Source organism: Deferribacter autotrophicus (genome assembly GCF_008362905.1).
Taxonomy (GTDB): Bacteria; Chrysiogenota; Deferribacteres; order Deferribacterales; family Deferribacteraceae; genus Deferribacter; species Deferribacter autotrophicus.
Genome location: NZ_VFJB01000003.1, coordinates 122,843 through 238,185 on the forward strand (window position 1 = coordinate 122,843; position 115,343 = coordinate 238,185).

The following is a 115,343-nucleotide window of genomic DNA, read 5'->3' on the forward strand; positions in this document are numbered from 1 at the left end:
TAAATGCCCGTAATTGGCCTGAAATTCTTTTAAGAAAAGGTGTAAAAGTTGGGCATTCTAATCCAAACCTGGATCCATGCGGTTATAGGAGCATGCTTGTGGCTAAACTTGTTGAAAGATATTATGGAATAAATGGTTTTTTTGAGAAACTTTTTGGATATGGTGAAAGTTATGAAAATGGAGAGGAAAATAAAAAGAAGGTGGTTGTGAGACCAAAGGAGACGGATCTCTTAGGGTTGCTTGAAGCTCATGCCATAGATTACCTCTTTATTTATAAATCGGTGGCAAAACAGCACGGTTTGAAGTTTTTAGAATTGCCAAAGGAAGTATCTCTTGGTGATAGCAAATTGGCTGATTACTATAAGAGTGCAACATTCAAAATAACAGGCAAAAAACCTGGAACCTGGATTGTAAAGAAAGGTGCTCCCATGGTTTATGGTATTACCATTGTAGAACATGGAGATAAATTGCCTTTAAATAAAGAAGGTGCTGTAAAATTTATTAAATTTTTGCTTTCTGAAAAAGGGAAAGAGATAATGGAGAGGAACGGACAGAAATTTATAGAGCCATCTGTGATAACCGGAGATGCAAGTATTTTGAATAGTGAATAAACCTGGCATCAATGAGTAGATGGGTAGATGAGTGAAACGGAAATCGTAATTCGTAAACCGTGAAACGATGCGTAAAAGGGTTTAAGGTTCAATGTTAAAAACTAGGTTAAGGCTTAGGTTCAGGTTATTTACCCTTACTGCCTGTACAACCCTTATTACTCATACAACCTTTACAACTTATTAATAAGAAATGAAGCGGTGCTAGTTTAATTGAGCTTGGAGAAATGGTGTGGTTTGATGAATAATGTGTTAGTTATAGAGAATCTTTTTGTAAAAAAAGAGGATTTTGAGTTAAAAGTTGATAAGCTGTCCATTGGTGAAAATGAGTATTTTGTCCTGCTCGGAAAAACGGGCAGTGGCAAAACAATGCTTCTGGAAACGATTGCAGGTTTTAATAGAGTGAAAGGGGGGGAGATTTATTTTAAAGGTGAAAAAATCACAAATCTTGCTCCCGAAAAAAGAGGTTTTGGTTTTGTATATCAGGATTTTGCACTATTTCCCAATCTAAAAGTAAAAGAAAATATTCTTTTTTCCGTTAGATATAGAAAAACCAAAAAATTTAAAGATATTTTTGATGAAATTGTGGAATTTTTACAACTTGAAAGTTTATTGAATAGAGATGTTCAACACCTTAGTGGAGGGGAAAAGCAGAGGGTTGCCATAGCAAGAGCATTGATGTCAAAACCTAAAATGCTTCTACTTGATGAGCCTCTCAGTGCAATTGATCCTTCATTTCGTTATGAAATTATGGAATATTTGAAAAAAATTGTACCAAAATATGGTATTTCGGTGATTCATGTGACTCACAATTTCAGAGAAGCGGCATATCTGGCCGATAAGATGGCAGTAATTTTGGATGGAAGAATAGTTGAATATGGAGATGCACATGAGATTTTAAATAGACCGAAGTATCTGGAGACAGCAAAATTTTTAGGTTTTAAAAATATTCTGCCATCATCATTGATTGATAAGAGGATGAAAGGGTATTTTACAGTTGATCCCACACAAATTGTTCTTGGTAAAAATCCTGAAAAAGAGATTTCCATTAAATGTGTAGTAGATGAAGTTGTTCCTTTTATCGATCATAAAAAGATTTATTTAAGTTATGGCAGATCGAAACTGTTTGTGAAGGTTAATGGTGATTTAATGAATTCAAATATTGCAGAAGGGGATGAGGTTTTTATAAATTTTGAAAGAAAAGATATATCCTTTTTGAAAGAGAGAAATGAAATTGAAGATTAATAAAGCTGTTTTTATCATATTTAGTGCGGTTATTGTTTTTTTTCTTGCTTTTCCAGTAGTCAAGCTGTTTTACACCAACGGTTTTTTTAAAATTATTAAGACTATCTCAGAAAAAGAGGTATTTGATTCCATTGTTTTAACCTTTAAAGTCTCTTTTTATGCCACTCTTTTTGTATTTTTTACTGGAGTACCCCTTGCATATATAATTGCAAGATATGATTTTTTTGGTAAATCGGTTATTGAAGGGGTTATCGATATTCCCACAATGATACCACACACGGCTGCAGGGATTGCGTTACTTGTAGCCTTTAATAGCGGATTTTTTGCTAAGGTTTTTGATTTTTTGGGAATACAGATGATTGATAGTAAAATAGGGATTATGTTTGGCATGATGTTTTTGTCTGCCACTTATCTGATTAATGGGGCAAAAGAAGGGTTTAAAAAGGTTGATGTGAAGTATGAGTATGTGGCAAGGACGCTTGGTGCAAGCTGGTTTTCCGCCTTCGTAAGAGTTGTACTACCTAATGCTAGAAGGGACATTGTAAATGGAATGCTTATGATGTGGGCAAGGGGGCTTGGTGAGTTTGGTGCTGTTGTGATAATTGCTTATCATCCTATGATAGCACCTGTTTTGATATACGACAGGTTCAATAATTTTGGACTAAAATATTCTGCACCTGTTGCAGCAGCCATGATAATGTTTTCTTTGGTTATTTTTATCATTGTAAGATTTTTAAATAATCGTAAATCAGGTTAAAAACTTTTTTGGTACTTCAGGTTTTGAGAGATAAAACCCTTGAGCATAATCAAATCCCAATTTGTTGATAAGTCTGAGTTTTTCAGCTGAATCTATACCTTCACCAATTATCGCGATATTTCTAAATAGTGAAAGTTCTGTTATAGACTTTAAAAGGTATCCTGTAATTGGATTATTTTTGACATTTTCTATTAACTCCTTATCTATTTTTAGAAAATCAATTTGAAGAGATGTAAAAACGTTTAAATTTGAATAACCTGATCCAAAGTCGTCTATGGCAAACATTAAATTATATTGTTTTTTTAATTGCCTGAAAGTTTTATTAATTTCATCGAACTTTGCAAGTTCGGATATTTCTGTTAATTCAATACAAATTTCACTAGTGTTAAGCCCTTTATTTTTATAAGTATCAAGAATTGAAGTAATCATATCAACATATTGGTAAAAATATTCAGGGACTATGTTGAAAAAATAGATTCTATGGTCGTTTGTATCAATTTTATATTGGAGTGCTTTATTGATTATTACCTCATCACTTTTCATGTTAATTTTAAAATATGTAAAAATATCTATAAGTTGAGATGCGTCATAAATTTTATTGTTATGACAAACTCTTGTTAAAACCTCATAACCAAAAATCTTGTTTGAATTTAAATCATAAATCCCCTGAAATGCTGGTACAAGGTGTTTGTCAAAGTTTACATCGTAAATGAAATCGATAAATGTTTTTAGTTTTTCAAATATAGGAGATTCTGTTTTGTCAAAATAATAAATACCTTCTAATTCCTTTGATTTAATGAATCTTGAAAACATAATTAAATAGTCAATAGCTTCATTTAAATTCTGAATATCATTTGGATAGTGAATTACTGCAATTCTATAATAAAGTTTAATCTTTAAATTTTCGCTTAAGAATATGGGTTTATCAAGCTCTTCTTTCAAATATTTTAATTTCTCTATGCAATTATTTTTGTTACCTTTTAAAAAGAGTATAAAATCATCAGCATAGATGTTTTCAACAAAATCTTCATCTGTAAGGTTAGATAAAAGACGTTCGGATACTATTTCCAATAGTTTATTAGTAATATTAAATCCATATTTAAATCCCAAAAATGAAAAATTATTTATATCTATGTGGACAATACAACATTCATGTTGTGATAATTTTTTTAAATACCTGCTTCTATTGGTGTGTAACTTACTTTTTATTTTTGGTATTAACGCATGCATTAATTATCCTAAGAATTGATTAATACTATTGTAATTTATTATTGTAGTATTGTAAACATATTTTAAAAAGCGATCAGGAATGTTATCAATGCCATATATGGCACCTGCTATTGCTCCTGTAACAGCACCTATGGTATCACTATCACCACCAATATTGATGGCCTTTAGAATAGCTTCTTCAAAGCAACTTGATTCCATATTGATCCAGATGGCTGTCTGCAACGTAGTAACGCAGTATGGTGTTGTAATGTAAATGGAAGGTTTTTCAAAAATTTGGTTAATGTCTTCAATCAAGTTTATAAATTGTTCCTTTATTTTGAAAAGGGCATCAGATAAGGAGTGATTGTTGATAATATATTTAAGAAGCAGATTATAGATACTGTTTGTGAATAAGGCTATGGGGTGAGCATGAGTTACAGATGCAGATTCAGCTGATGCTTCTATTAACTCCTTATCTGTTTTATCTAGATAATAAACGGTAATAATAGATGAGCGCATTAAGGCACCATTACCGTTTGATAGTCTATCCTTTGGTGCGACACCTGTTTTTAATGCTGTATAGGTTGTCCTTCCAATTCCTATAGCCTCGCCTGTGGCAGAGTATGTGCCATTATAAAACCATTTCAGATAGTGAGTTCGTTCGTTTTCTTTATCAACCTTACCCTTTTCGGATAAAGAAGTGGCAAGGGCAAGTAGCATAGCTGTATCATCGCTCCATTCACCTGGATTCAAGTTTAGGTGCCCGCCACCTATGATGTTTTTCTGAAACTCACCTTCAAGTTTGACCGGAGGGTATGGTTTTAGCACACCAAAACTGCCTTCTTGGGTGATTCCAAGCATATCTCCGATTATATTGCCGGCGATCATACCAGAAATCTTTGATTTTCTTTCCTTTTTAAGCTCTTCAAATACCGTCTGGGTTTCTCTCTTTTGCATGCAATCAGCTACTTTTTCATAGTTTTCATTTATAAAACACATCAATTATTTTTTCCCACAGTCAAAATACCATTTTTAAGCTGCAGTGCAGAATCGCCAAAAAATAATGGAGCAAACCTCATTCCTGTAATTATTGGAGTATCGGTTAATGCTGCATACTCCATGAGATATGAATAAATGGGTGCTGATTCCACAATTATACCCTTTGCTTTAGTGGCTTTGAGTAATAGAGGTAATGGAATGGCTTTTGAAAAGATGAAATCTGTGTCAGGTTCGTCATTAACGCCTTTTAGATAAGAAACTTTCCCAGAAATTTCCTTTTCAAAGAAAATTAAAGTGGAAAAGGTGGTTGTTTCTTTGATTTTTGAAATCATATTTGTGACTATATTGTGGATTTGTGGAATATCTTCTTCATAAATTTCATTTGGAACTATTTGCATGGAATATCTTTCAAACTGCCATATTTTGAAACAGTAATTAAACAAATAATTGGCATAAAAATTATCACTATAGATGTCAAAAAATTCTTTGAAATCGAAATTATATGGGGAGATTCCCTTTTTTAGTTTATGATTTTCTACGAGTTCATCTTTTTTGCTTTCAATGATATTTTTTACCTTATCTAAGACATCATTGGCAAAAAGAATTGTTTTATCCTTTATATCAAGGAGTTCATGAATTTCTGAGATTGCCTGCATAAGTTTCTTTTTTTTCAAAATTAATGCAATTTTAGGAAAGTACTCTTTTAAAAGTGTATCCAAATCAAATGAGTTTTTTTCATATAGCTTAGAAAAATTGATTCTTTCATAGGAAAAATCAAAAAATGGATAGAGATTTTGATTACTGAATAGCAAAGTTGATTCTCTTGAAAGATAAATCACTTTTAAAATTTTTGAAATATCAGGTTGGATTTTGTAAAGGGTTGCAAAGGCATTGTTGAATCTGAAAAAGAAAATAAAGAAAATAGCAGATAAATTGGCAATGGCAGTGAATAAAGTATCAAGAAAATTTTCAAAATTTAGCTCATCGAGGGAGGCCTTTGCATCATTAAAGTAACTTTCAAAGTTTATATCCTTTATCATAGAAAGATCATACTCTTTGAATTTTATTTTTTTCAGTTTTAGAAAAAGATGGGGTGCATAATTTAGCAGATAGAAATGGTCATTTCCTTTTAACGTTCTAAAAATCATGTCAAGATTATTCATATTTATAAAGGGTTTTCCAAATATGTGTTTTATGGAAGGCTCAAAAGTTTTTATATCATTTTCTGCAAAAAGTGGGTTTATGACATTTTCAAAGATTTTGAAGAGGGAAGCTGAAAAAGGGGATGTAGTTTCGGGTAGCAGATATGAGAAAAAGTTGTTTGAGTAAATAGTGTTTCCTTTTATAAGTCCATCATGAAAAAGTGAGTATTCTACATGTGTAAGTGGAGGAAATGGTAAAAAATCACGCTTATCAAAATATATCGATGGCTTTGGAATACTTTTGCATTGTAATAGATATAAATTTTTATCATCAACTCCTGCATCGATTTCTATGTGTTCTAAATAGTCTCTTTCAAAGGATGTGATAATTTCTGCAATCTTTGTGTAAAAAGTTTTTGAAAGAGTGTTTTCCCCTTTTATCTCCTTAACAAAGTTTTTGTAAGTTCCTTTTATCAAGACAGTTTTGAAATTTTTTCCTTCAACTGTTATGTAGCCAAAATTTCCTTTGTAGCTATTTACAATTTTAAAAGTTTTTTGGATATTTATTGAATCATTAATTTCATGGAATCCGCATTTGACAAGTGTCTCTTTCAGATTCATTGTTTCCCCTTGAAAAAGTGATAAAAGACAATGGCTGATGACTGAGAGACATTGAGTGAGTCGATTTTACCGTCCATCTCAATTTTAAATGTGGTGTGCGCACGTTTTAAGACATTGGGTCTGATCCCTTTTTCTTCCGAGCCTAAAATGATGCAATTTCGCTCAGTGGTATAAATTTCTGAGAGTGTTTTTTTGCCATCCACATCAGCAGCTGAAATAAAAAATCCCACCTCAAGCAATCTATCAAGGGTTCTTGCAATATTAGTAACCTGGACGATTCTGGAATAGATAAGACTGCCTGCACTTGCTTTAAAAACGGCTGCAGTGACAGGGCATTGATTATTTTTTGCCACAATAAAATAGGTTATACCGAAGCAATGGCCTGCTCTTATGATAGCACCGAAATTTTGTGGATCCTGAATCTGATCAAGGACAGCTATATTTTTTTCTAGAATCAAGTCATCATATACTTCATCAAAATCGTAATATCTAAAAGAGATTTCTGCTGCCACAGATTGGGCAGATTTAGGGAATTTTTTATCAAAAATTGCTGCGGGTAAAATTTCGTAAGGGATATTTTCATCAAATTTTAAACAAATTTCGTCTCTGAAAATAAGCTTTTTTACTTTTTTGATTTTCAAAGCTTCTTTTACAGGGTTTTTACCATAAATTATCATAGTGTCCAATAACTCCTTTCACGCAAAACTCAGGAGGCTTTGCCCCCTACCCTTCAATGGTAAAACGGTTTCAATTTCCTTGCAACAAAAAAGCAAGTTTTATTTAACCTTTACTCAAAGTTTCATAAAGTTTGACAAAAAAAGCAATTTGTTTATTGATTTTTTGAAATTATTGTTAGCATTTAAAATGCTAACTCATATTACAGGCTCCATTTTGTTTTTGTAATGCATAATAGAAATAAAGAAGAACAAAATTATTAAAGAAATTTTAATTTGTATATTTTGTGAAAAAATGATTATTAACCAAAACAGGTTGTTTAACAATATCTTGAACGGTTGAAAATTTGATAGCTTCCATTTGAAGATAAATAATAGCAACAGAAAGGTGAAAAATGATAAAAGAATTATAGGGAACAGATTATCAAATAGGTAAAAGGAAAAATATAAGGAAAGAGTAAACAAAGGCAAAAATAGCAGTAAAAACAAAATGAAAAAGAATTTTCCTACCTTTTTAAAGAAGAGAGAAAAAGGGTTTATTTTAAAAGGGTAAGAAAAGATATACGCCTTTGCAAGTCCTATCAAAATTAGCATAGTGGCAAATAGTGAAAAATTTAGCTTTTTTTCAGAGAGCAAGACGAAAGGGACCCATATAGGAATGTAAGCAAACAGAAAATTTAGTGTAAAAAAAGGGTTTAATATGGCAAATTTCAAAATCGTTATGCTATGATTCATCGAGCATCTCTTTCAGCTTATTCAAAATATTTAATGCTTCAAGGGGTGTGATACTATTTATATCTATTTTTCTTAATTCTTCAATGACAGGACTCTCTTCAAAAATAAGTATCGGTTCTTTTATAATAATTTCTTCCCTTTTTGCAATTTTGGGTAATCCGTCTATGCTGAATTCATTTTTTTCAAGTTGTTTTAATATTTCATTGCTGCGATTTACCACTTCTTCCGGCAGTCCTGCAAGTTTGGCCACATGAATACCATAACTTCTATCTGCAGAGCCTGGAATTATTTTTCTTAAGAATATTATTTCATCTTTCCACTCTTTTACGTCAATTGTGTAGTTTTTTACACCATCGGTGGTGAGAGCAATATCGGTCAATTCGTGATAATGGGTGGCAAAAAGAGTTTTGGCTTTCAAATTTTTTGCGATGTATTCAGCCACTGCCCATGCTATGGAAAGTCCGTCAAAGGTAGATGTGCCTCGACCGATTTCATCAAGTATTATGAGCGAGTTTGAAGAGGCATTTCCCAATATATTTGCCGTTTCCACCATTTCCACCATAAATGTGGATTCCCCTTTGGCGAGATTGTCACTTGCGCCTATCCTTGTAAAGATTCTATCCACAAGTCCTATTTTTGCTTCTTTTGCCGGTATAAAACTCCCCATATGTGCCATAATGGTGATAAGAGCCGTCATACGTAGATACGTACTTTTACCTGCCATATTTGGACCTGTGATTATCAAAAGCCTATTTTTATCAGTATTTAGAAAGATATCGTTTGGAACAAAAGGCTCATCTGTTCTTTGCTCTATCACCGGATGACGACCTTCTATAATCTTTAATTCGTCCGTTTCATCAACAACCGGGCGCACATAATTGTATTTTACGGCTGAATGAGCAAGGGAAAGGAGCATGTCAAGGTTTGCAATTAAAGAAGCTTGATTTCTCAGTCTTGCCACATTTTGTTCTACTGTTTCTCTGATTTTTAAAAATTGTTCGTACTCCAGTTCATTTAATCTTGTGTCTGCTTCCATAATTTTTATTTCAAGCTCCTTTAATTCGTCGGTGATGAAACGCTCCGCATTTACAAGAGTCTGTTTTCTAATAAAATATGGAGGCACTTTTGAAAGGTGTGATTTGGAGACTTCTATGTAGTAGCCAAAAACCTTATTATATTTTACCTTAAGATTGGTTATACCTGTTTTTTCTCTTTCTTTTTGCTCAAGTTTTGCAAGTAAAATGGTGCTGTTCTCTTTGATTTCGCGAAATTCATCTATGAGGTTGTTAAATCCTTTTTTTATTAATCCACCGCTTGTAATGAGAAAGGGGGGATCATCCACAATACTTTTATCTATAAGATTGAAAATATCCTCCAGAGTATCAAATTGCTCGCCAAAATCTTTTAGAACAGGATGATTTGAAGAGAGCAAAGCCTCTTTTAAGGCGGGTAAAATTTCTATGGAATTTTTTATCCAGATGAGATCTCTAGCATTGGATCTTTTTGCCGTTAGTCTTGATGCAATGCGCTCAAGGTCATAAACTTTTGATAATAACTCCTGCAGTTTTGACTTTAATTCTTGGTTGAATATAAATGCTTCTATTATATCCTGTCGCCATCTAATCAGTTGAAGATTTTTTGAGGGGCGTAATATGGATAATTTCAGTAAACGTTCCCCCATGGCTGTTTTGCAGAAGTTTAACAGCTCAAAAAGGGTATTTTTTACAGAGCCATCTCTTTGATTTTTTACAAGCTCAAGTGTATTTACTGCTACAGAATCAAGATAAAGTTCATCTTCTACTGTGAGTAAAACAGGTGGTTTTATGGTTACATCAAGAAGAAGTTCATCAAAATATTTGATCGCAAAATAGATGGGTATAGCAAATTTTATGTTATCTAATCCGAGGGATGTTAAACTTCCTACTTTGAAGTGATCGCATAAGGTAGATTCAACTGTTTTTTCAAATACAGAATAGTTGACTTTTTGCGAGTTAATTTTTGAATTATTTAAAAGTTCGTTGCCTATAATCTCTTTTGGAGACCACTTTTCTATAAGATTTTCCAGGTTATTACCGAAAGTTATAAACAGATCACCGGTAGATGTATCTACAAGGGCAACATAGTAGTTATCTTTATCCTTATAAAAGGATAAAAGAAAATTGTAGTCGGCACTTTTTATTGATTCTTCTTCTATGACAGTGGCAGGGGTTACTACTCTGATGACACCTCGTTTTACAATCCCTTTTGCTGTTGCGGGATCTTCAAGCTGCTCACAAATGGCTACCTTTTTCCCTGCACTAATCAGTTTGTCGAGATAACTTTGATATGAGTGATATGGGATACCGCACATGGGAATGGGATTTTCATCATTTTTGTTTCTGGATGTGAGGGCAATTCCAAGGATTTTTGATGCCTCTATGGCATCATCCTCAAACATTTCATAAAAGTCCCCCATCCTGAAAAACAGTATGCAATCTGGATACTGTTCCTTTATCTCGTAGTATTGTTTCATCATTGGGGTAAGTTTTACGTTTTTTTTACTCATTGTTGTTGCTATTTGTACACTCCTTTCTTTGTAAGATGGTTTAAATTAACTGGCTTTTTATGAAAAATTCCTTTCTAAACAATAAGTTGGGGGTTACACCCTTGATCTCCACAAAGCATATTCAATATTTGACCTTAACAATTTTTAAGTTAAAAAATTAAACTAAATATTTTTATTCATTTATAATTCAACAGTATATATTGTCAAATTAAAATCTGGTGGTGTTACTCCATTTTTTGATTTCAAAGCTTGTAACAACTTGTTGATTAATATAAAATATATATTTTCTAATAAAAGAAAATGTCTAAACACCTTTAACAATGCTTTTTGCAAAAAATGGGGTGACACCAGAAAATCTGACAACTTTGAAATCATTTAAATAATTAGCGCTTTTTAAGTACTAATTATTTAAAGTATAATGTTTGGATTGAATTACATCTAGGACATATATCATAATATTCATTGAAAGGTTCGTTGCATTTATTGCAAATGTAAAGATATTCTTCAAACAGATTTGTTAAAACTTCATCATCTTTTAGTAGAATATACTGTTTAGCCACAATGACTTTCTTTTTTTCTTTCAAAAAATCTTTTAAAATGGAAATGGCTTTTTGAGTATCCCCTGTTTTACTAAAATATTCGGATAAGAATATATAGTAAATAGGGTTTTCATTTTTAGTCGAAACTTTACCAATACATTTCTTTACAAATTCCTCAAGTTTTTCTTTGTCAAAATAGATATTTGAAACAAGGTTGATGTCCTCTTTTTTGAGGAAAATATCATTATCGATAATCCAACTCAGTTGGTTAAACAGAAGTTTATCATTCTTAATTTCTTTGTAAATCTTAAGAAGTTCGTAATTTGCAAGTCTAAAATTTGAAAAGTAGTTTACGGATTTTTTCAGTTGTTTGATTTTCCCTTTAGGATCAGAGATTTTCTCTGCAATTTTAAAATAGCAATAAGCAATTTCTCTACTCACATTCTTCTTGGAAAGTTTTGCATATTTCAAATAAAATTTTATGGCATTTTCATATTCCCCTTTTTCGAAAAGAAGGGTAGCCATCAATTTATATAAAACTGGAGATTTGTCGATTTTTAAAAGTGTATTTAGATAATAAATGGCTTTTTCAAATTGTCCTGAAAGTTTATAATCCAAGACCAGTTCGTGCAAAATTTGTTTTTTTAAATCTTCTTTTAAATCTTTTTCACCCACAGCACTTTCGTGGATATGAATAGCTTTTAAATACTCCCCTTTGTTTCTAAAAAGGGTTCCTAAAGCAACATACATTTCCACCATATGGGTGTTGTTTTTGACAACCTCTTTTAGCTCATCTAAGGCTTTGTCATACTCTTGATTGATCAGGTATCCAAAGCCTTTTAAGAAAGATTTTTTGCTTTTATCATCCACTTTATTCCTCAAACTTTTTAAAAAATTTTTTAAAATCATTATTTAAAGAAGTTACTCCTCTTCTTTTTTGCTTAAAGGCAGGTTTTTTAATCTAACAATCTCTTTTTCCAATTCTTTGTTCACTTTTTTTAAAGAGTTAATCTCTTTTTTCAATTTTAGCTTTTCAGTAAATGCTATAAAAGCCGAAATGACTACGCCAAGAATAAAAGCGGCAAGTACTACGAAGAAAAATGGTAATTGAATGGGAGGTTTGTTAAAAAAATACTTTATATCCACTGATTGCATATTGAAAGCAGCAAAGAGAGCAATTAATGCAATAATAACAGTTTTTATAATCGTGCTAAGTGTTTTCATATATCCTCCAAATGTATTTCTTTATAAATTTTATCATATGTATCAAGGATGTGCTCGGAAATAACCTTGGTACCTGCCAATGTGGGCATAAAGTTGGTATCACCTACCCATCTTGGAACAATGTGAAAATGTACATGAGCTTCAATACCGGCTCCTGCAGCTCTACCAATATTAAATCCTGTATTAAAACCGTCCGGACGCATACATTTTTTTATGGCTTTTATACTTTTTTGAACCAAATGCATCATATCAAGAAGCTCATTATCATCTAGATCCTCAATGTTGCCAGTATGTTTGTAAGGAGCTACCATAAGGTGTCCATTGTTGTATGGAAACAGATTCATCATAACAAATGCATGTTTACCACGATATAAAATAAGATTATCTCTATCATTATTTTCCTTTGGTTTTGTGCAAAATATGCATCCTTCATCTTTGTGTGCACCTGATATATATTTCATTCTCCAGGGCGCCCAAAGTTTATCCATCCATCACCTCTTCCAGTTCTTTTACAATTTTACTTAATGTATCATTAATCACAATATCTGCAAGAGAATCGTAAGGTGTTGGAGTTTTATTAAGAATTACAACAGTTGCACCGGCTTCTTTGGCATAACCAGGTAAGAGGGCTGCAGGCATTACCACAAGAGAAGAGCCCATTACTATGAAAAGATCACAGTTTTTTGAATAAGTTATGGATTCTTCTAGTATATCTGCTGGTAATGATTCGCCGAAAAACACCACGTTAGGTTTGATAATGCCGCCACATTGTGGACATTTTGGTGCTGCCTTTAATTTTTTAGCAATTTCAAACATTCTTCTTGTGGAAAACTGTACATTACAACTTAAACATATCGATTTTGTCAAATCACCGTGAAGTTGAAGGACATTTTTAGAGCCTGCCTTTTGATGTAGTCCATCGATATTCTGAGTAATTACTGCCTTGACTTTTCCTTTTTTTTCTAGGTTTGCTATAAAATAATGGGCATCATTAGGGTTTGCTTTAAATATTATATCGAAGGTTTCCAGAGCAAAATCGTAAAATTTATCAGGATTGCGTTTAAATCCATCAATGGTAATAAAATCTAGATCAGAATATTTATTCCATAGACCTGTTTTAGGCGATCTAAAATCAGGAATACCACTCTCTGTACTGATTCCAGCACCGGTAAAAACAACTATATTTTTTGAATTTTTTATTTTTTCGGCGAGTTTATTTATTTCGTTCATTTTTGAAATATATCAAATCATTTGATTTTTATCAACTTTAAGATTGAATTAATGAAGAAAAAGGGGGAAGAGCCCCCTTTTTTCTTAAAGATAAGATTTAATATCAGCAGCAATAGCTTTTGGTGATAAACCTATTAGACTGAATATATTGTCGGGTTTGCCAGAGTAGGAGTAATTTTTTATACCAAATTTTACGAGCTTTATCCCTAATCCATTTGTAGCAATGAAATCAGCAATAATGGCACCAAGCCCACTGTTTACATTATGATCTTCATATGTAAACCATATTTTTGAATCTTTGAATTTTAGCAAGGTGTCTTTGTCAAGATGAAATGGACAGGATACATTAAGAAGAGCAAGATTTAGTCCTTCATTTTTCAAAATTTCCACAACTTCTAAACCTCTCTGAAGCATGGAGCCATAGCTGAGAAGAGGGATTTCACCATCTCTGATTATATCTATTTTACCGTACTCAAAAACGTAATCTTCTCCAAAAAAGGGCTTTCCATTTTCATCAGGTATGACAGCTGTTTTTGATCTACCCATAGAAATGAGAAAGTTTCCATATTTGCTTGCAGCGTATCTTACTGCCCTATCTGTTTGATTTGGATCTGCTGGAACTATTACTTTGAAACCATATAAATTTCTCATTACTCCGATATAGTCGATACATTGGTGAGTTTTACCATCTTCACCAACATCTATTCCTACGTGAGTTGTTACAACTTTTAAGTTGGTATCATTTATATCGTTCAATCTTTGTTGATTATATGTTTCGTCAATTCCAAATACACCAAAATCGGCGAAAAAGGATACTATACCGTTGACACTAGCAGCACCTGCACAGGTGGCTGTGTGATGCTCCTGAATTCCAGATTCATAGAAATACTCTTTAAAGTCGGCAGCTACTTTGTCTGTTTTTACTGAGCCAGCAAGGTCACAGTCAAACACTAAAATAGGATTTGAATCACTTTTTAAACTGTTTAATTGCACAAGGTCGGTGATGGCAGCACCAAAGGCACTTCTGTTATCAGTTTTTACTTTTACTCCGTATGTTTTAGGAATACCTGTATCTATATTTATTTCATATCTGAAGATTTCATGTTTTGTTTCATCAAAGGAAAAATTTGCACGCATTTTTTTATATTTTTCTAGGTCATTTTCAATGCCAAGTTCTTTTAAAGCTTCATCTAGTTGTTCTTCTGATAAAGCTTTTCCATGGTAAACCTCTTTATTTTCCATGAAAGAAACGCCTTTACCCATAATGGTATGTGCTAAAATGAGTACTGGTCTTTCAATCTTGTTTGCTTCAATTATTGCCCTGGAAATTTCCTCGAAATTGTGTCCATCAATTTCTAATACAGCCCAACCATCGGCAATGTATTCATCCTTAATATTTTGAGGCATTACATCAGCAATATTTCCACTTATTTGGAGCCTATTATAATCCACAAAAGCAATCAGGTTGTTAAGCCTATACTTAATTGCAAATCTTCTTGCCTCCGAAATTTGTCCTTTTTGCTGTTCTCCATCCCCCATAAAGCAGTAAACATTGTAGCTTTTACTGAAATATTTTGCTGCAAGAGCCATTCCGCAGGCTGCAGATAAACCCTGACCTAAATTACCTGTTGTCCATTCAACTCCTGGCACCATCCTTTCAATGTGTCCTTCAAAGATGCTACCAGCAAGTCTGAAATAAGCTATTGCTTCATCGATATCAAAAAAACCATTTCTGCCAAGGACAGAATAAACTCCAGGCGAGGTGTGGCCATGAGAAACTATTATTCTATCCCTGTCAAGTGACTTATAATTATCAGGAGATATATTGGCCATTTTATATACTGTAAGATACATATCTATGGATGACAGAGAACCACCTGGATGACCACTGCCTGCAAGGGTGGTCATTTTAAGAATATCACCTCTGCAAAGAATTGATAATTTTTCAAGTTCTTTTAGTTCGTTGATACTTAATTTCTCCATATTTCACCCCAATTTAAAGTTAGCTGATGTATTAACAAAGTAACCCCCTATTGTCAACAAGGATTGTAGGGATGGAAGTTCAAGGTTCAACGTTCAAGGTTAAGGCTTAGGTTAATAATAAAGAGGTAAGGCTCACCCTATTGATTACGTGTCACGCCTACACCTACACTTACACGCTTTCCCCATCACGTTTCACGTTTTACGATTACCGATTCAAGATTTAAGAAAATGTTAGAACGTGCGAACGTGTAAACGTGAAAACTTTGAACTTTCCCTACTTCCCTATCTCCCTATTTTCTCTTTTACATCTTCAACCCATACTACCCATATAACCCATACTACTCTTACTACCCTTTATTTACATTGGGGCGATGCCAGTTTAAAACGACCATTGAAATATATTTTATGGGAAGGTTAACGTTGGTTGCTTTTTTGCTTATTCATTAGGAGATAGTTTTTTTGTTGTGCTTTCTTTTTTAGATTCTTTTCTACATAGATTTTTTTCCCTGTGAATGGGTCTTTTTCAGTATAATACATGACAGATGACCATGTGAGAGGTAAAGGGGTAAAGATTTGAATCTGCTCTGGGATTGTTCTTATTGTGGATAAAAGTTTATTTTTAAGTTTCTTTGTATTTGCAAAAGAGCATCCAGGATGAGCCACAATGATGTAGTATGTCAGAAATTGTTTTTTACCAAGCTCTCTGTTTTTAGCGTAAAATTTTTTTACAAATTCTCCAAGGATTTTGTTTGAAGGTTTACCCATAAGAGCTAAGACATCATTTTCAAGATGTTCTGGAGCAATTTTTAGCTGTCCGGAGATATGATATCTGATTAGCTCTTCGAGATATTTGTCACCGAAAAGTTTATCCTTTAAAATTAGATCATACCTAAGTCCTGATTGAATAAAAACCCTTTTTACCCCATCAATTTCTCTTACTTTTCGCATGAGGGTGATTAGTTTTTCGTGTGATATGGTCATTTTGTCGCAAACATCTGGAAATATGCATCTTTTATGTTTGCATTTTCCAAATTTTTGTTTCTTATCACATTCGTATCCATACATATTTGCAGTGGGGCCACCAAGATCATTTATAATCCCTTTGAAATAAGGTGTTTTTTTCAAACGCTCCACTTCTTTTATGATGGATGGTATGCTACGACTTACCACGCGAGTGCCCTGATGAACGGCAATTGCACAAAAGTTGCACTCACCAAAACAACCTCTATTTATGGTGATAGAATTTTTAATAGTATGAATAGCTTTTACTTCACCTTGTTTTTTTAGATAAGGGTGAACATCATATTCAAAATCAAGCTCATAATAAGAATCAAGTTCCTTTTCATTGGGTAGCCATTGTGGTGGATTGTGAATTAAAAGTCTGCTGTCATATTGCTGGATTAAACCATTTGCATTGACAGGATCCTGATTCTCATAAAATATTTTCATCATCTCAATAAAGTGGTTTTTATTAGTGGTTACTTGTTCAAAGGAAGGTAATTTTGTAAAGTCATGGATAGTTTCTTTAGATATGTAACAGATTCCTCTTACATCTTTATAATCATCGTTTTTAGCAAATCGTTTTGCAAGCTCTAATATGGTCTTTTCTCCCATTCCGTATACTAGGATATCTGCCTTAGAATCAAAAAGTATGGAGCGTCTGATACTATCATCCCAGTAATCGTAGTGAGCTATTCTTCTTAGACTTGCTTCAATACCACCTATGACGATGGGCTTTTTTGTTTTATCATACTGTTTAATAAGGTTTACATATCTAATGGTGGCTCTGTCAGGCCTTCTATTGTTTTTACCGCCAGGTGTGAAGTCATCCGACTTTCTTCTTTTTTTCAGAGGAGTGTAGTTTGCCACCATTGAATCAATACTTCCAGCAGTAACTCCCCAGAAAAGCCTTGGTGTACCAAGCCTTAAGATATCATGAGATGATTTTAAATCTGGTTGGGAGATAATTCCCACTTTGAATCCATTTTTAACAAGCAACTTTCCCAAGAGTGCCACACCAATATAAGGTGAATCAATATATGCATCACCTGTGACAAATATGATATCAAGATTTTTCCAGCCAAGCTTTTTCAGCTCTTCTTTTGTAATAGGTAAAAACATGGATGCTAAGATAATAAAACTGATGAAAAAATAAATCATATTTTACAAAATTTTTACAAAAAGTTGCAATTTTTCTAACAAAGATTGTTTAATTAACGCTCAGGGAAAAAATTAGGGGGTAAATTATGTTTAAGAAGCTATTTTTGAGTGTCTTGAGCTTTATGTTCATGGTATCTTTTGCTGTGGCAGGTGGAAAAACAATTAATGGTGCAGGAGCCACATTTCCATATCCCGTGTATAGTGCTTGGGCTTACATGTACTACAAAACAACGGGTATCAAGCTAAACTATCAATCCATAGGCTCAGGTGGTGGAGTAAGACAAATAAAAAACAGGACAGTAGATTTTGGTGCTAGTGATGCTCCTTTGACTCCAGAAAAATTAGAAGAGTATAAGCTATATCAATTTCCAGCAATTATTGGTGGAGTTGTGCTTATTGTAAATATAAAGGGGGTAAAATCTGGACAGTTGAAAATTTCAAGGGAAGTTCTTGCTGATATTTTTCTTGGAAAAATAAAAAAGTGGAATGCTCCTGAAATTCAGAAACTAAACCCTGGATTAAAATTACCGGATGCTGGTATAACAGTGATTCATAGGTCAGATGGTTCAGGTACTACTGCAATTTTTACAAAATTTCTTTCCACTGTTTCAAAAGAGTGGCAAGAGAAAGTGGGGGATGGTAAATCGGTAAACTGGCCTGTTGGTATTGGTGGTAAAGGGAATGAAGGTGTGGCAAACTATGTGAAAAGAGTTAGAAATTCTATAGGATATGTTGAGTTTGCCTACGCAAAAAATAATAAATTAACTTACGTTTTATTGGAAAACAGAGAAGGTAATTTTGTAATACCATCTTTTGAATCTTTCAAAGCGGCGGCAGCTTTTGCGAACTGGGATAAAGACAAAGGTTTTTATTTATGGCTTGTGGATGCCCCTGGCAAAGAATCTTGGCCAATAGCCGGTGCATCTTTCATTCTTCTTGCAAAAGAAAAAACAGAGTCAAATAAAAAAGTTGTGCAGTTTTACGATTGGACATTTAAAAAAGGTGACGAAGTGGCAAAAAGACTCATATATGTACCTTTGCCTGAAAACTTAAAAAGTAGTATAAGAGCATACTGGAAAGAGATAGGGATTTATTAAATAACGTAGAAAAAGCTCTTTCCATAAAAGAGGGGGTTATCCCCTCCTACCCTTAACCTCCGACAAATTTAGCTTATGCTTATCATGCAAATAATAATCTTAAATAATGTAAAGTCTATCTAGCGATTTAATACCATATAGATATAAGCAGATGTTTTTTTCGGAAGTTTTGCTTGTGAAACTTTCGAATACATATTTGAGTGTTACATTATAATCAGTTTGCCACAATTTTTAAAGAATATATAGATAAGAGTTTTTTACAAAAATTTTACAAAAATTTCAAATTTTCTTCAAATTAATTCCATACTGTTCTGCTGCAATTTCAATAGATGAAGGTTTGTATGGAGAACAGTAAAAAAGCTTTTGATAATTTATTTAAATTTATAACGTTTGCGGGTACTATCACACTGTTTTTAACTGTTCTTGGAATATTTATTTCTCTTGTGGTGGAATCAAAACAGGCGATTGGAAGTTTTGGAATTATAAAGTTTCTCACAACTACTACCTGGGATCCTGTGAAAGAGATTTTTGGTTCAGCTACAATGCTTTCAGGAACTGTAATTATCACATTGATTGCTCTTTTGATGGCAGTTCCTGTGGCAATTGGTATCGCTATTTTTCTGGTAGAGCTTTGTCCTGATTTTTTAAAAGGTGCTTTTGGTACTACCATTGAAATGCTTGCTTCAATACCAAGTATTATTTATGGGATGTGGGGGTTATTCACAGTTGCCCCAATTATGGGAAACTATATTGAACCTTTTTTACAAAGATTTTTTGCCCCTATTCCTTTTTTCAGCATTTTGTTTCGAGGTACCCCTCTTGGGATTGATATTCTTACCGCAAGTTTGGTGTTGAGTATTATGCTTATCCCTTTTATTGCAAGTATTACAAGGGATACTCTGAATTTGACGCCAGTAGTATTGAAAGAGTCAGCTTACGGAATGGGAGCTACAAAATGGGAAGTGATAAAGGATATTATGTTACCCCATGCGAAATATGGTATTTATGGCAGCATAGTTATTGCGATGGGGAGAGCGCTTGGGGAGACGATGGCTGTGGCCTTTGTCCTTGGAAACAATCATAAAATACCGTCATCTCTTCTGGATGCTGCAGCTACCATTACAGTGACCCTTGCCAATGAATTTACAGAAGCTGATTCAGATCTCTATTTATCATCTTTATTTTATCTCGCTTTAATTCTTTTTGTGTTAAGTTTTTTCATCCTTGCTATTGCAAAGTATATACTGAGGAGAGGTAGTGCAAAATAACATAAAAAGAAGAAAAATAAAAAACTTTGTTGCCCTTTCTATTGCTTTTTTGAGTGCTTTGCTAGGATTGTTTTGGTTAGTTTTTATCCTTTTTGATCTTTTAAGAGAAGGAATTCAATATATTAGACCTGAACTTTTTTTAGAAGATCCGGCACCTCCTGGTCTTGAAGGTGGTGGCTTGAGAAATGCTTTTGTGGGACAGATTTTAATTGTCATTGTGGCGGTTGTGGTAGGTGTTCCTCTTGGGATTCTTGGTGGGACATATCTTGCAGAGTATGGTAGGAATAAGAGAATTGCTCATTTTATCAGTACTCTTGCTGATATAATGATTAGTATCCCAGCCATTGTGGTGGGGACATTTGTTTATGCAGTTATGGTTCGTCCTCTTGGGCATTTCAACGGATGGGCAGGTGGTGTATCTCTTGCCATAATAATGCTTCCAATTGTGGTGAGAACCACAGAAGATATGCTAAAGTTAATTCCTGATGAGTTGAGGGAAGCTGCCTTTGCCCTTGGAGCACCTTATTACAAGGTGATAATGCAGGTGGTTTACAGGGGTGCAGCAACAGGTATTTTAACAGGTGTTCTTCTTGCCATAGCAAGGGTGGCAGGTGAAGCAGCGCCATTACTTTTTACATCATTCAACAATTCCTTTTTTACAACAAACCTAAATGAACCTATGCCATCTCTTACTGTAACTATATTTCAGTATGCCATGGGTCCATATGAAGATTGGCACAAAATTGCCTGGGCAGCATCTTTTGTCATCACATTTGCAATTCTAGTTGTAACTATTCTTGGAAGATTACTAATAAAATGGAGATACAGAAAATGAGTGAGACAATTATTAGTGTAAGAAACCTAAATTTTTATTACGGAAATGTTCACATTTTAAAAAATATCAATATGGAGATCAAAAAGAATAAAGTTACTGCTTTGATCGGGCCATCTGGTTGTGGTAAGACTACTTATCTTAGGTGTTTTAACAGAATGCATGATCTATACAGTGCAAACAGGTATGAAGGGGAAATACTTTTTGGTGGGAGAAACATCCTTTCAAAGGAAATTGATACAATAGAGCTACGCAGCAAAATTGGAATGGTTTTTCAAAAGCCTACACCTTTTCCCATGTCCATATTTGATAATGTAGCCTATGGTTTAAAATTGAAAGGGATTAAAAATAAAAATGAGTTGCAAGACAGGGTGGAAAAGGCTTTAAAAGATGCAGCTCTATGGGATGAGGTGAAGGATAGATTAAACAGCACTGCAAGCGGTATGTCTGGTGGACAACAGCAAAGACTTTGTATTGCAAGAGCACTGGCGGTGGAGCCTGAAGTGCTTTTATTTGATGAGCCAACAAGTGCGCTTGACCCCATTGCCACATCTAGGATTGAGGAGCTTGTTCATTCATTGAAGGAGATGGTTACCATAATGATTGTTACTCACAACATGCAGCAAGCTGCGAGGGTGTCTGACTACACAGCTTTTATGTATATGGGTGAACTAATTGAGTATGATGAAACATCAGTGATTTTTACCAACCCGAGAGAGAAAATGACAGAGGATTATATAACTGGAAGGTTTGGATAATATTTTCATTAAAAGATTCTGTTGGTTGTTTGTTCTCATGTTATTAACATAATTTTTCTTTGTTGGTAATGTTTCAAATTCTTCATTTTGAAGTAAGGGTGTTGTACGGTTATATCTTTACAAGATGTAATTTGTTGATAATTTTGGGATACACAGCTATCGCTCAGAATGACTAAAACCTGTAACGCGTGAAGCATGAAACATAAAGCGTAAAATGAAAATCTCGCATTACGCGTTACGATTTACGGCATTTGAGGGCGTTAGCCTAAAGAATCTCTTACGTATCAATTAATGGAGTGTTTTAAATTCCTCTCTACTATGCAATACTCTCATTGAGATTGGTTAAAATTTTTTTATTTCCATTGGATTTAAACCTAAAGAGTAAAATGGGATTAATGTTTGCAGTGAAGATGATTGTTTCTTATATGCCCAAAACACTGAGAATCTTTAAGAGGATGTTGCACAATAACAAAAGACTAATCTTGTAACTTTTTAGTAAATAAGAGATTGCTTCGTCGCTGCCGCTCCTCGCAATGACAGAACAGCCGAATCCTCACCAGCGAGCGTAAGCGAAGCAATCTTTTTGTTATAAATATGTTACAGATTAAATTGAAATTTTGCAGCTTTTCAATTTTTATATTATGCAACATCCTCTTTAAAAATTAATTTTTAGCTTTTTTCTCAATCAGCTTTATTTCAAATGTGTTTCCGTGGTATTGGTTTGTTGTTAATGTTATAGAACCGCCATAAAGGGTGGTGATATGCTTTACTATGGACAATCCAAGCCCTGTGCCGGTTATTTGTTTATTTCTTGATTTAGAACGAGTATAAAATCTTTCAAAAATACGTTCCCTTTCTTCTTCAGGAATTATAGGTCCTTCATCTTCGACTTTTATAATTATTTGTTTTTTAGCTTTTGAAATTGAAACGTAAATATTATTTCCATCAGAATATTTGAGTGCATTATCAATAAGATTGGTAAGTATACTGATTAAATGTTCCTCTTTAATAAATACGGATTTTTTTGAGAAATTTAAAATCAATTTTTTATTAGAATTTTCAAAAATGGTTTTTAAATTTTCTTCTATTTTTTGCAAAGATACTGCTTCTTCTACTTGAAAGTTTGGTTCAAGGTTTTCAAGAGAGTGTAATGAAATAATATCTTTGATTAAAGCATCGAAACGTTTTGTGGATTCATAAATCATTTCCAGAAATTTTTTTCTTTTATCCTCGGGAATATTTTCATTAATTAGCAAAGTTTCAGCATATCCCATAATTAACGACAGCGGAGTTTTTAATTCGTGAGCAATATTACCCACGAGTTCGGTTTTAAAAGTTTTGTACTGTATGTGAGGGGTTACATCTTTAATGAAGATAAATAAAAAATCTTTTATCAATTTTTTAGTTATCTTTACATATCTATTTTTAAACTTTTTTGTTTCACCATTGCAATCGTTGTGAATTATATAATCAAAAAGATTTATTGAATCTAAGTCTTTTAAAAGTATAAAGAGATTATTATCTGAAAGTGGAGAATTAAAAAAAGTCTTAGAATAAGGATTTGAATAGATTATATTCTGATTATTATCTAAAATTAGAATGGCATCATCTATTTCATCAAAGATACTATGCAAAAATTGTTTGTTGATAATAAATCTTTTTAATGACTTTTTGACAGGCATGAATTTACTCTGCTTTATAGCCTATTTTGGGAACAGTTTTTATTAGCGAACTTTTTTCACCCAACTTCTTTCTTAAAGATGAAATATGTGCATCAACCGTTCTTGTGTATACGTCAGAGTCATATCCCCAAATATTGCTAAGTAGCTGGTTTCTAGTATAAACTCTTCCTGGATGTTTTAAAAGTAATTTTAACAGTTCAAACTCTTTATGAGTTAGTATGAGTTCTTTTCCTTCCAGAAAGGTTTTGTGATTTTCTTCATCCAAAACTATTCCTTTATATTCAACTGTCCTGCTATATTTTCCTTGTTTTGCATTAATCTGTTGCTTTATCTTCGTAATTAATACTCTTATACTAAAGGGTTTTGTTAAATAATCTTTGGCTCCAAGCTCCAGATGTTTGACAATCATATCTTCTTCATCTCTAGCTGAGATAATAATTATTGGGATTGATGCTGTTTTTGGAGTAGATTTAAGAATATTTAAGAGCTGTGTACCTTTTAACCCTGGTAGCATTATATCAAGTAGAATTAAATCGGGTTCTATCTCTTCTAAAAACATGAGAGCCTCATTTGCATCTGAGGCTTCTACTGTTTTAAAACCTTCCGATTGTAAATTGAAAGCTATTAATTCTCTTAAAGAGTTTTCGTCCTCTACAATTAAGATAGTAGCCATTATTTACCAAGTTCTTCAATTCTTGTGTGTCTGATTACTTTTCCTGTTGCCATAAAGTATACAACTTCAGCAAGGTTTGTGGCATGATCGGCAATCCTTTCAATACTTCTGGTAACAAACATCAGGGAGATAGCACCTTTGGTTTTTCTTATATCTTCAACAATATATGTCAATAATTCCCTTAATATTTGGGTGTGTAAATTATCAATATAATCATCCCTTTTGATAACTGATAAAGCCTTCTTTGTATCAATTTCAAAATACGCATTTATTGCTTCTTTGATCATTATACCTGCAGATTCTGCCATTTTTGGTAAATCAAGGTAAGGTTTTATAGGTGGTATTTCATTAATTTTTATTATTTCTTTTGCGATATCTACACAATGATCTCCAATTCTTTCTAGGTCAACTATTAATCTGGAAGCAGTAACTATATACCTTAAATCTATTGCTTTTGGATCATAAAGTGCTAAGACTTTCAAACATAATTCATCAAGTTCTACATCAAGTTTATCCACTTCGTTATCCGTTTCTATAACCTGTTTTGCAAGATCAGAATTTCTTTCAACCAACGCAGTGATATCATTATTCAACATCTCTATCACTATTTGAGACATGCGTGCTATTCCGGTTTTTAAGGTTATTAATTCTTGTTCTAAAGCTTTCATAATAATTTTAAATAATTTTAAAATGTTAAGACGATTTTAAAAAAATGTAAAAAAAATGTAAAATTAAAATTCTTCTTTATAACACTCCTCAAGTTTCATTTTTAATAATACAAACTCAGATTGAGTTATTTTACCATCGCTTTTCAGTTTTTTTTCAAGTTTATTGATTTCATCTAGTAAATCCATTTTAAAAGAGTTTTCACAAACTTCTTTATCTTTCAAAATAGCTTTTTCTTCAGCCTGCCCTATAGATAAATTTGCGCAAAGTATTGTATAAAGGGAAAGAATACCTAAAAGGACAAAAGCTTGAATTATAAACTTTGATTTTGGCGAGCTTTTTTCCATTTTGCACCTCCTTTAGATATATTTTAGTGAAAATTATTTTAAATTCAACAAATATAAATGCCTATAAAAGATTCTTTGAATTTTAGGTATTTTATATAAATCATTTCGCATAAAATTAAGATGAAAACATAATATTAAAAATGTTTCTTGAAGAAGGAAACCATTGACAAAGTAAGCTCGTCAATGGTTACTTAGAGGTAAGAGTATTTTTTACCACCTTTTCATTGGAGTGGGCATTGATACAATTTCGTTGAAAGCATTTTCTGAAATGTATTGAGGTTTATAATCACCGCCATACATTTTAAGCATTCTGTAAAAACTTCTTAAATGGTTGTAAGAACCGCGTCTAATGTTTGTATAAACGAACTTTATATCCTGATTATCAGCATTTTTAAGGGCTTTATCCAAACTAGATCTTCTATGGTACATCCGACAATAAGGGCTTCTATGACTGATTTTTTCCCCTTATTTACAAGTTTTTCATAAAGCTTCTGTAATTCAGGATTGTTAAATTTACCAGGTGGATTAATTGTGGAATTTGGCAAATTATATTTTTCTACAAGAGATTTAACAAGGTTCATATGTTTTTGCTCACTTTTTGCAATGTTACCGAAAACAGGTAGCTTCCATGCTTCATAAAGCTTTTGATAGACGTCTCTTGCGAGTTTCTCCTCTTCAACCATATGTAGAATCGTATTTTTTTCAACATTGCTTAATGGCTCTGCAGGCAAAGATTTTACATAAATGATACCTTGGGAACTATTCATAAAATTTCTACTCATCCATTTTCCCCGTTGTTTGGCCATTGCCATTCCAACTAGTAATGTCACTATCACTACAACACCTATTATTATTTTTTTCATTTTTACCTCCTACGAGTTATATATTAAATATAATTCATCGATTAATAATGTGTACAACTAATGTTGAAATTACTTCAGAAATATTTTTTACGAAGGAAGTAAGAAGTTTGAATTTGATTTCTATTGAAAAAGTATTAAAATATATTTGCGAAAAAAATGAGGAGGATGTCTATGAAGGCAGTTATCTGTGATGGTTTTGGTGGGGTTGATGTTTTAAAAGTTGTGGATGTGGATATTCCAAAGCCAAAAGAAAATCAGGTTTTGATTAAAGTTGCAGCCACATCGATAAACAGACCTGATCTTGTTCAAAGGGAAGGAAAATACCCTCCCCCTCCAGGAGAGTCTGAAATACTGGGACTTGAGGTTGCCGGTGTCATTGAGGAATTGGGTAGTAATGTAAAAGGTTGGAAAAAAGGGGACAGAGTTGTTGCTCTTGTGGGCGGTGGTGGTTATGCTGAATATGCGGTTGCCTATGCAGATCATTTAATTCCTATTCCTGATTCAATGACATATGAAGAAGCTGCTTGTATATGTGAATCTTATATTACTGCATTTTTGAATGTCTTTCTTTTAGGTGAGTTGAAGGATGGTAATTATGCCATTTTTCATGGTGGTGGTGGCGGAGTAAATACTGCTGCTATTCAGATTACAAAAGCTCTTACTCCAAATGTTAAAATCATTGTAACTGTGGCACCTGAAAAGATGGAAAAGGTGAAAGAGCTTGGTGTCGATTTACTGATAAATTACAAAGAAAATCCTGATTTTTCTCCAATTGTAAGAGAGTACACAAATAAAAGAGGTGTGGATGTTATTCTTGACCATATTGGTGCAGCCTATCTTGAGCCTAATATAAAATCGTTGGCTTATGCCGGAAGGCTTGTAATTATTGGAGTTACAAGTGGAATTAAAGCTGAAATAAATCTCGGATTGGTTATGGTAAAAAGGCACAAGATAATCGGCTCTGTTTTGCGTTCAAGACCTGTGGAAGAGAAATCTGAAATTATCAAAGCCTTTCGTGAAAGAGTTATGCCAAAATTTGCTGATAGAACAATCGTTCCAATTATTTATAAAGTATTTTCTTTAGATGATGTTAGAGAAGCTCATCAAACCATGGAAGATGACAAGCACTTTGGCAAAATCGTTCTTAAGATTGCAGATTTATAAAGAAGCAATGAAGGGGGATTTCCCCCTTTATTATTTTAATAAGTATTCTTTTAATCGTTCTATACCGATTTTCATATGGTTTATTTCTCTTGTAAAGGCAAAGCGGATATAATGATTTGTCTTATTTTTTCCAAAGTCTATTCCCGGTGTTATTGCCACTCTTGTATCCTTTAAAATCTTTTGACAGAGACTAAAAGAATCATCAGAATATCTGGATGAATTTACCCAGATATAAAAACCACCTTGGGGAACGGTTTTTATATCAAAAATCTCTTTAAGCTCATTGTATAGGAAATCTCTTCTTTTTTCATAAACTGTTTTTACATAATTCAGATATTCGTAATCAAAAGCAGCAATTCCTGCGTACTGGCTGATTGTGGGTGCAGAGATAAACATATTTTGTTGGAGTATCTCCCCTCTTCTTACCAAATGTTTTGGCAGTATAATCCATCCTGCTCTGATTCCCGGCATACAAAAATATTTTGAAAAGCCATTTATCACAATTGCATTGTCAGAAAATTGCAAAGCTGAATATTCTTGGAAATTTTCATAAACAAGCCCGTGATAGATTTCGTCTGAAATAAGATAAATACCGTTTTTCTCACAGTAAGCTATTAAATCTTTTAAATTTTCTTTATCATAAATTGTGCCTGTGGGATTTGCTGGGGATGAAATTAATAAACCTTTTATTTTTTTACCCTTTAACATATCAGGCACAATTTGATAATTGGTTGATTCATCAACAGGGATACTCAAATGATCTATTTTGAAGATTTTTGCTATGTTTTTATAACATGGATATGTGGGGTCACTAAAAGCAAGTACTTCTTTTTTTTCAATAAGTAGGTTAAAGGCTAAATTAAAAGCACCGGATGTTCCTACTGTAACTATGATTCTATCAGGATCAACTTTCACGTTATACTTTTTTTTGTAAAATTCGGCTATTTTTTCTCTAAGAGGTAGTATCCCCTTTGATTCTGTGTATCCAAATGATTCGGCTACTTTTTCTTTTATAGTTTCAATTACTTTGGGTGACGGTTTTAAGTCAGGCTCTCCAACTTCAAAATGTATGGCATCATCAAACTTTCTTGATTCTCTTATTATATCCATCACAATAAAAGGATCGATGTCAAAGTTGCTCATTGATTTACTCCTTTTGTTTTTGCAATTATATTGTATATCTTTTTGTCTGTAAAGGAGCTTTTATTTGGAGTTACCTCAATAAAGGCTGTGAATGTAGTGAAGGTTGTAAGAGTTGAAGTAAAAAGAGAAATAGGGAGATAGGGAAATAGAAGAATTAAAATTCGATTTTCGATTTATGCCAAAATCTAGAGCTTGCATTTTACATTTTTTCTACTTCCCCTATCTTTCTAATTTACTACTTCCCTACTTTCCTTAACTTGTGTGAAGCCAGTATCTAAAACTGGAGTCACCCCATTTTTACTAAGACTGTTTTGAATTATGCTTATATGTCAATAAGTTATGTGGAATTGTTTATGGGAAAACATTTTGCTCATTCTCGCCAAACGTCCAGTTTGGCTCCGAGGTAAGTTCCTCTAAAACCGCCATCCATGGCGGTTTTATGGGAACTTAAACCCGCAAACTGTTTTCCCATAAACCTATAAAACAACCTTTTGCAAAAAATGGGGTGATGCAAGGTATCTAAAACTGTTGAAAAAAATATTCTGAAAATGTATTATCCTTGTGCGGGGGTGTGAAATGAATGTTTTTATTGTAAATGGAAGTCCGAGAAAAGAAGGAAATTCTGCTTTTATCGCAAAAGCACTTTTGGAAAAATATCCTGATGCGACCCTTTTGAATCTTAATGAGATGAATTATAAAGGGTGTCAGTCCTGTTATACCTGTAGAAAAGAGAATACTTTTTGTGTGGTTAATGATGATTTAAAGAATGTTTTCGAATCATTAGCAGAAGCCGATTTAATCATACTTATTTCACCAAATTATTACGGTTTTGTTACCGGGCAAATGAAGCTTTTTCTTGACAGATGGTATTGCCTCAAAGATGCAAACAGAATGAGTAAAATGAAAAAAGGTGCAAAGCTCTTTTTTGTGGTTACGCAGGGTGCTCAAAACAGAGACTATGCGTCAAATACGACAAGTTGGGCTAAAAAGGTTTTTGAAAGTTTTAATCTGAAATTTTATTCTTATATTGTCCCTGGATGTAAGAGTGATTCTTTAGATATGGTAAAGATGAAAATAGATGATTTGAAAATGCATCTTAATATGTTTGTTTAGGTGGGATATGCTTGAGCCAATTATTTGGGAAAAAGACAATTTAAAGCTTTTGGATCAAAGGGTTTTACCCCATAAAAAAGAATATATGGTATGCAAGACAGTTAATGATGTGGCCTTTGCCATAAAAGAGATGGTGGTTAGAGGTGCACCTGCCATAGGAGTGTCAGCTGCCTTTGGAGTGGTTCTTGGTCTAAAAGAAGGAAAATCTATCAATGAAATATATGAGCTGTTAAAGAATACTCGTCCAACCGCTGTCAATCTGATTTGGGCTCTTGATAAGATGAAAGGTGCATATGAGTATTGTGATGGTGATATAAATTATATTGAAAAAGTGGCCATAAAGCTTTTCGAAAGAGACATAGAATATAATAGAATGATTGGTAAGAACGGTGTAACTGTTTTGAATGATGGAGATAATATTCTCACGCACTGTAATGCCGGAGCTCTCGCTACTGCGGGATATGGAACAGCTCTTGGTGTTTTTAAAGCTGCGAAGGAAGCAGGTTTAAATATTCATGTGTATGTAGATGAAACAAGACCGTATTTACAGGGGGCAAGATTGACAGCTTTTGAATTGATGGAGGAAGATATCCCCTGTACTTTAATTTGCGATAATATGCCTGGATTTTTAATGAGTCAAAAAAAGATAGACAAAATTATTGTGGGAGCTGATAGAATTGCAAAAAATGGAGATACGGCAAATAAAATAGGGACTTATCAACTTGCCGTTCTTGCCTATTATCATGATATCCCATTTTATATAGCTGCTCCACTTTCCACCTTTGATTTTACCATAGAAGATGGAAGTCAGATAAAAATTGAAATGAGAAATGGGGATGAAATCAGAAAAATCAAAGATATTTTTATCTCACCAAAAAATGTTCCTGTTTATAATCCGGCCTTTGATGTTACACCAAGCCATTTGATAACTGGGTATATAACCGAATTTGGCGTTTTCAGTAGTGTAAATGAACTGCTTAACAAAATAAATGAAGGAGGCGAAAATGGGAATTAGTTACAAAGAGCTCGGCCTTGTGAACACAAGAGAAATGTTTAAAAAAGCAATGGAGGGGAAATACGCAATTCCGGCTTACAACTTCAATAATCTTGAGCAACTACAGGCCATAATTCAGGCATGTGTTGAGACAAAATCTCCTGTGATACTGCAAGTATCAAAAGGTGCAAGACAATATGCCAATGCTACCATGTTAAGATATATGGCTATGGGTGCTGTGGAATATGCTAAGGAGCTTGGCTACGAGATACCTATAGCATTACATCTTGATCATGGAGATACTTTCGAGCTTTGTAAAGCTTGTGTGGATAATGGTTTTTCCTCTGTTATGATTGATGGATCTCATCTACCTTTTGAGGAAAATATTGAGCTTACCAGAAAAGTTGTAGAGTATGCACATCAATTTGATGTGACCGTTGAAGGGGAGCTTGGTGTTCTTGCAGGTATTGAGGAGGATGTGCAGGCTGAAAAATCTCATTATACAAATCCTGATGAAGTGGAAGAGTTTGTTGAAAGGACAGGCGTGGATTCACTTGCTATTTCCATTGGAACTTCTCATGGTGCATATAAATTCAAAGTAAAACCTGGTGAGCCAATTCCGCCTCTTAGATTTGATATTCTTGAAGAAATTGAAAAAAGATTACCAGGATTTCCTATAGTGTTACATGGTGCATCATCCGTAATTCCTGAATATGTTGAATTGATAAACAAATATGGCGGTAATTTGGAAGGAGCTGTTGGTATCCCTGAAGATCAATTAAGAAAAGCGGCAACAAGTGCTGTGTGCAAGATAAACATCGATAGCGATGGCAGACTTGCCTTCACTGCTAAAGTCAGGGAATTTTTATGGAATAACCCTAAAGAATTTGATCCAAGAAAATATTTGAAACCTGCCAGAGAAGAGCTTGTAAAGATGTATAAGCATAAAAATATAAATGTTTTAGGAAGTGCCAATAAAGCTTAATATAAATCTGAATTTAAGCCCCCATCTTTGGGGGCTTTTATGATTTATTCTTTGATTTCAGATTCCAGAGAATCCACTTTTAAAGTCAGTGACTTGAGCTTTGAGTTTATTTTTAATAGATAACCAAAAATTAATATCCAGATTACCATGTATGCGGAAAAAAGATACCATAAATTTTTCATTAATTGCCTCCCGTTAATTTCTGATTTTATTTTCTAAGTATTTAATTTTATCTTCAAGAAGCCCCACTTTAACTCTTTTAAAAAGCATAGATAGATAGAGAAAAGTAAATGCTATAACAGCGATGATCAAAGCTTTTAGCATATCCGGATGCAGTCCACCGCCACCTTTTTGCAAGACATTTGGATGAATTGTTCTCCACCATCTTATGGACATAAAAACTATTGGAACATCAATAAACCCTATTATACCTACTACTGCAGAAAATTTTGCCTTTTTATCATCTTCCTCAACAAACTTTCTAAGCATCAGATAACCCACATAAATAAACCAGAGCACAAGGGTGGTAGTGAGTCTAGGATCCCATGTCCACCAGACTCCCCAAACGGGTTTTGCCCAAATAGGACCTGTAATTAAAACTATAGTACAGAAAATTATACCGATTTCTGCAGAGGATGAAGCAATCTCATCATAAATTTTCTTTTCGTTGATCAATACAATTATTGAAAACAAAAACGTGATAAAAAAAGCAAAGAAAGCTATCCACGCACTTGCCACATGGAAGTAAAAGATTTTCTGGATTGCTCCCATCACCTTTTCCAAAGGTGCGTAAATGAATGCAAAATACAAAGCAATGGAGATGAGGATAAGGGTTAAATAATCAATAATTTTTTCAATCTTTTTTTCATTAGAGTTCATTTATTCCTCCACTACAAAGTCGAAGATTATGTAAATTACACATGTAAAAACAATATCAAAGACACCGATAAGCTTCAACCATTTAGATGCGTTTTCAAAAGAACCGCTGAAGTAAAAAATATTCAGGGATTGAATGGAAGCAAGAATGATTGGTACCAACAAAGGCAATAGTAAAAGTGGTAGCATTAATTCTCTTGTTTTTGATTTGACAGAAATAAGAGAAAAAAGTGTCCCCAACACTGAAAAACCGTAACTGCCGGCAATGAAAACGAGAAGAGTGCCAATAAACTGTTTCTCAAAAAGGTTTATATTGTAAAAGACCATGAAAATCGGTACGGTCATCAACTCCATGAGCATTAAAAATAGAAAATTTGAAAAAACCTTACCGAAGAAAATGGCACTTCTGTCCACAGGTGCCAATAAAAGTGCATTTAAGTTTCCACCATTTATTTCGTTTATCATTGATTTATTGAGTCCTAAAACTCCAGAGAATGTAATTGCCATCCAGAGGATACCTGCTGCAATTTCATCTTTATATTCAGCGCCCGGTTCAAAGATAAAACTGAAAACAATAACCACGAGGAGAGAAAAGATTAGCATGGAATTTATAACTTCTTTTGATTTGAGTTCTAAAATTAAGTCTTTTTCTACTATTTTGAATATTGTTTTAATGTAATTTTTCATTTTCCACTCACAACGGATAAATAAATGTCTTCAAATTCATGTTCTGGGATAACAGATTTATTCTCATTGTAAACAATTTTTCCTTTTTTCATAACCATAATTTTTGTAGCAAGTTCATATCCCTTTGAAAGATTGTGTGTAATCATAAGAATCGTTTTATTTTTACCAAACTGCTCTTTTAGAATATTCGTTAAAATGTGGGATGCGTGCTGATCAAGTCCTGTGTATGGTTCATCCAATAAGATTATTTCTGGGTCATGAAGCAAGGCTCTTGCAATGGATAACCTTTGTAGCATTCCTCTGGAATAATTTCTTACGTAATCATCCTTTCTTTGATATAGCTCTACACTCTTAAGCAAAGAGATGATTTTATTATCCAAATTCTGAACATTGTATAAACCACCATAAAATTTAAGATTTTCATATGCTGTCAGGTTTTCATAGAGAAACGGTTGGTGTGAAATTACTCCGAAATAATTTCTAAAATCATCGGGCAGGTCTTTAAGTGCTACTCCGTTGTAAAATATATTTCCGGCAGTTGGTTTTATTTGTGTGGAAATAATTTTTAAAAGGGTTGTTTTTCCTGCACCATTTGGTCCGAAAATTGAGACAAAGTCCCCCTTTTCGATATTAAATGATACACCTTTCAATGCGTAATTATTGCCAAACTTCTTTTCAAGATTGGTGACCTTAATTAGTGTCAAATTAATAGCTCCTTTCGCACAAAACTTGGGGGCTTTGCCTTGCCCCCTCGATTTAGTATCCTTGCTATTAAAAGGCTCTTATTTTAACTATCTTCCTCAATTTTATTATAAAATTATGAAAAATGTCGAGTTTTTTTATGTTTATACATAAAATTTTTTATCACAAGTTAGTCAACGCCTTTTATAGCGTTGACTAACTTGAGGGTTATCCATTCTCCGTCCTGTGTGATAGTGAGTAGATACCACCAAGGACCATAACGAAACATCCTATCCATATCCAAACTACAAGTGGGTGATAAATAGCCTGAATTCCCACAATTCCTTCATTTTTATCATAACTTGCTAAAATCAAGTACAAATCACCTAAAGGTGTTGTATATATTGCAACTTCAGCGTAAGCATTTTCGTTGTTTTTGTAAAATCTACGTTCAGGCTTCATTGTGACAATGTATTTTTCATTTTTATATACCTTAACAGGGACGAATGCAGATATATAATTTTTGACTTTTTCAAATCTTAAATCTTTTACATGTAATCTGTATTCATTAAAAATAATGTCAGAGTTTTCTTTTATCACTTCATCTGTTGAGGTTTTATAAAAGGCAGAGCCGATGACACCAAAAGCTATCATACATAAACCTAAATGAATAATCATAGAACCATAAAATCTTCTGTTTTTGATTAGGGCAGATAACCCAGCATTTTTAAGATTGTTAATAACCTGTATGACAATTGCAAAAAAAGCAAATGTTGTAACAATAAAAAGAATAAGAGGAATGATTTTGTTATAACCTAATAAATATAGAATAATCCCAACAACTATGGATAAAATTCCAGATAACCATACCTTTTTTATTACGTTTACAATAGATGCTTTTTTATAAGGGATTAAAGGACAGATTCCTGCAAGAAAGAGAAGTGCTATAAAAAATGGAGTGGATACGCGATTATAATATGATATATTTACACTACTTTTGCTGCTGGAGAAAATTTCAGAAATAATAGGAAGAGTTGTTCCAAAAAGAATTACTAACATTAGTGCTACGAAAAGCCAGTTTGTTATAAAAAATAAACCTTCTCTAGAAAGGAGGTAAAAGTTCTCATCTTCTTTTAAGGATTTTTTTGTGGTGAAAAGTAAGATTAGAAAGGCTATAGTAGTAAGAATTATAAACCAGATAAAAAATATCCCTAAAGGTGATTTTCCAAAACTGTGCACTGAATCAATTACGCCGCTCCTTGTTAAAAATGTACTGAATATGCAAAGCTCAAAGGTTATTAAAGCAAGCATGTATGTCCAAAGCTTTAATCTGTTTATTCTTTCGTACATTATGGCACTATGTAATAGAGCTGTACCTGTTAGCCATGGTAAAAGGGAAGCATTTTCTACGGGGTCCCATGCCCAGTATCCGCCCCACCCTAGTTCCACGTAAGCCCACTGAGCACCTAAAACAATTCCTATAGTGAGAAAAATCCAGGCTATCATATTCCACATTCTTGAATATTTTAGCCATTTGCTAGAATAATCTTTGGTTACTAATGAGGCTACGGCGTATGCAAAAGGTAGAGTGTAAACGACATAACCGATGTAAAGGGTTGGAGGGTGATAGAGCATTCCTGGATTTTGTAGTAGAGGGTTCATCCCTAGCCCATCAGCTGGGATGAAGTCTAATTCTTTGAAAGGATTTGACACAAAGGATGTGATTAAGAAGAAAAAAGATGATGTTATAGTTATTACAAGCATAATACTGCTTCTATATTTATTGCTAAACTTTTTATTCCTTGAAAGCTCGATTAACCCTGCTATTGTAATTAACCACCCCCAGAAAAGGAGTGATCCAGCTTGACCTGCCCAAAAGGCACTGATTTTATAGATAAATGGAAGTGCCCTATCGGTATACTGTGCTACATATTCCATTTTAAAATAGCTTGTGGCAAGGGCATATACAAGAATAACCGAAGCTAAAGTAGCTAATAAGGTTTGCGAAATAAATGCAATATTACCAATTTTGTTGCTCTGCTCATCATCTTTCATGATAGCATTTAAATAGAAAAATATGGCGATGCCACCCGCTAAAAGAGCAATGATTTCAATCAATAAACCAAGATTACCCATTTAATCCTCCATAATATACTACTAAATTAAACAATTAAACACTTATTCGATTAGTATATTTTAATTTAGTTCAATCAAAAAATTAATTCTCTTCTTTTACTTCTGCTTCATATTTAGATGGACATTTTGCCAACAATGTTTTAGCTCTAAAAATATTACTTTTATCTAGTTTTCCTTCTACTATTACTCCTACGTCTTCTTTGAATGCGTCGGGAATTATACCTTTATAAACAACCCTTAATTTGGCACCTGAATCATCTACTAGATTGAATTCTAAATATTTCTCTATAGCTTTTTTAGTTACAGAACCTGTTTCTACAAGGCCACTTACTCTTAATCCCTTACCGTAATACTGCGAAGGATTTTTCATCAATTCACTTACTTCGAGATAATAAACGCCAGTATCTTTAAAACTAGTAAAAATAAGATAAGTGATTACAGCCAATATGATTAGCCCAGGAATGATAATTTTTAAACTTTTTTTCATACAACCCTCACTTGACTTTGTTTCCCTTTTTTATATAGTAGATGTTCTAAAAAAGAAAAGGTTTTTTTGAAATGGAAAAAATTAATTTTTTGACGGCATTTGTAGCAGGAATCCTTTCCTTTTTATCTCCTTGTGTTTTACCATTAATTCCTGGATATATGTCTTTTATATCCGGAGAGAGCATTGAATCTTTGACAAGTAATGAGAAAATGTCTCCTAGAGCAAAAGCTATAATAGGTGCAATGTTTTTTGGGCTTGGTTTTACTCTAGTTTTTATGATTTTAGGTGCCAGTGCAACTTCAATAGGTAAGTTGATAAATAACAATAGAGCTATTTTAGAGAAAATTGCAGGTATAGTTGTGATTGTATTAGGTTTACATTTGCTAGGTGTTATTAAGATTAAAAAACTCCTCAGTCAAAAAAAATGGAATTATCAGAAAAAAAATTATCCGTTTTTTATTGAAGCATTTTTACTTGGTGTAGCCTTTGTTTTTGGTTGGACACCATGTATTGGACCAATATTAGCAGGTATTTTAGCTCTTGCTTCCCAAGAAAGTACCATAACGCAGGGAGTTACACTACTATTTGTTTACTCATTGGGATTGTGGATACCATTTTTACTTGCAGCTGTTACATTAGGATTTGTACTTTCTGCTATGAGAAAAGCTGGAAAGCTGCTTGTAATTATAGAAAAGATTTCAGGAGCACTTTTAGTCTTTATAGGCGTGCTTATACTTTCTGGTTCTATGACAACAATGATAACCTATATGCTGAAAATTTTCCCTTTTCTTGGTAAACTTAACTTTTGAAACCAGGATTTCTTTCAGAATCTATGGAAATATAAGTTTAATGAAGAGATTGCTTTAATACGGACACCTTACATGAGTCTTGATATCTTTTTAAACCTGTCTTAGCAAACTATGACAAAAAATATTTTGAATTATTACAACAATGTATTCGTTCCACACAAAACATAGAAGTTAGTCATTGCGGTCCAACTAAGTGCGAACATGCAATCTTTTTTCAACAGTTTTTCCACATATTTTAAATTAGTTGCCACTAAAAAAGTGGCAACTAATTTATAATAATTGATTTATTTCAATTTCCCCATAAAAATTCCCCCAGTTTTTTGGTAATTTACACAAAAAACTGGGGGATAAAAGTTATAATATTACCTTATTTCTGGGGTTTTAGAAGTGGATCATTCCTCTTTAAAGTTTTTGCTAGAAATCTAATTTAAAAATTATTAAAATGATAAAAATTTTATTTAATAATTAGTTCTTACTTTTTCAGTGAGAACTAATAAATAGCCAAAAATTTAAAGCAGTTTGATCCTATTACTAGTGATTGGCCCCGCAGCATTTTTTGTACTTTTTACCACTACCGCAAGGACATGGATCATTTCTGCCAATCTTAGGTTGAGTTCTTTTTATGGGCTTCTTTTTTTCTTTCTCTTCCGTGCTATCTCCAAATATATCTCTTCGTTCTTCCCTAATATCTTGTTGCTCTCTTTTTAAATTTATATCTTCTTCTACTTCCACTTTTATGTGGGTTAGAAATTCCATGAATTCGTAAGATATTCTGTTCATCATATCCATAAACAGATTATAAGATTCTTTTTTATATTCAATGAGTGGGTCCTTTTGACCGTATCCTCTTAGCCCCACGGAATCTCTTAAATAGTCCATATTGAGAAGGTGTTCTTTCCATCGATTATCAAGGATATTAATAAGGAGAAATCTTACAAATCCATAAAAATGCTCACCTATTTCTTTCTTTTTCTCAGCAATTTTTTCATTAATTTTTGCTAAGATTTCTTTCTTTTCTTCATCTATTGATTTTTTGGTTACGGTTTCATCTAAATCAAGTTTTATGTCGAATATTTTTTCGAGAGCAGCTGATAAACCTTTTACGTCAGGATGATCAGGAGTATCTATAAAATTTTTAATAAGATCATCTACTACGTTCTCAGTGTGTTCGGCAATTATTTCATCAAGGTCTTTCCCCTCTAAAATTGTTCTTCTGAGAGCATATACAACCTGACGTTGCTGATTCATTACATTATCATATTCCAAAAGGTGTTTTCTTATTTCAAAATGCATTGCTTCTACTTTTTTCTGAGCATTTTCAATTGCTTTAGAAATAAGAGGGTGTTCTATTGGTTCCCCTTCTTTCATACCAAGTCTATTCATAATGGCAGAGATTTTATCTGAACCAAATATTCTTAGAAGGTCGTCTTCCAAGCTCAAGAAAAATCTTGATGAACCAGGGTCTCCTTGCCTTCCCGAACGACCTCTTAACTGATTATCAATTCTTCTGGATTCATGTCTTTCTGTACCAAGGATGTGTAAACCACCGAGCTCTGCCACACCTGGACCAAGTTTAATATCGGTACCGCGACCTGCCATATTTGTGGCAATTGTGACGGCATATTTCTGACCTGCACGTGCTACAATATGAGCTTCTCTTTCATGATATTTTGCATTCAATACTTCATGGGGTATCCCTTTTTTCTTAAGCAATTTGCTTAAGTATTCAGATTTTTCTATGGATGTGGTCCCTACCAGTACCGGTCTGCCGATACTGTGCATTTCTACTATTTCTTTTACAATGGCATCATATTTTTCTTTTACAGTTCTATAGATGACATCAGGATAATCCTTTCTTATCATAGGTTTATGTGTTGGGATTACGATTACATCAAGGCCATAAATTTCTCTAAATTCCTGTGCTTCTGTTGCGGCAGTACCTGTCATCCCTGCAAGTTTTTCATACATTCTGAAATAGTTTTGGAATGTAATAGATGCAAGAGTCTGATTTTCACTCTCAATCTCAACCCCTTCCTTAGCTTCAAGAGCTTGATGTAACCCTTCGGAAAATCTTCTTCCTGGCATAAGCCTTCCGGTAAATTCATCCACGATGATTACTTTTCCATCTTGTACCACATAATCTACATCGCGTTTGAAAAGAGCGTGAGCTTTTAATGCATTATTTACAAAATGTAGGGTATCCATGTTTTTGATATCAAAAAGGTTGTCAATTTTAAGAGCGGATTCTATTTTGTTAATTCCAGATTCAGTTAGTTTTACAGTTCTGCTTTTTTCGTCTACAGTGTAATCTTCGTCTTTTTTTAACTGTCTTACAATTCGGTCAATTTCGTAGTATTTATCAGTAGATTCGTCAGTAGGACCGCTTATAATAAGTGGAGTTCTTGCTTCATCGATTAATATGCTATCAACCTCGTCTACAATGGCATAATGGAGGTCTCTTTGTACATATTCCTCAAGGTCATATTTCATATTGTCTCTTAAATAATCAAAACCAAATTCATTATTGGTTCCATAAGTTATATCTGCTAAATAAGCAGTTTTTCTATCGCATTCGACGAGTTTTGTGGTAAATTTCTCTTTGTTATCCCATTCTACAAGATAAGATGTTTCATGCTGAATTACTCCCACGCTAAGCCCTAAAAATAGATAAATTGGTCCCATCCATAGGGCATCTCTTCTGGCAAGGTAATCGTTTACGGTGACAAGGTGAGCACCTTTTCCAGGTAATGCATTTAAATAAAGAGCTAGTGTAGCGACAAGGGTTTTACCTTCACCAGTTTTCATTTCAGCGATTTTGCCCTTGTGTAGGACATATCCACCCATTAGCTGGACGTCAAAATGGCGCATATTGAGTGTTCTTTTACTTACTTCTCTGACTACTGCAAATACATCCACTAAAATATCATCTAGTGTTTTTCCTTCTTCTAATTTTGCTTTAAATTCGGCAGTTTTTTGGCTTAACTGTTCGTTTGTTAAACTTTTCACTTCATCTTCTTTTGCATTAATTTCACTTACAATGGGTTTTATTTTTTTTAGATATCTATCGTTGTAAGAGCCAAAGATTTTTTTTGTTAACAGTTTTATCATTAACCTCTCCTTTTAGCGTTGTCCATTTTTTCCATTCTTGCAATAAGCCAATATATTAATCCTAAAATAAGTATTGATGCAAGTACAAAGTAAATACCTTCGCCGCTTGCTTCATGCTTTAAAGTGAGTATCAGAAGATCTCTTATGAAAGCAATTAAAGCTACTCCAATAAAAACACTGATTTTGAATTTCCCACCTTTTAATAGCTGTATTTCAGTATGAAGAAGCTCAATTAAAACCCATAATATTAAAAGGGAGCCCAATGCAGTGATAAGGAGTTTGCCACTTCCATGTTGATAGGTATCAGCAAGTTCCATAAAAAACATGTAAGCTGCATTAATTGTCAATAAAACAAGAATTAATACAAGTATGGAGTTCATAAAAAACATAAATCGTTCGCTGAAAGATACAACAAGTTCGCGTAATGAAAAGATAGATGTAAATTTCTTAATTTGTTCATCATGATATGCACTGCTCATGACAGCAGCATTTATATCCACAAATTTATGAACACTTACTAAAATTTCCTTTCTTTTGTAGTCATCATTTATTATTAAAAATATTTTTTCGTGAAACCATCTTCTTACGAAACTAAACATTGTATTTATGGCACTTTCATCAATTCTTAAATCAACATGTTTTTTGCTAGCATTTATTAAAAACTGGTAAAATGCGTTGTTGAAACTTGCTTCAAAAAACTTTTCATACCATATTCCAAGCTTTTCCTTGTGTACAAGGAAACGTTCGAATGGAATTTGTTCTGTAAAGTCAAACTTTCTTTCAAGATATTCGTAAAAAGCATCAACGAATTCTTTTTTGTACTGAAGCATTGAGTCTTTGAGTGAGCGAATATTCTGTTTGTCTTTATCACTGATTTCATAAAGGGGTGCTATTTTTCTTAGATTCATAAGTTCTCCAAAAAAGAATATTTATTTTTTAAATTTTTAGTGTAGAATTTATATAATATCATAGCGAATTTTACGCAAGGATATATTTCAAATATAAAAAAGGGGATAAAATGAGGCGAAAAACTATAACAAGGAGTACAGGTGAAACAACAGTGGAAATCGATATTAACCTGGATGGCAATGGGGAATATGAAATTAGTACACCTGTTGGTTTTTTCAATCATATGCTTGAGCTTTTTGCCCATCATGCAAAGATTGACTTAAAGATTAAAGCCGATGGTGATATTGATGTTGATTATCACCACCTTGTTGAAGATATTGGTATAACGCTTGGTAAATGTTTTTATGAAGCTCTTGGTGACAAAAGGGGGATAGAACGCTATGGTTTCTTCCTGTTACCTATGGATGAGACATTGGTGGAGGTATCACTCGATTTTTCAGGTAGAGGATATTTAAATTTCGATGTGGAATTTTTTACTGAAAAAATTGGTGAATTTCCAAGCGAGCTAGTTGAAGAATTTTTTAAAGCTTTTGCTGAAAATGCAAAATGCACACTGCATATAGTGAAGAGATATGGGAAAAATAGCCACCATATCTCTGAGGCAATATTTAAAGGCGTGGCAAGAGCTATTAAATTTGCTATAGCAAAAACAGGTGATACAATAAATTCTACTAAAGGAGTACTTGAATAGATGATTGCCATAATAGATTATGGTGCAGGTAATATAAGAAGCGTACAGAAAGCCTTTGAGTTTGTGGGGTTTGAAGCTGTGGTAACATCGCAAAAAGAGGCGATAGATAATGCTTCACATCTTGTTTTACCTGGGGTTGGGGCATTTGGAGATTGTTTGAAAGGGATTGTTAACCTCGGCCTTGTGGAGGTAATACACGAAAACATCAGAAAAGGGAAACCATTCTTAGGGATTTGTGTTGGGATGCAGCTTCTGTTTGAGAAAAGTTTCGAATTTGGAATACACGATGGGTTTGGGTATTTTAAAGGGAGTATTAAAAGATTTCCTGAAGAGATAGTATCAAAGGGGATGAAGATTCCACATATGGGTTGGAATAACGTAAATTTCTGTTCAGATCACCCAGTAATAAAAGGTATTGAGAATGAATCTTTTTTCTATTTTGTTCACTCTTACTTTGCTCCAGTGGTGGAAGGTGAGACTATTGGGGTGTGTGAGTATGGAGTAGAGTTTTCAGCAATAGTAGGTAGAGATAATGTGATAGCAACTCAATTTCACCCTGAAAAAAGCCATATGAACGGGTTAAAAATTATAAAAAATTTTGGAGAGTGGAAATGCTGATAATCCCTGCCATAGACATTTTGGAAGGAAAAGTTGTTAGATTAAAACAAGGGATAATGGAAGAATCAAAAAGCTATTTTGATAATCCTTTAGATGTGGCAATGATGTTTGAAGATTTTGGCGCAAAACGGATTCATATAGTGGATCTGGATGGTGCAAAATATGGAGATACAATCAACTTTGATATTATTAGCAAAATAGTTACAAAAACAGATCTTGAAGTTGAAGTGGGAGGTGGAATAAGGGATTTTGATAAGCTAAAAGTTTATTTTGAGATTGGAGTGAACTATCCAATTATTGGGACGGCTGCAGTTAAAAATAGAGAGTTTACCGTAGAAGCGTTAGAGGAGTATCCTGATAAAATTATTCTTGGTTTTGACTGCAAAGGTGAGTATGTAGCTACGGATGGATGGTATGAGAAAAGTGATGTTACAATATTTGACATCTTAGATTACTATGGAAAATATAGACCATCTGCCATAATTTATACTGATATAGAAAGGGATGGAATGTTGACAGGTTATAATGTTGATATGTTGAATAGAGTATCAAAACATTCTAAGCAACCTGTAATTGCTTCTGGTGGTTTAAAGGGGATTGAAGATATTGAGGCTGCATCAAAAATAGAAAACATCTTTGGCTGTATTGTGGGTAAAGCATTTTATGAAGGTAAGATTGATTTGAAGCAGGCATTTAAATTTCAAAAGTAAGGGGTAATTATTATGCACAAATTTTTAAAATGGACAGCCACAGGACTCAATGTAGGATTCATTGAGTATATGCCTGGTACTTTTGGGACACTTGTGGCTATTCCACTTATTTTTTTGACAGGTGTTTTTTCCATTTTTTTCAAGTTTCTTTTTTTTATAATTTTGTTCATACTTGGAATTATAGCCAGTGAATATTATCAGCACTATTATGAAAAAGAAGATCCTTCTGAAGTGGTAATTGATGAGATTGCTGCTTTCTATTTCATTATGATTTTTTTCCCTGCAACCCTTTTAAATTTGATACTATCTTTTTTCATATTCAGAATATTTGATATATGGAAGCCTTATCCCATAAAGCAGATTGAAAAAAGTGTGAGTGGTGGTGTAGGTATTATGATTGATGATATTGTTGCTGCCATATATACACTTATTGTAATGCTAATATTTAAGGTATTTATATGAAAGGTGCAATTTACGCCATTGGAAATGAGATTTTAGAAGGGAGCATTGTTGATACAAATTCTGCATATATTGCTAAAGTTCTATCAGATTTTGGTATAAAGATAATGGAAATCAAAGCATTGCCTGATGATAAGGAGTTGCTCGTTCATCAATTTATGTACGCTTTGAGCAACTATGATATCACAATTACTACAGGCGGTTTGGGGCCAACCTTTGATGATTTAACTGCGGAAGCTGTTTCTGAAGCTGCTGGGGAAGAATTCGTTTTTTATGAAAATGTATATTCATCAATAGTTGAGAAGTTGAGCAGTAGAGGGGTAGCAATCAAAGAGACTCACAAGAGGCAGGCCTATTTACCGAAAAATGCCACCCTTTTTGAAAATAAAAAAGGCACGGCATACGGTTTTGGTGTGGAGAAAGATAAAAAGTGGATAATTTCTATGCCTGGTATTCCTTATGAAATGAAATATATGTTTGAAGACTATGTAATCCCTTTTTTAAAGCAACAATTTCAGTTAAAGCAATTTTTCAAAAAAGACTTGAAATTCATGGGGATACCAGAATCTGATGTGGATGATGTGATAACAAAACTAAATAAGCCTGATGATGTGGAAATCATAATAAATGTATCAAAAGGGATGATTATTGTTAGACTTAGAAGTTATAATTACGAAAATTTAGTGCTACTAGCTGATTCTTTAAAAAAGGAGTTGAGAAGTTTCTACTTCGGTGAAGATGATGATACAATAGAATCGGTGGTATTGAGAAAATTATTTGAAAGAGGCTATACCGTAGCTACAGCTGAAAGTTGTACGGGGGGATTAATTGCAAAGAAAATCACTGATATTCCAGGTAGTTCAAAGACTTTTAAAGGTTCGGTTGTTGCTTATAGTAATGAAATAAAAGAGAGATTGTTAAACGTGCAAAGTGAAACACTGGAAAAATTTGGTGCTGTTAGTGAAGAGTGTTGCAAAGAGATGGTTTATGGGTGTTATGAGCAGTTTAAAACGGATGTTGCAATTGCTACCACGGGTATTGCAGGCCCGGATGGTGGTAGCAAGGATAAGCCTGTGGGGACAATTTTTATAGGGGTAAAGATTAAGGATGATTTACTAATTAATAAATATCAATTTAGTGGTGATAGAGATACTGTAAGAGAAAGAACTGCAAATATGGCTTTTAAGCTTCTATTAGAGAAACTTAAAGAGGATTGATTTTATGCGTCTTTTTATTGCTGTTAAATGCGATGATAAATTGAATAGCTTAGTTTTTAAATCTGGGAATTTCTTAAAAAATTTTGGTGCAGTAAAACCTGTGGAGCTTGAAAATTTACATATTACACTTGCTTTTTTAGGTGATCAAAAAGAGGAAAGTTTAAAAAGTATTATAGATTGCATTGATGCGGTAGAACCGCAAGAAATTATCTCTATAAATTTTAAGAAGTTTAATTTTTTTGAAAGAAACGGAATGCCTGTGGTTTTTTTTCTGGAAGGTGAATCCGATAACTTGACTGTTTTTACAAATAATCTTAGGAAGAAATTGAAGGAAAAAAGAATATCTTTTGATGACAAGAAAAAATTTATAATTCATTTGACTGCTGCAAGAATTAAGAGATTAGCGGATAAAAAAGGATTTAAAGAGTATGTTGCACGTTTAAATGAGAATTTTAAACCATATAAAACTTACATTAAAACTGTTTATCTGTTTAAGAGTACATTAACTCAACATGGTCCTGTGTATGAACAAATTTATGCGAAAGAATTAAAAAGTTGAGGAGGTAGTAATTTATGGATGAGAACAAAAAGAAAGCTTTAGAGCTAGCAATGAGTAAGATTGAAAGGGATTTTGGTAAGGGTGCTGTAATGCGCCTTGGAGATAAAGCCATTGAAAAGCCACCTGTGATCCCTACAGGGTCCCTTTCATTAGATATTGCTTTGGGTATAGGAGGAATTCCAAGGGGGAGAATTATAGAGATTTATGGCAGTGAGTCTAGTGGAAAAACCACTATTGCATTACATGTGATTGCTGAAGCACAGAAGATGGGTGGTGTAGCCGCATTTATTGATGCTGAACATGCTATGGATCCAGTTTATGCTGATGCAATTGGTGTGGATATAGAAAATTTACTGGTTAGCCAGCCTGACAGTGGTGAGGCTGCTTTAGAAATAGCTGAGACCCTTGTAAGAAGTGGTGCTGTGGATGTTATTGTGATAGATTCTGTGGCTGCTTTAACTCCTAAAGCTGAGATTGAAGGGGATATGGGTGATGCTCATATGGGATTGCAGGCAAGACTGATGAGTCAAGCACTCAGAAAACTTACAGCAATAGTTAATAAATCAAAGACTGCTCTGATTTTCATAAACCAGACGAGACAAAAAATAGGGGTAATGTTTGGTAATCCAGAAACCACTACCGGAGGGAATGCTCTGAAATTTTATTCAACCATAAGAATTGAGGTAAGAAGGACATCAGCTTTGAAAGAAAAAGACCAGGTAGTGGGTAATCAGGTGATATGTAAGGTGGTGAAAAATAAAGTGGCTCCACCTTTTAAACAAGCAGAATTTGATATACTTTTTGGAGAAGGGATTTCCAAAGAAGGTATTTTAATTGATATGGGAGTAAAAGAAGGTTTTGTGACAAAATCAGGGGCTTGGTTTAGCTATGGAGATATTAGGCTTGGACAGGGTAAAGAAAATGCCAGAACTTATTTGAAAGAGCATCCAGAAATTGCAGAAGAAATAGAGCAAAAGATTCGAGAAAAGTATGGGTTAAATAAAGAAAGTGAAAACAGGGAGGAATAATTGCTTCCATTAAATGAGATTTTAAAAAAAGCACTTGCTAAAAGGGCTTCAGATATACACCTGAAGCCAGGTAAACCTCCGGTTTTTAGAATAGATGGAGAATTGATGCCTCAGCCTGACTTTGAGAAAATTACTCCAGAAGATACGTTAAAAACAGTAGCTGCAATTATGCCAAATCAGATAAAAAATAGATTTAAGGAGAGCTTTGAAGCAGATTTTTCATACAGCGCAAAGGGGCTTGGTAGATTCAGGGTAAATGCGTATATACAGAGAGGTTCTGTTTGTATCGTTATGAGAGCGATACCTATTGAGATACCTGATATTGACTCGTTGCATCTTCCTGAGATATTGAAAAAAATAGCTCTTGAAGATAGAGGGTTGATACTCGTTACTGGAACAACTGGTAGTGGAAAATCTACTACTTTGGCATCAATGATAAGACATATTAATGAAACAAAAAATGTTAATATTATTACAATTGAAGATCCCATTGAGTTTTTGCATCGAGATCTTAAGGCAATAATATCACAAAGAGAGGTGGGAACTGATACTACGTCTTTTTATGAAGCCTTAAAGAGATCTTTGAGACAGGATCCCGATGTTATTTTAGTGGGTGAGATGAGAGATCTTGAGACCATAGAAACAGCAGTTTTAGCTGCTGAGACAGGTCACTTGGTGATGTCTACACTGCATACTATAGATGCTCCAGAGACGATAAACAGGATTATTTCAGTTTTTCCGCCATATCACCAGAGACAAGTGAGAATGCAACTTGCATCGGTTTTGAAAGCGGTTATTTCCATGAGACTTGTTCCTAGGGCAGATGGTAAAGGAAGGGTTCCAGCAGTAGAGATTATGATAAATACACCTACAATTAGAGAATGTATAATTGATAAGGAGAAAACTCATTTGATTAATGACTATATAGAAAAAGGTAGAGAAGTCTATGGATCACAATCTTTTGATCAATCACTGTACGATCTTTATACTCAAGGGCTCATTACATTTGAAGAAGCAATTAAGAGAGCTAAACGTCCTGATGATTTTAGACTTAGAGTAAAAGGGATTACAAACGCTTCTGGTCTTGATTGGGATGAGGAGAATGAAAAAAAATAAAAATCCTGAAAGCTATCTTTTAAGATTGTTGACAAAAAAAGATTATACCAGCTTTGAGATAAGAGGCAAATTAAAAGAGAAATTTCAACTTGAGGAAAAGGATATTGAAGAGATTTTAGAAAAATATAAAGATTTTGGTTATGTGGATGATAATCGATATAAGTATAGTTTCATTGTGAGTAAGCTTTTGTCTAAAGAGGGGCCTTATCTTATCGTTCAAAAATTGAAACTGAAAGGTATAGATATAAACATTGATGAAATATATGAAGTGGCAGAAAAAAATGATATTAGTATTACAGAAAATGCAAGAATGTTAGCAAAAAAGAAAATAAGACAATACTTAGGAAGGTCTCAAAGAATAGAGATAAAAAAAAACTTTTTGAATTTTTAGTAAGAAAAGGTTATGACTATTTTTTAGTAGAAAAAACGGTTGCGGAGGTTTTGGATGAAAGTAATTTTTCTTAAAGATGTAAAAGGGGTTGCAAAAGCTGGAGAGATAAAAAATGTTAAGGATGGATATGCAAGAAATTTTTTATTTAAAAAGAATCTTGCAGTGGAAGCCACTCCTGCAAATATAAAAAAGCTTGAAGAAAGAAAGCTTCAAATGCAAGAGGCCGAATTGCAAAAAGTGAATGATGCTAAAAATCTTGCTGAGAAGCTTAAAAATATTACAGTAAAGCTTGTGAAAAAGGCTGGAGAAAATGGCAAACTGTTTGGAGCTGTAACTGCGGCTGAGCTTGAGGAAGCCCTTAAAAAAGAAGGAGTAGATATTGACAAAAAACAGATTGAACTTCCTGAACCAATCAAAAATACTGGAACATATAATGTGAAAGTAAATCTTTACAAAGAGATTAAAGGAGAATTTAAGGTAGTTGTAGATGCAGAGTAGTAAGATTAGAACCCCACCTCACAATTTGGAAGCAGAGCAAGGTGTTCTTGCATCCATATTGCTGGATGAAAAAGCTCTTGATAAAGTAATTCATTTATTACAACCAGATGATTTTTATCATCCTGCACATAAAGTGATATATTCAACCCTTTTAAAGCTTTCTCAGGGGAATAAGCCCCTTGATGTAGTTACACTAATTTCAAAACTTACTGATTTGAATCTTATTGATGAAGCTGGTGGGATTGATTATATCACCACCCTTACTGATATTATTCCGAACTCTTCCAATGTGGCTTATTATGCAGCCATTGTTAAAGATAAGGCATTGCTTAGAAATCTTATTGAAATAAGTAGTAATATTTCTTCTAAGGCTTACGAATTTACTGGTGATATAACAGAATTGCTTGATGAGACAGAAAAGGCGATTTTTCAGCTGGCAGAGTTTAAGTTAAAAGGGGATGTAAGGCCAATATCGGATCTTTTATCAGAGAGCTTTGAACTTCTTCAGAAACTTTATGAAAAGAAAGAGGATTTAACTGGCGTTCCTTCCGGATTTGTGGATCTTGATAGACTCACAAATGGTTTTCAGAATTCTGACCTAATTATTGTGGCTGGAAGACCAGGGATGGGTAAAACGGCCTTTTCACTTAATATTGCACTTAATGCGAGTTACAAGTTTGATAAGTCTGTAGCCATATTCTCTCTTGAAATGTCTGCTAATCAGCTTGTTCAGAGGTTGCTCGCAGCTGAGGCAAAAATTGAATCTACCAAACTAAGGAATGGAAAACTTAATTTGGAGGAATGGAATAGGCTTGCTGCTGTGGGTAGTGAGTTGAATGAGATTAGATTGTTTATAGATGATACTCCTGCGATTTCCGTAATGGAGCTCAGGGCAAAATGTAGGCGATTGAAAAAAGAGCACGGCTTAGATCTTGTGATAGTGGACTATCTTCAGCTAATGACGGGTAGCAATAGTGATTCAAGGGAGCAGCAGATTTCTGAAATTTCAAGATCTTTAAAGGCGCTTGCTAAAGAACTTAATATCCCTGTGATAGCTCTTTCTCAGTTAAATAGAAGTGTGGAAAACAGAAGTGATAAAAGACCTCAACCTTCTGACTTGAGAGAATCTGGAGCAATCGAGCAGGATGCGGATATAATCATATTTCTTTACAGGGACGAGGTTTATCATAAAGATAGTAAGTATCAAGGATTATGTGAGGTTATTCTTGCAAAACACAGAAGTGGACCTACGGGCAGTGTTTATTTAGCATTTCTTAAAGAGTTTACACGTTTTGAAAATGCTGACCTTAGAACTGTATGATTTTGTATACACATTATAATCGAGAGTGTTGAATTGTTTAAACATTATGTGTTTGTATATTTTAGGTGGTTAAATAAAATATATATTTACAAGTAAGTTACCGGTTGATAATTTAATGATTGATTATGGTATAGCTTTTGCTATATTATATGTTGGTTTTGGAGGTAAACACAATGTATCAGACAACTATAAATGATAAGTTGATTTTTAGTGGTAGAGGGCTTCATTCGGGAGAATTTGTTAAGGCAGAGCTTTTCCCCGCTCTTCCTGATAATGGAATTACAATACGCAGGGCTGATATCCCTGGCACAAAGCCTGTAAAGCTCACTCCATTTAACGTTATATCTACTGTTCTTGCTACTACAGTTTATTGTGGCAATTACAAGGTTTCCACTGTAGAACATCTGTTATCTGCACTTTATGGATTAGGTATAGATAATGTTCATATAGATGTTTATGGTGAAGAGTTACCTATTCTTGATGGTAGTGCTTCAGCTTATGTGGATCAGATAAAAAATGTAGGTGTAAAACAGCTTAAGAAAAAAAGAAAATACCTAAAGTTCACGAAAAAAATAAGGCTTGAAAAAGGGGATAAATGGATTGAGATAATACCTTCAAGATATTTTAAAGTGACTTTTGGGATAAATTTTGAAAATAGTATTATTAATGAGCAGAAAAAATTTATAACAGTTACTCCTAATACTTATCTAAAAGAAATTTCAAGAGCTAGGACTTTTGGCTTTAAGGAAGAAGTAGAGCAACTCTGGAAAATGGGGCTTGCAAGGGGTGGCTCATTGGAGAATGCTGTAGTTATTGATAGAAACAGGATTTTGAATGAAGATGGTTTGAGATATGATGATGAATTTGTTAGACACAAGATTTTGGATTTAATAGGTGATATTGCTCTTTTAGGTTATAGGTTCTATGGACATATTAGAGCTTATAAATCTGGTCATGAGCTAAATAATGCTTTTGCAAGAACCTTGCTTGAGTCAAAAAGCTGTTACAAGGTAATAGAATTGAGTGATCAGTTTAGTTTTAATCCATATGAAACTCTTGTTTTTGAACCACAGGGGACATAAAAATAAGACTGCGATGCAGTCAAATATTTTAGGGGGGCTTATGCCCCCCTTTTTTTATATTCTGCTATAATAGTATTTATAGATTGACTAAGGTTTAATTTCCTTTTATATAGCGTTTTGTGCGGAGGTGATCTATGCCATTTGATATAATAGAAAAAAAAGATGATATTGTAGTAATTGTAATTCCTACAAGGCTCGATGCTTCAAATTCCCAGGATCTGAAAGATATTATTGCTCAAAAAGTGGGTGAGAAAAAATTTAAATTTATAATCGATTTGAGTAATACAGAGTTTGTTGATTCAAGTGGATTAGGAGCAATGGTATCAAAAATTGCGCATTGTAGGGCAAATGGTGGGGATGTGAAGATTGTTGTTACCAATGATAGAATTAAAGAGATTTTTCAAATTACACATCTTGATAAGGTGTTAAAAGAGTATACAAATGCTGATGAAGCAGTAGCTGCTTTTAATGAAAGTTGAGCAAAGATTTGAAATGCATAAAAATTTTGATCCTTCGCAATTCCACCTTTTAGAAGCAGATTACTCAAAACCGCTACTTGAAGTTCCTGTAGAAATAAAAAAGAAAATAATAAACAGACTTGCTTTGCTTTATGATTCATTAACTGCCAAAAAGTGGTATCCTGAAATTGAAAGGTTAATGAAAGTTTATTATGCCTATAAAACTGACTTGATGAAAGAATGGGAAAGCTGTTTTGATCCTAAAAACAGATTTACTGAAAAAGATATCGTATTAATTACATATGGGGATATTATTATAAATCATTATAAAAAACCTATAAAAATTCTTTCAAGTTTTGCTAAAGAATATTTAAAAGGTGTTTTTAATACTATACATCTTCTTCCATTTTTTCCATATTCATCAGATAGAGGATTTTCAGTAATTGATTTTGAACAGGTTGATCCTAGGATAGGTGATTGGGAAGATATTTTAGAGTTAAAAAGAGATTTTAGGTTGATGTTTGACGGAGTGTTCAATCATGTTTCATCAAAAAGCAGGTGGTTTCAAGAATTTTTGAATGGCAATCCTGATTTTAAAGATTTTTTTATTGTACTTTCAACTAAAGAGATGATATCTGAAGATCATTTAAAATTAATTCTTAGGCCAAGAACCACACATCTTTTCACAGAATTTAATACAATAAATGGGAAAAAGCTGGTATGGACAACTTTTAGTCCGGATCAAATTGATTTAAATTACAGAAATCCTAAAGTTTTAGCCAAAGTGATTGATATCCTGCTATATTATGTAAGACGGGGCGCTGATATTATCAGACTTGATGCTGTGACATATTTATGGGAAGAACTTGGAACAGATTGTGCCCATTTAAAACAGACTCATGAGACAATAAAGCTTTTTAGGGATATCTTGAATCTAGTGGCGCCACATGTGGCTCTGATTACTGAAACTAATGTGCCCCACGAACAAAATATAAGATATTTTGGTAATGGTTACGATGAAGCACAAATGGTATATAATTTTGCTCTGCCACCTTTAGTATTGTATACCTATTATACTGAAAACTCTGAGAAACTTACTAACTGGGCAAGGTCAATTAAAAAAGTTTCAGATGAAACTACCTTTTTTAATTTTTTAGATTCTCATGATGGGATCGGTGTTCTCCCTACAAAAGGGATTTTGGATGAGAAAGATGTAGAGATGATGGTATTAAAGACTCTTGAACATGGTGGTTTTATTTCTTATAGGGCAGAGGAAGATGGGAGTGAGGTCCCTTATGAACTGAATATTACATGGTATAGTGCCTTAAATAATGAGGATGAAAAAGAGGATGAAGAGATACGGATAAAACGCTTTATATCTTCCAGAGTGATAGCGTTATCTTTTATGGGAGTGCCTGGTGTTTATATTCATAGTCTTTTTGCTTCCAAAAATGATGCTGAGGCTGTGCTAAATGAGAGACAAACAAGGAGTATAAATAGAAAAGTTCTTAGTGAAAAAGTTCTAAAGGATATTCTGAGCGATAAAAATTCTCATAGTTATAAAGTATTAAATATACTGTTGGATATTATTCAAATAAGGACCAGGGAAAAATGTTTTCATCCGAATGCAGAACAAATTATCCTTGATCTTGATAAAAGAGTATTTGCACTTATAAGAAAATATGAAGAAGAAGCTGTTTTAGTAATTGTTAATATATCAAAAAAAAGTTTTATTTTAAAATGTGCCTTAAATGATTTTTTTAGGGAAAATTCTAGGTTGTTTGATCTTTTATCAGGGAAGAAATTCCATCTGAAAAATGGCAAATTATCAATAAAAATTTCTCCTTACGATTATTTTTGGTTGAAAGTTAGCAATATATAGATATCGCAATATTCGAATAATCAAATAATATTAATAGTTATTATCAAGTTTTTAAATAAAAAAGTGTTGAATTTTTTTTAATCATATGTCAAGATTTATTAGAACAAAAGAGGGAGGTTTTATTCATGGGCAAACTTGATAATATCTTGAAAGAGTACGGGGTTAGCAGAAGGGAATTTCTAAAATATTGCACAGCTCTCTCAGGTACACTTGCGCTGTCTCCAGCTTTTGCACCTAAAATTGCAGAGGCTATAGAGGATGATAACAGACCCCCGGTTATCTGGCTTGAATTTCAGGATTGTGCAGGTGATTCTGAATCACTCTTGAGGGCAAACAGACCTACTGTGGCTGAGTTAGTTCTTGACTATTTATCCATTGACTATCATGAGACAATAATGGCTGCAGCAGGTCATCAAGCTGAAGCTGCTAGAGATGAAACCGTTAAAAAGTATAAAAACAAATATATTTGTGTTGTTGAAGGCTCTATTCCGACAGCAGATGACGGTATTTATTGCTGTATTGGCGGTAGATCAGCAGTTGACATATTAAAAGAAGTTGGTGGTAATGCTGCTTTTGTAATAGCAGTGGGTACATGTGCTGCTTATGGTGGCTTACCTGCAGCTTATCCAAATCCTACAGGGGCAAAGTCGGTAAAAGAGATCTTGGGTAATAAAACGGTGATTAATTTACCAGGTTGTCCAATGAATGTGGATAATTTGACAGCTACGGTGGTTCATTATCTTCTTTTTGGAGCACCACCTGCCCTTGATAAGTTTCTTAGACCAAAATTTGCTTATGGTAAAAGAATTCATGATAATTGCGAAAGAAGAGCCCATTTCGATGCCGGACAGTTTGTGGAAAAGTGGGGAGATGAAGGACATAGACAAGGATGGTGTTTATATAAAATGGGTTGTAAAGGTCCTGAAACATTTCATAATTGCCCGACAGTTCGTTGGAATGAGGGTTTAAGCTGGCCGGTTATGGCAGGGCATGGTTGCGTAGGATGTAGTGAGCCTGGATTTTGGGACACTATGACTCCAATTTATAGAAGGTTACCAAATATTCCTGGTTTTGGAGTAGAGGCAACTGCTACGAAAATAGGAACAACTATTGTGGGTATCTCTGCTGTTGTTTTTGGTGTTCACGGTATCGTTACTGCAATTAGAAACCGTGGACTTGTAAGAAAAGTTGAAAACGAATTTGAAGATAATGAATAAAAATTATAGAGGGGTGTAGGCTATGGCAGATAGAATAGTAGTTGACCCAATTACAAGAATTGAGGGTCATTTAAGAATAGAGGCAAAAGTTGAGAATGGTAAGATTGTGGATGCTTGGTCAAGTTCTACAATGTTTAGAGGTGTAGAAAAAATTTTGCAAGGAAGAGATCCTAGAGATGCGTGGTATTTTACACAGAGATTTTGCGGTGTGTGTACTACTGTTCATTCTATTGCTTCGATAAGAGCTGTAGAAAATGCCCTTGGGATCAAAGTTCCTTTTAATGCTGAAATGATCAGAAACATTATAATTGGTATTCAAAATGTACAAGATCATGTAATACATTTTTATCACCTTCATGCTCTTGACTGGGTGGATATTGTTTCAGCATTAAAAGCTGATCCTAAAAAAACTGCACAGTTGCAACAGTCAATTTCAGACTGGAAATATTCTAGTGAAGATTATTTCAGAAGTGTTCAGAACAAGATAGCAGCGTTTGTAAAAACCGGCAGGCTGGGTCCATTTGGTAATGCTTATTGGGGGCATCCTGCGTATAAACTTCCTCCTGAGGCAAATCTTATGGCGGTGGCTCACTATTTAGAGGCACTTCATCTTCAAAAAGAGATTATTAAAATACATGCAATTTTAGGGTCAAAAAACCCACATCCTCAAACATTTCTGGTAGGTGGTATGTCTATTCCTGTGGATCCTAATAGCCAAAATGCATTAAATGCTGATAGAATTGCTCAGATAAAAGAGTTTGTAAACTTGGCTAAGGAATTTGTAGAGCAGGTTTATATCCCTGATTTACTTGCAGTAGCTAGTTTTTATCCAGAATGGACAAAAATTGGAGCTGGTCATAAAAACTTTTTATCTTATGGAGAGTATCCTGAAGATCAAACAGGTTATCCAAATGGATTATGGATTCCAGCAGGAATAGTTTTAAATGGTGATATAACCAAAGTGTTCGATGTGGATCAAAATAAGATAACAGAGTATGTGACTCATTCATGGTATGAGTATAAAGCTGGAGATGATAGAGGGAAACACCCTTTTGATGGTGAAACGAACTGGAAGTATACCGGTCCAAAACCACCTTATGAATATCTCGATGTGGATACTAAATATTCTTGGGTTAAGGCACCCAGATATGATGATAAACCTATGGAGGTAGGGCCTCTTGCTAGAATGGTTATCGGATATGCAAAAGGGCATAAGGAAATTAAAGAAGCAGTGGACTGGGCATTAAAACAGCTAAATGCTGATGCTAGCATTCTTTTCTCAACACTTGGTAGAACTGCAGCAAGAGGTATTGAAACATTAATTACTGTAAAGAGGCTAAACAAATGGATTGATATGCTTGTGGCAAATATAAAAACTGGTGACCTAACTGTTCATAATAGTGAAAAATGGGATCCAGAGACATGGCCAAAATCAGCAAAAGGCTATGGATGGCATGAGGCACCGAGAGGAGCTCTTGGACACTGGATCATTATAGAAAATAAAGAAATTAAAAATTACCAAGCTGTAGTTCCGTCTACTTGGAATGCTGGTCCTAGGGATGCTAAAGGTCAAAGAGGTCCATATGAGGAATCATTGATTGGTACTCCAGTTGCTGACCCTGAGAAGCCTCTGGAGATTTTGAGAACAATACACTCTTTTGACCCATGTCTTGCATGTGCTGTTCATGTTTATGATGAAAAAGGTAAGTTGCGTGCAAAAGTTAAAGTGCTTTAGGAGGGCAGCATGAAAAACAATGATAATATAAAGTGTGCTGCCAAACGTTATATTTATGTTTGGGAGGCACCTGTAAGAATAAGTCATTGGCTGAATTTTTTGTGTATAATAACTTTGTCGATAACTGGATATTACATTCATAACCCATTCATCCATGCTAGTGATATTATCGAAACAACGTATATCATGGGTATGATGAGGTATTTGCATTACTTAGTAGGTGTAATTTTTGCTTTTAGTGTAATGCTAAGGTTATTTTGGTTGTTTGTGGGTAATAGGTATGCAAGTTGGCACTCCTTTTCGAACCCATTTAGAAAAGAAGATCGAAAGACCTTTTTTGCATACATAAAATACTATACATTTTTAGAGAAGAATCCTCCACATACATTAGGTCACAACCCTGTGGCTCTTGTTGCTTATATTGTGCTGTTTAATCTGTTTATATTGCAAATAATTACAGGGTTTGCTTTGTGGGCACAGGCTGACCCTAACTCCACACTTTATGCTCTTACCTCATGGGTTTTCAGTATTGCTAGCAATCAATGGGTGAGATTTTTTCATTATCTTATGATGTTTTTGATTGCAGGCTTTGTTATAAATCATCTTTACTCTGCCATTTTATTTGATTTTAAAACACAATCAGGAGAGATTAGTTCAATTTTTTCTGGATGGAAGCCTGAGAGGAATAGTTAAGTTTTATAATTAAAAAATTTACAGTTTATGAAGGGGGTTAAATCCCCCTTTTTTATTTGTAGGAGTGGAAATGAGAATTTTAGTTTTAGGACTGGGTAACCTTTTAATGAATGATGATGCTGCGGGATTAAAGGCAGTATATCGATTAAAAAAAATTTATGAAGGTAAATTTCAGGATAAACTAAAAATTATGGATGGAGGTACACTAGGGCTTGATTTATTACCTTATATTGAAGAAGCTACTCATCTGATAATTGTTGATGCAGTGGATCTTGATTTATCTCCTGGAACAGTTATAAAAATTGAAGGTGATGATATTGATTCTGTTTTTGAAAACAAACTTTCTCCTCATCAAATGGGATTGAAAGATATTCTGTTTGCAGCAGATATTATTGGGGTTAAACCTGAGTATGTGGTGATGTATGGGATTCAAATAGGAAATGTAAATATGGAAAACCAACTATCGCTAGAAGTTATGAAAAGCCTTGATCATTTAGTAAAAAATGTGCAGTTAGAAATAGAAAAGTTATTAAAATTGTTATGATGCAATTATAGTTTTGTTTTTTCCACTTTTCTTTGCGTTATATAGCGCTTTATCAGCAGCTTCTAATGCATCATTAAGATTTTCGTATTTTTTTACAGAAGAGACACCTAAACTTACTGTGATTTTTAATTCTAAGTTGCCTATATGGAAGGAGTTGTTTTCTATGTTTTTTCTTATACGTTCAGCTATTTTATAAGATTCGTTTATGTTCAGATAAGGTAAAATAACTAAAAACTCTTCACCACCGTATCTCCCCACAAAGTCTGTTTTGCGTAATGTTTGTGAAATAATTCTAGATATGTCTTTTAGAACTTCATCTCCTACCAAATGGCCATAAGTATCGTTAATTTTTTTGAAGTTATCGATATCAATAATAATAAGGCCTATTTCAACTTCTGGTTGTCGATAAAGATTGTTCAATTCATTTATGATACTTCTTCTATTCAATATTCCAGTTAGAAAGTCATGAATTGTTTCGTTATAGAGCTTTTCGTATGCTTCTTTTAGTTTGTTTTCAAGTTTTATAATTCTTTCAGCACTAAAAAGCCTAACTTTTAATTCTTTAAAAGAGAAAGGTTTTACAATATAATCATCAGCGCCTTTGTGGAGGGCTTCTAAAGTATCGTCTTTGTCGGACTTTCCCGTTACAATTATGACATATACATAATGATTTAGGTTAAGTTCTCTTATTTTTTGGCATAGATCGACACCGTTTAGTCCTGGCATTATCCAATCTATTAAAGCAATAGAAATATTATTATTTTTTATTAATTCGAAAGCGTCTAAGCCGTTTGAAGCTTCATAAACTTTATAATTTAATTTAGATAAAAAAGCACTTAATACTTCCCTAGCATCTTTGTCGTCATCGGCTACTAATACTTTGTACATAGTTTTACTCTAATAAGATATTTGATTAAATAAGCATATTTTCATTATTTAAAATTTAAAACTATAGTAAATTAATTGTTTTTGCAAGAGAAATTTTTTTCTGGGGTCTCCCCATTTTTTTATTATTAGTTCTATTTGTCTGTATATATCAAATAATGTTTTACAAAAAATGGGTATACTACATAATTTTATTTCATTCTTTTTTCTAGTTGTGAGTATAATTTGTGCTTATATTGAAAAATGGTGTTGTTGCTAGGCTTTAAATAGTAGTTATAGATAAAACAAATAAACATGTTTGTGTTCTAACATATTTGTAATAAATACATTAATTAAGATATATAAATAAATCAAAGATAATATATATTAAAAATTGCATATATTATTAGTAGATATAATATACTTTGACGGTAGGAAAAGTATGCTTTGAAAAAACTTTTAAGTAATAAGTATTTGCAAAACTGGCATGTGTTTTGCTTAAAATTTGCATTATGAAAAAGCTTATAATGATTTATTTGATTTTTTTTAGTACAGTTTGTTTTGGTTTTGAGAAAGATATTACTGATAATAGGTTATCAATCAATAATTGTGTAAGTTGCCATAGTGATACAATTATATCTAATTTTTGTGATAAAAATGTCAAATGTGTCAATTGTCACAGTGGTAAAATCAAAAAATTAGGTTTTTTAGGTGTAGATTATATTAATAGTTTTATCTTGGAAAAAAAAGATCCGCATAACTCGAAATATTTATGTTTAGTATGTCATGAAGATAGAGGTTCAGAAAATTCAATAAATTTAAAATTTGATGGGAATGATGTGGCTTTATGTGAGCAATGTCATAATGAAGCCACTGTAGGGATTGAGGCTCATAGCGTTAATTTTACATATAAACCTAGTGATGAAGTGAAGATACCAGATAATTTTCCTCTAAAAGATGGTAAAGTTACATGCATGACCTGCCATGTCTTTGATTGTCTAGAAGGTAATCATAGTGAAAAATATTTAAGAGGGGAATATATAAGAAGAGAAAAGTTTTGCTATAACTGTCATAATGCAACTCATTTTAAGAAATATAATCCGCATAAACAAGTGGATGAAAATGGAAACTTGATAGTGGAGTCATGTGTTATTTGCCATAAGAAACAACCTGATATTTCAAAAGATAGAGGTATAGAAACTGTAGTGTTGAAGGGGGATATTAATGAGTTATGTAACGGATGTCATCAAATAAAAGGGGTTCATCCTACAGGAATAAATCATTTAAGAGTGCCAAATGAGGATATAAAGAAAAGAATTAAACGTTTTTTAAGAAAAGAAAAAATTTATGTTCCATTTGGTGAAAATTTTAAAATATTGTGTGTTACGTGTCACCTTCCTCATCAGTATGAGATGTTAAAAAATCAAGCAACAGGAAAATATGCTAAGAGGACAAGATTTAGTTCAGGATATGAGCTTTGTATAATGTGTCATTTAAAAGATTAATATTTTAAAACAATAAAAGGAGGGATGGATGAAAAGTTTTTTTGTATTATTTTTTATCTTACTTTTTAATAGTTTTCTTTATGCAGTAGATGATGAGAATTGCTTATTATGTCACAAATACCGTACTCTTTCTCGCATTGATGAGAACGGTAAGACAAGACTTTACTATGTTAATGATGAGTTGTTTCATAAGTCAGTTCATGGAAAAATCAAATGTAAAGAATGTCACTCTCAGATAACTAAAATACCACATGAGGAAAATACCAAAGTAAACTGTTTAAATGAATGTCACATAGTGGAGCCATCTTCCGAAAAAAGATTTTCACATAAAAAGGTACAAGAAGTTTTAATGAACAGTATACATAATCCAAAAAACAAATATGTGAATTACAGAGATGAGAGAGATTTTCCTGATTGTATTGATTGTCATAATAACCCTTTATTTAGACCAATACAAATTTTTAAAGATGTTACAGAGGAAGGATTGAGTGAAAAAGCACTAGCAAGGTGTCGTTTATGTCATAAAGAGGAAAAGTTTGTAAAATATTTTTATAATCATGTTAGTCATAGACTGCATAACAGTAAAAACAGTGCTGAAATAGTTAGAATGTGTAACAAATGTCATGGTAAAGAGGAAATGGCTACTAAACATAAATTGGTGAATGCGGTAGCAACCTATTCTGACACTTTTCATGGTAAGGCTGTAACTTTTGGATATGATAGCGCTCCAGATTGTATTGATTGTCACGTAAAAGAAAATGAGTCAGCACATGCAATTAGGAGTTATGAAGATCCAAAAAGTGCAGTATATGAAAAAAACAGATGGAAAACTTGTGCAAAAAAGATGTGTCATCCCGATGCAACACCTGGATTAGGAGAAGTGAGGATGCATGTTGTAATAAACAAAGACTTATATAAACCTGAATATTATACAGCTTTAGGATTTACATGTCTGACACTTGGGGCTTATTTACCTCTTGCTTTGATATTAGTTTTGGAGCTCATTAGAGAAATATTTCCTAATTTAAGTTTTAGAAGAAAGAGGAGGAAATAATGATGAAAAAATATCCATTAATTAAAATAGTGAGGGGTAAAAAATATTACTTAAAATTGACTCCTGCGCAAAGATATCAACATTTTATTTTAATGACTACATTCATATTTTTAATACTTACGGGATTCCCATTAAAATTTCACTATTATCCATGGGCCAAAGTGATGATTAATATGTTTGGAGGATTACAAGTTACTACAGTTATTCATAGAATTTGTGGTGTTACAATGGTTGGTTTGTTCTTTTTTCACTGGTATTATCTGTTTAGAAATCTGTATGTTTATTATATTAGACCAAGTATTAGGAGTAACTCTTTCTCTTTTAGAGGATTGTTTAAATTTATTTATCATTCACCAATGTTTCCAAGAGGTAAAGATCTGAAGGATGTGGTTGATTTTCTAAAATATGCCTTTTTTATTACTGATGAGAAACCAAAGCATGAAAGGTTTCATTGGAGGGAAAAATTTGATTATTGGGCAGTTTTTTGGGGGATTCCATTACTAGGATTAACAGGTTTAATTTTATGGTTTGAAACTGAAGCCACGAAGATTTTACCAGGTTGGGCATTGAATATTAGTTTTATAGCGCATTCAGATGAGGCTCTTTTAGCAGCATCGGTTATTTTAATTTGGCATATGTATAATGCACATGTGAATTATGATAAATTTCCTATGTCACCTCTGTTCTTAACGGGGTATTTACCTGAAGAAATTATGAAACATGAATATTATTTAGAATGGCAAAGATTAAATGAGTTGGCTGAAAAGCATCCTGAATTAGTTTTGGATATAGATAGTTATAAAATCAAAAAGGAAAGGGAAATTGAAGAACAATATAAAGCTTATATGGAATATCTCGATGTTGAAATAAAAAAAGATACAAGTGAAGCTTAAATTGGGAGGTTTGAATGAGCAGACGAGAATTGAGTTTTTTAAAAAAAATATATGCTGTAATAGGTATAATTTTTATTATTTATTCCTCTTATTTGGTTGTAAAGCTTGTTATGCACATATGGCATAAGGAAGGGAAACGTGAAGAGGCAAAGATTGATGAAGGTGATTTATTTAAGATGATGATGAGTGAAGAGAAAAAAGTTACATATGATCTTGGTTATAAAGTTATTAAAGAAGAGGAGCTAGAAAGACACTTCCATCATGTGGGAGAGGGTGTTGTTCATGATGAAATAAATTTGTGTATAAGATGTCATGGAGATATTCCCCATGATAAAAATAAATCAATTAGAGCTTTTTTGAATATGCATAGCGATTTTCTTGCATGTGAGACTTGTCATATTAGACTCAAAGATTCTAAGAGATTTGTGTGGTATAATAAAGTGAATGGGGATCAGGTTAATAAATTAGCGATTTCTAAATATCTAAGCAATCCAACAATGAAGCTGATACCTTTAGTAAAAATAGAAGGTAACTATGTAAGACCAGATACAGATGAGCTTAAAGCTTTTGTAGAGAGGTTTAGAGAAGCCGTGATTCAATTGCCTCCTGCAAAAAAAAGTCAAGGGCTAAAAATAATACATAAGATGGTTGATAAAAGGCCTGTTCAGTGTGATGAATGTCATGCCCCTACGTTGGATGACAGTTATTTACCATTATTGGATGTAGGGTATAAAAAGGAAAGAGTTCTTCAGATTTTAAGTAATGAAGTTGTTGGTATGGTTAATAAATATAAAAAATTTTATATTCCAAAATTCTTAGAGCCGGGAAACAATGAATGAAAAAAGTATATATAATTTGTTTTATATTATTTATTTTTTCAAGTAATTATGCTGCGAACATTTTAAATGTTCGCATTTTTTATTCAATTCAGTTTAAAGATAACGAATTTCCAGCAGATGTGATTTTTATTGATGGTAATCTGTATATATTGGAGTCCAAATCAGGAAAACTGATAAAAATTGATTTGAAAAAAAAGGAAATTGTAAAGAAATACCACTTAATAGATAGTGAGGGATCAATAGGAGTTACTTTTTATAAGGAAAAACTTTTTGTTCCAATCCCTAATAAGAACAAAATTAATGTCTATTCTTTCAAGAATTTGAAAAAGCTAAAAGAAATTTATGTTACAGACCCAACAGATATTGAGTTTTATAGAGATAAAGGGTTTGTTGTGAGTAATGATAAACACAAATTGATAATTTTAGATGCAAAAACATTAAAAAGAATAGGTGATTTTGGTAAAGTGGGGTATTATGAGAGGGAATTTAGATATCCTTTTGACTTGGAAATTGATAAAAATGGAGATTTATATATTTCAGAAGTTATCAATACTAGAGTGCAAATATTGGATAACAAATTGAGATTTGTTAATTTTGTGGGTAAATGGGGGGTGAAGAGCGGTACTTTTTACAGACCAAAAGGTATAGATATCTATAATAATTATCTAATAGTTGCTGATGGCTATATTGGGGTTATTCAATTTTTTAACAAAAATAATGGTGATATTGTTTATCTATTAGGAGTTGATGGGAAACTGTATAAGTTTTTGTCTCCTGTTAGGGTTAGAGTTTTTAATGGTTTTTTGGGCGTTGTTGATTATTACCAGAAAAAAGTTCTAATTTTTAAATTGGGAGATATCTCCAGATGAAAGGTTCTATAGCGTTTATTTTCGTATTCTTATTGTACTCTTATCTATTTGCCGCACCAACTGGCCAGGAACCTGCAAAAGAATGTGCACTTTGTCATTTTAGTTGGATGGAAGTGTTTATGTTTGAACATAAAGATACAGATATTGCTTCTTTTCCTAAAAAAAGAGTAGTAGCAACTGAAAGGATTTGTTTTTCTTGCCATGATGGTACTGTCGTGGATAGTAGATTAAGAGTGTGGACAGAAGATAAACATAAGGTTGGTATTATTCCTTCAAAAGAGGTGTCTGTACCTAAAGAGTTCCCCCTTGAAGATGGAAAAATACAGTGTAAAACATGCCATACTGCACATGGAACAGGTGAGCCGGAAAAAGAAGGGTATGAGAGAAGCATTTTTCTTAGAATAGATAATAAAAATTCAGAGTTATGTAAAGCTTGTCATATCAATAAAGTTGGTAGAAACAATCACCCATCATCTAAGATGAACATGTTGATAAATAATGATTTTTTTTCTGCAGGAGGAGTGCTTGGTGTAGACAATCAGGTTATATGTGAGAGTTGTCATACTCCACATGGACCAAAGGAAAAAAAACTTTTGCTTGGGAAATATGTTGATTCTGAATTGTGTTCTTATTGTCATACAGATAAGCTGACTCCTGGAAAATTCTATAAAAAAGGCTTGTTGAATCATCCTGTAAATATTGAATTTACAGATGATAAAAAAATAGAAAAATTGAAGCTAAAAGGAGCCTACTTTTCAAATAATCGAGAAATTGTATGTCTTACATGTCATAATACTCATAAAGGTGTCAATAAAAACCTTTTGATAATGAATAATCGTAATGATGAATTGTGCTTAAATTGTCATGAGGATAAAAGATATATTTATTATACAAAGCATAATCTAAAAAAAATGAAGAATTTTAAAAATAGATTTGGGAAATCGCCCTTTGAGCATGGAGTTTGTTCTGTATGTCATGATCCTCATGGTTGGGCCTTAAAATTGCCAGAAACAGATGACGATCTTTTATCAAAAGCTTGCTTTTCATGCCATTTGGATAAAAATATTGTAAAAAACAAAGTTATTGATAAGCAAAAATATAATCATCCTGTTTATGTGAAAACTAAATTTGATACATCACTACCTGTTTTTGGAAAAACAGTTGCGTACTTTAGTGAGTTTTACTTCGATACAAAAAAGAGAGAATATATAACATGTGCTACTTGCCACAATTCACATATTAAAAGTAAAAACTTTTTAAGAGAAGATGTGAAAAACAGCAGTTTGTGTCTTGATTGCCATAAGGATAAAAATTCTGTTGTAAACAGTAGTCATGGTAAAAATGATTTGAATTGTTTATCGTGCCACAAAGTGCATAATTCGAAAAATAAAAATTTATTGATAGATAAAGTTGATAATATCTGTTTGGATTGTCATAAAAGCGGGGGGGTAGCAGAAAAAAAACTTGTAGGTAAAAATAGTCACCCTGTAGATATATTGCCAAAAATAAAAATTCCAAAAGATATGAAGTTAGTAAACGGTAAAATAGAGTGTATTACATGTCACGAACCCCATAAAGCAGGAACTAAAAATAAATTCTTGAGAACGGATCCTAAAAATCTTGATATTTTCTGTTATAAATGCCATGGGGATAAGCAAGAAATAATTGATAGTGAGCATGATTTTAGAGACAGTAAACAGAGTGAGCTTTGTAGTAATTGTCATGTTCCTCACAATGCAAAAAACACAAAATTTTTATTCAGTAAGGAAATAGCTGAAAATAATGCAAATAGTTTTTGTATTATATGTCATGAAAAGAATGGAATAGCCAAAGAAAAAGTTGTTGTTATGATTCATCCTATAGGTGAGGTAAAAACTAAAAAAGATATTCTAAATGAATTAACATGTATCTCATGCCATGATCCCCATAAAAATGGCAATAGAAGGAAGTCTGAGTCTGTATTTAATAACAGTTTCTTAAAGTTTAATGCGAAAAAGTTTTGTATAACTTGTCATAAAGATAAGAGTGGATTTGTGAACTCTCCTCATAATATAAAGAATTTTGAGAATATAAGAAGAGTAAAAAGTTTAATAAAAGAATCTGATTTTTGTGGATTTTGCCACGGTGTCCATTTTAATAAAAATAAAAACGTGACATCACAAAATGTCTTGGATATATGTATAGAATGTCATAAGAAAAAAAATGTAGTAGATGAAAAACTTATTACAACAAGCCATCCTTTTGTAAATTTACATAAAGAAAAATATAAAGGTATGTTGCTTTTCAATGAAAAAATTCATTGTGCAACATGTCATAATCCGCATTCAGAATATAAAAATATGCTTGTGGAAGGTATTCAAAAATCTGATAAGTTATGTATTAGATGTCATGATGATAAAAAATATGTTTTCTATTCTGAGCATAATTTAAATAATATTTTTTCAAGAAAACTGAATTTTGTTTGTGGTGAGTGTCATAAAGCTCATAATTATCCAGAAGGTAACCGCTTATTGTGGCCAAAGGAAAAGAAAGATGATGAAATGATAAAAGAAATATGTTTAAGTTGTCATAGTGAATCAGGGGTGGCAAAAAAGAAAATTGTGAAATATTTTGGACATCCAAAAATACCTATGACTTTTAAATATAAAAGTAACGATGTTTTACCTATTTATAATGAAGAGGGGGAAAAAGATATAAATGGAGCTATAACATGCGCTACATGTCATAATGCTCACAGTTGGAGTGAGAAAGAGGAATATAGATATTCTTCAAAAAATAGTGAAGGGAATGCACTGACGAGTTTTTTAAAATATCGTAATGTAATTAATCTATGTAATACCTGTCATGGTATTGAAGGCTTGTTGCGTTACAAATATTATCATACCAATAAGTATAGGAAGATAAAAGAAGAAAAAAAGTTGAGGAAGAGAGGTTTTTTAGATATACTTATAGGGAAGTAGATAGATAAAAGTTAGATTGGCACATAATTTGCATGCTCTTGATTAAAAAAACAGGAGGTCTAGTTTATGAAGAAGTTTTTTCTTATTATTTTTTTGCTATCAATAAGTTATAGTCTGTATGCTTTTAACTGTACTACTTCTAAGTGTCATAATGATATCAAAAATTATGAATTTGCTCATGGTCCTGTTGCTGCAGAGCAATGTTTAGTATGTCATAATGCTAGTGATGCAGATTTGAAAAAACATATTAACAGGCCTAAAAGTTTTATCGATTTTAAATCTCCAACAGGTGATGAGCCTGTTTGTATAATGTGTCATGATAATAAGGTTGAAGGCAAGTTTGTTCATGAGCCTATAAATACAGGAGATTGTACAGCTTGTCATAATCCTCATGGAGGAAATAATAAGTTTTTTATAAAAGGTAAGAGTGAGTCTGAAACATGTTTTGAGTGTCATGAGAACAATAAAACAGTTAAAAAATTTTTACATGGTCCTGTGGCGGCAGGAGAATGTACATCATGTCACGATCCTCATTCTTCAAACTTTCAGTTCCAATTAAAGGCTAAGAAAGATGAACTATGTTTTATTTGTCATAATGATAAAAAAGATGGGTTTCATAAAGCAGTGGTGCATAAACCTGTGAAAGAAGGTTGTACTCAATGCCATGATCCTCATAATTCTGATACAAAATTTCACTTAAAGGCAAAATCAGAAAAAGATCTTTGTATGAAGTGTCATGGTAAAAATAAAAAGTTTGCTGACGTGTTAAATAATTCAAAGTATAAACATAAACCAGTGGATGAAGGTGCATGTGGAGATTGTCATAATCCTCATGCTTCAGATTTTGGTAAGCTGCTAGTTAGTGATGCTAAAAATGTATGTTTTGAATGTCATAATGATATAGGTGAAAGGGTTAAAAATTCAAAATTTGTCCATGGTCCTGTAGAAACTGATGGCTGTACTGCGTGCCATAGCGTACATGGCTCTAATAATGCATTTATTTTAAAAATGGCTTTTCCGAAAAAGTTTTATAATCAATATAGAAAAGGCTTATACGATTTATGTTTTAATTGCCATAATGAAGAAATTTTGCAGTATGCATCTACAACTAAATATACAGGTTTTAGAAATGGAGATAGAAACTTACATTATTTACATGTTAGAATAAAGGGTAAAGGAAGAAGCTGTAAGGCATGTCACGAAGTTCATGCTTCCAATCAACCAAAACATGTTAGAAAGTCAGTTCCTTTTGGATCAGGCGGATGGGAATTGCCTATTACTTTTACTAAAACAAAAACAGGTGGGAAGTGTATAGTAGGTTGTCATAAACCGAAGACTTATGATAGAGTACGTCCCGTTAAATATAATTAAAGGGGGATGTAATGAAAATTATTAGGTTTTTATTTATATTTTGTTTTGTTGCTAGCACGGTGTTATCTTTCCCTTTAAAAGGAGTAAAAAAAGGAGACGTAATTGATTTTAGCAAATTTGAGTCTTCTCATCCAAAATTTGAGCAGTCTGTAAAGGATAAAAAACTGAAGTTAATATTGTTTTGGAGAAGTGATAAAGGCTTAAGTGTAAAGGTAGCTAAGACTTTTGTAAGACTATGTTCTAGAAAAGATTTAGATTGCTATTCTTTGGATTTAAAAGGGGCCCAAAAAGAGGAAATCTTAAAAATTTTAGGTAAAGTTAACAATAATTTTTTTATTGTAAATTATAAGGGAGATGCTATTTTGGATTTTGGGATTTACACATTGCCAGTTACAGTTTTTTTGGATAAAAATGATAAGGTCTTAAATGCTATAGGGTATGAAGGACAATATTTTGTTAAAGTGGGAAGGTATATAAAGTATTTAACAGGAGAGATTAGTAAAGAAGAGTATGAAAAATTTCAAAATGTAACAAAAATAGTTAGAAAAAAGAGTATCTTGCCAGATATTAACTTTATTAAAAAGTTGATAAAAGATGGTCAAAAGGATGATGCCCTACAAAAGCTTGAATCTTTGAATAAAAAAGGGATAAATGACTTTGAAAAGGTAAAGTTAGCAGAGGTGTTGATTTTATTAGGAAAAAATCAGGAAGCTTTTGAACTTCTTAAACCTATTTCAAACAAATTTATTGATGCAAAATTTTATATTGGTTTAGCTTTATATAATTTAGACAACTTGGATAAAGCTCTTGACTACCTTGTGTCGATTGAGAAAATTTATCCTAATAAAGGAAGATTGTATTACTTGTTGGGTAAAATATACAAGAAAAAAGGTGATTATGAGAAAGCATGTGGATATTTTGAAAAAGCTTGTGATAAAGAGTTTATTAATTAGTTTACTGCTGATTTTTACCTGTACTGTGTATGCTAAGGATATTGTAATCGTTTACCCCAATGATGGAACTATAGTTAATAGTGATAAAATTCATATAATTGGGTATGTTAATGTGGGCAAGAAATTGGATATTATAATTCAGGATAGAGTTTATAAAGTTAATAGTTTTCAGAAGTTAAAAACTAAGGATGGTATGAAATATGTTTTTATGAAAAGGGTTTTGCTAAATAAAGGTGAAAATAATATAAGAATTGTTTTTAAAGATATTGAAAAAAAAGTAAAAGTTAAATATGTGACGACTACTATAGCCTATAGAGATAAAATAAAGAGAAAGACTTATTTTCATATGGATGATAATAAATCGTTGTGTACGAGTTGTCATAGTTTTGTTGAGGTGAAAGATTGTCAGATATGTCATAGTAATAAAATGAACTATAAATATGTTCATGGGCCGGTGGCTGCTTGGCAGTGTTTTCAATGTCACGATAAAAATAATTATTATTCATCTAAACAACCTATTTCTAGTAAATGCTTACAATGTCATGAAGAATTTCAAAATTCAATGTTTAATGCACCATATGCACATGGACCTACAGTAGCAGGATATTGTAATATATGTCATGACCCACATGGTTCTAATAGAAAATATTTATTAATGGATGATGTGAATAATTTATGCTTAAATTGCCATACAGATAAAAAAAGTGGTACCCATGTACTTGCGAATTTTACTTCAGCTTCACATCCTACCAGTGGTAAATTAATTCCAGATACAAATGAAGAAATAAGTTGTATATCATGTCATAATCCACACTATGGACAAACTAGACAGCTTTTTCAGAATAACAGTAAAGATTTTATGTCTCTTTGTATTAGTTGTCATAAAGATAAGGTTTAGGGGGGTGTTTTATGCGAAGATTTCATATTTTATTGTTAATTGCTACGATATTTTTAACTATAAGCTGTGCAACAAAACAACCTGTGTTTAAAATAGATGAGTATGTATGGCCAAAAGAGTCGGCTAACCCAAAATTTAAGGCTGTACGTGTAATAGCTAATTCTGATGAGTTTCCAAACAAGGCATCGAAAAAAAGCAAGCTTTTAAAAGAGCTTGTGGGTGATATCAATGTTAAATGGATTGATTATAGAGCAATAAGGCTAGCTACTGATGGTCGAGGGAGAGTATATATAGCAGTACCTATAGCGTTTAAAATACAGATAATTGATTTTATAAAACAAGAAATTAGAGAAATTAAGTTTGGCAGTATTATGCCATGTGCTATTGATGTTACAAAAGATGGGAGAATTTTTATAGGAGATAGAGCTTCAGGTAGTGTAATGGAGATAACTGAGAATAAGAAGGTTTTGTGGGCCTATGGAAGAAAAGTCAATGATAAAGATTTTGATAGAATGAAGAAAAAAAAGAATTTTGATATGGAAGGAGTTTATAAGGATATCTCTGATGTCTTCGTTTATAAAAATAAAATTTATGTTACTGATCAAATATTGGGAAGAATTGATGTCTTAACCCTTGATGGAAAGTTGATAAAAAGTATAAAGAATGCTCCTGCACCAACAGCTATTACTGTTGATCCGCAATCAGAAGATATATATTTAGTTTCTAAATTTATAGGAAAAGTTTTTATCTTTGACAAAGAAGGTAACTATAAAGGTGAGTTGTTAGAACCAGGAGATAACATATGGGCATTAAATTTCCCCAATGGTATAGACTTTGATTCTGAAGGTCATATTTATATTGTGGATATTGCCTCTCATGGATTTAAAGTTTATGATAAAAAAGGTACTTTTTTATATTATATGGGTGATCAAAAGCCTTCAGTTTATTTGGGTGGCTTCAACAATCCTAAAGATTTAATAATTGATGATAAAGATAGAATTTATATTCTTGATGCTCCAAATAAAAGACTTGTTGTTTTACAATATTTGGGAGAATTGTATAAAAAAGGCAGAAGAAATATGAGTGTTGATGAACCGATGTTGAGGTGGTGATGAGTTGAAAGACAGAATAGATAAGATAAGAAAAAAGTTTGGTGAGTTTCCTTTAACTGTTAAGTTTTTAATTTCATCGGTTTTAGTAATATTTTTTGTATTGATAGTTTTAAATGTTTTGATTTATTTTGATTTTAAAAATTTTTTTATAGCAGTTGATAGAAAAGATTTTGAAAAGAGATTTAAAAAATCCTTATTTTCTGCTACTTCATATTATGTGTTTAGAAATAATTGGAATGAAAATATGGATTTTAGTCCGATACTTAACATTTTGAGTAATGAACCTAATTTAATTGAAGTTATTATTTTTTCCCCTGAAGGTAAAAGGCTGAGTGTTTTGTATAATAAAAATTTATTGAAAAATAAAGCGAAAAATGAAGGTTTGAGTAAAGCATTGTCTGGTGAAATAAGTTATTCTATCAAGAAAGTTTTTGATGTAGAAAGTTTTGGTGATATTAAAATACCTGAAGGCACAGAATATGTTCAAGAAATATATTATCCAGTTGTGTTTGGTGGTGAAGTAAAGGGGGTTGTGGAGATATATAAAGATTTTTCTGAGATTATGAGTAATATTGATAGTGTTCGTTATAGAGCAAGTGTTTTTTCGCTATTTGGTTTTATAATTTATGTGTTATTGTTGTATTATATAGTCAGAAAAATTGATGAAAAAGAAAAGGCTTTAAAAGAGAAAGTTGTGTATTATGAAAAGTTGTCAATATTGGGACAGTTTGCCTCAAAAATGGCACATGAAATTGGGACGCCAATGCATGTAATAATGGGTAACATTGATTTGATTCAAGATGTGTACGATGATGATTTTATTAAAAAGCGCTGTGATAATATTGCTAGACAGATTAATAAAATCCAAAATATTATTAGAAATTATCTTTATGTTTCAAAAAAGCCAGAGCCTTCTTATGAAAGTGTAAGATTAAAAGATTTGGTTTCTGATATTTTATCTGATATGAGTTTTATGGTGTCAGAAAATATTAGTCTTGAAGCTGATGTTGATGATATTGTTGTTTTTACAGATAAAGGTTTTGTAGAACAAATATTATACAATTTTATAAAAAATTCAGCTGATAGCATAGGTGAAAGTGATGGTAGAATTAAAGTGAAAAGTAAAGTTGATGGAGATTTTGTAATAATTTATGTGATTGATAATGGTAAGGGTGTTGATGGAAAATTAAAAGATAAAATTTTTGATCCTTTTTTTTCTACAAAAAAAACAGGAAAAGGGACAGGTTTGGGTCTTGCCGTATGTAAAGAGTTGGTTGAGGTTTTAGGAGGGACTATTTTTTGTGAAAGCAAGAATGGTGAAACAATTTTTGGTATAAAAATACCGTTGAAAGGTAAAGATGCTTAAAGTTTTAATTGTTGATGATGATAAGAATTCAAGAGAAGTAATAAAACTTGCTCTTGAACGAATTTATGAAGTTGAGGTTGCTCTTAATGGTGTGCATGCATTGGAGTTGATGAAAAAAAACAGTTATGATGTAGTGATATGTGATTATGTAATGAATGAAGTGGATGGTATAGAAGTTCTTAAAAAGATGCGTAAATCTGGGAATAATGCAGTTTTTATACTGATTACGGCATTTGGCTCTAGTGATACAGCCATAAAAGCAATACAAGAGGGTGCTTTTGAATACCTCAGTAAACCTTTTAAAATGAGTAAATTAAAACAAATTTTGGCTGAAATTGAAAAAAGTCTTTCAGAGAAGAAGAAAGAGGAAGCTGTTGAAACGAATAAAGATTTTGAGGATGAGCAAATTATAGCTGATTCACCGGTCTTTTTGGAAGTTTTGAAACAAATGGCTAGAATAGCTTCATCTGATGTGCCTGTTTTAATTACAGGGGAAAGTGGAGTGGGAAAAGAAGTAGTTGCAAAAAGTATACATAAATATAGTAAAAGAAAAAAAGGCCCTTTTGTGGCTGTAAATTGCAATGCTATTCCACCATCGCTTCTTGAGTCAGAGCTTTTTGGTTATGAAAAAGGTGCTTTTACTGGAGCAGATAAAAGTAAGCCAGGTTATTTTGAACAGGCACAGAAGGGGACACTTTTTTTAGATGAAATAGGTGATTTAGAATTTGACTTACAGGTAAAACTTTTGAGGGTATTACAAGAAAATTGTGTTAGAAGAGTTGGTGGCATGAAGGATATTAAATTAGATGTCAGATATATTTTTGCTACTAATGTGGATTTAGAGCAAAAAGTTGCTGAAGGTAAATTTAGAGCAGATTTATATTACAGACTTAAAGTGGCAGAAATCAGAGTGCCTCCGTTAAGAGAGAGGACAGAAGATATTATTCCGTTAGCAAATTATTTCATTAAAAAATACAATTTTTATAACAGAGAGATTAGGTTAAGTCAGGGGGCTGAAAGATTGTTATTGAAATATAGGTTTCCAGGAAATGTTAGAGAGCTTGAGAATATTATCAGGGCAAGTTTGATAAAGGCTAGATATACAGGTGTTATTATGCCTGGTGACTTGGGATTAAAAGAAGAGCATATAAAAGAGTTGAATCGAGAAGAGATTTTAGATGCCTTAAAAAAGGCTGGAAATAATAGGAAAAAAGCTGCGGAAATTTTAGGTATAAGCCGAGCAACTTTTTATAGATTGTTGAAAAAATTTTCAATAGAGTAAAATTAAACCTTTAACATGTCTCATCGTGTCTCACATATGTCTCAGTTATGTCTCATATCCTACAGGTTTTGTAGCATATGTGTCTCACATATGTCTCATTTTTTGTATTTTGTATACAGATTTAATAACAAGTGTATGATAATTTGTTAACTAAAAAGTTCAAAAGGAATTGTTTTTAATTTAAAAAAATAGAAATTACTTATGTGTAAGTAGGTTAAGGATTGTGAGTTTATAGTTGTTCATTTGGATATTATTAGAGATCTTAATAGAGTATAAAGTTTAATTTGAGTTGATTATCCACAAAAAAATATAAGCGAAAAATAGTGTGGAACATAAAATCATAACAGTTTAGTAGGAAAAGCAAAATTATTTTGGCACAAATAATGCTAATAATAAACAAAAGCTAAAAGGCTAAAACAAGTAGGAGGTAAAGACATGAAAAAATTATTAATTTTATTAGCTTTATTAGTGGTACCGGTTCTAACATTTGCTGGAGTTGCTGGGACAGCACATGACTTTTCGCAGAATAGTGCATCAGCAGTTTATGGTGGGACAGCATGTGGCGGATGTCATAAACCACACAACGCGGGTACTTTAATTCCTTTGTGGAATGATAGTAACAGTTTTGATGGGACATATTCGGCTTATACTTCTCCAACAGATTCTCTTAATGCTACTCCATCTAGTACTTTGGGAAATATTTCTAAGGCATGTATGGCATGTCATGATGGTATGATTAATGATGCAGGTGGAAATGGTACTGCTTTGTCAGCATCATTGGCTACTGAAACAGTTGGTCTTGATATTGATTATGCTACTAAACCTAATGGTCAGCACCCTGTATCTATACAGTATGTAGATAATGGAACTGCTACATCATTAAAGTCATTAACAAGTGTTAAGGCAGCAGGGTTTAAATTTTATGGAACATCAGGTGATATTCTTGAATGTGGTACATGTCATAACCCTCATGACAACACTAATGGTGACTTTTTAAGAGCTGCAAAAGCTTCATTGTGTCAAACATGTCATAACAATTAATTAGGTAGATAGATAAGCTTTTATGCTAGGGGAGATGGAGGTCTCCCCCTGTATAAAGGCTTTATTGAGAGAGGGGTTTATGGATAAAAAAATATGGATTTTCTTTTCTATATTGATGTTTGTTGCTATTATGGTAGGCAATCTATATGCATCAGGTTGTTCAACTTATAACTGCCATGTTAGTTCTATTAATGGTGTGCAGGTTAAAAATGGCCCTCATTATTTTTATCGTTCAGATGGTGTAGATGAATCTCCATGTGCCCCTTGTCACAAGCCTCATAATGCAGGCAATAAAATACCACTATGGAATGATACTAACCAGTATGATGATGGGGCTGCATATACTAAATATGTGAGTCCTTTTGGTACACTAGATAATATTCAGGATAATAATATAAATTCCCCCTCTGAGGCATGTATGGCATGTCATGATGGTATGTCTGAGAGTACTGGATTTACAGGTGCTTATTTTGAGGCATATTCGATGGGTGTATTGACAATTGATTATGCAAAATCAAACCATCCTATAGGGATCGTTTATGATTATACGAAAGATACGGGGTTGAATAGCAGTGTTTCAAATGGATGGGTAAATGGAGTGAATGGTAAGTTTAAACTTATAAATGGAAAAGTAGAATGTCTTACTTGCCATGATCCTCATAAAGGAGTAGTTGGAGCAAGCTTTACTTCATATAAGCATGTGGAAAAATTATTAAGAACTACAGATGAGAAAACGTTTTGCGGTGAGTGTCACACTGATAAATAAATAGTAATTTGTCAAAATTTGTGATAATAATTTATTTATAAAAAGCTTGATTATGCAAATTTAAATTTTGATTATGGAAAAATATGACGAAGAATATTGTCTTAATATTGATAATTTTATTGTTTTTTTGTCAATTAATGTATGCTAAAGAATCACCTCATAATTTTAAGTTTTTAGGATCAAGTTTTAGTAAAAGTTATTGCAGTTTTTGCCATAAGCTAAGAAAATCTTATGAAATAAAACCAGTATGGGGTAAACCAAAATCATATAAATATATAACACCAAATCTATATGAGAATAGAAAGCAAACAGCTATAGAAGTTAAAAGACTCTATGATGAAATATCTGCTGTATGTATATCATGCCATACAGATTATATAGAACATAGTAAAAGCTTTCATCCAATTAATGTTGATATAAGAAGTTCTTTGAATAAAATAAAGAATATAAGAATAAACAATAAAAAAGTTAATAATAAGCTTCCACTGTATAAAAACGGGTTTTTAATGGCTTGTCCTACTTGCCATGATCCTCATACGAAAGAGGTTAGGCTTTTAAGAGATACTCCATCGCGTATCTGTTTAGACTGTCATGATAGGTGATTATGTTTATTAGAAAGTACCTTTTTATTTTGTTTTTGGCATTTTCTTGCAATGCATTTGCTGGTTACTTATCTCTAAATACAGGTATTGAAACGCAGTTTAAATCTTATTTTAGATCGGAAGAGAACAGTAGTAAATATTATGAAGGTAGCCAAGTGGATAATTTGTTTTTAAACACTGATTATAAAAGAGATTTTTTAAGAGGTAGATTGGGTAGCCTTAGATTGAATCTAAATTTGGATCAGTATAATATGAACTATTTTGAAAATGTGAAACCAAAAGTATCATTCCCTTTTACATCTAATTCTGATGCAAAGAATACAGAAGACTTCGATTATTCTTTAAATGGGAAGTTGAATTTTAGGATACCTAAAAAAAATATAGAGCTTTTTGTGGAGTATTCGGATAGTAAAGTATTGGATGTGGATAGTGAAAAGTATTTTAATTCATTGCCAAAAATTAAAGCTGATATTAGTGAATTGGAAGGGATTAATACATCTTTAAATAATTATAATCGTAATAAAATGCAAAATTACTATTTTTATAAATACGGAAAAATTAATTTTATGGCTAATTATACTGAGTACAGTTATAAAAAAATATTAGAAACTGATTCTAACTATTTAACAAAAGAGGCTCATAAAAAGGTTGGAATAGATATCAAAAATCTTGTTGGATTTAATTATAAGCAAGAAATTAAAGAGTTTAATCTTGGTGAAGAGAATTCAGATAAGAAGATTTATACATTTGGAATGGTTGATTCATTTGGTTTCCCAACATTGTTAAAGTTTAAAGATTTAAAAATAGAAGGGTTTGGCAAAATTACTGAGGAAGATTATGAAGGTAATAAATACAATGATAGATATTATAAAGTGTCGACAAATATTACGGAAGGAAAGCATAGCGTTACAGGTACATACACTTATGAATACAATGAAGACAAATATATTAATGATATTAATACAACTCACAACATTTCAGGTAATTATGATTATAGCTCAAAAGATTTTGATTTTTATACAAACATAATTTTTACGAAAGAGAATCTAAAAGTTACAAGTATAGATGAAGGCATTTTTTCGTATAATGAATTGAACGCTATTTTGAGCAATGGGATTTATGGTAGTGGTTATATCTTAATTAAGAATACTGGTTCTAATACAGTAACATTAGATTTAAGTGGTGTTATTATTGACGGCGAGAATTCAAGTCTTGGTATAGTCTTACTTAATCCTGTGGATACATATCTACTGAACTTTAATGAATCAATTGAAGGTCAGCTCAGTATTGTAACAGGAGATTCAAATGATCTAACTTTGACTGTTCAAAGAGATGCAGGCTATGAGTACAACAAAAATAAGTATGAGATAAGAAGTGGGTATTATCTTAAATATTTTGAAACCATAAAGAGTAAACTTGATATTGAATATTATAAGACAGAGAAGGATAAAGTTTATGATCCTTCTAATAGATTTAAAGATGAGAAAGAAAGTAGATTCAGCTTAGATAAACTGTTTGAAATTCGCCCTTATAATTTAATATTTGATAAAGAGTTTAGATATGAAAGGAGAGATGAATATAGCAGCTATACAGAAAAGTATCATGTTATATCTAAAGATGGTTATTTTACTTTGAATAAAAAGCTTTATTTGGAAAGTAACTATAAAAAAGACCGTTTTGGGAATTCACAGGATAAAGTATTTTATAGTTTTTTATTGAATATGGAAAAAAAGGATAAAAACTATAAAATATCTTTTTATCCAAAAAAAGAATATGAAAAACAAAAAAATATCTATAAAAAAAATACTACGATATATGATTTGAAAATTAAATATAAATATCATAACTTAATGACTTATTACAAAGAAGAAAAAACCGATTATCAGGGTATAATTACTAAAGTAGATAGAGAAAAAAGAGTGAATTATCAACTAAATGCAAGAAATGTTCTGTTAGATTTAAAGTATAGAGAGAACGATAGAGATTATAAATTGCAGCTTTACAATGCTAACTTGAAGCTGATTAAATATAGAAGCTTTCCTGTTGTTAAGCCATATGCTATACTTGAATTGGGGTTTGAAAGAGAAAGAGATAATTCGATTGGCGAATTTAAAAAAGATGACTATATTATTGTTAAAGTATCATATACACCTACTGATAGATTAACTGCAATATTTGCATTTGAGAAGCAAATTGATAGAGAAAAAAACAAAGGATTAGATTACGAATGCGCAGTGAGTTATAAAACAAGAGTGTTTAAAATGGCTTTAGGATATAGAAAAAATAATACCATAATGGATGGTGTAAGGAGAGTAGAACATGAAGTATATTTTGAGTTGCGTAAAAATTTTGGTTTTTATTACGGTACTCGTTCATAGTAACTTGTTGTTTGCACAAGAAAAGATTATTGCTATAGTGAATGGAGAAAAAATACATTTCTTTGAGGTAAAAACGTTTTTAAATAAAGTTATCCCCATTGGTAAATTTCATGTTCAGAGTTTAAATAAAAAAGAATTTTGGGATGAAGCAATAGAGTCAGCAGTTAATGCAAGAACAATAGTTCTTTATTTGAAAAAAAATAAACCTAAATTATATGAGAAGGTTGATAATAAAGCTAAAGAGATTGTAGATGTAATTAAGAAACGTTTTAAAAGTAATGAAGATTATATCAAAGCCTTGAATGAGAATGGCATTAGTGAAAACATACTGATAGATACTTATAGAGATTTAAATGTTAAAGAAATTATTAAAGAAGAAATTTTTAAAGAAAAAATTAGTGATGATATTTTAAAAAATTATTATGACAACAATCTGGGTATGTTTAGTACTGGATCGTTTTATATTGTAAAAAATTGCCTTATTGAGGCAGATGCTCGTGAATTGAATCCAAAACAAATGGAAGAAAAGAAAAAAGAAGCTGAAAAGATAGCATCACTCATTAAAGCAGGTGATAAGAATATTTGGAGTAAATGTGATAAAGGGAAATATCCAGAAGAGGATAGAGTGTACAAATTTAGTAAAAATTATCCTGTTGATAAAATTTTCTCATTAAAAGTAGGGGATGTGGGAGGTCCTTATAAAAATATTTATGGCTATTTGATTGTCAAAGTTATAGATGAAAAACCTTCAGAGGTTGTGCCTTATAAAGAGATTAAGAGTGAAATTGAAAGATTAATGAAACAAAGGAGATTTAAAGATTATTATAAAGAAATTTTAAAGAGAGCAAAAGATGAAGCAACTATTAAAATTTTTGATAATAATAATTCTCGTTAGTGGTTGTGCAGTACGTTATCAGAAAGTTGAAAATTTTGATAAATATTTTTGGCCTGATATCTCTAATCCTAAGATAGCACTTATAAACATTATAGATACTAAAAAGATTAGGGAAAACTATAGCTTTTTTAGGAAATTTTTTGGAATTGAACATGAAATTCCACCTCTGTATCGACCTTTTGCAGTGGCGGCAAATGATAATTATATTGCTGTTAGTGATATCATGTTTGGTGTAGTTTATTTGATAGATAAGAATAATTTTAGGCTGGATATTATAAAAGAGTTTGCTGGTAAAAGATTAAAATCTATAGTTGATATGGATTTCGACAATAATAATCTTTATTTGGTTGATTCAGAAAAAGGGTATATTATTAGATACAATATTATTGATAGGTCAACTTCATTTCTAGATATTCAATTAAGTAAACCTGTATCAATAAAGGTTGATTCAAAAAATCATTTTATATTTTTGGCAGATGCTAACAGAAATAAAATAGTTATTACGGATATGGATGGAAATATTAAAAATGAGATTGATAAGGGGTTTAATTTTCCATTAGATATAGATGTTATTAAAGATAAAAGATGGCTGTATGTTTTAGACTCTATGAATTTTAGAATAATTAAGCTAGATTATGATGGAAATATTTTGGATACGTTTGGTGAGATTGGAAACAGACCAGGTAATTTTTCAAAACCTAAAGGGATATGTATTGATAAATATGAGAGAATATATGTTACAGATGCTGACTTTGATAATTTTCAGATTTTTGACTTAGATGGTAATCTACTTTATTTTATTGGACATAATGGCTCTGATATTGAATCATTTTATATGCCTGCAAGGATTTATTGTTATAATGATGAAATTTATATAGCAGATTTATTCAATGCGAGAGTAAAAGTATTTAAATCCTTTGAGTAATGTGGGCATGGTATTTGCTATGTATATGGCAGGAGGAAGTATATGAAGATTAAAATATGTATCACATTGTTGATTATAGCTATTTTTAGTTCATTAATATATGCAGGAGTAGCAAATACAAAACATAATCTATCAAAATCTGGCCCGGGACCAATAAAATCAAGCCAAGAAGATAGAGTTTGTGTATTTTGTCATACTCCTCACAATGCTCTTCCATATGCACCTCTTTGGAATAGAGAGCTTAGTACGGCAGTGTATCAAACATATTCTTCAGTTACTATGAATGCTTCACCTGGACAGCCTACTGGAGATTCGAAATTATGCCTTTCATGTCACGATGGAACAATAGCACTCAATGCTATATATGCTACTACATCGTCAATAGCCACAGATTTGAATTTTCCATTATCAGGTGAAGCAAATCTTGGTACTGACCTAAGAGATGACCATCCTATATCATTTGTATATGATGATAATCTAGCTGTTCAAGATAGGCAGTTGAAATTACCATCAGTGTTACCTTCTTTTATAAAACTTCAAAATGGAAGAATTGAATGTACAACATGTCATGACCCGCATACAGAAACAATTTATTTTTTAAGAACTGCTGATAAACAACTTCTATGTACCAGCTGTCATGATAAAAAGGTTGAAGGTAGTGTAACGTTACCTTTTTCTACATCTGTGCATAATCAGGTTATGAGCAGTGCGCCCATTTCATCAGATTATGCCTGCGGTAACTGCCATAAACCACATAATGCAAAAGATATTGTTACTGGCTCTGCAACTTCTCAGTTGTTAAAAGGAAATGAAGAAGATTTATGTTTTGTATGTCACGGGAGTTCACAAGGTATTGGACCATTGTCTGAAAATAATATTGATATTGAAAGTTTGATGTCAAGCAATGATGGGTTTTATGATATTTATAGTGGTACAAAAAGATGGGTGAACAGGTCACATGATGTGACAGATGCACAACAAGGTAGTAGTGGTGCTCATCTTGAGTGTATAAATTGTCATGGTGTTCATGGAGTTAGGAGAGACGATTTAAATACCACAAATGTGATAGAATCACTTGTTGATCCAGACAATCCTTTACAACCCTTTACTTGGTCAACTAATCCGACAAATTATAATGGTACTGACAAATATTGGTTGAAAATATATAAAATAGATCATTTTTGTTTGAAATGCCATGATGGTAGTTTTCCAACTTTTACGGATCGACCTGATTTAAATGTATTGGATCCAACTAATAATAATGGTAGGATAAGAAATATAGCTAGTTCTTTTAGTAAAGATATACATGGTAAAGAAAAAATACCTTGTATAATTTGTCATGACCCACATGGGGGTAATCCTTTTTTAATTACTAATCGTATGAAGTGGACAGGAACAGCTCCTTTTAAAACCAAAAGAGCTCCTAAATCTGATTTTGATAGTGGTACTATCGTTGCACCAATAAATCCTGTAAAATATGAGTTATGTAGATTATCATGTCATAATGGAGATAAGACAATGCACCAAAGAAATAAAACCAATTGTCAGCAATGCCATTATCATGGAGGTGGAAAATTATAATAAGATTCCCCTTTCAGGGAGTTTATCTGTTAATTATTGGTTACAGCTTTCTGGTTCAAAGGAGCCTAAGCCGTGGTTTGTAAGGAATGCTTCAATATTTTTATAATGTTTTGGTTTTAGCTTTATGGAATCTAACTCACCATTTTTATGAACATCTTTTAATTTTTTCATATTATTATTGAAATATAACTTCCACTGATCAATTGTAAATGATGAAGGGGTTATATAAGGTATATCCTTATTTTTTCCACTATGACACTTTTTGTGACAATATTTTTTAAATTTCCTTTTACCTGCTCTTTGATTTACTGCATAAGCATTTATAACTGCAGTAAATATTAGAGTTGATATCAAGAATAAGATGAAAAATCTTTTCTTCATTTGTGCCTCCATAAAATCAAAAATATCAAGAATATTATATCATAAAATAATGCAATGTAAATTATTTTACTAATCTTTGAGCATCTTAAGAATTTCGGTAAAAGTTTTGTATCCTGGAGCTATATCGTGCATGTTACCATTTTTATCATAGATAGCAATTATAGGTACTAAACGTATGTTAAGATAATTTATAAGGTTGTTGGTTGCAATGTATAAAGGGAAGTCAACATTCAGGTTTTTATAAGCTCTTAAAGCTGATGATTCAAGTTTATCAATAGAGATTAAAATTACTGATATCTGTTTTTTATCCAGTTCGGTTTTATTTTTATAAAGTTCTTTAATCTCTTTTTTACAATAAGGGCAATAAGATGCCCAAAAAACTACAATTGTTGTGCTTTTATTTTTACGAATGAGCTGTTGGAAATCACTTGTTTTAAGCCTTACTAAAGCATTTGAATATGTGGAATAAAAAACAAAAGAAATTATTAATAAAAATATTCTCATCAGCCTCCACCTACAAAATGAATCAACTCAAGGTTATCACCTTCCTTAATTGTTATTTTGTCATAATCATCTTTATTCAAAATGGTTTTATTATATTCAACAACAATTCTATCTGATTTTAAATTTAATGAATTTATTAGGTCTAAAATTGTGATGTTGTCACAAACTTCTTTTGTTACTCCGTTGATTTTAACTTTCATTATCTCCTCTTATTAAACTAAATTTTTGTCGTTTACTAAATATCTTACAGCAAGATTTGCCTGCATATTTGCAGCTACCGCTACCCTAGTAGCCATTAAACCTTCGCCAGGTTTTGCTTCATTTACAAAATCACCTACTACATAAACATTCTTGCCAAGCCTTTCAATCTTTAATAAAGAGGTGTCATAAATACCTGCTACACCGCTTGCTCCTATAATCAGCTTATCCGGAAAAAGCTGCATGCATTTTTTGATTAAAAGAGCTTTGGTTTCAGCTTTATCAAAGGCTTCGATTATGACGTCTACATCATGAAAAAGTTCTTTGATATTGTTTTCATCCACAAAACAGTCAACGGGGTCATAGGTGATATATGGATTTATTCTTTTTAAAGTTTCTAATAGGGCATCGGTTTTTTTCTTTCCGATTTGGTCAATAAAATAATACTGCCTGTTTAAATTTGACGGTTCAACAACATCAAAATCTATTAATCTTAAAAATCCTACCCCCATCCTGGCAAGGCTAGTGGCTATGTTCGATCCAAGTCCGCCAAGTCCTGCAATGGCTACTCTACCTTTTTTTAATTTTTTATGTACTCCAGGAGTATGTCTTGCAATCATGAGAGCTTCTAATTCATCAAAGGAAGGTATTTCTCCTCTTTTTATCAAAACAACATTATCGTTATTATTTAAAGGTACATCTTTATTCATAATATGCCCGTTTAGAATCACGATGTCAGCATCAGGTTTAATTTTATCTCTTAGTTGAAAAAGGGTAGTATTTTCTACAACTTTGGTGGGCTTTTCATTTACAAATATTGTCATCATAACTTATTTCACCTTCTTTTAAAATGATGCATTTTTTATTTTTTAATTCATATATATTTTTCGATTTTAGTTCGTTTTTGTAAATAATAAAGAGTTTATTTTGTGACATCAACAACTTTTTTGAAATGCTATTTGATTTAGTCATGTAAACTATTTTGCAGTTCTTACCTATTTGATTTATACAAATATCAGACAAAGTATTGTTTTTAGTTTTAAGATAAAGATTTTGGCCATCATAAATATGTATTATTCCGTTATCAAAGGTTTTTATTCCAAGTTTTGCAACAATAGGAAGGAATTGATATTTGAAATCACTGTAAAACCCTTTGAAAAAAATTTGTTTTTTTTCTCTTAAATCTATAATCCCCTTTGAGCGTACCATATTTGGGAAAATTATAATATTAGATTTCTGCAAATTTATAAGGGGAACGATGAGTAGTAATAGCAAAAGGGGTAATTTTTTGAAAATAATGAATAAGAGAATTATGATTAAAGAAATGATGAGAAGGTAAAGATTAATTTTATTTAGTACAAACGTAGAGTATGTAAGTTTATATAGAAAAGTGGCAATGTTGTGTATCCAATTCTCAATTGTAATTAAGGGTGCAATTGCAAAATGACCTGTAAAAGGTGTAATCAGGCCTGTTATAATCAAAAGATAAATGAATGGTAGCATTATAAATGTATTCAAAATTCCAAGATAGTTGAAATTTCCAAAACTGTATAGAATGATAGGCATAGTAAAAAGGGTGGCACCAAGGGGAACAAGAATTATACTCTTTAATCCTTTTTCCTTTTCTACAACAGTCAAGATTCCGAAAACGGCAGCAAAGGATAGCATAAATGAGATGTCAAAAGCAGTTGAGGGGAATAGAAGCAGAAAAAGGGAAGCCAGAAAGATGAGCAGTTTTTTCATTTCCACTTTTACATCAAAAAAGAGTGCAGAGAATATAAATATTGCAAAGAGGGAAGCCCTCAGAACTGTTATTTTAAAGCCGGTTATAACTATAAAAGGGAGAAGTGTGAAAATTACTGCTAAATATCGAAATTTCAACGGTAAAAAAGAAAATATTAAGAAAACGATGGAGATGATAATACCCACATGTAGTCCTGATATGGCAAGAAGATGGAAGATACCTGTGGTAATAAAAAGGTCTTTTGTTTTATTGTCAAGATATTGTCGATTACCAAAAAGTGCAGCCTGAATTATGCTAATTTCCCCACTAGATTCAAGATAAAGTTTTCTACATAATTTTTCTCTTTTCTCAAGTATGGTTGTTATAAGTGGTATTTTGAAACTGATTAATTTGTTTTTCATCTTAAAAATTACAGTGCCAGGCTCAAATTGCTTATTTTTGTAAATACCAGAGACCCCTTTTGAATATTTTTTTTGTTTTTCAGTGATAATATCCATTTTTGAAAGAGTGAGATTAGAAAAGAGGATAATTATTAAGAAAAATAAGAAAAGTTTACCTTTAAAAAATATACGCAAAATAATTATTGACAGTAATGATGTTATTAGAGCATTTAAAAGGTATGATGATCTGTTTGAGGTAAAGCTTATTATTAATGAGTAAAGAAGAGCTGATAAAAGGAAAAGTTCAGTTTTAAATTTAAAACTTGAAAAGCCTGCCATCTGATTTTATAACCGTACAATCTATTGTAAGTTTGCAATAAATTATATCTAAAATGGAGAGTAAAATGAAGAATAAATTCCCTCCTTTATTTACCTTTGTGGGTAGTTCTGGCAGTGGAAAAACCACATTTTTAGAGAATCTAATACCTGTTTTTACTAAAAAGGGGTTTAAGGTAGGAGCGATAAAGCATGATGCCCATAAATTTGAGATTGATAAACCTGGTAAAGATTCCTATCGACTGAAAAGTGCAGGTTCAAGGCAGGTAATAATTTCATCAAAAGAGAAAATTGCCTTAGTAAAAAGCGTGAATAGGGATATGTCAGTGTATGAACTGATTTTAAAATATTTTAGTGATGTGGATATAATCTTAACAGAGGGGTATAAAAAAAGTAATATTCCTAAGTTTGAAATTTACAGAATTGAGCACGGCAAAGAACCGTTATGTTTTGGTGATAACCATCTTGTGGGGATCGTTACTAACAGCGAGGTGTCAATAGATAAGCCGATATTTGGGCTAAGTGATTATGAAAAGGTGGCGGATTATATTATATCTATTGCTAATTTTGAGAATGTTGATGTGAAAGTGGATTGTGAGGATGAGCTTGTAAAAAGGTTTTTAGAGGAGAAAATTTCTATGGTGAAGTTTTTTAAAACCGTCAAAAATGTAAAAGTTAAAGTGGAGTTTGATTAATGAGTAAGGAGTTTGTTCATCTACATCTTCATACTCAATATTCTTTGTTAGACGGGGCAATACATATTTCGGAACTTATGAAAAGATTGAAATCTTACGGTGCAAAATCTGTTGCTATTACGGATCACGGCACTATGTACGGGATTGTAGATTTTTATACACAGGCTCTTGCAAATGAGATTAAGCCTATTATAGGGTGTGAAGTTTATGTGGCGCCTGATTCAAGGTTTAATAAAAGTTATGATAAGAAAGAGGATAAAAACTATCACCTGATTTTACTTGCTAAAAACAATACAGGACTTAAAAATTTGCAATATCTTGTGTCATTAGCTCAGCTCGAAGGGTTTTATTATAAACCAAGAATAGATAAAGAGCTTCTTGCAAAATATTCAAAGGGGTTGATTGCTCTTTCCGCATGTCTTGCAGGTGAGCCTGCCAGGAAAATATTAAATGAAGGGTATGAAGCCGCTAAAAAAGTGGCATTAGAATACTATGAAATTATGGGAAAAGATAATTATTATCTTGAAATTCAGGATAACGGTATCCCTGAACAAAATATAGTAAATCAACAACTTATAAACATTTCAAAGGAAACGGGTATTCCCCTTGTAGCTACAAATGACTGTCACTTTCTGGATAAGGAAGACTATGAATCTCATCAGATTCTGATGTGTATTCAATATCAGCAGACTATCTCAGACCCTGGTAGAAAAGATTCGCATTCATCTGAACTGTATGTGAAATCACCTGAAGAGATGTGGGAATCATTTAAAGATGTGCCAGAAGCGCTCATAAATACGGTGAAGATAGCTGAAATGTGTAATGTCTCAATGGAATTTGGGAAACTGCATCTTCCGGTTTATTCTGTACCAGAGGGGTTTACTCTTAAAACGTATCTTGAGCACATTGCCAGGGAAGGGTTGCATCAAAGATTGGCAAAAGTGCCTCTTGAAAAACATAAGGAATATTATGATAGGCTGGAATATGAGCTGAAAATTATTCATGAGAAAGGGTATGATGGCTATTATCTAATTGTTTGGGATTTTATTAACTATGCAAGAAAAAATAAAATTCCTGTGGGGCCTGGGAGAGGTTCTGGAGCTGGTTCCCTTGTGGCTTATGCGGTAGGGATTACAGATATTGACCCCATTAAATACAAATTGCTTTTTGAAAGGTTTTTGAACCCAGAGCGAAAAAGTATGCCGGATTTTGATATCGATTTCTGTATGAATAGAAGGGAAGAAGTTATAAATTATGTTCGTAGCAAATATGGTGATAATAGAGTAGCGCAAATTATTACATTTGGTAAGCTTCTTGCCCGTGGGGTTATTAGGGATGTAGGAAGAGTCCTTGAGATACCTTTAAAAGTTGTGGACAAAATTGCAAAGTTGATCCCTGAAAAACCAGGTTTAACATTGAAGAAAGCTTTGGAGATGGATCCTGAGATTAAGAAAAATATAGAGAGTATTGAAAAAGGGAAAGAGCTTTTAACTCACGCTTTAAAACTGGAGGGGTTATTAAGAAATGCAGGGATGCATGCTGCAGGTGTTGTAATATCGGATGAGCCCCTTGTGGAATATGTACCTCTTTGTAGAGGGCAGAATAATGAGGTGGTAACACAGTTAGAAAAGGATACCCTCGAAAAGGTGGGGCTTGTAAAGTTTGACTTTTTGGGGTTGAAAAACCTGACTGTGATTGATTATGCAGAAAAACTGATACGGAAAAATCATGACCCTCAGTTTGATATCTCAAAGATTCCTTTAGATGATGAAAAGACCTTTGAGCTTTTGTCCTCGGGAGAAACCACTGGAGTATTTCAGCTAGAAAGTAGTGGGATGAAAAATCTTTTGAAAAAACTAAAACCCACAGCTTTTGAGGATATCATTGCTCTTGTAGCTCTTTATAGACCTGGTCCCATTGGTAGTGGAATGCTCGATGACTTTGTAAAAAGGAAACATGGATTGCAAGAGGTTACTTATCCTTTGCCTGAGCTTGAGGATATATTGAAAGAGACTTATGGAATTATCGTTTATCAAGAACAGGTGATGCAGATAGCCCAGATTATAGCTGGATACTCTCTTGGTAGTGCGGACTTGCTCAGAAGGGCAATGGGGAAAAAGAAGCCTGAAGAGATGGCAAAACATAGGGAGATATTCCTTTATGGTGATGAAAAATTGAATATTGAGGGGGCTGTAAAAAGAGGTTTTGAAGAGAAAAAGGCCAGTGAAATTTTCGATTTGATGGCAAAATTTGCAGAGTACGGATTTAATAAAAGTCACTCTGCAGCTTATGCTATGGTGAGTTATCAGACAGCCTATCTCAAAGCCCATTATCCAGTGGAATATATGACATCGCTTCTTTCTAATGAGTTGGAAAAAGGGGATAAAGTTGTTGCCTTTATTGATGAATGTAAGAAAATGGGGATTAAGGTATTGCAACCTGACATTAATGAGTCTTACAAAGATTTTGTAATTGCCGGCAATTCGATTCGTTTTGGGCTTGGCGCCATTAAAAACGTTGGGTTTGGTGCCATTGATGAAATTATTAAAGAAAGGGAAAAAGGGGGAAAGTTTAAGAGTATATACGATTTTTGTAGAAGAGTTGATTTAAGGCAGGTAAATAGAAAAGTGATAGAATCACTTATTAAAGCAGGTGCAATGGATTCTTTTGGGAAAAACAGAAGACAGCTTTTACAGGTGCTTGATACTGCCATGGAGACAGGACAGAAAGAACAGCAGTTAAAAAAAGAAGGGATTATTACTATTGAAGATTTGCTGAAAGAGAATGGGGAGGCTGTTGAGGAAGAGTTTTATCCTGATGTGGATGAGATGCCTGAAAATGAGCTTTTAAAGTTTGAAAAAGAGGTGCTTGGTTTTTATCTTTCGAACCATCCTTTAGTGAATTATTCCAGCATACTTGAAATATTTACTAAAAAATCGGCTGATATAGAAAAAAGTGACGAAAGCAATGTTGTGACAGTGGGTGGAATCGTAAAAAGTGTGAAAAATTATATCACAAAAACTAATGAAAGGATGGCGTTTGTAACTTTAGAGGATTTAGAAGGGACAATGGATGTAGTGGTTTTTCCAAAGCTTTACAAAGAGCATGTAAGACATCTAGAAGAGGATAGTATTATAATTGTGAAAGGGACGGTCAATTTTAAAGAGGATGAATATTCTATAGTGGCTGAAGAAATATATCATATCGAGGAAGCCTTTGATAAGCTTATTTCTGCAATCAAAGTAAAAATAAATGCCACTGGATTTAATGAGAATCTTAGCAATGAGTTGAAGAAGGTAGTAATAAGTGAGAAAGGGGAAAAGCCCATATATTTTGAAGTAGAGGTACAGGGTAAAGGTAAAGTATTAATAAAGGTATCAGATGAATACAGAGTAAGTCCAAAACTTGGATTTTTTAGACAGCTTGATAGTCTTCTTGGAGAAAATAGATACAGTGTTGAGGTGGAGATATGAGTTTACCTGTAGTGTTGAGTATTGCCGGCTCAGATGGTAGTGCAGGCGCAGGTATTCAAGCTGATTTGAAAACATTTTCTGCATTAGGTGTCTATGGATTGACAGTGATTACAGCTATTACCATACAAAATACACAGGGAGTCAAAGAAGTTTTCCCTATGCCATTGAAGATGATTGAAAAACAGCTGGATATACTGTTTACTGATTTCAAGATTGATATTGTAAAAATAGGAATGCTGGCAGCTTCCGATATAGCTGATTTCGTTGGGTGTTATTTGTCTAAAAAGCAAGTACCTTTTATCCTTGACACTATTTTTAAAGCAAGTGATGGTACATCTCTTTTTGATGGTTCTTTTGATAATTTGATTTCCAATGCATTTATGGTAACTCCAAATTTGGATGAAGCCTCTACTATAGCCGGAATAGAAATTAAAAATGTGAATGATATGATGGAGGGAGCAAAAAGAATTAAAGAAAAAGGTGCAAAATATGTGTTGATAAAGGGTGGGCATTTGCGAAGTGAGGAAGCGGTGGATATACTTTTTGATGGAGAAAATTTTGAAGTTTTCACGTCCAGCAAAGTGAAAACCGCAAATACTCATGGGACAGGTTGTACCTTGTCATCAGCCATAGCTGCTAATATTGCAAAGAGGATGCCCGTAGTGGTAGCAGTGAGAAAAGCTAAGGAATTTTTAACAGAATCATTATTGAGAGGAAAAAATTATAAGCTTGGTAAAGGGCGAGGCCCATTAATCCATTTCTGAAAAATTTAGATAATCAGGAAATGGGAAAGGAAAAAGTTTGGTACAACTTTTTTGAAAAAGTTTTTATCTACCCCTTTTGTATAAAGTTTTAATGTTAGAATGTTTAAATCTACAAATCTGTGATTTTGTAAAATATCCGCATAAAGCTCTGTTGCTATCTTTTTCTTGCCGGTAAAATCTTCTATGGCCGCAACTAGCAGTTTTATCATTCCAAGTCTATACGAGTCCAAATAAGTTTTTTCTAAAGCTTTGTAAAGTTTCTCTTTTGCTCTTATAAAATCTTCCTTTTTAATTAACAAAATAGCATAAAGTAAAAGGGTAAAATAGCTGTCATTCAGATTTTCTCCTAGTTTGTCGAGAATGTTTATGCATTTTTCATAGTCCTGATTAGTGTATAAAATATCCATCACACTTACAACAGCATTATAGAATGCTCTTTTTTTCTCATCTTGGATAATATTTATTTTATCGATTTCATCCAGTTCACCATTGAAGATTTTAGATAAGTCGTAAATTTTGTTTATTCCAACTCCAGCGGGAGAATGATTTTCGCCTAATGATAATCTTTCGTTGTTTACGTCAAAAATAGCAGATGTGACAGTAAAGCTATTTGCCACAGTGTGACCAAAAGGGTCCTTGTTACCATGATGGTAATCGGAGGTATCACTAATTATTTTAATTGCATCTTTCAGTGAAAAAGTTTGTTTATCTGATAATAGACGTTTGAGATGGTTGTTTCTGTAAAAATTATTTTGTATCCATATATAGGATGGGTACAGTTCAGAAGATTGTTGTTCTCTGGTCATATAAAAGTTGTTGTATATAAAAGGCAAGCTATTAAGCTCTTTTATGCAGGTTTTCTTGCCGTTAAATTCAATCAAAACACCTTTGTTTTCCTTGTGACTGAACACTATAAAAGCCCATCCGCTGACAGTGGGCTTATCCTTTACAATTTTTAATACATCAGAAATGTTTGTTGCTTTCGTGATTACTTGAAAAGCAAGATCTGTTACAAGTGAACCGTTTATATTTACCTCTTTAGTAAAAAGCATATGAACAGATAAAGAGATACCTGCTTCATTTAATGATGTGATACCGACAACAGGTAGTCCCATGGTGGTTATATTTATCGATTTTATCATATTTGGAAAATTCAAAAGCATTACAGCGTGATTACTTGTCCAGAGCTTCCCACCAAAATAGTCAAGGTTTCTACAATGTAGTACACCATTTTCTGTGGGTAAAAGGAGTGTAGAGCAACCTAAAAATACGTGAGGAATATTTAGATACATTTTACTACCGGTTTTTGATAGCATATATGAGAAAATATCAGGAAAACTTACTGCCAATAGTAGATTATTTAATGAAATATTATTTGCCGTTGCATAAATTTTTAAAAAATTTAGATATTCTTGGCTTAAGTTCTTTTTAATCTTGTATACTAAAATTTTTACAAAATTGTTTATGAGATATGCGACAGAGTTGTTTGCAGTTAATTTCAAAGAGTTATGTAGTAGGTTTTGAAAAAAGAGAAAAGTTTCTTTATTTTGAGTAGCTGCAAGATCATTTTCATTTTTTACATGCCATAAATTCATAGACTTCCTCCCATTTTAGTAAACGCTTTTTATTAGAAGGGCCATAAAAGAAGCCCCCAATTCCATTTTTTGATACTACTCTGTGACAAGGAATAATAAGAGAATATGGATTTTTTGCCATTGCGTTCCCCACTACCCTTGCTCCTCGTGTGATACCAACTCTTTGAGCTAATTCACCATAGGTTATAGTTTCTCCTGGTTTTATCTTCATCAGTGCTAAGTATATTTTTTTATAGTTATCGGTGATTTTTTCCCATTCTAGATAAGAGACTAAGTAATCATTTGGCATGTTTAGATAGTTTTTGAAAAATTTTAAAATATTTGAGGGTATTTTTTTTGTGTTAGTTTCAAGGATGTTATCGAAAATAATTGTTGTTTGGACGATTTTTTCTAGTTTTTCATCAAAATCAACTTTTACTCCAAGCTCGCTGGATAAAGAGATAGTAGCGGCAGTCATTTTTTACCTCAATGTGAGATATGCTATAGATTCAATATGATATGTATTAGGAAACATGTCAATTATGTAAAAATTTTCAATTTGGTATTTATCAATTAACTTTGAAATATCTCTTGCCATTGTAGCAGGATTGCATGAAACATATATGATTTTTTCAAAAGAATGCTTGAGGGCAAGTTTTATAACATTTTTAGATAAACCAGATCTTGGAGGATCAACAAAAAGAATATTATGATTTTTCAATATGCTTTGTTGTAATTTTTCAACCTTTTCTGTGAATACGTTTAAATTATTAAGGTTTAGTTCTTTTAAGAGTTTTGTCGCTTCAAAGTTTTCTTCCACGGCTGTTACCGTTTCAGTTTTTCTAGATATAGTATTGGTAAAGAAGCCGCTACCTGAATAAAGTTCTAACACTCTATCATTCTTTTTTAAAAATTTTGTAGAATAGCAGAGAAATTTATTGAGAAGATATCTGTTTGATTGGCTGAAAGAGTCAAATCCACAGTAGTAAAATGTATCATCAACGCTGATTTTTATTTTTTCTTGTCCAAAAATTTTATTTTTAGTTTTTATCCCCACGACATTTTCGATTTCGATACTATCTTTCTCAATTTTACCTTCAAAATTTATAAGCGCCTTATTCTCTTCATTTTCAATAATGTAACATTTTGTTGGAGCGTCTGAATTCGCAAATCTTAAAAACTCTTTGATTTTTTCAATCATTGATGTTTTACAAATTAAGCAATTTTCAACCTGGATAAATCTGTTACTCTTGAAACCTAAAAAGCCAGATTTGTTTTTCAAAATTCTAAATGTTGCTCTGAATCTGTATCTATCAGGGGATGAGCTTATTATTTCATCTATCTTAAAATTGGAAATTTTTCGAAAAAAGTTTTTTACGATTTTTTCCTTTATTGTAAGCTGACTGCCGTAATCAATGTGTCCAAAAAGGCACCCTCCACATTGGAAAAGATAGGGGCAGGCTATTTCTTTTCGGTGATAAGATTTTTCTTTGATTTGTAATAGTTTTCCGAAAGCATGAGTTTTTTTCTGCGTGGTTATCTGAAAGTCGACAACATCCCCTTCCACTGTAAAGGGGATAAAAACAGTGTAGCTACCTTCAATTTTTGCTACACCATAACCACCATAGGCTGTATCAATGATGGGGATATTATTATAGGTTTTCATCAAACTGATACAGGTTGGACAAAGGCTCTGTCCCAATCTTTTAAGACAGGGTCATACCCTTTTGACCTTATAACATTTATAATTTCATTCACAGGTCTATTATCTTCTATGTGAAATTGTTCAGCCTTTTCATCTTCATGTAGTGCATAACCGCCGGGTTCGGTTTTAGAGCCTGCGCTCATCTGTGTAACACCAAGGGGGATGAGGTTATCTCTCAACCAAGCAGGTTCTCTTGTGGATATTACGATACCCACATCATGCAAAAACATTCTCATTGCAACAATCGATTGTACGAGATTTTTATCCGATACATAACAGCGCGGAGCATAACATCCTTCAGCTTTTCTAATACGAGGGAAAGATACGGTAAAATGGGTCTTCCAATATTTTTTCATTAGGTATTTTGCGTGTATTCCTACGAAAAACTCTTCTACTCTGAAGTCGTCAAGACCCATCAATGCTCCAATTCCTACTGTTCTAAGTCCTGCAGCAGCCCCTCTTTCTGGGGTTTCGAGTCTCCATAAAAAATCTTTTTTCTTACCAGCAAGATGCACTTCATTATAAGTTTTTCTGTTGTAAGTTTCTTGATAAATCGTTAAAAGGTCAACACCTGCATCTACAAGTGTTTTATAGCCTTCTATATCCAAAGGATAGATTTCTATACCTATTGACGAGAAATATTTACTGCATATTTCAGTAGCTTTTTTTAAGTAGTCAATGTTGGCAATTTTTGGTGCTTCACCTGTTAGAAGCAGTATATGTTTTATCCCTGTGTCACTTACAGCTTTTGCTTCCACTTCGATTTCATCTTCATTAAGTGTAATCCTAGGAATTTTGTTATGCACGTTAAATCCGCAGTAGATACAAGAATTTGTACAAACATTGGACAGATATAGTGGAGCATAGAGTTTTATTGTTTTTCCAAAGCGCATAACTGTGATTTTATGAGCAGTTTGTGCCATCTCTTCAATATATTTTTCAGCAGCAGGTGAAAGTAAGGTGGCAAAGTCTTCATCTGTCAGGTGTTGCTTCCCAAGGGTGGAGATTATATCAGTTTCATCCCTTGAATAAATAAAGTTTTTTATTTCATCCCAATCGTAATGCTTGTATATGTCATAAAAACTCATTTTATTCCCTCAAAAATCCGGTTAGTGGACTCGATGCCTCAGCATATTGCTTTGCGGCGGGCAGTCCTGCGTCCCTTGCTACACATGCAGCTTCAACAGCAAGTTTAAAAGCAATGGCCATTTTTACAGGATCGTTGGCAGTGGCAATTGCTGTATTGACAAGTACAGCATCGGCCCCCATTTCAATAGCAAGTGCAGCATGGCTTGGCGCTCCAAGACCTGCGTCTACTACCACCGGCACGTTGCTTTGTTCTATGATAATTTTCAGATTTTCTGCAGTTTTTATTCCTTTATTTGTTCCTATGGGGGCTCCAAGGGGCATAACGGTTACACACCCTATTTCTTCGAGTCTTTTTGCTAAAACTGGGTCTGCATTTATGTATGGCAAAACGTTGAATCCTTCTTTTACAAGTAATTCAGCTGCTTTAAAGGTTTCTATGGGGTCAGGTAAAAGATAATATGGGTCTGGGGTAACTTCCAATTTTACCCATGGCTCACATCCAGCAGCCCTTGCCAATCTTGCAAGGCGTACGGCTTCTTCAGCATCCCTTGCTCCGGAGGTGTTAGGAAGTAAGAGATATTTTTCCGTATCAATATGAGATAAAATGTCATCTTGAGGATTACTTATATCCACACGTCTTAAAGCCACTGTGACAATTTCCGTTTCTGAAGCTTCAAGAGCTTTTTTCATAATTTCACTGTTTGGAAACTTACCTGTGCCGACCATAAGGCGACTTTTGAATGTTCTGTTTGCAATAATTAGTTCGTTTTTAAACATTATTACTCCAAATTTTTTATTTTGATTTTACCATTCAAATGTACAGTTACCTTCTTTTAACATTCTTTTTACTACAGACCAAACATCGATAAGCCCTTTTAATTTCTTATTTCTATCTATTACTACAATAGTTCTTACGCATTTTTTATCATTAATCAGTTTTAAAGCAATTGATAACGTGCTTTCATCTTCATAAGCCCAGTTGTAATCACTTTTCATAACATCTTTTACTTCTTTTTTAAAGCACTCGCAAATTTTTTCTGAAAAATTTGGTAGGTCAGAAAAACCCATAACATTATCAATATTACCATTAAGTAAATACTGAGGAAGAATTTTTCTTATAATTTGTTTTGCTGTGATTAAACCCACCACAACCCCTTCATTATCAACAACTGGGACATCACAGGGTTTATTTTTCCATTTTTCCACTACTATATGTAATTTATCATTTGGTTTTACCACAAACTTTGGCGTGTACATAATCTGTTTTGCGTACATGACTTTCCTCCCATTTTTTCAAATATTATACCCCTTTTCACCTATATTTCAATCAATAAAAAATGATGAAAACGTGTGTAAATTTATTTTTACAAAGATAATTGACTTAAAATTCGATGTTTTGGAGTAAAAAAGAGGGAAAGCTGTCTCTCCCTCTTTATAATCTTTAATTAGAATTCAAAAGAGAGTGCTACTTCTGCCTTGATTTCATTTGGCAAATCGTTGCCATCAATTGTAGTTGTCTTGTCGCTGAAAGCTATTCCTGCGTCGAGTCTGAATAAGTAAAAGTTTAGACCAAGTCCTGCTGTATAGACATTGTCAATGTCACTTTCAGCAAGATTTTTATAATACCCAGCTCTGAGAGCCAAAAATTTTAGCAGTTCGATTTCTGCACCGATTGAGAGGTTTTGAGAATCATAATTGTTTACATTAGTGTCATTTTTTGTGAGGTCAATATCTGCTGCAAGTGTAAGCCAGCTAAAAGGTGTAATTGCAATACCAGCTCTGGCTTGAGGGTCCAGTTTATATTCTCCACCTGATGGCTTATCAAATTTTGGAGTGTTTAAATTTCTACCAACAATTCCAAGAGTGATGGTATTTCCAATTTTATACATTGCACCAAGGTCAACACCGAAAGTTGTTGATTCTTCATAATCGTCTTTTGCATTGTCAAAAAGGTCATTGTCGTTGTTATCGTCATATAAAGAAACATAAGATTCGTAGTAACGACCTTTCATGAACTTCACATTACCACCAATGGCAAAATTTTTATTAAATGCGTATCCATAAGTTAAAGGAACCTCTACATAAATCAAACCATTAAATTTTATTTTTGATTGGTTTTGATCATAAGATTTACCACTTTGAGCATCATTTGCCACTTTTGCAACAGTATATGCAGCATTAATAATATCTTGAGTGATGGGTATTCCTTGGGTGTTTAATGAGTCTTCTAAATCAGCTAAGTAGTCGTTGGCATCACTTAGTGACCAGTTTGGAAGTGTGTTAGCTATTTCTTGAGCCAAATCTTGTAAATTAGAGTTTGATGGTGTCTCACCTGTTGTTCCATCTACATCTTTTAATGTGTCGATTATATTTGTAGTTGATGTATTAATGCCGATATTTTTTAAATCAAGAATTGGAAGAGCAGCTATATTTCCCAGTGCATAAACACCAATACCAAAATGTCCAATTCTCGAAGCAATATAACCGTTTGTTTTGAAAACTACAGCGTCATTTTCATTGATTTTTGCTACATTGTTTATGAGATTCACATAGTCATCCAAATTTTGTAGACTTATTTGTCCATCTGAGGAAATATCACTTGAAATAACATCGTAATCAAAATCGAGTATATTATCAATCTTTTCACCTAAATCATTATGAATGGAATAACCAGCACCCACTCCTACTCCTAAGCCAAAATTTCTGTTTTGATATTTCCTAACATCTGTAGTTTTGTAAAAACCGAATGCTGCAGGATTCCAGTATGCAGCTGTTGAATCATTTACCACAGCAACATATGCTCCACCCATACCAAGTGCGCGGGGACCAACTATTTGCCATTCAGCAGAAAAAACTAAAGATGGAATAATTAAGGAAAGTAAGATATAAGTGACTAAACGCATATTAGACTCCTACATTAATTTATGACTATATTATTATAGCAGATGAATTTAGATAAAACAAAAGCTTAAAAAAAATTTTTGTGATTAATTATTTTTTTCATATCTTTTTTGTGCATTTTTTATCCATTCAATAAAAAAAGCTAGAAAAATTCCGAACATTAAAGAGGTAATAAAGGAAACAGCAATTATTAATTTCGTTTTAGGTTTAGAAGGTTTGTTTGGATAAATTGGATCAGATAAATATGTTATTTTGTTGAATTTATTATATGTTTTAAGTGTTTCTAAAATTAAATTGTATTTATGCTCAACATCTAATAAAGCACCATAAGGGTCAAATCCCAAATAAAGATTATCTCTTTGATGATTGAAACTTTTTAGTTTCTTAATTAGAAATTTGTATTCCACTATTTTTGCGTAAAGATTGTCTCTTTCTTTTTCTAACAGCAATTTATTTTGCTGTAGTGATTCTTTAATAAGATTTAAGTTGTTTATATAATCTAAAATTTTGTTAAGTATGTTCTTGGCTAAAGCTATATCCTGAACATCAATTCTGATTGTCAATAAATTACCTCTTTTTATATCTGAGACTTTAATACTTTTAAGCGTTTGAATTTCATCATCATTTAATTTTAAATAATTTTTCAATGTATTTTCGTCATATTTATCTAAGTTTGACAACAAATTCTTGATATCGTTTTTATTAAAGATAGACCTATCACTGGTTTTTGATCCTGAACTAGAAGAAAACAAAGTATCGTTTATAGTTTTTAAATTAGGTAAAAACAAAGTATTTTCCACGGTATACACTCTTGGTGTTAAAAAAGTATACAAAGTAGCAATAATCAATGAAACGATGACTATTGCAAATATTAGTTTTTTATATTTTTTAATTGTTAACCATAACTCATATAAATCAATTTCATCTTCGTAATAATTAGGGATATTTTGATATTGTGATTTGTTTTCCAATTTCATCCTCCTCTTATTTAAATTTTTACACAATTTAATTTTAATAGTGAATTTATTTAATTTCAAGAGAGATTAAAGCTTTGGAGTTGCTCATTTTTATACTAAATAATGGTAATTAGGATTTTTATCTTTTTTAACTTTAAATTATACTATTCCATGACTGTGGAGATGTTTTTTGGTGTATATGTGATACTTTTACATGGCGCTAATTGTAGCAGCTTTTGTAAAATCAGGTGATTATATTCAAAATACTTTAAATTTAAATGTTTATAGTTTCATTTTAAAATGAAAGGTTGATTCTATCTTTGATTTGATTAATTTATGTTTTAAGAGAGGAGATGTGTTGGGGTGATGGTTATAATAGCTTGATAATACAATTAAATTGATATGATAAGTTACATGTTTAGAAAGTGTAGGTATAAATGAATAAAAATGAGATTTATAAAAGGGTAAAAGAAATTGTTGCTCAATATGGTTTGAATTTAAAGGGATTACGTGAGGTTTTGGCTTTTACAGATGGTTTTATAGAGGAAAATAAAGAGAAGTTTAATACTGGGTTGATTGATTGTAAGGCAGGATGTGGTTACTGCTGTGTTGTGAATATATCAGTTTTAGGAATTGAAGCAGAGAATATAGCAGAATATTTAACGTCAAATTTTCATAATGACATTATAAACTTAAAACAGAAGTTGAGAGAGAAATATTTGCTTGCCAAAGGACTTACTGATGAAGAGAGGATTGCAGCTAAAATAGAATGCATTTTTTTGGATGAGCGTAAAAACTGTATGATTTATCCTGTGAGACCGATTTTATGCAGGAGTGTGACTTCTACTGACCATAATAAATGTATTGAAGCAGTTACAATGAGTGTTATGGATGAGGATATAAAAATAATTTCAAATATTTATATTAAGGAGATATATGAAACTATTTACATTGCTCTAGCGGATGTTTTAAAAGAAAAAGGTAAAGATTATAAAAGTTATCGTTTGCTTGATATTATGTATAGGTTATTAAATTAGATTTACTTTAGTTGCCACTGAAAAAGTGGCAACTAATTTAGATAGATTATTACATCATTCTGTTGTGGAAAAGATTGTGGGTAGATCTTACAGAACAAAAAAATTATTGAGTGAAAATAATGCAAAAATTAGTTAACACTTTTGTTAACTTTTATATTGGCAATTTTGTTAATTTTTTTTGTTGACATTAACAAATTTCATCCAAACTGTGTATTTGTTGGAGGATGTTAACATACACAGGTGGGGAATTTTAAGGGCCTTTTACTGGGGAATTATTGTACCATTAACAGCGAAAGGGATAAAAGTGGTTGATGGGTGATAATGCTTTGTCACTTTGTTCCTCGCTGGTGACAGGACACGGCGATTTGTCATTGCGACCGAGCACCTAACATGAGGACTCATCCCGCAAATACCATATCCCATTTACAAACAAAACCAGCTCAAACATCATAATTTTTCAAATTAGGTGCTCGGGAAGCAATCTTTTGTGTGAATGAAATAAGAGTAGTAGACGAGAGAGATTGCTTCGTCGCTATTGCTCCTCGCAATGACTAAGAAGGTTGTCACCAGCAAGCGTCAGCGAAGTAATCTTTGTTTACCAATAAGTTGTGCCTTTGTAATATCTTTTATTGTGCAATACCCTCACTTTATGAAGGTGTTAAGTTCAAAGAGAGGAAGCATAATTGAGAATACAATAAATCCTACAATGAGTCCTATAAAGGCAATAAATAAAGGCTCGATAAGGGTATAATAAAGTGTAATGTAAGTTTTTTTATATCCTTTTATAACCTATTGTTTTGCTCAGTTAATTATAGGAATTTCCAGTTTAAATGAAAAGTATTTTATGATGAAATAAATTGTTACAATTAGATACCAAAAAAGAACTTCTTTAAAATACGTAAGATTATTTTTGTTCATCGGTCATTTGAGGGATAAAGCTAAAGAGTAAAGAACCTGTAAAAAAGCCATATAAAATCATTGCTTTAAAAGTCAAAAAGTTTACTGATATAAAAAATATGGATGCAAAGCTGACAATTTGACCAAATCTTTTTAAATTTAGGTTTTCAATTTTGTTTTTTATAAAACCTTCTATCTGAACATAAACAAATCCACCCAAAATCATTCCTGCTACAAAAATGAGTATGTTATCTATCATTTTGAGCCTCTGGCAAACAGTTTATTATTCTGAAAGCTGCCATTGCAGCGCCAAAGCCGTTATCGATATTTACTACAGTAATACCATTTGCACAGCTTGTGAGCATGGCAAATAATGGAGTAAAACCTCCAAGTGCAGTGCCATATCCAACAGATGTTGGCACAGCTATTATGGGTTGAGGGAACAAACCTCCTACAACACTTGAAAGTGCACCTTCCATTCCTGCAATTACTATGAGAACAGTGTGTTTTTTCAAATCTTCTGAATATTTGAAAAAACGATGAATCCCTGCCACACCTACATCAATATAGGTTTTTGCGGCAACTCCAAGAACCTTCAAGGTTTCATGAGCTTCGTAAGCTACTTTAGCATCAGAGCTACCAGCAGTGATTATGCCAACCGTTTTCTTAAATTTGCAAGGTGGGTATTCAAAATTTTTAGCTGTACCACTTTTTCTACAAAAGGTTACATTGGAGCCAAACTGTTTTGTGAGGGTGTCAATTTTAAGGTTATCAAGTCCTGTGCAGAAAAAACGAAGATCTTTTTCAAGATATAATTTAATAATGCTTTCAAGCTGATTAATTGTTTTCTCTTTTCCATAAATTACTTCATCAAAACCAAGACGTTCTCTTCTGTGAGTATCAATGTGAAATTCATCATGATTAAGAATAAATTTTTCTTCTATCTTTTGTGCAGCTGCTATACTATCAAGTTTACCTGACTTTAATTCTTCTAAAATACGTAATATATCCTTATTCACCTTTGTATCCTTTACATACTACGTAAATCTCGAAGGAGCTTTTCCTTGTGGCATCAGGACGGATAATCTTAATCGTTGAAAATTTCGTTTTTAATAATTTTATGAATTCATCTCTATCTTCACCGTCAAAAAGCTTGAATAGAAAGTTTCCGCCTTTTTTTAGCACTTTTTCTGCAAAGGAGAGTATGGTTTTTACTAGTTCAAGACTATTAACATGATCCGTAATCTTTTGCCCAGTTGTGTTTGGGGCAGCATCAGAAATTACTGTGTCAAAATTTCTTGAAATATCTAATACTTTGTTAAGAGTTTCAGCATCAAGAAGGTTGCCCTGAATAAAATGAAAATTGTGAAAAGTGATACCTTCCACTGGCAAAATATCAATTCCAACAACTAATCCCTTCTTTCCTACTATGGTTAATACTGCTTGAGACCAGCCACCGGGAGCGCATCCTGCGTCCAGAACGACATCCCCTTTTTTTATAAGCTGATATTTGTTGTTTATTTCTATTAATTTATAAGCCGCTCTTGATTTAAAGCCTTCTTTTTTTGCCTTTTTGTAATAAGCGTCTTTCCTTTTATACATATAATCTCCAAAAATTTTTTAAATAATGTTTTCTCAGCTTTTAAAAGCAATTTTATGTTTACAAATAAGTTAAGGGTGTTGCACAAAAGATAAACAAATATTGTGGATGCATAACTACATGTTTAATATATTGGTAATAATAAGATTGCTTCGCTGACGCTCGCAATGACGATGACATTGACGTCATTGCGAGGGACGTAAGTCCCGAAGCAATCTCTTGTTTACCAATAAGTTGTACCTCTGAAGTATTTTTATTGTGCAATACCATCGACTCGAACATATGATTATGCAATACCTTCAAAATTTTTAAAAAATGGGGTGACTTCAGATATTTTTTAAATTGATTCAAGCGGGATAACCTCATAGTGTTCTATATGAAATGTGTTATTTGCTTTCACTTCAATAGCTACGTTAAACATAAGTTCGATTTCATCAATACTGTCTTTTTCATTATTTAACAAGATATCCACTACGTCGGAGTGAGCTTCAATAAAGATTTTCTTTTTTTCATAATAAGGAGCAATTCTTCTAATTTCCCTTAAAATATCATAACATACAGTAACCTTGGACTTGATAAATCCCTTTCCATCACAGTATGGACAGTTTTCACTCAATGCTTTGGTAAGACTTTCTTTAACTCTCTTTCTTGTGATTTCAAACAATCCTAATGGGGAAATGTTCACTACAGTTACTTTGCCTCTATCCTTTTTAAATTCTTGATTTAGTGTTTGCAAAACTTTTTCAATATGCTCTTCCCTTTCCATATCAATAAAGTCTACAATAATTATGCCACCTATATTTCTTAACCGTAACTGGTAGGCAATTTCCTTTGCTGCTTCAAGGTTTGTTTTTAAAATGGTTTCTTCAAAATTTCTTTTTCCAACAAATCTACCGGTATTAACATCTATAACTGTAAGTGCCTCTGCCTGATCAATAACGATATATCCACCAGATTTAAGCCACACTACCCTATCAAACATTCTATTGATTTCAATTTCAATATTGTAATAATCAAAGATTGGAATACTGTTTTCATAAAGCTTGATTTCAAGGTCGAGATTGGGCAGGTATTCTCTATAAAAAGATTTTAACTTTAAATAGTCTGATCTGTTATCTATTATTATCCTTTTAACATCGTTGGTTGTAATGTCTCTGAGTGTTCGAAAAAGGAGCTCTAAGTCTTTATAGAGAAGTTCTGGTGCATTAGATGTAGACATTTTTTCAGAGATTTTGTTCCAGAGTCTCAGAAGGTAGTCCATATCGGATTCGAGATCCTCTTTTGAAGAACCTTCACTCACAGTCCGTGCTATTAATCCAAAATTATTAGGTTTTAATTCCGCAAGTATGTTTCTCAAACGTTCTCTTTCTTCTTCATCTTCGATTTTTCTTGAAACACCTATATGATTGTAATATGGCATTAACACAAGATATCGGCCGGGTAGTGTAAGATGGGTGGTGAGCCTTGCACCTTTTTGTCCGATAGGTTCTTTAGCCACCTGAACCACAATTTCTTGTCCTTCTTGAATAATATCTTCAATAGGAATTTGCTGTTTACCATTTACAGATTCTTCAATATCATTTTCAGTCTGATCTTCATCAATATTTTGGTATATCATATCTTCGTTTATATTTTCTGCTATTAAATCGGCTACGTGCAAAAAGGCTGCTTTTTCGAGACCTATATCCACAAAGGCTGATTGCATTCCTGGTAAAACTTTTACTACTTTGCCTTTGTAAATATTTCCTGCTACACCTTTTTTATTATGTCGCTCAATATAGATTTCGGATACGGTACCGTTTTCTAATATTGCAACCCTAGTTTCGTTTACTGTGGAATTTATAATAATTTCTTTTGACATTTAGCTTTTCAGTTTAAAAATAATTTCTTTTACTATTGCTTTTAATGTATCAAATACCCCCACCCCTTTAACGGCTATTGCCTCAAAGGATGGGACTTTTCTATAATTCAATGCTTTTTCAAGTTCACTAACAGGTATTATATTTGGTAAATCTCTTTTATTATATTGTAATACAAGAGGGATAATGTCAAGATTATAGCCGTGTTCTGCTAAATTGTCTTTGAGGTTATCGAAACTGTCAAGGTTTGCATCCATTCTATCTACTTGAGAATCAGCTACAAAGACAACACCATCAGCACCTTTTAAAATGAGTTTCCTACTGGCATCATAGAAAATTTGACCTGGGACTGTGTAAAGGTGAAACCTGAGCTTGAATCCCTTTATAGTGCCAAGACTAAGAGGCATGAAGTCAAAAAACAGTGTTCTTTCTATTTCTGTGGTAAGGGATATCATCTTGCCACGCATCTTTGGATCAGTTTTACTGTAAATGTATTGAAGATTTGTAGTTTTACCACACAACCCTGGACCATAATAAACAATTTTACAATTTATCTCTTTAGTGGAGTAATTAATAAATGACATATTTATTCACCTTGAAAAAGCCTTTCTATATCTTCTTCTGTTATATCCTCAAAGATTGGTTTACTTTCATTGCTCTTTTTTTTGTTATTAATAGTTTTAAATAATGGAATTAAGTTGTTTATTGCCTTTTTTACTCTTAATCTTACCAAACCAAGAGAAGTAGATTCATCAAATATAACAACCAATATAAATTTTTGATTTATAAGGTTTATGTGTATATGTTCGTTTTCTCCTTCGTGAAAAAGGATTGAAAATTCTTTTTCACCTAAAAGTTTTGCCAGTCCACCTGTGGCAGCCACATTTCCTGCAATTAATGCCCCAAGGGAAGTTTTGTCATATCCTTCAGTATCTTTACTGCAACTTATTGTTTGGCCGTTTTTATCAAGTAAAAAAACAGCTTTGGAGTTTGATTCATCCTTCAGTCTATTTAACTCTGCTTCAATTTTTGATGCGATTTCTTCATCCATTAAAAAGTAAAATTCATCCATCTCTTAATCCTTGAAAATATATTATAAGAATTTCTTTTGTTGCAAATTTATAAATAATTATATAATAATTTAATATGAAATTCAAAGCAAATGCAATAATTAATTCCTATGATGTTGATTTTAAAAGTGAATTGACAATAAATGCCATAGCGAAATATTTTCAACTTGCTGCTATTAATCATTCAAATAAAGTAGGTTATACAAACGGTTTTTTTACAGAAAGCGGATTTACATGGATTCTTAATAGATTGCATATAAAAATTTTTGAGTATCCAGTTTATATGGATAATATAGACATTACTACCTGGAGTAAAGGTGCCAGAGGTTTTTTTGCTTTTCGTGATTTTATTTTGGAGAAAGCTGGAAAAAAATGTGTTGTGGGTAGTAGTGTTTGGCTTCTGATAGATGTGAAAAACAAAAGGCCTGTAAAAGTTAAGGATGAGATTGTGGAAAGGTACACTGTTGAAGATGAAGATGCCTTTAATTCTGATATAAGGCGATATAAACCTGATAAAATTGAAAAAGTGGATAGTATTATAGAATATCAGCTTAGATATAAAGATTATGATATAAATGGGCATGTGAACAATTCTGTTTATTTTGAGCTGATTGAGGATGCTATATATAGAGAGTATAATAAAAAAATAACTGAAATTAAAATCTGCTATTTAAAGGAGATAAATCAACATTTCAGAAATGTATATGTTCAGCTTAGAAACAAGGAGAATTCTTTGCATTATTCAATCTGCCAGAAAGATACAGTTTTTGCATCAGGTGAAGCTATTGTTGCGTAGTCTAACTTTAATTTTTCTTTTATTCACGGTTATTTCCACTGGTTTTGCCCAAGATAGCCCATTGCTATCGCTGAAAAAACTGTTTCCTGATGTAAATGTTTTGGAAGGTGGTGAACTTAAATGGTTAACCACTGCTTTTGATGTGGAAAAATCAGGAGATTATATAACGCTAAGAAGGCACTACACTTATTTTGGTGATAAGGAAACTACTATACTAGATATAAAAAGGAAGAAGACTTTTAAGATTGTTGCAATGCTGTTTTTTGCTAAGAATGCTTTGAAAGCAAATGAATTATTTAGTGATTTAAAACAGATGAAAGCAGATTTTTCAAAAAAAATCTCAGTGGGTGATAAAGGGATAATTTTTGCTAAAAGAAGGAATAATGGTTTTAATGCAGATTATACACTGATTTTTTTAATGAATAATTTTGTTGTAAAACTTGAGGGGGATGATGGATTTGCGGTAGTGGATTTTGCGGACTACTTTGTAAAAAGTATAAGAAATTTTATTGCAGAAAACCTTGAGTATTACCTTCTAAACAGTATTGTTTTAAAAGTTGAAAAAGAGGGATTTTTAACAAAGGAAAAAGAGATAAATATTTCAGAGGGGATGGATAGCGATATAGTGATTGAAGGGCATATAGAAGATTTCGATGGAAATTATGTTAGCGATGCAAGAATTTATGTAAAAGGGATCAGCGTTGAGACTAAAAGCAACCAGAATGGAGATTTCAGAATATTTTTGAAACTCAATAAAAATAAAAAGAAAGTAATAAAAACTAAGCTTTACTTGGAAAAGAAAAAAAATGAGAATAAAAGCTTGTTACCAGTGTATTTGCTAATGTTAGAGGGAAATAAAATTTACAATAATATTTACATAAAACCAGATATTCAAAAAGTTTTCAAAGCTGAAAAAAATAAAATTTTTGATTTGAATATAGAAAATTTCAGTATTGAAGAAAACAGGTTTAATTTTACTATTAACTGTTCAAAAGGTTCATTTTTTAAATGTCAACAAATGGTATCTGGTGAAATTGATAATGATGGTAGCATTAAAGGTAGCTGGTTTGGAACCGGGGGAAAAGGTGAAGTAAAAGGTTTTATTTTGAAAAAGACAAATAGTGTAAAATATCCTGTAAAAAAATTTTGCAAAATAATGAGTTTTGCAGGAAATGTGGAAGGGAATATTTTAAAAACGAATCAGCACTTACTTTTAGGCTCTTTAGATGACTATTTAAATTTACTCTTTTTGGATTGTAGTAAGCTACTAAGTAATTATTTTGTAAAAGAAGTTACATTAAATATGTTTTTCCCAAATGAAAATATTAATAGAAAAGAGTTGGTTTTATTTACAGGCAATATTAGCGACAACTTATATCAGATTTATGATGAAATTTTAAAAGGAGCCATAAATAATGGCGTTGTGAAGTTTCAGTTATCGGGTAATAATGTTTATGAAGAGAAATTTTTAATTGTTTACAATGGTATGGAATTGTTGAATATGGATGATGAGAAAAGTTTTGTAGAAGTTGAAAAGTATGATTTTAATATTAATGCTCAGCAGGGAAAAATGTTTGCTAAGTTTATTCCAAACAATAAAGATTATGTGAGCTTTAGGAATAGGATTGCGAAAGATGGCAAACCTGATATTGCTATAAAATTAACTATTTCTCAAGTTAAAGGGAATTTAAAACAGATCGATGTGGTTTCAAAAGGGAGTATCAAGCTGCTTTGGAATACAAATCCTTTGGATATTTATCCAGCTATAGCAGTTTTTGAAAGGAACAGATATTTGAATGATGAAAAAGGTAGGATAAATTTAAAATTAGATGGAAATAAAAAAGATTTTGTTTTATATATTGCTGGTTCAGAATTAATGGATAAAAGAAATACTGAATTAATTTTGAGAATTGATAATGAAAAATATAAAGTAAGGGTTGAGGATTAAAATGGGCGATTACATCGGTTTGATAATTTTTGTATTACTGGTGGTTGTGTTGAGTTTTTTCAGAGGTGGCACCTGAGGCGTTGATTCATGTAGTATCGAGGATCGATACAAGAAAGATAAAAAGAAAAATAAAACTAATAAGAAAAAATAAATATTAGTTTGTTGTCGCTTTTTTATCAATATTGCACAGTACATAGTTAAATATCATGAACGCACAACCATGTGTTTAACATATTGATAATAAAGAGATTGCTTCGTCGCTTACGCTCCTCGCAATGACGCAAATAATGTTGTCACCCTGAGCGTCAGCGAAGCAATCTTTTGTTTATCATAAAGTTACACACTTGAAACGTTTTTTATTGTGCAATGCCCTCTATTCATTTTTTAAAAAGTGAATTGAAATTTTCATTTTTATATAATTCAATATTATTAACTTCTTTAAAGTGGTTGTTAATGAAAGCAGGTACGGATTTGTAGCTGAAAAATTTTATTGATAAAAGCGCAGGGTCTCCACTGAAAAAAGAAACCTTTTTACTGAATTTTTTTGGAAATAAACCAAGGTTAATAAAGGCAGTACCTGCTTCTTCAATATCCTGAAAACTGTAAATAATGATATTGGATATTTTTCCTATAAATTTTTCACAGTATTTTAATAGAGCGTCAATAAAATCTCCCAGTTCTTTAATAGCTTCTATCTGCTTGTTTGAAATGGATAAAGAAATTTCCTTTTTTCTATATATGTGGAAAAAGGTTTCATTATCTCTTTTTGATATTTTTACAAGTATTTCAATTGGTATTTTATCTAGTAGTTCAGTTCTATCTTTAAACTGGAAGTTATTATCAATGATCCCATAATTTTTTAGACTTGCAACTGCCTTGAAAATTACTTTGGGACTCAGAGAGTCAGGTTCGAAATAACTGTCTTTAATAGTTATTTCTTTGAAATCTTCTGAAATGTCAGTGATTGGATTTATGCCTGTTGAAAAAAGAAATTCTGTGTCTATTGAAGAAGAAATATATTTAGTATCAAGCACAAATAACTTATTATCTTTTTTGTAAAAGATGGTTTGAAGGTTGTCAAAAGGTATAAGTAACGATTCATCCTGCAAATTGAGAAGTCTAAAAAAAGTGAGTAAATTTGATGGATTTTCAAGAGGCTGAATTATTTCACAAAACATTTCTCCAATATTGAATGTATAATAACTTACAAGATTCAACAAATGTGTACCATTGTAGCTATTTTTGTCTAATATAATTAAGATTCTATCAATATCAGGAACATCAACATAATTGTATATAAAGTCAGAAATAAGATTGTTATCTATGATATCAATCAATGGCTCTTCTGTTTTTACATAACCATCAAAGGAGACGTTACCTATACTTGCGCTGTAAACAAAGTATTTAATACCTTTTGGATACTGAATAAGTATAAGACCATCTTTCAATTCTGTGAGTTCATCTTTTGTTTCAAAATTTGTTTTTTCGTCCTTTTCTTCATTTGTTTGAATAAATTCTAATTTATTTTCATTTGTGTTATTATTGTTTAATTTTTTTACTGTAACTTTGACAATATTTGGATCTTCTTCTACAATCCATTCTTCAGTGTCCACGATAATATCAGATTTTACATTATACTGACATGCAAGCCTGTAACCATTTTCTAGATTTATTTTTGCAAGAACCAATCTATCTTTTTTTGTGGGTTTATTGATCTCTTTACCGTCAGCAGATATGATTTTCACTTTACATTTGCCGCATTGCCCATTCCCTTTGCAAAGTGATTCTATATGTATATTATTTTCCACAAGAACATCGTAAAGATTAGCCCCACTTTTTGCTTCAATTACAATATTTTTATTTTTAACATTGATCTTTACCTTTTTGCCAAAAAACATATCACCTCTATAAAATCTGTCCTAAAAACTGTTTGAGTCTTTCATTTTTTGGATTAGAGAAAATTTCTTGAGGAGTATTTTCTTCGATCAATTCCCCTTCATCCATAAATACAACCCTGTCAGCTACTTCCCTTGCAAATCCCATTTCGTGAGTAACTACTACCATAGTCATTCCTTCCTTTGCAAGGGTTTTCATAACATCGAGAACTTCACCAATCATTTCAGGGTCAAGGGCGCTGGTTGGCTCATCGAAAAGCATAATCTTTGGGCGCATAGCAAGAGCCCTTGCAATGGCCACCCTTTGCTGTTGACCACCAGATAGCTGGGAAGGGTAACTGTTAACTTTGTCTGCAAGTCCAACTTTATTGAGTAATTGCAAAGCTATTTCTTCGGCCTCTTCTTTCTTCATTTTCTTTACAACCATGGGGGCGAGAGTGATATTCTTTAGCACTGTCATGTGAGGAAACAGATTAAACTGCTGAAAAACCATTCCAACTTCTTCACGTACTTTGTTAATATTAGTTTTTGGATGAGTCAAATCTACTCCATCAATAATAATTTTACCATCGTTTATTGATTCAAGCAAATTTAATGTACGCAAAAAAGTCGATTTACCCGAACCGCTTGGACCAATTATTACTACAACTTCACTTCTTTTTACTTTTAAATTTATACCTTTTAATGCGTGAACCCCGTTGGGGTAAATTTTATGAACATTAGTCGCTTCAATTATATAATCAGTCACTTTCTGCCAACCTCCTTTCAATTAATTGAGTTAAGAAGGACAGGGAGGTGGTCAATATAAGGTAAAGAGCTGCAACTGTAAACCATACCTCAAAGGGTTGAAAAGTAGATGTAACCACTTCTCTTCCTGCCTTAGTCAAATCAGTGATCGATATAACTGAAACAAGGGATGAATCTTTAATTAAAGAAATGAATTGTCCTGCCATAGGTGGTATTGTTCTTTTTAATGCTTGAGGTAGGATTATGTATTTCATCGTCTGGAAGTAGTTCATTCCGAGACTTCTTGCTGCCTCAGTTTGTCCTTTATGGATTGACTGAATTCCAGCTCTAACAATTTCAGCCACATATGCACCTGCAAAAACTGCGAGTGCAGCAACACCAGCAGTAAATCTGTTTAGCTGTAAAACGGTACCAATAAAAAAGTAAAAAATAAATATTTGTACTAAGAGTGGAGTTCCTCTAATTAGTTCAATGTATGTAATGGCAAGTTTTTTTAATGCCGGATTTTCAGATATACGCATTAAACCTGTAATTATTCCTATTATAATTGCAAAAAATATTGATATTATAGATAATTTGAGAGTAATTATTAGTCCTAGAAGTAATGGCCCTGGTTCACTTACTTTAATTTTTGCTACAACATCACCTTCAAATATAAGATCATTGTCTGAAACAGAAATTGAGCTATATTTTTCAATGACTTCTTTTTCTCCGCTGTCTGAAACAATAATTAGTTTTTTACCTTCAATTTTTGCTGTTCCATCAAAAGGTGCTCTTATTTCTTTATCGTAAACATGCCAAACAAATTGGAAAACCCTGTTCCAACGCCAGATATAATTTATTTGTTTTGTTGAGAAATAAAAAAATGCACCAATCCCAATAAGAATTAAAACAAAAATCACATTCCATAAAAAATTATTTCTCTTTTTGTTCACTTTTATCCTCTCTTGTATATGTATTAAGCCCCCTGAGGAATCAGGGGGCTATGAGTTTTTTTATTGAATTTGTTTATGCCAGGATGTACTTTTAAACCATTTATTATAAATTTTATCGTAAGTTCCATCACCTTTGATTTGTCTCAAAAAGTTGTTAAGCCAGTTAAGGAAGTCTGGATCTCCTTTCTTTACAGCCCAACCAAGAGGTTCATAAGTAAATGGTTTGTCAAGGAAAACTACTTTATCTTTATAAAGGGAGTAGTAGTAAGCACATAGAGGAAGGTCATAAACAAATGCATCAGCTTTTCCGTTTATAAAGTCTTGAAATGCATCAGCTTCTGTTTCAAAAGCGTTGATTGTTGCTTTAGAAATATATTTCTTAGCGGCAAAATATCCTGTTGTTCCAAGTTTTGAAGCTATTACATATTTTGGATTATTTAAATCTTTATAGCTTTTAATTTTACCAGCGTCTTTTTTGTGAATAAGTAATGTTTGACCTACGATAATATATGGATCTGCAAAATTTACCTGAAGGTTTCTTTTTTGGGTTATTGTCATTCCTGACATAATAATGTCAAATTTGTCTGTGATTAGTGCTGGAATGATTCCGTCCCATGCAGTATTTACAATTTTGAGCTTAACGCCCATTGCTTTTGCCATAACTTTGGCAATATCCACGTCAAAACCGATGATTTCACCATTTTTTGCTGTCATTTCAAATGGCTTGTAACCTGATTCGAGACCTACCCTTAATTCACCTCTTTTCAAAATTTGATTGAGGGTAGATTTCTCCCAGAGGGAGTTATCTGCGGCAAATACTAGTGTTGCCAAGAAAAAAACAAAAACTACTGAAAGTAACGCTTTTCTCATTGCATCCTCCTAATAAGATTTTCCTTCATCTAATAATTCACTTATTATCATTTGCGTCCCACAATCAGGACACCTTGGTATTGATTCTTTAGGTATGTATATAATTTGCTTCCTCCCACATTTTGGGCATTTTATCTCTACTGCTTCTATCTTATCTCTCACAATAGCCTCCAATATTAAATGTTGTACAAATACACTTTAAATCAATTTCACATTACTTTAAAAAGTTCTTTTAATTTTTGCAAGCACTTTGTGATTGAATGTGTATATAAAGATGTTAAGTAATGTTGAATCTTTTAAAGGTTTTTTAAATATGTGTTAATTATATTTTTAAGACTGTCTTTAGTTATTTCACCTAAAAAAAGTTCAATGTTTTCCTCAGAGTTTTCAAGGAAATAGAGAGCCTTTTCAAATCCTTTTTTTGCTTCCTGATATTCACCAAGATTTTTCATGCACAAAGCATAATAATACCATCCTGAGATTGATTCTCCTTTAAGGAAAAGGCATTTTCTAAAATTTTCCAGAGCCTTAAGGTAATCATTGTGTAGGTAGTGATAAATTCCATTTAAAAGAAAAGTTTCATAGTTTAATGGTTCATTCTTGATTATTGTATCAAGTAAATTTTTGGCGTTTTCAAAATCGTGTAGTTTGATTAAGCACAAAGTCTTGAATATTTTTGCGCGTAAATTTGAGGGATTGAAGTTATTAGTTATCATAGAAAAATAATTTAGTGCTTCCTTTGGCCTATCCTGAGAAAGAAGTTGTATACCTTTTTCAAAAAGGTCTGTTTCCTCTTTTTTGGAGTCTCTAGCTTTTCTTATCTTGATATCAGTAAATAATGGTAGTTGTGTTATTTTGTGTTCAGTAGTAATAACAGGGGCATCTTTTTTGCGAAAGATTACAACTCCATTGATTTCTTCACGTTTAAATATATCTTTTGGAATTGAAAGGATGTCTGCTGTACCAAAGATAATAAAAGAATTTTTATCAGCAATTTTATCAATTTTTTTTACCGCTAATTCGATTTCATTTTTATCAAGATAAATTAAAAGATTTCTACAATAAATAATATGGTAATTATCTTCAGGTAGATCGAATAAGTTTTCATTGGAGAAGTTAACTAATGATTTTACATGTTCTTTAAGTTTAAAGGTTTTATCATCTATTTTATCAAAGTATTTTTTAATGAGGTTATCATCAGTATTTCTTAAATACCATTTTTGGTAAATTCCTTTTTTGGCTTCATTTAATATTTGTTCACTAATATCTATTCCTAATATATTTATTTTATCTTTATATTCAGGTAAAGACTCTAGAATTTCGATAGCGATTGTATAAGGTTCGCAGCCATTTGCGCAACCTATTGAAATGATATTTATAGTTGTATTATCTTTTAAGTGTTCGATTATTGGTTTTAGAACAGTAAACTGACTTTTATTCCTGTAGAAAAATGATTCATTTATAGTTAAATCTGATAAAAACTTATATAATGCTGATCTGTCATTCAATAAAGTGCGGTAAATGTATTCTTCACTTTTATATGTGTTGAGCCATTTGTTAAGAGTATCGTAAAATTTTTCTTCTAAAGGCCCTGTAATGTTTAACCCTGCGAATTTTCTAATAAGCGATTTAATATCGTTTGTAAACAAACTATGCATTTAACAAACGCTCCAAAAATACATTTCTTTCTTGTATGGGAATCAATAAATAATCTGGAACTTGGATATAATCCAAATTATCAGCAAAATATAACACTATTTTTTGAAAGTCAATATCTTTATATATACCGAAATAAGGATTTTCACAATTTATTATCTTTTTGTTGAGCTTATCGATTAAAATCATATCATTGGTGGCACAGTAATATAATTTATTATTATATATTAATGTTAGAGAAACAGGAGTAGGATAGAAATGAAGTAAATTTTGATGGATGAAGTTATTTAATTCAAGACATATTTCATCAAAATTTTTATTTTGATTAATAAGGTGATAAAGATATAGGGATATTAACATATGATTATATAGAGTTGTAAGTGTACTAATTTGATAAATTTTATTATCAATATTAATAGAATATGTGTGTGCCTTTTCAGAGATAATGCTCAAATTTTTGGGACTTTTATTAGTGAATATTTTATTTGTTACCGTAATTAATTTGTTTAAATCGACATTTTTTTTAGACAATTGTTCTTTGTAGATAAGATTTTTAAAGTTAAGATAAAACTTTTTCAAAATGTTTAAAATAATAGGCATTGAATCATAGAGTATGTGTGTATCTTGATACCTATCAAATATAAAGAATATTTCGCCAATATTTTTGCCTGTTAAATTTAGCAGTTCTGAATAAAATTGTTCATTTTTTTCTAATTTATACGTTTCGTCAGTTAGAAAAATTTTTGTATCAGGCGGAACATTTATTAACTGACTTATTTCATTTTCATTTATAGTAGTAAAGATATAGTGTTGTTCGTCGATAATGAAATGTAATACAAGTTTTTTAATATCTAATGCTGTATAAATAAGGTCGGTCAATTCAATAAAGTAATTATTAATATCAAGTATATTATCCAATATTTTTTCAGAATAAATTGATAGAAATTTTTTAATGAGTTTCTTTTCTATTTCTTCCCTAGAGATAGCTGAAGTTATTAACTCTTCTTTTGTTGGGAAATATAGTGTTCCTTCATCTAATCTCTGTAAAAAAGATATAAATTCTTCAGGAGTGGCTATATAAATATTTGATAATGTAAATGATAGTATAGTTTTAGTCCTAATATTTGAAGTTATTAAAAGAACATTATTTCTACTTAATTTATTATTTTCAGACAATAAGAACAAGTAATGAGTTCCAATTTCATTGAGGAAGCTGTTTTCTAAAATCAAAAAAGCATTATTTATTGTACCAAGATTAAAAATATCATTAGGAGAATTCAAAACAATCAAATTTTCATTATGATAGTGATCGAATACAATTTTTTTTATAAGCTGACTATTTACAGCTACAATGATATTTCTCTTATTCATTTTCTATATATGGTATAATTTCTTCTGGGTTTATTATATTATCTGCATAAAGCAAAGCTGATTTTGGCATGCTTGGTGCAATTGCAGTATTTGGGTTTTGAGCCAATATTTTTGCGCCAAATTCTTTAGCAATTTTTACTCCTTCTTTTCCGTCAAATCCCATTCCAGTCATTTGAAAAATTATACATTTTTCTCTAAAATGTTTTGCAACAGATTCATATACTTTATCAATGCTAGGGAAATACATCTGTTTTTGATTTATGGGAGTGAGCTTAAATAAGTTATTATCAATAATAAAATTATTTGTAGTAGGAGCAATGTAGATAGAATTTTTTATTTCCATATTGTCAGAAATTACATAAACATTTTTTTTAGATAAAGACTGAAGCCAGTTTTTAAAACTGTTTTCAAATCCTACTTCTATATGATTAGCTATTATAACAGAAAGTTTTTCTAACTTTGAAATGGATGGAATGATTGTTTTTAGTAATTTTGGTCCTCCTGTAGAAGAACCTAATACCAGTACTTTTCTTGACTCAAGATTTTTTCTAAACTTTGGCCTAGTTAGGCTAAAATCTTTAGAATAATTTTTATTTAATGGAGCGGCATATCTTATTTTGTATCTTAATCTTTCTATAAA

The 115,343-nt window shown here is 32.3% G+C and carries 109 protein-coding genes and 1 pseudogene (2 of these 110 running past the window's edge); 56 read left to right on the forward strand and 54 right to left on the reverse strand.

The annotated features are described in order from the left end of the window. The 3 genes from wtpA to FHQ18_RS02635 all read left to right on the forward strand — a co-directional run. Positions 1 to 611 carry the 3' portion of a tungstate ABC transporter substrate-binding protein WtpA gene (wtpA, locus tag FHQ18_RS02625; RefSeq protein ID WP_149265617.1) on the forward strand. It extends 346 nt beyond the left edge of the window, so only the last 611 of its 957 coding nucleotides appear in the window; the start codon falls outside the window, past its left edge; it ends in the stop codon at positions 609 to 611. Positions 612 to 848: 237 nt separating this feature from the next. Continuing rightward, complete coding sequence (locus FHQ18_RS02630; protein WP_246798624.1) at positions 849 to 1,853, forward strand: ATP-binding cassette domain-containing protein; 1,005 nt, start codon at positions 849 to 851, stop codon at positions 1,851 to 1,853. Beyond that, positions 1,837 to 2,610, forward strand: a complete 774-nt coding sequence (locus FHQ18_RS02635) for an ABC transporter permease (protein WP_149265618.1) — start codon at positions 1,837 to 1,839, stop codon at positions 2,608 to 2,610. The genes FHQ18_RS02630 and FHQ18_RS02635 overlap by 17 nt, the downstream gene beginning before the upstream one ends. Here the strand turns inward: FHQ18_RS02635 and FHQ18_RS02640 are convergent. From FHQ18_RS02640 to FHQ18_RS02695, 12 genes are all read right to left on the reverse strand, one after another. Next, the gene (locus FHQ18_RS02640; RefSeq protein ID WP_149265619.1) at positions 2,602 to 3,840 is read right to left on the reverse strand and encodes an EAL domain-containing protein; all 1,239 of its coding nucleotides are present in this window, start codon (positions 3,838 to 3,840) and stop codon (positions 2,602 to 2,604) included. The two genes, FHQ18_RS02635 and FHQ18_RS02640, sit on opposite strands and share 9 nt — an antisense overlap. 3 nt (positions 3,841 to 3,843) lie before the next feature. Then, positions 3,844 to 4,818 (reverse strand): ADP-ribosylglycohydrolase family protein, encoded by a 975-nt coding sequence (locus FHQ18_RS02645; RefSeq protein WP_149265620.1) that lies wholly within the window; start codon positions 4,816 to 4,818, stop codon positions 3,844 to 3,846. Beyond that, positions 4,818 to 6,581 carry a hypothetical protein gene (locus FHQ18_RS02650; RefSeq protein ID WP_149265621.1) on the reverse strand — a complete coding sequence of 588 codons (1,764 nt, stop codon included), beginning with the start codon at positions 6,579 to 6,581 and terminating at the stop codon, positions 4,818 to 4,820. Before FHQ18_RS02650 ends, FHQ18_RS02645 begins: the two co-directional genes overlap by 1 nt. Further along, positions 6,578 to 7,258 carry a TrmH family RNA methyltransferase gene (locus FHQ18_RS02655; RefSeq protein ID WP_149265622.1) on the reverse strand — a complete coding sequence of 227 codons (681 nt, stop codon included), beginning with the start codon at positions 7,256 to 7,258 and terminating at the stop codon, positions 6,578 to 6,580. The genes FHQ18_RS02650 and FHQ18_RS02655 overlap by 4 nt, the downstream gene beginning before the upstream one ends. 721 nt (positions 7,259 to 7,979) lie before the next feature. Beyond that, on the reverse strand, positions 7,980 to 10,535 hold the full coding sequence (gene mutS, locus FHQ18_RS02660; protein WP_149265623.1) for a DNA mismatch repair protein MutS: 2,556 nt from the start codon (positions 10,533 to 10,535) through the stop codon (positions 7,980 to 7,982). 180 nt (positions 10,536 to 10,715) lie between these two features. Further along, a complete protein-coding gene (locus tag FHQ18_RS02665; RefSeq protein WP_149265624.1) occupies positions 10,716 to 10,910 on the reverse strand; it encodes a hypothetical protein in 195 nt (64 codons plus the stop codon). Positions 10,911 to 10,939: 29 nt separating this feature from the next. Further along, the gene (locus FHQ18_RS02670; protein WP_149265625.1) at positions 10,940 to 11,983 is read right to left on the reverse strand and encodes a tetratricopeptide repeat protein; all 1,044 of its coding nucleotides are present in this window, start codon (positions 11,981 to 11,983) and stop codon (positions 10,940 to 10,942) included. A 12-nt stretch (positions 11,984 to 11,995) separates the two neighbouring features. Beyond that, complete coding sequence (locus FHQ18_RS02675) at positions 11,996 to 12,298, reverse strand: LapA family protein (protein ID WP_149265626.1); 303 nt, start codon at positions 12,296 to 12,298, stop codon at positions 11,996 to 11,998. Further along, the gene (locus tag FHQ18_RS02680; RefSeq protein ID WP_149265627.1) at positions 12,295 to 12,786 is read right to left on the reverse strand and encodes an HIT family protein; all 492 of its coding nucleotides are present in this window, start codon (positions 12,784 to 12,786) and stop codon (positions 12,295 to 12,297) included. The genes FHQ18_RS02675 and FHQ18_RS02680 overlap by 4 nt, the downstream gene beginning before the upstream one ends. Then, positions 12,779 to 13,528 (reverse strand): NAD-dependent protein deacylase, encoded by a 750-nt coding sequence (locus tag FHQ18_RS02685; protein WP_149265628.1) that lies wholly within the window; start codon positions 13,526 to 13,528, stop codon positions 12,779 to 12,781. The genes FHQ18_RS02680 and FHQ18_RS02685 overlap by 8 nt, the downstream gene beginning before the upstream one ends. Positions 13,529 to 13,612: 84 nt before the next feature. Beyond that, entirely contained in the window at positions 13,613 to 15,511 is a 1,899-nt protein-coding gene (locus FHQ18_RS02690) for a transketolase (protein ID WP_149265629.1), read from the reverse strand. Positions 15,512 to 15,925: 414 nt separating this feature from the next. Then, positions 15,926 to 17,671 carry a YgiQ family radical SAM protein gene (locus tag FHQ18_RS02695; protein WP_246798625.1) on the reverse strand — a complete coding sequence of 582 codons (1,746 nt, stop codon included), beginning with the start codon at positions 17,669 to 17,671 and terminating at the stop codon, positions 15,926 to 15,928. A gap of 86 nt (positions 17,672 to 17,757) precedes the next feature. Between FHQ18_RS02695 and pstS the strand changes: the two genes are divergently transcribed. The 4 genes from pstS (at position 17,758) to pstB (ending at position 21,626) form a co-directional block, all read left to right on the forward strand. After that, entirely contained in the window at positions 17,758 to 18,768 is a 1,011-nt protein-coding gene (gene pstS / locus FHQ18_RS02700) for a phosphate ABC transporter substrate-binding protein PstS (RefSeq protein ID WP_149265630.1), read from the forward strand. Between the two features lie 341 nt (positions 18,769 to 19,109). After that, entirely contained in the window at positions 19,110 to 20,036 is a 927-nt protein-coding gene (pstC, locus tag FHQ18_RS02705) for a phosphate ABC transporter permease subunit PstC (RefSeq protein WP_149265631.1), read from the forward strand. Next, the gene (gene pstA, locus FHQ18_RS02710) at positions 20,026 to 20,871 is read left to right on the forward strand and encodes a phosphate ABC transporter permease PstA (protein WP_149265632.1); all 846 of its coding nucleotides are present in this window, start codon (positions 20,026 to 20,028) and stop codon (positions 20,869 to 20,871) included. Before pstC ends, pstA begins: the two co-directional genes overlap by 11 nt. Then, a complete protein-coding gene (gene pstB, locus FHQ18_RS02715) occupies positions 20,868 to 21,626 on the forward strand; it encodes a phosphate ABC transporter ATP-binding protein PstB (RefSeq protein WP_223144570.1) in 759 nt (252 codons plus the stop codon). Before pstA ends, pstB begins: the two co-directional genes overlap by 4 nt. A gap of 662 nt (positions 21,627 to 22,288) precedes the next feature. Here pstB and FHQ18_RS02720 read toward each other — a convergent pair. From FHQ18_RS02720 to FHQ18_RS12700, 5 genes and pseudogenes are all read right to left on the reverse strand, one after another. Next, positions 22,289 to 23,308 carry a sensor histidine kinase gene (locus tag FHQ18_RS02720; RefSeq protein WP_149265634.1) on the reverse strand — a complete coding sequence of 340 codons (1,020 nt, stop codon included), beginning with the start codon at positions 23,306 to 23,308 and terminating at the stop codon, positions 22,289 to 22,291. Between the two features lie 4 nt (positions 23,309 to 23,312). Beyond that, positions 23,313 to 23,981, reverse strand: a complete 669-nt coding sequence (locus FHQ18_RS02725) for a winged helix-turn-helix domain-containing protein (RefSeq protein WP_149265635.1) — start codon at positions 23,979 to 23,981, stop codon at positions 23,313 to 23,315. Further along, positions 23,981 to 24,649: a phosphate signaling complex protein PhoU gene (gene phoU / locus FHQ18_RS02730; RefSeq protein ID WP_149265636.1), complete on the reverse strand. Its 669-nt coding sequence runs from the start codon at positions 24,647 to 24,649 to the stop codon at positions 23,981 to 23,983. The genes FHQ18_RS02725 and phoU overlap by 1 nt, the downstream gene beginning before the upstream one ends. A gap of 63 nt (positions 24,650 to 24,712) precedes the next feature. Next, the gene (locus FHQ18_RS02735; RefSeq protein ID WP_149265637.1) at positions 24,713 to 24,994 is read right to left on the reverse strand and encodes a hypothetical protein; all 282 of its coding nucleotides are present in this window, start codon (positions 24,992 to 24,994) and stop codon (positions 24,713 to 24,715) included. 210 nt (positions 24,995 to 25,204) lie between these two features. Beyond that, positions 25,205 to 25,857 (reverse strand): annotated as a pseudogene (locus FHQ18_RS12700) (DUF2202 domain-containing protein). A 171-nt stretch (positions 25,858 to 26,028) separates the two neighbouring features. Between FHQ18_RS12700 and FHQ18_RS02745 the strand changes: the two are divergent. Then, positions 26,029 to 27,021 (forward strand): NAD(P)H-quinone oxidoreductase, encoded by a 993-nt coding sequence (locus tag FHQ18_RS02745; protein ID WP_149265638.1) that lies wholly within the window; start codon positions 26,029 to 26,031, stop codon positions 27,019 to 27,021. Positions 27,022 to 27,051: 30 nt separating this feature from the next. On the opposite strand, the gene FHQ18_RS02750 is transcribed toward FHQ18_RS02745, so the two are convergent. Beyond that, positions 27,052 to 28,164 (reverse strand): pyridoxal phosphate-dependent aminotransferase, encoded by a 1,113-nt coding sequence (locus FHQ18_RS02750; RefSeq protein WP_149265639.1) that lies wholly within the window; start codon positions 28,162 to 28,164, stop codon positions 27,052 to 27,054. Positions 28,165 to 28,740: 576 nt separating this feature from the next. Between FHQ18_RS02750 and FHQ18_RS02755 the strand changes: the two genes are divergently transcribed. Genes FHQ18_RS02755 through FHQ18_RS02765 form a run of 3 tightly spaced genes read left to right on the forward strand, consistent with a single transcriptional unit; the run spans position 28,741 to position 31,256 of the window. After that, the gene (locus FHQ18_RS02755; RefSeq protein ID WP_149265640.1) at positions 28,741 to 29,277 is read left to right on the forward strand and encodes a flavodoxin family protein; all 537 of its coding nucleotides are present in this window, start codon (positions 28,741 to 28,743) and stop codon (positions 29,275 to 29,277) included. 7 nt (positions 29,278 to 29,284) lie between these two features. Continuing rightward, positions 29,285 to 30,292, forward strand: a complete 1,008-nt coding sequence (gene mtnA / locus FHQ18_RS02760) for an S-methyl-5-thioribose-1-phosphate isomerase (RefSeq protein WP_149265641.1) — start codon at positions 29,285 to 29,287, stop codon at positions 30,290 to 30,292. Continuing rightward, positions 30,282 to 31,256, forward strand: a complete 975-nt coding sequence (locus tag FHQ18_RS02765; protein ID WP_149265642.1) for a class II fructose-bisphosphate aldolase — start codon at positions 30,282 to 30,284, stop codon at positions 31,254 to 31,256. Before mtnA ends, FHQ18_RS02765 begins: the two co-directional genes overlap by 11 nt. Positions 31,257 to 31,300: 44 nt before the next feature. Here the strand turns inward: FHQ18_RS02765 and FHQ18_RS02770 are convergent, their stop codons facing one another. The 6 genes from FHQ18_RS02770 to FHQ18_RS02795 form a co-directional block, all read right to left on the reverse strand. Next, entirely contained in the window at positions 31,301 to 31,438 is a 138-nt protein-coding gene (locus tag FHQ18_RS02770) for a CcmD family protein (RefSeq protein WP_149265643.1), read from the reverse strand. A gap of 13 nt (positions 31,439 to 31,451) precedes the next feature. Beyond that, on the reverse strand, positions 31,452 to 32,135 hold the full coding sequence (gene ccsA, locus FHQ18_RS02775) for a cytochrome c biogenesis protein CcsA (protein ID WP_149265644.1): 684 nt from the start codon (positions 32,133 to 32,135) through the stop codon (positions 31,452 to 31,454). Further along, positions 32,136 to 32,819: a heme exporter protein CcmB gene (locus FHQ18_RS02780; RefSeq protein WP_149265645.1), complete on the reverse strand. Its 684-nt coding sequence runs from the start codon at positions 32,817 to 32,819 to the stop codon at positions 32,136 to 32,138. Further along, on the reverse strand, positions 32,816 to 33,523 hold the full coding sequence (locus FHQ18_RS02785; protein WP_246798626.1) for an ABC transporter ATP-binding protein: 708 nt from the start codon (positions 33,521 to 33,523) through the stop codon (positions 32,816 to 32,818). The genes FHQ18_RS02780 and FHQ18_RS02785 overlap by 4 nt, the downstream gene beginning before the upstream one ends. A gap of 205 nt (positions 33,524 to 33,728) precedes the next feature. Then, positions 33,729 to 35,636 (reverse strand): heme lyase CcmF/NrfE family subunit, encoded by a 1,908-nt coding sequence (locus tag FHQ18_RS02790; protein ID WP_149265647.1) that lies wholly within the window; start codon positions 35,634 to 35,636, stop codon positions 33,729 to 33,731. Between the two features lie 82 nt (positions 35,637 to 35,718). After that, on the reverse strand, positions 35,719 to 36,123 hold the full coding sequence (locus tag FHQ18_RS02795) for a cytochrome c maturation protein CcmE (protein ID WP_149265648.1): 405 nt from the start codon (positions 36,121 to 36,123) through the stop codon (positions 35,719 to 35,721). 71 nt (positions 36,124 to 36,194) lie between these two features. Between FHQ18_RS02795 and FHQ18_RS02800 the strand changes: the two genes are divergently transcribed. After that, entirely contained in the window at positions 36,195 to 36,932 is a 738-nt protein-coding gene (locus tag FHQ18_RS02800) for a cytochrome c biogenesis CcdA family protein (RefSeq protein ID WP_149265649.1), read from the forward strand. A gap of 531 nt (positions 36,933 to 37,463) precedes the next feature. Here FHQ18_RS02800 and secA read toward each other — a convergent pair. Together secA and FHQ18_RS02810 are read right to left on the reverse strand one after the other, a co-directional pair. Then, on the reverse strand, positions 37,464 to 40,040 hold the full coding sequence (gene secA, locus FHQ18_RS02805) for a preprotein translocase subunit SecA (protein ID WP_149265650.1): 2,577 nt from the start codon (positions 40,038 to 40,040) through the stop codon (positions 37,464 to 37,466). After that, the gene (locus FHQ18_RS02810) at positions 40,040 to 40,948 is read right to left on the reverse strand and encodes a phosphate-starvation-inducible PsiE family protein (protein ID WP_149265651.1); all 909 of its coding nucleotides are present in this window, start codon (positions 40,946 to 40,948) and stop codon (positions 40,040 to 40,042) included. Before FHQ18_RS02810 ends, secA begins: the two co-directional genes overlap by 1 nt. Before the next feature lie 110 nt (positions 40,949 to 41,058). Between FHQ18_RS02810 and hisB the strand changes: the two genes are divergently transcribed. The 18 genes from hisB to FHQ18_RS02900 all read left to right on the forward strand — a co-directional run bounded on the left by hisB (position 41,059) and on the right by FHQ18_RS02900 (position 57,168). Beyond that, a complete protein-coding gene (hisB, locus tag FHQ18_RS02815) occupies positions 41,059 to 41,640 on the forward strand; it encodes an imidazoleglycerol-phosphate dehydratase HisB (protein WP_149265652.1) in 582 nt (193 codons plus the stop codon). After that, on the forward strand, positions 41,641 to 42,258 hold the full coding sequence (gene hisH, locus FHQ18_RS02820) for an imidazole glycerol phosphate synthase subunit HisH (RefSeq protein ID WP_149265653.1): 618 nt from the start codon (positions 41,641 to 41,643) through the stop codon (positions 42,256 to 42,258). After that, positions 42,252 to 42,968 carry a 1-(5-phosphoribosyl)-5-[(5-phosphoribosylamino)methylideneamino]imidazole-4-carboxamide isomerase gene (hisA, locus tag FHQ18_RS02825; RefSeq protein ID WP_149265654.1) on the forward strand — a complete coding sequence of 239 codons (717 nt, stop codon included), beginning with the start codon at positions 42,252 to 42,254 and terminating at the stop codon, positions 42,966 to 42,968. The genes hisH and hisA overlap by 7 nt, the downstream gene beginning before the upstream one ends. A gap of 12 nt (positions 42,969 to 42,980) precedes the next feature. Further along, positions 42,981 to 43,430: a phosphatidylglycerophosphatase A family protein gene (locus tag FHQ18_RS02830; protein WP_149265655.1), complete on the forward strand. Its 450-nt coding sequence runs from the start codon at positions 42,981 to 42,983 to the stop codon at positions 43,428 to 43,430. After that, on the forward strand, positions 43,427 to 44,644 hold the full coding sequence (locus FHQ18_RS02835; protein WP_149265656.1) for a competence/damage-inducible protein A: 1,218 nt from the start codon (positions 43,427 to 43,429) through the stop codon (positions 44,642 to 44,644). Before FHQ18_RS02830 ends, FHQ18_RS02835 begins: the two co-directional genes overlap by 4 nt. 4 nt (positions 44,645 to 44,648) lie before the next feature. After that, the gene (thpR, locus tag FHQ18_RS02840; RefSeq protein WP_149265657.1) at positions 44,649 to 45,203 is read left to right on the forward strand and encodes an RNA 2',3'-cyclic phosphodiesterase; all 555 of its coding nucleotides are present in this window, start codon (positions 44,649 to 44,651) and stop codon (positions 45,201 to 45,203) included. Positions 45,204 to 45,217: 14 nt separating this feature from the next. After that, on the forward strand, positions 45,218 to 46,231 hold the full coding sequence (recA, locus tag FHQ18_RS02845) for a recombinase RecA (protein ID WP_149265658.1): 1,014 nt from the start codon (positions 45,218 to 45,220) through the stop codon (positions 46,229 to 46,231). Beyond that, positions 46,232 to 47,347, forward strand: a complete 1,116-nt coding sequence (locus FHQ18_RS02850) for a type IV pilus twitching motility protein PilT (protein ID WP_149265659.1) — start codon at positions 46,232 to 46,234, stop codon at positions 47,345 to 47,347. Then, positions 47,334 to 47,738 carry a regulatory protein RecX gene (locus tag FHQ18_RS02855; protein ID WP_188020320.1) on the forward strand — a complete coding sequence of 135 codons (405 nt, stop codon included), beginning with the start codon at positions 47,334 to 47,336 and terminating at the stop codon, positions 47,736 to 47,738. Before FHQ18_RS02850 ends, FHQ18_RS02855 begins: the two co-directional genes overlap by 14 nt. Positions 47,739 to 47,792: 54 nt before the next feature. Next, entirely contained in the window at positions 47,793 to 48,236 is a 444-nt protein-coding gene (gene rplI / locus FHQ18_RS02860; RefSeq protein ID WP_149265661.1) for a 50S ribosomal protein L9, read from the forward strand. Then, a complete protein-coding gene (dnaB, locus tag FHQ18_RS02865; protein WP_149265662.1) occupies positions 48,226 to 49,557 on the forward strand; it encodes a replicative DNA helicase in 1,332 nt (443 codons plus the stop codon). The genes rplI and dnaB overlap by 11 nt, the downstream gene beginning before the upstream one ends. Positions 49,558 to 49,730: 173 nt before the next feature. After that, positions 49,731 to 50,639 carry a UDP-3-O-acyl-N-acetylglucosamine deacetylase gene (gene lpxC, locus FHQ18_RS02870; protein WP_149265663.1) on the forward strand — a complete coding sequence of 303 codons (909 nt, stop codon included), beginning with the start codon at positions 49,731 to 49,733 and terminating at the stop codon, positions 50,637 to 50,639. Between the two features lie 134 nt (positions 50,640 to 50,773). Further along, positions 50,774 to 51,118 carry an STAS domain-containing protein gene (locus tag FHQ18_RS02875; protein ID WP_149265664.1) on the forward strand — a complete coding sequence of 115 codons (345 nt, stop codon included), beginning with the start codon at positions 50,774 to 50,776 and terminating at the stop codon, positions 51,116 to 51,118. After that, positions 51,108 to 52,979, forward strand: a complete 1,872-nt coding sequence (locus tag FHQ18_RS02880) for an alpha-amylase family glycosyl hydrolase (RefSeq protein ID WP_246798627.1) — start codon at positions 51,108 to 51,110, stop codon at positions 52,977 to 52,979. The genes FHQ18_RS02875 and FHQ18_RS02880 overlap by 11 nt, the downstream gene beginning before the upstream one ends. Positions 52,980 to 53,104: 125 nt before the next feature. Next, on the forward strand, positions 53,105 to 54,196 hold the full coding sequence (locus FHQ18_RS02885) for a hydrogenase small subunit (RefSeq protein ID WP_149265665.1): 1,092 nt from the start codon (positions 53,105 to 53,107) through the stop codon (positions 54,194 to 54,196). Positions 54,197 to 54,218: 22 nt separating this feature from the next. Further along, positions 54,219 to 55,931, forward strand: a complete 1,713-nt coding sequence (locus FHQ18_RS02890; RefSeq protein ID WP_149265666.1) for a nickel-dependent hydrogenase large subunit — start codon at positions 54,219 to 54,221, stop codon at positions 55,929 to 55,931. Between the two features lie 9 nt (positions 55,932 to 55,940). Then, positions 55,941 to 56,624, forward strand: coding sequence for a Ni/Fe-hydrogenase, b-type cytochrome subunit (gene cybH / locus FHQ18_RS02895; RefSeq protein WP_149265667.1), 684 nt, complete (start codon positions 55,941 to 55,943; stop codon positions 56,622 to 56,624). A gap of 70 nt (positions 56,625 to 56,694) precedes the next feature. Continuing rightward, positions 56,695 to 57,168, forward strand: a complete 474-nt coding sequence (locus FHQ18_RS02900; protein ID WP_149265668.1) for a HyaD/HybD family hydrogenase maturation endopeptidase — start codon at positions 56,695 to 56,697, stop codon at positions 57,166 to 57,168. Here the strand turns inward: FHQ18_RS02900 and FHQ18_RS02905 are convergent. After that, positions 57,163 to 58,056, reverse strand: coding sequence for a GGDEF domain-containing response regulator (locus FHQ18_RS02905; RefSeq protein ID WP_149265669.1), 894 nt, complete (start codon positions 58,054 to 58,056; stop codon positions 57,163 to 57,165). The genes FHQ18_RS02900 and FHQ18_RS02905 overlap by 6 nt on opposite strands. 488 nt (positions 58,057 to 58,544) lie before the next feature. On the opposite strand from FHQ18_RS02905, the gene FHQ18_RS02910 reads away from it, so the two are divergent. The 19 genes from FHQ18_RS02910 to FHQ18_RS03000 all read left to right on the forward strand — a co-directional run bounded on the left by FHQ18_RS02910 (position 58,545) and on the right by FHQ18_RS03000 (position 81,322). Further along, positions 58,545 to 59,537, forward strand: coding sequence for a cytochrome c3 family protein (locus tag FHQ18_RS02910; protein WP_149265670.1), 993 nt, complete (start codon positions 58,545 to 58,547; stop codon positions 59,535 to 59,537). A gap of 28 nt (positions 59,538 to 59,565) precedes the next feature. Beyond that, complete coding sequence (locus FHQ18_RS02915; protein ID WP_149265671.1) at positions 59,566 to 60,591, forward strand: cytochrome C; 1,026 nt, start codon at positions 59,566 to 59,568, stop codon at positions 60,589 to 60,591. After that, positions 60,591 to 61,484 (forward strand): formate dehydrogenase subunit gamma, encoded by an 894-nt coding sequence (locus FHQ18_RS02920; RefSeq protein WP_149265672.1) that lies wholly within the window; start codon positions 60,591 to 60,593, stop codon positions 61,482 to 61,484. Before FHQ18_RS02915 ends, FHQ18_RS02920 begins: the two co-directional genes overlap by 1 nt. A gap of 14 nt (positions 61,485 to 61,498) precedes the next feature. Next, positions 61,499 to 62,323: a cytochrome C gene (locus FHQ18_RS02925; RefSeq protein ID WP_149265673.1), complete on the forward strand. Its 825-nt coding sequence runs from the start codon at positions 61,499 to 61,501 to the stop codon at positions 62,321 to 62,323. Beyond that, complete coding sequence (locus FHQ18_RS02930) at positions 62,320 to 63,192, forward strand: NHL repeat-containing protein (RefSeq protein WP_149265674.1); 873 nt, start codon at positions 62,320 to 62,322, stop codon at positions 63,190 to 63,192. Before FHQ18_RS02925 ends, FHQ18_RS02930 begins: the two co-directional genes overlap by 4 nt. Next, on the forward strand, positions 63,189 to 66,152 hold the full coding sequence (locus FHQ18_RS02935; protein WP_149265675.1) for a cytochrome c3 family protein: 2,964 nt from the start codon (positions 63,189 to 63,191) through the stop codon (positions 66,150 to 66,152). Before FHQ18_RS02930 ends, FHQ18_RS02935 begins: the two co-directional genes overlap by 4 nt. 66 nt (positions 66,153 to 66,218) lie before the next feature. Continuing rightward, complete coding sequence (locus tag FHQ18_RS02940) at positions 66,219 to 67,523, forward strand: cytochrome c3 family protein (protein ID WP_149265676.1); 1,305 nt, start codon at positions 66,219 to 66,221, stop codon at positions 67,521 to 67,523. Positions 67,524 to 67,534: 11 nt separating this feature from the next. Beyond that, a complete protein-coding gene (locus FHQ18_RS02945; RefSeq protein ID WP_149265677.1) occupies positions 67,535 to 68,476 on the forward strand; it encodes a tetratricopeptide repeat protein in 942 nt (313 codons plus the stop codon). After that, positions 68,421 to 69,374: a cytochrome c3 family protein gene (locus tag FHQ18_RS02950; protein WP_149265678.1), complete on the forward strand. Its 954-nt coding sequence runs from the start codon at positions 68,421 to 68,423 to the stop codon at positions 69,372 to 69,374. Before FHQ18_RS02945 ends, FHQ18_RS02950 begins: the two co-directional genes overlap by 56 nt. Positions 69,375 to 69,385: 11 nt before the next feature. Continuing rightward, complete coding sequence (locus tag FHQ18_RS02955; RefSeq protein WP_149265679.1) at positions 69,386 to 70,486, forward strand: NHL repeat-containing protein; 1,101 nt, start codon at positions 69,386 to 69,388, stop codon at positions 70,484 to 70,486. A gap of 4 nt (positions 70,487 to 70,490) precedes the next feature. Beyond that, positions 70,491 to 71,852 carry a sensor histidine kinase gene (locus FHQ18_RS02960; protein ID WP_149265680.1) on the forward strand — a complete coding sequence of 454 codons (1,362 nt, stop codon included), beginning with the start codon at positions 70,491 to 70,493 and terminating at the stop codon, positions 71,850 to 71,852. Continuing rightward, a complete protein-coding gene (locus FHQ18_RS02965) occupies positions 71,845 to 73,134 on the forward strand; it encodes a sigma-54-dependent transcriptional regulator (protein WP_149265681.1) in 1,290 nt (429 codons plus the stop codon). The genes FHQ18_RS02960 and FHQ18_RS02965 overlap by 8 nt, the downstream gene beginning before the upstream one ends. A 435-nt stretch (positions 73,135 to 73,569) precedes the next feature. Next, on the forward strand, positions 73,570 to 74,175 hold the full coding sequence (locus FHQ18_RS02970; protein ID WP_149265682.1) for a cytochrome c3 family protein: 606 nt from the start codon (positions 73,570 to 73,572) through the stop codon (positions 74,173 to 74,175). Positions 74,176 to 74,254: 79 nt separating this feature from the next. Further along, positions 74,255 to 74,941: a cytochrome c3 family protein gene (locus tag FHQ18_RS02975; RefSeq protein WP_149265683.1), complete on the forward strand. Its 687-nt coding sequence runs from the start codon at positions 74,255 to 74,257 to the stop codon at positions 74,939 to 74,941. A 137-nt stretch (positions 74,942 to 75,078) separates the two neighbouring features. Then, positions 75,079 to 75,543, forward strand: coding sequence for a cytochrome c3 family protein (locus tag FHQ18_RS02980; RefSeq protein WP_223144573.1), 465 nt, complete (start codon positions 75,079 to 75,081; stop codon positions 75,541 to 75,543). 2 nt (positions 75,544 to 75,545) lie between these two features. Beyond that, positions 75,546 to 77,921, forward strand: a complete 2,376-nt coding sequence (locus tag FHQ18_RS02985) for a hypothetical protein (protein WP_149265685.1) — start codon at positions 75,546 to 75,548, stop codon at positions 77,919 to 77,921. After that, on the forward strand, positions 77,863 to 78,816 hold the full coding sequence (locus tag FHQ18_RS02990) for a peptidyl-prolyl cis-trans isomerase (protein ID WP_149265686.1): 954 nt from the start codon (positions 77,863 to 77,865) through the stop codon (positions 78,814 to 78,816). Before FHQ18_RS02985 ends, FHQ18_RS02990 begins: the two co-directional genes overlap by 59 nt. Next, positions 78,773 to 79,741, forward strand: a complete 969-nt coding sequence (locus FHQ18_RS02995) for an NHL repeat-containing protein (protein WP_149265687.1) — start codon at positions 78,773 to 78,775, stop codon at positions 79,739 to 79,741. The genes FHQ18_RS02990 and FHQ18_RS02995 overlap by 44 nt, the downstream gene beginning before the upstream one ends. Before the next feature lie 42 nt (positions 79,742 to 79,783). After that, positions 79,784 to 81,322 carry a cytochrome c3 family protein gene (locus tag FHQ18_RS03000; RefSeq protein WP_149265688.1) on the forward strand — a complete coding sequence of 513 codons (1,539 nt, stop codon included), beginning with the start codon at positions 79,784 to 79,786 and terminating at the stop codon, positions 81,320 to 81,322. A 33-nt stretch (positions 81,323 to 81,355) separates the two neighbouring features. Here the strand turns inward: FHQ18_RS03000 and FHQ18_RS03005 are convergent, their stop codons facing one another. The 5 genes from FHQ18_RS03005 to FHQ18_RS03025 all read right to left on the reverse strand — a co-directional run bounded on the left by FHQ18_RS03005 (position 81,356) and on the right by FHQ18_RS03025 (position 84,646). Continuing rightward, positions 81,356 to 81,703 (reverse strand): hypothetical protein, encoded by a 348-nt coding sequence (locus FHQ18_RS03005; RefSeq protein WP_149265689.1) that lies wholly within the window; start codon positions 81,701 to 81,703, stop codon positions 81,356 to 81,358. Positions 81,704 to 81,772: 69 nt separating this feature from the next. Continuing rightward, a complete protein-coding gene (locus FHQ18_RS03010) occupies positions 81,773 to 82,207 on the reverse strand; it encodes a TlpA family protein disulfide reductase (protein ID WP_149265690.1) in 435 nt (144 codons plus the stop codon). Further along, positions 82,207 to 82,407, reverse strand: a complete 201-nt coding sequence (gene thiS, locus FHQ18_RS03015; RefSeq protein WP_149265691.1) for a sulfur carrier protein ThiS — start codon at positions 82,405 to 82,407, stop codon at positions 82,207 to 82,209. The genes FHQ18_RS03010 and thiS overlap by 1 nt, the downstream gene beginning before the upstream one ends. A gap of 12 nt (positions 82,408 to 82,419) precedes the next feature. Further along, entirely contained in the window at positions 82,420 to 83,232 is an 813-nt protein-coding gene (gene thiF, locus FHQ18_RS03020; RefSeq protein WP_149265692.1) for a sulfur carrier protein ThiS adenylyltransferase ThiF, read from the reverse strand. After that, positions 83,210 to 84,646: a ComEC/Rec2 family competence protein gene (locus tag FHQ18_RS03025; RefSeq protein ID WP_188020321.1), complete on the reverse strand. Its 1,437-nt coding sequence runs from the start codon at positions 84,644 to 84,646 to the stop codon at positions 83,210 to 83,212. Before FHQ18_RS03025 ends, thiF begins: the two co-directional genes overlap by 23 nt. Positions 84,647 to 84,656: 10 nt before the next feature. On the opposite strand from FHQ18_RS03025, the gene FHQ18_RS12580 reads away from it, so the two are divergent. From FHQ18_RS12580 to thiD, 4 genes are all read left to right on the forward strand, one after another. Next, complete coding sequence (locus FHQ18_RS12580; RefSeq protein ID WP_223144574.1) at positions 84,657 to 84,809, forward strand: hypothetical protein; 153 nt, start codon at positions 84,657 to 84,659, stop codon at positions 84,807 to 84,809. Positions 84,810 to 84,933: 124 nt separating this feature from the next. Next, positions 84,934 to 85,560, forward strand: a complete 627-nt coding sequence (mobB, locus tag FHQ18_RS03030; protein WP_149265694.1) for a molybdopterin-guanine dinucleotide biosynthesis protein B — start codon at positions 84,934 to 84,936, stop codon at positions 85,558 to 85,560. Then, positions 85,560 to 89,033 (forward strand): DNA polymerase III subunit alpha, encoded by a 3,474-nt coding sequence (locus tag FHQ18_RS03035; protein WP_149265695.1) that lies wholly within the window; start codon positions 85,560 to 85,562, stop codon positions 89,031 to 89,033. The genes mobB and FHQ18_RS03035 overlap by 1 nt, the downstream gene beginning before the upstream one ends. Continuing rightward, positions 89,030 to 89,797: a bifunctional hydroxymethylpyrimidine kinase/phosphomethylpyrimidine kinase gene (gene thiD / locus FHQ18_RS03040; protein ID WP_149265696.1), complete on the forward strand. Its 768-nt coding sequence runs from the start codon at positions 89,030 to 89,032 to the stop codon at positions 89,795 to 89,797. The genes FHQ18_RS03035 and thiD overlap by 4 nt, the downstream gene beginning before the upstream one ends. Positions 89,798 to 89,802: 5 nt before the next feature. On the opposite strand, the gene FHQ18_RS03045 is transcribed toward thiD, so the two are convergent. From FHQ18_RS03045 to FHQ18_RS03080, 8 genes are all read right to left on the reverse strand, one after another. Further along, complete coding sequence (locus FHQ18_RS03045) at positions 89,803 to 91,392, reverse strand: carcinine hydrolase/isopenicillin-N N-acyltransferase family protein (protein WP_149265697.1); 1,590 nt, start codon at positions 91,390 to 91,392, stop codon at positions 89,803 to 89,805. Next, on the reverse strand, positions 91,367 to 91,849 hold the full coding sequence (locus FHQ18_RS03050) for an MGMT family protein (protein ID WP_149265698.1): 483 nt from the start codon (positions 91,847 to 91,849) through the stop codon (positions 91,367 to 91,369). The genes FHQ18_RS03045 and FHQ18_RS03050 overlap by 26 nt, the downstream gene beginning before the upstream one ends. A 3-nt stretch (positions 91,850 to 91,852) precedes the next feature. Continuing rightward, entirely contained in the window at positions 91,853 to 93,037 is a 1,185-nt protein-coding gene (locus tag FHQ18_RS03055; protein ID WP_149265699.1) for a class I SAM-dependent RNA methyltransferase, read from the reverse strand. Next, the gene (thiH, locus tag FHQ18_RS03060) at positions 93,037 to 94,164 is read right to left on the reverse strand and encodes a 2-iminoacetate synthase ThiH (protein ID WP_149265700.1); all 1,128 of its coding nucleotides are present in this window, start codon (positions 94,162 to 94,164) and stop codon (positions 93,037 to 93,039) included. The genes FHQ18_RS03055 and thiH overlap by 1 nt, the downstream gene beginning before the upstream one ends. Before the next feature lies 1 nt (position 94,165). Further along, positions 94,166 to 94,942, reverse strand: a complete 777-nt coding sequence (locus tag FHQ18_RS03065; RefSeq protein ID WP_149265701.1) for a thiazole synthase — start codon at positions 94,940 to 94,942, stop codon at positions 94,166 to 94,168. A gap of 27 nt (positions 94,943 to 94,969) precedes the next feature. Continuing rightward, a complete protein-coding gene (locus FHQ18_RS03070; RefSeq protein ID WP_149265702.1) occupies positions 94,970 to 95,440 on the reverse strand; it encodes a CBS domain-containing protein in 471 nt (156 codons plus the stop codon). 170 nt (positions 95,441 to 95,610) lie between these two features. After that, entirely contained in the window at positions 95,611 to 97,068 is a 1,458-nt protein-coding gene (gene traF / locus FHQ18_RS03075) for a conjugal transfer protein TraF (protein ID WP_149265703.1), read from the reverse strand. Between the two features lie 84 nt (positions 97,069 to 97,152). Further along, positions 97,153 to 98,037, reverse strand: a complete 885-nt coding sequence (locus FHQ18_RS03080) for a Wzz/FepE/Etk N-terminal domain-containing protein (protein WP_188020323.1) — start codon at positions 98,035 to 98,037, stop codon at positions 97,153 to 97,155. A gap of 422 nt (positions 98,038 to 98,459) precedes the next feature. On the opposite strand from FHQ18_RS03080, the gene FHQ18_RS03085 reads away from it, so the two are divergent. Continuing rightward, entirely contained in the window at positions 98,460 to 99,059 is a 600-nt protein-coding gene (locus FHQ18_RS03085) for a YkgJ family cysteine cluster protein (RefSeq protein WP_149265705.1), read from the forward strand. 904 nt (positions 99,060 to 99,963) lie between these two features. Here the strand turns inward: FHQ18_RS03085 and FHQ18_RS03090 are convergent. From FHQ18_RS03090 to FHQ18_RS03115, 6 genes are all read right to left on the reverse strand, one after another. Beyond that, on the reverse strand, positions 99,964 to 100,215 hold the full coding sequence (locus tag FHQ18_RS03090; protein ID WP_149265706.1) for a hypothetical protein: 252 nt from the start codon (positions 100,213 to 100,215) through the stop codon (positions 99,964 to 99,966). After that, positions 100,205 to 100,975 (reverse strand): nickel pincer cofactor biosynthesis protein LarB, encoded by a 771-nt coding sequence (gene larB, locus FHQ18_RS03095; RefSeq protein ID WP_149265707.1) that lies wholly within the window; start codon positions 100,973 to 100,975, stop codon positions 100,205 to 100,207. The genes FHQ18_RS03090 and larB overlap by 11 nt, the downstream gene beginning before the upstream one ends. After that, complete coding sequence (locus tag FHQ18_RS03100; RefSeq protein ID WP_149265708.1) at positions 100,968 to 101,558, reverse strand: RlmE family RNA methyltransferase; 591 nt, start codon at positions 101,556 to 101,558, stop codon at positions 100,968 to 100,970. The genes larB and FHQ18_RS03100 overlap by 8 nt, the downstream gene beginning before the upstream one ends. Positions 101,559 to 101,893: 335 nt before the next feature. Then, the gene (locus tag FHQ18_RS03105; RefSeq protein WP_149265709.1) at positions 101,894 to 103,417 is read right to left on the reverse strand and encodes an Rne/Rng family ribonuclease; all 1,524 of its coding nucleotides are present in this window, start codon (positions 103,415 to 103,417) and stop codon (positions 101,894 to 101,896) included. Next, positions 103,418 to 103,999, reverse strand: a complete 582-nt coding sequence (locus FHQ18_RS03110) for a GTP-binding protein (protein WP_149265710.1) — start codon at positions 103,997 to 103,999, stop codon at positions 103,418 to 103,420. A 2-nt stretch (positions 104,000 to 104,001) separates the two neighbouring features. After that, positions 104,002 to 104,487 carry a roadblock/LC7 domain-containing protein gene (locus FHQ18_RS03115; RefSeq protein ID WP_149265711.1) on the reverse strand — a complete coding sequence of 162 codons (486 nt, stop codon included), beginning with the start codon at positions 104,485 to 104,487 and terminating at the stop codon, positions 104,002 to 104,004. 74 nt (positions 104,488 to 104,561) lie between these two features. Between FHQ18_RS03115 and FHQ18_RS03120 the strand changes: the two genes are divergently transcribed. Further along, on the forward strand, positions 104,562 to 105,281 hold the full coding sequence (locus tag FHQ18_RS03120; protein ID WP_149265712.1) for an acyl-[acyl-carrier-protein] thioesterase: 720 nt from the start codon (positions 104,562 to 104,564) through the stop codon (positions 105,279 to 105,281). Then, on the forward strand, positions 105,190 to 107,229 hold the full coding sequence (locus FHQ18_RS03125) for a hypothetical protein (protein ID WP_223144575.1): 2,040 nt from the start codon (positions 105,190 to 105,192) through the stop codon (positions 107,227 to 107,229). Before FHQ18_RS03120 ends, FHQ18_RS03125 begins: the two co-directional genes overlap by 92 nt. A gap of 377 nt (positions 107,230 to 107,606) precedes the next feature. On the opposite strand, the gene FHQ18_RS03130 is transcribed toward FHQ18_RS03125, so the two are convergent. The 8 genes from FHQ18_RS03130 to FHQ18_RS03160 all read right to left on the reverse strand — a co-directional run. Further along, on the reverse strand, positions 107,607 to 109,127 hold the full coding sequence (locus FHQ18_RS03130; RefSeq protein WP_149265714.1) for a 2Fe-2S iron-sulfur cluster-binding protein: 1,521 nt from the start codon (positions 109,125 to 109,127) through the stop codon (positions 107,607 to 107,609). A 7-nt stretch (positions 109,128 to 109,134) separates the two neighbouring features. Next, a complete protein-coding gene (locus tag FHQ18_RS03135; RefSeq protein ID WP_149265715.1) occupies positions 109,135 to 109,872 on the reverse strand; it encodes an amino acid ABC transporter ATP-binding protein in 738 nt (245 codons plus the stop codon). Beyond that, positions 109,865 to 110,806 (reverse strand): amino acid ABC transporter permease, encoded by a 942-nt coding sequence (locus FHQ18_RS03140; RefSeq protein ID WP_149265716.1) that lies wholly within the window; start codon positions 110,804 to 110,806, stop codon positions 109,865 to 109,867. The genes FHQ18_RS03135 and FHQ18_RS03140 overlap by 8 nt, the downstream gene beginning before the upstream one ends. A 60-nt stretch (positions 110,807 to 110,866) precedes the next feature. After that, a complete protein-coding gene (locus tag FHQ18_RS03145) occupies positions 110,867 to 111,676 on the reverse strand; it encodes a transporter substrate-binding domain-containing protein (RefSeq protein ID WP_149265717.1) in 810 nt (269 codons plus the stop codon). Positions 111,677 to 111,685: 9 nt separating this feature from the next. Further along, a complete protein-coding gene (locus FHQ18_RS12585) occupies positions 111,686 to 111,838 on the reverse strand; it encodes a hypothetical protein (RefSeq protein ID WP_188020324.1) in 153 nt (50 codons plus the stop codon). A 134-nt stretch (positions 111,839 to 111,972) separates the two neighbouring features. Continuing rightward, a complete protein-coding gene (locus tag FHQ18_RS03150) occupies positions 111,973 to 113,334 on the reverse strand; it encodes a CheR family methyltransferase (RefSeq protein WP_149265718.1) in 1,362 nt (453 codons plus the stop codon). Continuing rightward, positions 113,327 to 114,703: a hypothetical protein gene (locus tag FHQ18_RS03155; protein WP_149265719.1), complete on the reverse strand. Its 1,377-nt coding sequence runs from the start codon at positions 114,701 to 114,703 to the stop codon at positions 113,327 to 113,329. Before FHQ18_RS03155 ends, FHQ18_RS03150 begins: the two co-directional genes overlap by 8 nt. Further along, positions 114,696 to 115,343, reverse strand: partial view of a chemotaxis protein CheB gene (locus tag FHQ18_RS03160; RefSeq protein ID WP_149265720.1) — the 3' portion only. Its footprint extends 339 nt past the window's final position; 648 of the gene's 987 nt are visible here — the last part of the coding sequence; the start codon falls outside the window, past its right edge; it ends in the stop codon at positions 114,696 to 114,698. Before FHQ18_RS03160 ends, FHQ18_RS03155 begins: the two co-directional genes overlap by 8 nt.

Bases quoted from the DNA above. Each gene is read 5' to 3' on its own strand.
- FHQ18_RS03100 (WP_149265708.1), bottom strand. From the start codon at position 101,558: ATGTATAAAAGGAAAGACGCTTATTACAAAAAGGCAAAAAAAGAAGGC.
- secA (WP_149265650.1), bottom strand. From the start codon at position 40,040: ATGATAAAACTGTTAACAAAAAAAATCTTTGGCTCTTACAACGATAGA.
- FHQ18_RS03070 (WP_149265702.1), bottom strand. From the start codon at position 95,440: ATGTACGCAAAACAGATTATGTACACGCCAAAGTTTGTGGTAAAACCA.
- FHQ18_RS03000 (WP_149265688.1), top strand. From the start codon at position 79,784: ATGAAGATTAAAATATGTATCACATTGTTGATTATAGCTATTTTTAGT.
- FHQ18_RS02725 (WP_149265635.1), bottom strand. From the start codon at position 23,981: ATGGCTACTATCTTAATTGTAGAGGACGAAAACTCTTTAAGAGAATTA.
- FHQ18_RS02800 (WP_149265649.1), top strand. From the start codon at position 36,195: ATGGAAAAAATTAATTTTTTGACGGCATTTGTAGCAGGAATCCTTTCC.
- pstB (WP_223144570.1), top strand. From the start codon at position 20,868: ATGAGTGAGACAATTATTAGTGTAAGAAACCTAAATTTTTATTACGGA.
- FHQ18_RS02720 (WP_149265634.1), bottom strand. From the start codon at position 23,308: ATGCCTGTCAAAAAGTCATTAAAAAGATTTATTATCAACAAACAATTT.
- FHQ18_RS02925 (WP_149265673.1), top strand. From the start codon at position 61,499: ATGAGCAGACGAGAATTGAGTTTTTTAAAAAAAATATATGCTGTAATA.
- FHQ18_RS03065 (WP_149265701.1), bottom strand. From the start codon at position 94,942: ATGTTTAAAAACGAACTAATTATTGCAAACAGAACATTCAAAAGTCGC.
- FHQ18_RS02650 (WP_149265621.1), bottom strand. From the start codon at position 6,581: ATGAATCTGAAAGAGACACTTGTCAAATGCGGATTCCATGAAATTAAT.
- FHQ18_RS02675 (WP_149265626.1), bottom strand. From the start codon at position 12,298: ATGAAAACACTTAGCACGATTATAAAAACTGTTATTATTGCATTAATT.
- FHQ18_RS02885 (WP_149265665.1), top strand. From the start codon at position 53,105: ATGGGCAAACTTGATAATATCTTGAAAGAGTACGGGGTTAGCAGAAGG.
- FHQ18_RS02970 (WP_149265682.1), top strand. From the start codon at position 73,570: ATGAAAAAATTATTAATTTTATTAGCTTTATTAGTGGTACCGGTTCTA.
- FHQ18_RS02950 (WP_149265678.1), top strand. From the start codon at position 68,421: ATGAGAAAGCATGTGGATATTTTGAAAAAGCTTGTGATAAAGAGTTTA.
- FHQ18_RS02890 (WP_149265666.1), top strand. From the start codon at position 54,219: ATGGCAGATAGAATAGTAGTTGACCCAATTACAAGAATTGAGGGTCAT.
- thiH (WP_149265700.1), bottom strand. From the start codon at position 94,164: ATGAGTTTTTATGACATATACAAGCATTACGATTGGGATGAAATAAAA.
- recA (WP_149265658.1), top strand. From the start codon at position 45,218: ATGGATGAGAACAAAAAGAAAGCTTTAGAGCTAGCAATGAGTAAGATT.
- FHQ18_RS02985 (WP_149265685.1), top strand. From the start codon at position 75,546: ATGTTTATTAGAAAGTACCTTTTTATTTTGTTTTTGGCATTTTCTTGC.
- FHQ18_RS03105 (WP_149265709.1), bottom strand. From the start codon at position 103,417: ATGTCAAAAGAAATTATTATAAATTCCACAGTAAACGAAACTAGGGTT.
- FHQ18_RS02930 (WP_149265674.1), top strand. From the start codon at position 62,320: ATGAAAAAAGTATATATAATTTGTTTTATATTATTTATTTTTTCAAGT.
- thiS (WP_149265691.1), bottom strand. From the start codon at position 82,407: ATGAAAGTTAAAATCAACGGAGTAACAAAAGAAGTTTGTGACAACATC.
- FHQ18_RS02755 (WP_149265640.1), top strand. From the start codon at position 28,741: ATGAATGTTTTTATTGTAAATGGAAGTCCGAGAAAAGAAGGAAATTCT.
- FHQ18_RS02995 (WP_149265687.1), top strand. From the start codon at position 78,773: ATGAAGCAACTATTAAAATTTTTGATAATAATAATTCTCGTTAGTGGT.
- FHQ18_RS02745 (WP_149265638.1), top strand. From the start codon at position 26,029: ATGAAGGCAGTTATCTGTGATGGTTTTGGTGGGGTTGATGTTTTAAAA.
- FHQ18_RS03130 (WP_149265714.1), bottom strand. From the start codon at position 109,127: ATGTTTTTTGGCAAAAAGGTAAAGATCAATGTTAAAAATAAAAATATT.
- FHQ18_RS02835 (WP_149265656.1), top strand. From the start codon at position 43,427: ATGAAAGGTGCAATTTACGCCATTGGAAATGAGATTTTAGAAGGGAGC.
- FHQ18_RS02975 (WP_149265683.1), top strand. From the start codon at position 74,255: ATGGATAAAAAAATATGGATTTTCTTTTCTATATTGATGTTTGTTGCT.
- hisA (WP_149265654.1), top strand. From the start codon at position 42,252: ATGCTGATAATCCCTGCCATAGACATTTTGGAAGGAAAAGTTGTTAGA.
- FHQ18_RS03085 (WP_149265705.1), top strand. From the start codon at position 98,460: ATGAATAAAAATGAGATTTATAAAAGGGTAAAAGAAATTGTTGCTCAA.
- FHQ18_RS02770 (WP_149265643.1), bottom strand. From the start codon at position 31,438: ATGAAAAATTTATGGTATCTTTTTTCCGCATACATGGTAATCTGGATA.
- FHQ18_RS02630 (WP_246798624.1), top strand. From the start codon at position 849: ATGAATAATGTGTTAGTTATAGAGAATCTTTTTGTAAAAAAAGAGGAT.
- FHQ18_RS03010 (WP_149265690.1), bottom strand. From the start codon at position 82,207: ATGAGAATATTTTTATTAATAATTTCTTTTGTTTTTTATTCCACATAT.
- mutS (WP_149265623.1), bottom strand. From the start codon at position 10,535: ATGAGTAAAAAAAACGTAAAACTTACCCCAATGATGAAACAATACTAC.
- phoU (WP_149265636.1), bottom strand. From the start codon at position 24,649: ATGAAAGCTTTAGAACAAGAATTAATAACCTTAAAAACCGGAATAGCA.
- FHQ18_RS02855 (WP_188020320.1), top strand. From the start codon at position 47,334: ATGAAAAAAAATAAAAATCCTGAAAGCTATCTTTTAAGATTGTTGACA.
- FHQ18_RS02990 (WP_149265686.1), top strand. From the start codon at position 77,863: ATGAAGTATATTTTGAGTTGCGTAAAAATTTTGGTTTTTATTACGGTA.
- cybH (WP_149265667.1), top strand. From the start codon at position 55,941: ATGAAAAACAATGATAATATAAAGTGTGCTGCCAAACGTTATATTTAT.
- FHQ18_RS02810 (WP_149265651.1), bottom strand. From the start codon at position 40,948: ATGAATCTAAGAAAAATAGCACCCCTTTATGAAATCAGTGATAAAGAC.
- FHQ18_RS03120 (WP_149265712.1), top strand. From the start codon at position 104,562: ATGAAATTCAAAGCAAATGCAATAATTAATTCCTATGATGTTGATTTT.
- FHQ18_RS02905 (WP_149265669.1), bottom strand. From the start codon at position 58,056: ATGTACAAAGTATTAGTAGCCGATGACGACAAAGATGCTAGGGAAGTA.
- FHQ18_RS02645 (WP_149265620.1), bottom strand. From the start codon at position 4,818: ATGTGTTTTATAAATGAAAACTATGAAAAAGTAGCTGATTGCATGCAA.
- FHQ18_RS02955 (WP_149265679.1), top strand. From the start codon at position 69,386: ATGCGAAGATTTCATATTTTATTGTTAATTGCTACGATATTTTTAACT.
- FHQ18_RS03035 (WP_149265695.1), top strand. From the start codon at position 85,560: ATGAGTAAGGAGTTTGTTCATCTACATCTTCATACTCAATATTCTTTG.
- FHQ18_RS03155 (WP_149265719.1), bottom strand. From the start codon at position 114,703: ATGAATAAGAGAAATATCATTGTAGCTGTAAATAGTCAGCTTATAAAA.
- thiD (WP_149265696.1), top strand. From the start codon at position 89,030: ATGAGTTTACCTGTAGTGTTGAGTATTGCCGGCTCAGATGGTAGTGCA.
- lpxC (WP_149265663.1), top strand. From the start codon at position 49,731: ATGTATCAGACAACTATAAATGATAAGTTGATTTTTAGTGGTAGAGGG.
- FHQ18_RS02910 (WP_149265670.1), top strand. From the start codon at position 58,545: ATGAAAAAGCTTATAATGATTTATTTGATTTTTTTTAGTACAGTTTGT.
- FHQ18_RS02665 (WP_149265624.1), bottom strand. From the start codon at position 10,910: ATGATTTCAAAGTTGTCAGATTTTCTGGTGTCACCCCATTTTTTGCAA.
- FHQ18_RS03115 (WP_149265711.1), bottom strand. From the start codon at position 104,487: ATGGATGAATTTTACTTTTTAATGGATGAAGAAATCGCATCAAAAATT.
- FHQ18_RS02735 (WP_149265637.1), bottom strand. From the start codon at position 24,994: ATGGAAAAAAGCTCGCCAAAATCAAAGTTTATAATTCAAGCTTTTGTC.
- FHQ18_RS02900 (WP_149265668.1), top strand. From the start codon at position 56,695: ATGAGAATTTTAGTTTTAGGACTGGGTAACCTTTTAATGAATGATGAT.
- mtnA (WP_149265641.1), top strand. From the start codon at position 29,285: ATGCTTGAGCCAATTATTTGGGAAAAAGACAATTTAAAGCTTTTGGAT.
- FHQ18_RS02750 (WP_149265639.1), bottom strand. From the start codon at position 28,164: ATGAGCAACTTTGACATCGATCCTTTTATTGTGATGGATATAATAAGA.
- FHQ18_RS02780 (WP_149265645.1), bottom strand. From the start codon at position 32,819: ATGAAAAATTACATTAAAACAATATTCAAAATAGTAGAAAAAGACTTA.
- FHQ18_RS02980 (WP_223144573.1), top strand. From the start codon at position 75,079: ATGTATGCTAAAGAATCACCTCATAATTTTAAGTTTTTAGGATCAAGT.
- FHQ18_RS02920 (WP_149265672.1), top strand. From the start codon at position 60,591: ATGATGAAAAAATATCCATTAATTAAAATAGTGAGGGGTAAAAAATAT.
- dnaB (WP_149265662.1), top strand. From the start codon at position 48,226: ATGCAGAGTAGTAAGATTAGAACCCCACCTCACAATTTGGAAGCAGAG.
- FHQ18_RS03005 (WP_149265689.1), bottom strand. From the start codon at position 81,703: ATGAAGAAAAGATTTTTCATCTTATTCTTGATATCAACTCTAATATTT.
- FHQ18_RS02880 (WP_246798627.1), top strand. From the start codon at position 51,108: ATGAAAGTTGAGCAAAGATTTGAAATGCATAAAAATTTTGATCCTTCG.
- FHQ18_RS02830 (WP_149265655.1), top strand. From the start codon at position 42,981: ATGCACAAATTTTTAAAATGGACAGCCACAGGACTCAATGTAGGATTC.
- FHQ18_RS02655 (WP_149265622.1), bottom strand. From the start codon at position 7,258: ATGATAATTTATGGTAAAAACCCTGTAAAAGAAGCTTTGAAAATCAAA.
- FHQ18_RS02790 (WP_149265647.1), bottom strand. From the start codon at position 35,636: ATGGGTAATCTTGGTTTATTGATTGAAATCATTGCTCTTTTAGCGGGT.
- FHQ18_RS02875 (WP_149265664.1), top strand. From the start codon at position 50,774: ATGCCATTTGATATAATAGAAAAAAAAGATGATATTGTAGTAATTGTA.
- mobB (WP_149265694.1), top strand. From the start codon at position 84,934: ATGAAGAATAAATTCCCTCCTTTATTTACCTTTGTGGGTAGTTCTGGC.
- hisB (WP_149265652.1), top strand. From the start codon at position 41,059: ATGAGGCGAAAAACTATAACAAGGAGTACAGGTGAAACAACAGTGGAA.
- FHQ18_RS02795 (WP_149265648.1), bottom strand. From the start codon at position 36,123: ATGAAAAAAAGTTTAAAAATTATCATTCCTGGGCTAATCATATTGGCT.
- FHQ18_RS02640 (WP_149265619.1), bottom strand. From the start codon at position 3,840: ATGCATGCGTTAATACCAAAAATAAAAAGTAAGTTACACACCAATAGA.
- FHQ18_RS02635 (WP_149265618.1), top strand. From the start codon at position 1,837: ATGAAATTGAAGATTAATAAAGCTGTTTTTATCATATTTAGTGCGGTT.
- pstS (WP_149265630.1), top strand. From the start codon at position 17,758: ATGTTTAAGAAGCTATTTTTGAGTGTCTTGAGCTTTATGTTCATGGTA.
- FHQ18_RS03125 (WP_223144575.1), top strand. From the start codon at position 105,190: ATGTTCAGCTTAGAAACAAGGAGAATTCTTTGCATTATTCAATCTGCC.
- FHQ18_RS02915 (WP_149265671.1), top strand. From the start codon at position 59,566: ATGAAAAGTTTTTTTGTATTATTTTTTATCTTACTTTTTAATAGTTTT.
- FHQ18_RS03150 (WP_149265718.1), bottom strand. From the start codon at position 113,334: ATGCATAGTTTGTTTACAAACGATATTAAATCGCTTATTAGAAAATTC.
- FHQ18_RS03045 (WP_149265697.1), bottom strand. From the start codon at position 91,392: ATGAATTTATGGCATGTAAAAAATGAAAATGATCTTGCAGCTACTCAA.
- pstC (WP_149265631.1), top strand. From the start codon at position 19,110: ATGGAGAACAGTAAAAAAGCTTTTGATAATTTATTTAAATTTATAACG.
- thiF (WP_149265692.1), bottom strand. From the start codon at position 83,232: ATGATGACAATATTTGTAAATGAAAAGCCCACCAAAGTTGTAGAAAAT.
- ccsA (WP_149265644.1), bottom strand. From the start codon at position 32,135: ATGAACTCTAATGAAAAAAAGATTGAAAAAATTATTGATTATTTAACC.
- FHQ18_RS02765 (WP_149265642.1), top strand. From the start codon at position 30,282: ATGGGAATTAGTTACAAAGAGCTCGGCCTTGTGAACACAAGAGAAATG.
- FHQ18_RS03110 (WP_149265710.1), bottom strand. From the start codon at position 103,999: ATGTCATTTATTAATTACTCCACTAAAGAGATAAATTGTAAAATTGTT.
- FHQ18_RS02690 (WP_149265629.1), bottom strand. From the start codon at position 15,511: ATGGAGAAATTAAGTATCAACGAACTAAAAGAACTTGAAAAATTATCA.
- FHQ18_RS02680 (WP_149265627.1), bottom strand. From the start codon at position 12,786: ATGGATAAACTTTGGGCGCCCTGGAGAATGAAATATATATCAGGTGCA.
- FHQ18_RS02945 (WP_149265677.1), top strand. From the start codon at position 67,535: ATGAAAATTATTAGGTTTTTATTTATATTTTGTTTTGTTGCTAGCACG.
- FHQ18_RS02695 (WP_246798625.1), bottom strand. From the start codon at position 17,671: ATGATTTATTTTTTCATCAGTTTTATTATCTTAGCATCCATGTTTTTA.
- hisH (WP_149265653.1), top strand. From the start codon at position 41,641: ATGATTGCCATAATAGATTATGGTGCAGGTAATATAAGAAGCGTACAG.
- FHQ18_RS02935 (WP_149265675.1), top strand. From the start codon at position 63,189: ATGAAAGGTTCTATAGCGTTTATTTTCGTATTCTTATTGTACTCTTAT.
- thpR (WP_149265657.1), top strand. From the start codon at position 44,649: ATGCGTCTTTTTATTGCTGTTAAATGCGATGATAAATTGAATAGCTTA.
- rplI (WP_149265661.1), top strand. From the start codon at position 47,793: ATGAAAGTAATTTTTCTTAAAGATGTAAAAGGGGTTGCAAAAGCTGGA.
- FHQ18_RS03145 (WP_149265717.1), bottom strand. From the start codon at position 111,676: ATGAGAAAAGCGTTACTTTCAGTAGTTTTTGTTTTTTTCTTGGCAACA.
- FHQ18_RS03025 (WP_188020321.1), bottom strand. From the start codon at position 84,646: ATGGATATTATCACTGAAAAACAAAAAAAATATTCAAAAGGGGTCTCT.
- FHQ18_RS03050 (WP_149265698.1), bottom strand. From the start codon at position 91,849: ATGACTGCCGCTACTATCTCTTTATCCAGCGAGCTTGGAGTAAAAGTT.
- FHQ18_RS02940 (WP_149265676.1), top strand. From the start codon at position 66,219: ATGAAGAAGTTTTTTCTTATTATTTTTTTGCTATCAATAAGTTATAGT.
- FHQ18_RS02685 (WP_149265628.1), bottom strand. From the start codon at position 13,528: ATGAACGAAATAAATAAACTCGCCGAAAAAATAAAAAATTCAAAAAAT.
- FHQ18_RS03055 (WP_149265699.1), bottom strand. From the start codon at position 93,037: ATGAAAACCTATAATAATATCCCCATCATTGATACAGCCTATGGTGGT.
- FHQ18_RS02670 (WP_149265625.1), bottom strand. From the start codon at position 11,983: ATGATTTTAAAAAATTTTTTAAAAAGTTTGAGGAATAAAGTGGATGAT.
- FHQ18_RS02965 (WP_149265681.1), top strand. From the start codon at position 71,845: ATGCTTAAAGTTTTAATTGTTGATGATGATAAGAATTCAAGAGAAGTA.
- FHQ18_RS03090 (WP_149265706.1), bottom strand. From the start codon at position 100,215: ATGATAGATAACATACTCATTTTTGTAGCAGGAATGATTTTGGGTGGA.
- traF (WP_149265703.1), bottom strand. From the start codon at position 97,068: ATGCGTTTAGTCACTTATATCTTACTTTCCTTAATTATTCCATCTTTA.